Origin of the sequence: Kitasatospora cineracea (assembly GCF_003751605.1) — a bacterium.
Lineage (GTDB): Bacteria > Actinomycetota > Actinomycetes > Streptomycetales > Streptomycetaceae > Kitasatospora > Kitasatospora cineracea.
Window position 1 is genome coordinate 567,208 of the sequence record NZ_RJVJ01000002.1, and the last position, 113,173, is coordinate 680,380.

Here is a 113,173-nt window from a genome sequence, read left to right on the forward strand (position 1 = left end):
CGGCCCGGCGGTGGCACTGGCCGCCCTGACGGCGTGCGCCGACCCCTTCCAGTACTACGAGGGCACGGGCGCCCACGACACCATGGCGGCCGACCTCGCCGGCGGCTGGCAGCACGCCGCCGGCGCCGCCGTGCTGCTCCGCCAGGACGGCACGGCCCTGCTCACGGAGCTCGACGGGCAGGACTTCGACTTCGACGACGGCTGGCGCCTCTCCGGCACCGGCACCTGGCAGCTGACCGACCGCCAGGGCGGCCAGGTCGTCCGGCTCGCCCTGACCGCCCGGACCGGGGTCTAGCACCGCTCCCCCGCCCGGCCGCCGCCACCGCGTCCCCGGCCCCGCCCCCGGCGGCGTACGCGTGGTCCCTCCACGTCGGACGCGACCGGCAGGGCGGGGTCGGGCTGTTCTTCTTCACCGGGGACCCCGACGCCGGGGACACCTACGTGCTGACGCGCGCGGTGCCGGGGCCGTAGCCGCCCGCGCGGCACCTGTACGGCGTGCCGAACGACTGACCACCCGTAGCTGGTTCAGTCGGTGGTGAGCTGGTGCGGGACACGGCCGGAGGCGCGGAGCTCCTGCAGATCGGGGATGTGGTTGTAGAGGGTGCCGGGGCTGACGCCGAGGAGCTTGGCGATCGAAGTGATCGAGTTCTCGGGGTTGGGCAGCAGGTCACGGGCGGCCCGGATGATCTCTGGGGTGGCGACGGTGGGCCGACCGCCGACCCGACCGCGGGCGCGGGCAGCGTCCAGACCCTCGCGGGTGCCGGAGACGATCAGCTCGCGGATGAACTCGGCGAGTGCGGCGAAGACGTGGAAGACGAGCCGGCCGCCGGGGGTGGTGGTGTCCAGGCGCTCGTGCAGTGAGCAGAAGCCGATCTCACGACGGCGAAGTTCGCCGACCATGTTCACCAGGTCTTTGAGGGATCGGCCGTAGCGGTCGAGCGCGGGGACCACCAGGGTGTCGCCCGGAGCGAGGAAGGCGTGGCACGCCTTCAGCTCGGGTCGCAGGTCGCCCTTGCCGGACTTCTTGTCGGCGAAGATCCGGCGGCACCCGGCGGCGGTGAGGGCGTCGATCTGTCGGTCGAGCTTCTGCCCGCCGGTGGAGACCCGGGCGTAGCCGATGAGGATCTCGGTGCGGTGGGCGGGTTCGGCGACCAGAAGATCGAAGGTGTCGGGCTCGAAGGGGGTGCTCACGCCCGGGATTCTGTCAGAAAACGGTGTTCCGAAGTTCTTGAACAGTCCCGGTTGTTGAAGGAGTTTTTGAAGACTCCGAGGGGCCGTCGGGCGGTCCGGCGGCTGGTCTTCGGAAAACGACGGTTTGTTGAAGCCTGCGTCCTGTCGGCGGCGCGCGTCTGAAAGTGTTCGGATGAGGGCTTGGTGGCCCCTGGGCATCAACGCGGGCCAACGGGTCGGCCTCGGACCACCGGGTTTCCCGGATCCGATCTTGGAGTGCACATAGGTTTCTTGCCATAAATGGTTTGTTATGCAAAGCTGATGGCATGACAGATGCATCAGTGCCCTCGTCGGGCACGCCCCGTGAAGTCCTGACAGGCCTCGGCGACCTGACCCGCAAGGTCCGGGCCGCGCAGCGCGGCACCTGGTTCCCCCTCCTGCTGCTGGGCGTGCTCACACTGGGCGGGATCCTGGTCGGCCGTTTCACCTTCAAGGTCGAGACCGTTGCCTGCCCGGCGAGCGAAGCCGCAGCGGGCGGCTGCACCCTGGTCACGCAGGGCTCAGCGCTCTACTGGCCCCTCGGGCTCGCCCTGGCCTACGTCGCGACGGCGTTCTTCTACATCCGCCGCTCCCGCAACCGCGGTGTCGGGACCCGGGTCCGGCCCTACGTCCTGACGGGGATCGTCCTGGTCGCCCTGGTGAGTGCCACCGCGCTCTGGAGCCTGCGGCACGGGATGGTGCAGCTCGGCGAGCGGCTCGACTTCTGGGGCCTGCACCTCGACCCCACTTCCGGGGTGACGAGGTTCCTCGAACGGCTCGCCGGGAACGCCATGGCCGTCGGGCTGCCGCTGCTGGTGCTGGCCTGGGTGGAGCGCAGCCGCGCCTTGCTGCTGCTCGCTGTGGTGTACCTGGCCATCGAGCTGGTGCCGCTGTCCACCGGCTGGGCGGGGATCCCGTTCACCTCGCCGTGGTCCGCTCTGCCCACCTTCGGCGTCCCCGGCACGCTTCTCCTGCTCGGCGCGCTCGGTTTCGGCCTGGCCGAGCTGTCCGGCCGGCGCAACGCGTCATGACCGATCAGCCCGAGCAGCACCCCGTCACCGGCCTGGACGACGTGGTCCACCAGCGCGTGCGTCTGGGCATCCTCACCGTTGCCCACCAGGCGCGCCGGGTCGAGTTCGGCTTCCTGCGCACGGCGCTCGGCCTCACTGCCGGAAACCTCAGCCAGCATCTGTCCGTGCTGGAGAAGGCCGGGCTGGTGGAGATCGAGAAGGGCTACGAGGGCAAACGCGCCCGCACCTGGCTCTCCCCCACTCCTGCGGGCGACCGCGCCCTGCGGGACGAGGTCGCCCAGCTCAAGCGACTCATCCACCAGATCGAGCACGGCAGCTCAGACCCGGAGTCCTGATCCGCAGCCCGGCGAACCGCGGTGAGCCGTGAGCGGCTCCCGCCGACGTCCGACGGACCCGGACAGCACGCCGAACACCGTCCGAGAAACCCAGGGAGGACACGTGACCATCACACCGGTCACCACGGCGGACGCGACGCGCCGTCGCTTGCTCGCGGCCACGCTGGCCGCGGGGGTCGGGGCCGCCGTGCCGATCAGCGCAGCGCGCCAGGCCTGGGCGGCTCCGGCCGCCCCCGGCCCGTCGCAGCTCACGCTGCCCAGGCCCACCGGGCCGCACCCGGTGGGCACGGTGGCGCTCCACCTCGTCGACACCTCGCGTCCGGATCCTGTGGCCGGCCCGGGGCATCACCGCGAGCTGATGGCCAGCGTCTGGTACCCCGCTCGCAAAACGGACGGCCTGCCGCGTGCTCCCTGGATGACCCGGGGCGCGCTGCGGGCGTTCCTGGCGGACGTCGGCTTTCCCCTGGACCCGGCCCTCGGCCCACTCACCGCCGCACACGTGGGCGCCCCCGTGCACCGAACGGGCCGCCGCCTGCCCGTCCTCGTGTACTCGCACGGCGCGGGCAGCCATCGCGGCGACCATACGATCATGGTCCAGGAACTCGCCAGCCACGGCTACGCCGTGGTCACCGTCGACCACACGTACGACGCGTTCAGCGAGTTCCCCGACGGCCGACTTACTGCCCCGGCAGACGTTCCGCCGTTCCTGGGGCCCCAGGACTACGCCACGGACATCCGGTTCGTGCTCGACGCCGTCGAGGCCATAGCCGCCGGGCACAACCCCGACGCCGACGGCAGGCCACTGCCCCAGGGGCTGCTCGGCGCCCTCGATCCGAGGCGCATCGGCGCGTTCGGCTGGTCGAAGGGCGGCACCGCCACCGCGCTCGCCATGCTCGCCGACCAGCGCATTGGCGCCGGGCTCAGTCTCGACGGCCCGATGCAGCCGACCATCACCATCGACCTGGACCGGCCGTTCATGATGATGACCGCCGACTTCACCCGGGCCGGCATGCCGGACGTCGCCGAGTTCTGGACCCACCTTCACGGCTGGCGCCTGAACATCCAGGCCGACGGGGCCATCCACAAGACGTACGGCGACGACGCGACACTGATCCCGCAAGCGGGCACGATCCTCGGCATGACGAGCCAGCAGATCCAGGACATGATCGGCACCCTCGATCCGACCCGGGCGGTCCGGATCCAGCAGGCCTACCCACTCGCGTTCTTCGACCAGCACCTGCGACACCGCCAGGGACATCTGCTCGACGGACCGAGCGCGGCCTTCCCAGAGGTGAAGTTCATCCCATGAGAAGCCGGCCGGCACCACCGCCAGGTCCTCGGTCGGGAACACCCCGAGCATCCGCACCGAGCCCCACAGCACCGCGAAGCCGAGCCGGTTGGCCGGGGACCGCTTCGAGCGGGCCGCCTCCAGCCCCGGCGCGTCCAGGCGGAAGAACTGCTCCAGCTCGCCGGGCGTCGGCTCGGCCGCGAACCGGCCGTAGCGGGAGACCTGATCGTCAGACAGGAAATCAACTGGCATGAGCCGGAACGTACGGCCGCTGACCAGCGCAGACAGCCCGGTTCACCGAACCGGAACCAAGATCGGCCCGTTGTCGCCACTGGCCGTTCCGATCCTCCTCAGAGGCCGTGCTGCTCCGCCAGGACGGCACGGCCCTGCTCACGGAGCTCGACGGGCAGGACTTCGACTTCGACGACGGCTGGCGCCTCTCCGGCACCGGCACCTGGCAGCTGACCGACCGTCAGGGCGGCCAGGTCGTCCGGCTCGCCCTGACCGCCCGGACCGGGGTCGAGCGCCGCTCCCCCGCCCCGGCAGCCGCCACCGCGTCCCCGGCCCCGCCCCCGGCGGCGTACGCGTGGTCCCTCCACGTCGGACGCGACCGGCAGGGCGGGGTCGGGCTGTTCTTCTTCACCGGGGACCCCGACGCCGGGGACGCCTACGTGCTGACGCGCGCGGTGCCGGGGCCGTAGCCGCCCGCCCCGGTCAGGTCCGGTCGAGGGCGAGCATGGCCGCGGCGACCTCGGGTGCGGCCGGGGCCGGGAGGGCGGTCGCGGCGTCGTCCAGGACCAGGAGGCGGGCGCCGGGGATCTCGCGGGCCAGGGCCTCGCCGTTGCCGAGCGGGAAGAAGCGGTCACGGCGGCCGTGGACGACCAGGGCGGGAAGGTCGAGCGCGGGGAGGCGTTCGCGCCAGCGGGGGGTGCAGTCGAGACGGGCGAAGACCGTGCCCAGCTGGTTGGCCAGGTGGACGGGGGCGGCCGCGCCGGCGGGGGTGCGGTCCCAGATCCGGGCGGCGGTGGACCGGGCGGCGGCGGGGTCGTCGCCGCGGATCTCCGCGCTGCCCGCCGCGAACTCCGCGACCGCCGCGCGGTCGGTCCAGTCCGGCCGCGGACGGGCGAACAGCCGCTTCATGGTCGGGCCGTGGTGGTCGGGCAGGTCGCCGTCGACCGGGCCGGGGGCGACCGGGCGGGTGCCGACCAGGGTCAGCGCCGAGAACGCACCGGGGTGCTCCAGCGCGGCCACCTGCGCGACCATCCCGCCGACCCCGACACCCGCCAGGTGCACCCGGCCCCCGCCGAACGCCCCGGCCAGGGCCGCCGCGTCGGCGGCGAGGGTGCGCAGCGTGTAGGCGGGCACCGCCGGATCGGCCGTCGCCGACTCCCCGCTGTCCCGCAGGTCGTAGCGCACCACCCGGCGCCCGCCCGCCGCCAGGCGCTCGCACAGCGCATCGGGCCAGGAGAGCATCGTCGGCGCCCCCACCAGCAGCACCGGCGGCGCGCCCCCGCCGCCGTCGCCGCCGAACACCTCGACGCCGAGCCGCGTCCCGTTCACCTCGACGGTGCTCATCGGACCACCTCGGCGAAGTCGTGGGCCGGGCGGGACGCCCCGGCGGCGCACCGGTCCCGGCTGGGGCTGTCAGTGATGATGCGGTTCATACCAGGTCGGACGGGACCCGCCGCCGGAACTCATCGCCCGCGCGGCGGGAAGTTCCGGCGGCGGGCCTCCGGCCGGGGCGGCCCGTTCCGTCACGGGTTCCGGGTCCGCCTCCGCAGCGCGAGGGCGGCCAGTGGCGGGGTCGCGGTCAGGAGCAGGCAGGTGGTGAGGGGGAGGTGGCCGAGGAGGGTACCGGTGAGGGCGGTGGCGGTGGAACTTCCGGCGTTGAAGGAGGAGTTGACCCAGGCTCCGGCCCGGGTGCGCTCGGTGGGGGCGGCGAGTTCGTCGGTGAGGAGGTAGGCGGTGGTGAGGGTCGGGGCGACGGCGAGGCCGGCCAGGGCGGCGACGGCGGTCAGGGCCGGGAGGGTGGGGGCGAGGGCGGTGAGGGCGAGGGCGGCGGCGAGGGCCGCGGTCAGGAGGGTGAGGCGGGTGGCGGCGGGGGCCCGCCAGTCGGCGGCGCCGAGGAGCAGCCCGCCGGTCGCGCTGCCCGCGGCGAGGGCCGCCTCGACCCAGGCGACGGCGGCGGGGTTGCCGTGGCGTCCGGCGAAGACCACCGCGAGCAGCGAGAACGCGGCCAGGCCCGCCCCGGCGCCCGCGGCGGCGGCGAGCGGCTGGCGGGCCCGGCCGAGCAGGTGCCGGGTGCCGGTGCGGGCGGGCGGGGCGGCCGTCCCGGTGGCGGTCACCGGGCGGGCGACGGCGGCCAGGGCGAGCGTCCCGCCCAGGGCGAGGGCGGCGCTGAGCAGGATTCCGGCGGCCGGGCGGGCGGCGGCGGCGAGCAGGCCGGCCAGCAGCGGGCCGGTGACGTACAGGAGTTCCTCGGCGACGGTGTCCAGGCTGTAGGCCCGGCGGCGCAGTTCGGGGTCGGCGGCCAGGACGCTCCACTGGGCCCGGGTGACCGGTCCGAGCGGCGGGGCGAGGGTGCCCGCGGCGGCGGCGAGGGCCAGCAGCACCGGGTAGGGGGTGCCGGGGCGCCAGGTGGCGGCGGCCAGGGCGAGCAGGACGGCCGCGTACCCGGTGGCCATCGGGGGCAGGGTGCGGCGCGGGCCGTACCGGTCGACCAGTCCGGCGCGGGTCGGGAAGAGCAGCACGCCGACCGCCGAGAACAGGGCCGTCAGCCAGCCGGCCCGCGGGTAGGAGCCGGTGCCGGCGGCGGTGGCGAGCAGCAGGGAGAGCGGGAGGGTGCCGTAGGAGAGGCGGCCGAACAGGGCGGCCGGGAGCAGCCGGGCGGCGCCGGGGGCGCGCAGCACGGCGAGGTAGGACGCGGACACGGTGGGGTGGTTCCTCAACGGGAGTGGCGCGCGCGGCGCGCCGGTGGACGGGGACGCCGGGGCGACCGCGGCGCCGGATGCGGCGGGCGGTCGCGGTGCGGGGTCCTAGTCGCGGGTGGGGAACACGCCGGTCATGCTACTCAACCCGGAGCCGGGCGGGCGGCGGCGGGCGGGCGCTCCGGGCAGCGCCGCGGGCCCGGGCGGCCGGGTGCGGCGGGGTTGCTGGCATCCTTCCGCCATGAGCCCCGACACCGAGCACTGGCAGCGCTGGATCGAGCCGCTGCTGGCCTTCCTCGCCGCCGACCCGTCCGACCAGTCGGTGTGGTCCCGCGCGCACCGGGTGCGGACGGCCGCGGTCGCCGAGGAGGCCGGGTTCGGGGTGCGGCTCGCGGCGGGGATGGCGGACCGGGGTGCCCTCGAACCCGCGGCCCTGGCGGACCTGGCGGAGATCGGACGGCGCTGCGACGAGGCGGCCCGCCGCGGCGGCCCCGGCCACTGGGCGGACGCGCTGGCGGCCGATCCGGTCTGGGACGAGGTCCGGGTCCTGGCCCGCCGGGTCCTGGTCGGCCGCCTCGGCGGCTGGGACCGGCCGCTGCCGCGGCGGGTGCTCCCGCAGGAGGTGTACGACTGAGGCCCGCCCGGAACGAACGGGCGGCGGGCAGCGGGCGGCGGGCGGGTCAGCTGCGGGTCTGGGCCAGGACCCGGGCCGCGTGCACCTTCCCGGCGTGTTCGACCAGGCTGATCAGGACGTCCTTGCCGGAGGCCCGGGCGCGGGCGTCGCAGGGCACCACGGGGGTGGCGGGGTCGAGGTCGAGGGCCCGGGAGACGTCCTCGGGGCGGAAGGCGCGGCTGCCCTCGAAGTGGTTGACGGCGACCACGAAGGGGATGCCGCGGTGCTCGAAGAAGTCGACGGCGGGGAAGCAGTCGGTGAGGCGGCGGGTGTCGGCGAGGACGACGGCGCCGAGGGCGCCCTGGGCGAGTTCGTCCCAGAGGAACCAGAACCGGTCCTGGCCGGGGGTGCCGAACAGGTAGACGGACAGGCCGTCGCGGATGGTGATCCGGCCGAAGTCCATGGCGACGGTGGTGGTGGTCTTGCGTTCCACGCCGCCGAGGTCGTCGACGTGGGTGCCGGCGGCGGTCAACTGCTCCTCGGTGCGCAGGGGTTTGATCTCGCTGACGGCCCCGACCAGGGTGGTCTTGCCGACGCCGAAGCCGCCGGCGACCAGGATCTTCAGGGCCAGGTCGGCGCTGTCAGAGGGCGCGGAGCCCATGGATGACCTCCTGGAGGATGTGTTCGTGCGGGAGCAGCGCCGGCGGGACGGGGCGGCTGACCCGGATGTGTTCGGCGTCGAGGAGGTCGCCGAGCAGGACCCGGACCACGCCGAGCGGCAGGTCGAGGTCGGCGGCGATCTCGGCGACGGACAGCGCGTTGCCCCGGCAGATCTCCAGGATGGCGGTCTGCTCGGGGCCGACCGACAGCACGGTCGGGTCGGGGACGTCGGTGACGACCAGCGCGATCAGGTCGAAGGGCTGTCCGGGGCGGGTGCGGCCCTTGGTGAGCGCGTAGGGGCGGACCATCGGCCCGGCGTCCTCGTCGTACCACTGGACGGGGCGGTCGGGCGGCGGCGGGTAGCCGAACGGGGTGCCGGGCAGGTACTCCCGGGGCGGGTAGGCCATCGGCCAACTCCCCTCCTTCTGCTGGGCTTTCGGGCCGGGCGGTGGGCGCGCGGCCTCGGTCAGTAGCCGCGCGGGGCGGCGTGCAGGTGTTCGCCGACCCGGCGGACCAGGCGGGCCATCTCGTAGGCGACCAGGCCGAGGTCGGCGTCGGGTTCGGCGAAGACGGCCAGGCAGGAGCCCTGTCCGGCGGCGGCCACGAACAGGTAGCCGCGTTCCAGTTCGACCATGGTCTGGCGGACCTCGCCCGCCTCGAAGTGGCGCCCGGCACCCTTGGCCAGGCTGTGGAAGCCGGAGGCGACGGCGGCCAGGTGTTCGGCGTCCTCGCGGCCGAGGCCGGTGGAGTTGCCCATCGGCAGCCCGTCGGCGGAGAGCATGACGGCGAACCTGACCCGGGCCGTCCGGGTGGTCAACTCGTCCAGGAGCCAGTTGAGTTCGCCGCTCTGGCGGGTGGTGCCGATCATCGGTAGCGCTCTCCTCTGTCGAAGTCGCCGCGGTCGGTGGCGGGGCGGTCGGTGGCCGGGTGGGCGTGGCCGCGCTGCCAACCGCGCTGGAAGGCGGTCATCGCGGTGCGGGCCTGTTCGGGGTCGCGGTCGGCGGGTCCGGCGGGGCGCAGCCCGGGGCGGGGCGGCTGCGGGGTGTCGCGCAGCTGCGGGGCGAGGCTGGCCTGCCGCACCCGGCGCGGGAGTTCGTCGTCCTGCCCGGCGGGGACGGCCGGCGAGGGCAGCGCCTGCACGGGCGGGCGCTGCGGCACCGCGGCGGCGGGCGGGCGCGGCGGCACCGCGGCGGCGGGCCGGGCGGGCGGCGGCGGGGCGAGCGGGGCTCGGGCCGGGGCCGGGGGTGCGGCGAGCGCCTGGGACAGCGGCCGCACCGTCGGCGGGAGTTCCGGCACGGTGGCCGACTCCCGTTCGTCCGGCCGGGGTTCGGCCCCGTGCAGGTCGAGCAGGTCGAGCGGGAGCAGCACGATCGCGGTGGTGCCGCCGTACGCGGAGGGGCGCAGCGCGACCTTGACGCCGTGCCGTTTGGCGAGCCGGCTGACCACGAACAGGCCGAGCCGGTCGCTGTCGAAGAGGTCGACCTGGTCGCTGGCGTCGATCCGCCGGTTGGCGTCGGAGAGCGCTTCGGGGCCCATGCCGAGGCCGCGGTCCTCGATCTCCAGGGCGTAGCCGTTGCCGACCTGTTCGCCGCGGATCTGGACCTTGGTGTGCGGGGGCGAGAACCCGGTGGCGTTCTCGACGAGTTCGGCGACCAGGTGGGTGAGGTCGGCGACGGCGGGGCCGGTGACGGCGGCGTACGGGAGGCGGTGGACGTCGACCCGGGCGTACTCCTCGACCTCGGCGACGGCGGCCCGGACCACGTCGGTGAGCGGGACGGGCTTGCGCCAGGCGCGGCCGGGGGCGGCGCCGGAGAGGATGATCAGGCCCTCGGCGTGGCGGCGCATCCGGGTGGTGAGGTGGTCGAGCTTGAACAGGTCGTCGAGTTCGGCCGGGTCCTCGGTGCGGCGCTCCATGGCGTCCAGCAGGGTGAGCTGGCGGTGCACCAGGACCTGGCTGCGGCGGGCCAGGTTGACGAACACGCCGGAGACGCCGGAGAGCACCTCGGCGCGTTCGACGGCGGCGGTGACGGCGGCCCGCTGGACGCTGTCGAGGGCGTGGTGGACCTGGCCGATCTCGTCGCCGCCGTGCTCGCGCGGCGGCACCTCGGCGTCCACGTCGACCTCTTCGCCGGACCTCAACCGCCGCATGGTGTCCGGGAGTTTGCGGCCGGCCAGTTCGAGGGCGGAGTTGCGCAGGGCGTGCAGTTCGGCGACCAGGCCGCGGCCGATCCGGACCGAGACCAGCAGCGAGCCGAGGACGGCGAACAGGCCGAGCAGCACGGTGGCGCCGGAGGTGGTGAACAGGCCGAGCGCGTACGGGTCGGACCGTTCGGAGGCGGCGGTGCCGGCCTGCCGTTCGAGGTCGGCCAGGGCGTGCGCGGTGGCGTCGGCGGCGGCGGCCCAGCGGGTGCCGGGGACGGCGGCGAGCGCGCCGCGCGGGTCGGCGGCGTCCAGCAGCGCCTCCTCGTAGCGGCGCAGTTCCTGGTACTCGGGCCCGCCGGTGACGGCGGCCAGCGCGGTGCGGTCGGCGGGGCGCAGGTCGGGGGCGGCGGTCTGCTCGAACTGGGCGCGGGCGTAGCCGGCCCCGACGATCTGCCGGTACTGGGCCTCGGTGAGCTGTCCGCTGCGCTGGGCGGCGCGCACCAGGGCGTCCTCGCGGGCGAGTTGCTCCCGGGAGCGGGCGAACTCGAGCAGCACCCGGGCGTCGGCGGCGACCCGGTGGTCCTGCAGCGCGGTGAGCGAGCCGGTGGCGGCGAGGGCCTCGTCGACGGCGGCGGTGTAGACGGTGTAGGCGTCGCTCCACGGGACGCTGCGGTCGAGCAGCCGGGTGCGCAGCGCGGGGAGGGCGGCGACGGCGCGGCCGAGGGTGTCGAGGCGGCCGGCCGCCTCGGGGCCGAGCCCCTCGGCGTCGGCGCGGTTGTAGCCGGGGGCCAGGGTGAGCGGGGCGGCGGCCCGGTCGGTGTCCTGGGCGGTGCTGCGCAGCGCGGCCTCCTGGTCGGGGCCCGGGGCGGCCAGGAGCTGTCCGGCGGCGGCCCGTTCGGCCTGCAGGGCGGCGACGGTGCGGTCCAGCGGGGTGCGCAGGGTGGTGTCGACGCTCTTGATCCGCAGCAGGTCCCAGACGTCGCCCGCGGTGGTGACGGTGGCGAACGCCCACAGCGCCATCACGGAGACCACCGGGACCATCAGCACGGCGACGATCCGGGCCCGGACGGTGCGCGGCCGCAGGCCGGGCCGGACGGGCGCCGGGACGGTGAGCGGGGTCTCGTCGGCGGGCGGCCCGGCGTGGGCGCCGCGCCGGGGCGCGCCGGGCCGGGTGCGGGCGGGGCCGCGCGGGGTGCTGGGGGCGGGCGGTCCGCTGCGGGAGGTGCCTCGGCTTGCGCGCATGGGTGTGGGGCGGCCTTTCACGGGGTCGTCGGGGCGGGCGGGCGGCGGGGCTCAGGCGGCGCGGCCGAGGTCCTCGACGGCGAGTTCGCCGGCCTCGCGGTAGGCGGCGCGTTCCTGCGCGGTCGGGGAGAGCGCGACGAAGGCGGCGGTGAGGAAGAGGAAGGAGCCGAGCCCGACGGCGAGCGGGAAGACGAACTGCATCGGGGTGGCGCCGCCGAGCCCGGTGCGGGCGGGCTCCATGTGGACGTGCACGGCGGCCATGCCGGTGTAGTGCATGCAGCTGACGGCGACGCCCATGACGAGCGCGGCGGCGGCCGCCGCGTACACGTTGCGGATGGTGACGGCGGCCCACAGCGCGGCGGTGGCGGCGCCGACGGCGATCAGGACGGACAGCGCCACCGTGCCGGCCTGGTAGCGCAGTTCGCCGTGGATCCGGACGGCGGACATCCCCAGGTAGTGCATGGCGGCGACGCCGACGCCGGTGGTGAGGCCGCCGAGCAGCAGGCTGCGGCCGCGGTGCCGGCCGTAGCCGACCACGAACACGCCGAGGCCGACCACGGCGATCGCCACCAGCAGGCTGAGGACGGTCAGCGGGACGTCGTAGCGCAGGTCGGTGCCGTCGACGCTGAAGCCGAACATGGCGACGAAGTGCATCGTCCAGATCCCGGAGCCGATCGCGGCGGCCGCGGTGAGCAGCCAGTTGCGGCGGGAGGCGCCGGTGGCGGACAGCGCGCGCAGGGTGCAGCGCAGGCCGAGGGCGGCGCCGACGCAGGCCATCGCGTAGGAGAGCAGCGGCGTCAGCCAGCCGAAACTGAAATGGTCCATCGATCCCATCGGGTGCCTCCTGCGAGGGGTGCGGGTGCCGCTCGCCGAGCTCTTGCGGTCCAGGAATCGTGGACGCTACCCAGAGTTGACGAATGGTCACCGGAAGATGTGAAAAGCACCACGCGTGGTGGGGGTTGTGTGCTCGAATGGTCCGGCGGCGCATGCCTCCCACCGCCCTCCCGCGCTCCGCGCGCCCCAGCGCACGCCCTTGCGCGCGCCCTTGCCGCCGCCCTCCGGGGGCCTCCCGCCGCACGCCGGATCGAACGCGCGCGCGGAACTGGCGTGCGGGTTGTCCTTCGGAGCCGCTACTCTCCGGCGAACCGTCGCGGGGCGCAGCGGAGTTCCGCTGCCGCCCGGAGCCGACGGCTCCCCCTTGCCGCTTCCCCGCGCGCCGTCCGCGTGCCCTGCCGGAGGAACTCCGTGTCCGTACCCGTCCCGCCCCTGTCCGCCGACCCGTCCGCGCCGCCCGCGGGCGCCGAGCCCGGCCCGGGGGGAGCGCCCGCCGGGCCCGGCTTCCACCCGGGCCCGTTCTGCCGCTTCTGCGGTTCGATGCCCGCCGTGCAGGCCACGGTCCGCGGCCACCAGGGATTCCTGGTGATGATGAGGTTCCTGCGCCTGCCCGGCCCGTTCTGCCGGGACTGCGGGACGGCGACCGTCCGGCGGATGACCGCGAACAGCCTGTGGCAGGGCTGGTGGGGCGTCGCGTCCATGGTGATCAACCCCGTCACCATGCTGATGAACCTGGTCACCTGGCTCAAGCTCCGGAAGCTCCCGGCCCCCGTCCCGGGCGCCCCGGGCACGCCCATGCCCACCGGCCGTCCGCTGTACCTGCGGCCGCAGGTCCTCGGTCTGCTGGTGCCGCTGGCGCTCGTCGGCGCGATCGTCTACAGCGTCCAGCAGGACCCGGAGTACGCCGCCGTCGGCGACTGCGTCCACAACAGCGGGACCACCTTCTCCCCGGACGTCTCGGTCGTCGACTGCGGCAGCTCCGACGCCGACTTCCGGGTGGTGGGCCGGTTCTCCACCTCCACCACCAGCGCCTGCAAGGCGGTCCCCGAGGCCCAGGTCGGCTACTGGGTGGAGAAGGGCAGCACCTCGTACACCCTGTGCCTGGCCCACCTCACCCACTGACGCCCCGGGCCGCCCGTCCCCGCACTCCAGCGCGGGGGCGGGCGGTCCGGCGTCCGCTCGCCGCACCGGCCGTCACCCACCTGCACGGCCTCGCCCCGACACGGTGAAACACCGGGTCGGGGCGTGATCCACCCGGCCCTGCCACCGCCTTCTGCAACGGCCCCACGGGGCAGAACGGCTAGGGCGCGCCGGCACCGCTCCCGCGGCCTCCGGCGGGGCTGCGCGGTGGGGCCAGGGTTCACAGGACGCAGAACTCGTTGCCCTCGGGGTCTCCCAACACACAGAACTGGACGTTCTGGAGTGTGAGAGATGGCAGCGGCATCTGTGCTGGTCAGGGGCTCGGAAGCTGATCAGTGGCAAGACGCGCTCCCCAAGTGGGACATGGAAGATGCGCGCAACCCCCTGTCCGGCACCGTGTTCACCGAGACCCTTCGGGGTGTCCGGTGCATCCGACTGTCCGTCCTCACGGACGAGACCACCAGCCCCGAGCGTCAGCGGGAGGCGTGCGACCACGTAGGCGCAGAGCTGCGGGTCACGTTCGGCGAGGGTGACGCACTGCGCGAAGCGGTGGACCTTGACGTCAGCGCGTCCAAGACCAGCCCGTGGGAGCGCCCGCAGCTACTCCGCTGGTTGAGCAACCCGCAGGCGTATGACGCTCTGGTGTTCTGGCGGTTCGATCGCGCCATCCGGTCCATGGGCCACATGTACGCCCTCGCCAACTGGGCACGCGAGCACCGCAAGGTACTCATCTTCGCCGAGGGTCTGGGCGGGGGTCGGCAGGTGTTCGACTTCCGCAACCCCATGGACCCCATGGCGGAACTCCAACTGTTCATGCTGGCTTTCGCCGCACAGTTCGAGTCGCAGTCCATCAGCGACCGCGTCAGCGGCGCACAGGCCGCCATGCGCAAGATGCCGCTTCGCTGGCGCGGCGGTGGCCGTCCGCCATACGGCTACATGCCCGCCCCGATGCCCGAGGAGTTCGGCGGCAAGGGCTGGACCCTGGTGCCCGATCCGGACGCCGTGGCGGTCATTGAGCGCATCGTCCGTGAGCTGCTGGAGGGCGCCACCGTGTCCGCCATCGCTGCGGGGCTCAACGCGGACGGCATCCTGAGCCCGCGCGATTACTGGGCCGACAAGATGGGCCGCGAGCGGGGCGGCAAGACCGGCGGGACCAAGGGCAAGCACGTGGTGCGGGAGACGTTCCAGTGGACCCCGGCGGTCATTACCCGGATGCTCCGTAATGAGGTGCTATTGGGCTGGAAGATGCACAACGGCGTGCCCGTGCGCGACGACCAGGGCAACCCGGCCATGTGCACCGAGACACCGATTCTCACCCGCGAGGAGTTCGACCAGATCGGCGCCGTTCTGGACGAACGCAGCATCAACAACAGCGACCGGTCCGACACGGAAGCGCTGTTGCTGCGGGTCATCCACTGCGATTCATGCGGCGGACGCATGTACCTCAACAAACAGGACGGCAAGCAGCCCACGTACAAGTGCAATTACCACGCCCGGGGCGACAAGTGCGAAGCGCCCGCGAACATCCGGGGAGACTGGGCAGACGAGTACGTGACAGCCGAGTTCCTGCGTCTGGTCGGCGGAATCCAGACCCGAACCACGGTGGTCGTCCCCGGCTACGACCCCGAACCGGAGTTGAACGCGACCGTGGCCGAGTTCACCGCGCACTTGAAGATTCAGGGACAGCAGAAGTCCAAGCACGCCGCGAACGAGTGGCAGAAACGGCATGACGCCCTGGACAGCCGCATAGCCGACTTGGAATCGCGCGAGAAGACCGAGCCGCAGCGCATCACCACGACCACCGGGCGTACCTTCGCCGACGACTGGAACACCGCCGACACGGCCAAGCGGCGCGGCATGCTCATTGACGCCGGAGTTCGCCTGAACGTCCGCCGGGGCACCCGTGGCGGGTGGCGCAAGCTCGACACCCGGCGCGTGGACTTCACCATGTCCGGGGAACTCGACCCGGCCGCCGAGGAACTGTCTGCATGGGATACCGCCACGGCTTCCGAGATGCTGCCCGCAGCCGCGTAAAGGCCCCATAGAGCCCCGTACAGCCCTGGTCGGCCCCCCGTGTCGGCCGGGGCTCTCTTGTGCCCGCAGACGGCCGCCTGCTGCCTCGGGCTCAGCCGGCCCCGGAGCGGCCGACAGCGGCAAGAGGGGTGATGGGTGGTGGTTCTTACCTATTTTTTTGAACACATAGAAAAAACTAAGAAAAAACAGAAACAGGACCACTCTCGCCACCCCGCCACCAGGACACGGCAATGTCCGCCCTTCCCTAGCGCCGAGGTAGAGCGGGCAAGGTCCGCTCCCCATACCTACCGGGAAAGCCCCGCCGTGGGCACTGACAAACGGAGAGAGAACCATGAGCGAGAGCTTGCACCGGGTCGGCTATCTGGACGGCCCCCGTGACAAGGATGCGATCCGCGCGGCCGAGTGGCAGTGGGACGCGCGCATGGAGAAGCTGGCCGCCCTCCGGGATTCGAACCCCGATATGTACGACCGCATGGGAACCACTGCCCGCATGTCCCTTGGCTACTACGAGAACGCGAAGAAGATTGCGGCTCAGTACGGGCGCGATACCACGAAGGGTGGCAAGTGATATGAGCGCCGAGATCGAGAAGGCTACCGAGCGGGTCGCCAAGCTGCGCGCACAGATCGATAAGGTATCCGGCCCGCTGGCTGACGCCGAGGCGCAGTTGCGTGCCGCCGAGGACACCGAGAAGGCCCGCCGGGCGGAACGTGAGATTGAGTACAGCCGACAGTTCGCCGGGACTTGGATGGGTCGGGCCGAGGAGGCCGCGAACTCGGGTGATGACGCCCGACAGCGGTTCTTTGACGCCCTGTCGGCGGAGCCCTGGTTCGCTGCGTATGTCGAGTACCGGGCCGCCAGGCACAAGCGCGGATACGTCATGACCGAAGCGCAGCGCGCACAGCGGACTATCGGTGAAGTCGTGACCGTACCCGAGCAGCGGTATTACGCGGCGCAGATCCTTGATGAAATCGTGGAGCACCTCGAAAAGGAGTCGGCGCAGCTCGCCGACGAATTCAATCAGAGTCTTGTGGCCCAGCGTGAAGAATACGTGGCCGCGCAGGGCGACTGAGCATCCCCGACTCGACCAGGGGGGTACTCCCCTCCATGGCCAAGGTTGATCGGCAGGGAGGGAAGAAACTCGCGCCGGAGCTGTGGCCATTCTTGGAACCCCTGAGCGCCGCCACAGCATGTGGGAGAGGAGACCATGGCCGACCGATACCGGCCCAAACCAGCGGCAATACGGGCCCGCGAAGGGAACCCGTCAAAGGCTGAGATCAGAGAAGGGGTGATTGTCCCTCGCGCCGTTCTTGCCGAACCTGATTGGCGAGACGTGTTCAAGGACTCGCCGGCCGCCGAAGTCCAAGCGGCCAATATCCGCTGTCGGGAAATGGCCTCGGCCGAGTGGCAGCGTATTGTGCCGATTCTCGAAGTAGCTGCGGGCCTCGGCGAGGTGGACCACTCGACCGTCAAGGATCTGTGCGTCTGCGTGGCCCGCATCGACCAGGCCGAGCGCGACCTGTCCGAACGCGGACTCATGGTCACGGCCGAGCGTGGCACGGTGAAGAACGGCGCCGCCACCATCGCAGCACAGTACCGATCCCAACTTGCACGCTACATCCGCGAATTGGGCCTGTCGCCGAGTGCTCGCGTGGCCATTGCGCCACCGGAGTCAGCAGACGACTCCGATATCTGGGACTGACCGGTCCCACCTTCCGCGAACGCCCCCGTCCCTTCCTCCCTCATCGGGTGGTTGGGGCGGGGGCCTTCTTGCGTTCCCGCTTGCTGCCCTGCCATCACTCGCCCCTTCCCACGTGCTCAGTTCGAGCTGGTGTTAGCCCGGCAGCGCTGGTCCTACTCTTACCCCATGGCTATGGCTGTCGATCCGGCGCTGTCTGTTGGTCAGCGCATCAAGCTTTTCAGGGAGCGCGCGGGCAAGTCCCGTGCCGTGCTGGCCGGGCTGGTAGGCCGCTCAGAGGGATGGTTGAAGGCAGTTGAGAACGGCCGCCTCCTGCCGCCGAGGCTGCCCATGCTCGTCAAGATCGCAGAACACTTGGCCATCGAAGACCTGTCGGCCCTGACGGGGGACGTGTCGATGCCCCGAGCATTGTTCTCCGGGGCGGAGCATCCGGCGCTGTCGGTGGTCCGGCGGGCCGTTGACTCGGCGCCGCTGGGCCTGGCGGGTGGCCCGGTCCCGAGCGTCAATCACGTTGCGGCTCAGGTGGCTGCGGCTTGGCAAGCTCGGGACTCCCGGGGCGACCACCGTACGGCTCTTGGGGACCTGCTCCCGGCGCTGGTATCTGCTGCCTCGGCCGCCGCATCGCACCCTGACTGCCCGGATCGTCGGCGCGCTGAGGTGCTGTATGCCTCGGCCCTGAATCTTGTCCAGATGTTCGCCGCCTACCAGGGGGATGGAAACCTGGTCTGGCGCGTGGCCGAGCGCTCCTTGGCAACCGCCCGAGCGTCCGGTGATGCCGTCGCCGTTGCGCAGGCTTGTTGGTTCCTGGTGGAGGCGTTCCGGAAGTCTGGGCAATGGGACAGCGCCCAGACGCTCACGGAGGAGGCTCTGCGGCTGCTGGGACCGGCCCGGGGTGATTCTCCGTCGCTTGCTGCGGCATGGGCAGATATGGCGTTCCACGCGGCCATTACGCACGCTCGCGCGGGAGAGTCGGGCGAGGCTTGGGGCTGGTTCGATCGAGCCGAGGAGGTCGCCAGGACCCTGCCGGTTGACTTCTGGCACTCGCCGACCTCCGCATCTGCGCGGGTAGTCCCGGTGCACGCTGTGACAGTGGCTGTCGAGCTGCGACAGGTCGGTACCGCCTTGCGGTGGGCTGACCGGCTGGCACCGGCAGAACTTCCTGCACGGCCGAGGCGGGCACGGCACTTGATCGAGGTCGCACGGGCATACGCCCTGCGGGGCGAGCCGGATTGGGTGGCGTCGCTGCTCACCGACGCAGTGGAGGCAGCGCCCGACACCGCCCGGTGGAACCACGAAACCCATGACTTGGTAAGGGGCCTGCTGGACGGTCCTCCGTCTGTTCGACCCGCCGCCCGTGACCTTGCAACCGCTACCGGGCTTGCCGCCTGACTGATAGTTAGGGGCACAAACTGTGCCTCTCGGCCGCCTTGAGTGCCCGTACCGTCCATGTGACGTGACGGGCACTCAGCGTTTTGGAGGCCGAATGAGCAGCATGCCGACCAGGGAACTCCCGTCGGTGCTGACGCACACGGACTGCCAGGAGACGAACCGGATCGTTACGCGGTTCGGGGGCTGGAAGTTGCGCCCGGATGACCCTCGGGCCGTTCCGGCGCGCTACGTCCTGTCCTGCGTGTCCGAGGACGAGGACGGCACCAAGTGCGGCGAGACGTCCCGGCCGAGTGCGGACGTGGGGGCCGTGGCGGAGTGGGCGCGCACGCACACGTGGCTCAACCAGGACCACCGGTCGTACAGCCTGGACGCTGCCTCGGTCCCGATGGTGCTGGTGCCCGAGGACGAACCGGCGTGAGCCGCAAGACCCTTGCTGCCTGCGCCCTGGCCGTGGCGGTCGCCCTCGGGCCCGCCGCTCTGGTGGTCGCCCTCGCCAGGCTCGACCCGTACGCCGCGCGTCGTTGGGTCTGGTGGTTCTTCGCCCTGGCAGTCGCCATGCTCGGCATCGTCTACGGCGGTGACTGGGAAACGTGGTGGCGCCGAAGACGTGCCGCCAGGCGGCCCCGGTTGCGGGTCACGGTGCGCCACGTTCGCCCCGGAGAGCCGCCGTGACGCTCGCCGCCGAGGTGTTGCCCACGCTGGCTGAGATCAGCGCGGGACGGCTGCCGGAGCCGCCCGAGACAGACGACGGGAACCCGTGGGCGGTCGGGGACTGCTGGCTCTACTGCGGGCGCACCTCGGTCCGCGTGCTCTGGCTCGGCTCGGTCACCGCAGCCGGCGGAGTCTCGGCCGGGCTTCTCGCCTGCGGCGACTGCGTATCGACCCTGCACCGCAAGGCAGTTGCTGCGATGGCCGCACGGGACAAGTCCGCGACCGAGCGCACCCACCGCGCTCGGCATGCGCGGCCCCGGTCGAGATGGGGCACCAGGGCTCAGCGGTAACCCGGCCCTCGACTCCCGGCGTTGCCTGCGTTGCGCCGGGCTGCACAACCCCCGCCCCGGTGACGGGACTTGGACGGCCCGGACGACCGGGGCGGGGTACAGACGGATCACGGTATGGAGCGGAGATGCGCGAGTGCCCCGAGGGCGCCGGACACGAGGTCGAGACGACCATGGAACCGGGTGCCTTGTTGAGCGGTCCGGGCGGGCCGGTCTGGCGGTGCCTGACGTGCGGCCGGTGGGGCGGTGTCATGACCGCCGAGTGGGCCGCGTTGTTCCCGGGCGAACCGGTGCTGTTCCCCCTGGGGTGGACGCGCCCCGGCGACTCGGCCCCGCTCCGCAAGGCACGTCCCCTCGGGCGCGGGTAGCCGCACCCCCACGAACTCCCGTTCCGGCGGGCGGGGAAGGGTCAACACCCCCGCCGGGACGGGCCCAACCCCCGCTCCGGGCACATCAACCCCCGTGCCCGGAGCGGGGCACAATCCCACCTTGCCTGTTCCCGCCCGGCAACAGGCTGGAGCGGGCAAGGTGGGTCCTTCGCACCTCCGAGCAACACCGAGACGTAGGAGGAAAGTTGAGCACCGCTACCGAACTCGCCCCCGCTGCCCCGTGGGGCATGGGGCGCATGGCGCCGTTGCGCAACGGCGAGCCGTCGCAGTGGCAGTACGCCGGGCTGGACCCCGCGACGCAGACCGGTCTGTGGTTCGGCGAGGACGGCACCATGAGCCCTGCCGAACTGGGCAAGCACGGCACGTCGGTGGGCACCTACCCGCCCACCCAGGTCGGCAAGGACGGCAAGGTTGACGGCGACTCCGGTCACGACGCGACGCAGGACTAGGAGGTAACGCCATGGACGGACGCCCGGTGCTGGTCTCCACCGAAGCCGAGGACCCGACCGCCGATCTGGTCATAGCGGAGTTGAACCGGCGCCGGGTGCCCGTCCTCCGGTTCGACCCCGGACGAGACTTCCCGACCCGCGCCACGCTGGCCGCTTCGATCACGGCGGACGGATGGTCGGGAAGTCTCACGGTGGGCAAGCGCACCGCCGATCTCTCCGGTGTCCGCGCGCTCTACCACCGGCGGCCGAACCCGTACACGCCGGACACCGATCACCAGGCCGACCGGTTCGCCGCGCAGGAGAACCGCCGGGGGCTGAACGGGGTGCTTGGCGCGCTTCCGGGCTGTCTCTACCTGAGCCACCCGCAGGCCATCGCCCGCGCCGAGTACAAGCCCGCACAGCTCTCGCTCGCCTCCCGCCTCGGGCTGCCGGTCCCGGCGACGCTGATCACCAACAACCCCGCCGATGCGAAGCTGTTCGCCGCCGCGCAGCCCACGATCTACAAGCCCTTGCATGCCGGGGCCTACCACGTGGACGGCGAACCCGCCGGTATCTGGGCGGCGTCGGTCGAGCCCGGGGAGATCACCGACGCCGTGAGCAAGTGCGCCCATCTCTTTCAGGCGCAGGTGCCGAAGTCCGGCGACGTGCGCGCCGTGGTAGTCGGGGATCAGGTGTTCTGTGCGCTGATCACCGCTCCTCCCGGGGTGCTCGACTGGCGCAGCGAGTACCGGAGCCTGATGTACGAACCCGTGGACTGCCCCGCGCCGGTACGAGCCGCTCTGCTGCGGTTCATCGGTGAGTTCGGCCTGCGTTTCGGGGCGTTCGACTTCGCCGTGACCCCCCAGGGTGAATGGTGGTTCTTGGAGTGCAACCCGAACGGTCAATGGGCGTGGCTGGAGCACGCGGCGGGCCTGCCAATCACGTCCGCAATCGCCGATCTTCTGGAGAACGGAGTAACCGAGTGAACGAGTCCGAAGGGCTGCGGGCGGTGCTGGCCGCACAGCTCAGGGAAGCGGGGGCGATCCTGACCGCCGAGTGGGAAGCGGCCGTGCTGGCCGTCCCGCGTGAGGCGTTCCTGCGTGACGGCTGGTTCGAGTACGACGGCGACGGCTGGTACCGGCCCGTGTCGCTGGAGAAGTCGCCCGAGCTGATCGGCCGCGTGTACGAGGACGACACGTTGGTGACGCAGCTCGCCGGCTGTGTGGTGCCCCGACAGGTCGAGGGCCGGTTGGCGCAGGTGCCCACGTCGTCTTCGACACTGCCCGGCCTGGTGGTCCGGATGCTCGAAGACCTGCGGGTGCAGCCCGGCATGTCCGTACTGGAGATCGGCACCGGCACCGGCTACTCAACTGCGCTGCTGACGCACGTCCTTGGCGACGACAAGGTGACATCAATCGAGGTGGACGCGGACGTGTCGGCTCGGGCGTCCGTGGCGCTGGGCGGACTCGGCTACTGGCCCGAGCTGGTGACCGGCGACGGGCTCGCCGGGTACGCCAAGGGCGCACCGTATGACCGGATCATCGCCACGTGCGGGGTCCGGACCGTTCCGGCCGAATGGATCGCACAGACCCGTCCGGGCGGCGAAATCCTGGTGACCGTGGGCGGCTGGATGAACGCCTCAGAGCTGGTGCGGCTCACGGTGGCCGAGGATGGCACGGCAACCGGTCCGGTGCTCGGCGGCAGTGTGTCGTTCATGCTCGCCCGCCCGCACATGCCCCCGCCACTCGGCATGCTGCCCGCGCTCGATCAGGGCGAGGCCCGTCCGGCGGGGATCGGCGCTGACGTGCTCGACCAGTGGGCGGTCCGGTTCGTGGCGCAGTTCGCGGCGCCCACGGCGCAGTACTTCGCCATGCCCCGAAACGGACGCACCGAGCACGTGTTGGTGGACGTGGACGGCGGGTCATGGGCCGTGGTGTTCGAGGACGGGGGCCGGTGGCTGGTCCGGCAGGGCGGGCCGGTCCGGCTCTGGGACGCGGTGGCCGAGCTGATCACCCGGTGGCGCGTTGCGGGTGAGCCCACTGGCGAGCGGCTGCGGATGGTCGTCAGCCCCGAGGGCCAGCGCATCGAGTGGGACTGATCCCGGAAGCTGGGTCCCTGCCCGGTAGGTCCCACGTACGACGATGCCCCGTGCGGTCTCTCTGACCGTGCGGGGCCTCTTGCATGCGCTGACGTGACGGTAAGCTCAGCAGAACTGGTAGTCACGTGTGTTGGGGTCCGCCATCACCACCCAGCTGCGGTCCGGCCCCTGGCCCACGTCCGCCGGGGTGGCGCCGAGGGCCAGCAGCCTGGCCACCTCCTGGTCGGTGGCGGCGTCGATCGGGCTGATGTCGAGGTGGAGCCGGTTCTTGCCGCCGCGCCCCTCGGGCACCCGGACGAACAGCAGGGTGGGTGGCATCTGCCGGGCCCGGACGTCTTCGGCGGTCGGCACCCAGGAGGCGATCTCGACCTTGTCCCCGCCCCGGTCGATCACCTGGAAGTCCAGGGCCGCGCACCAGAAGGCGGCCAGCCGCTCGGGGTCGTGGCAGTCGACGACCAGTTCGGTGAACCTGCTCGTCATGACGCTCCGTCCGGTGCCGAGGGGGTGGGCGGGAGGGGCTCGCGGCCGGGCGCCGCGGCCGCGAGTTCGTCGACGGTCCCGGACATGACCGTGCGCAGGTGGGCGGTGAGGTGCGGCAGCGGCCAGTCCCACCAGGCCAGGGCCAGGAGGCGGTCGACGTCGGCGTCGCCGTGGCGGCGGCGCAGCAGCCGGGCGGGGTTGCCGCCGACGACGCCGTAGTCGGGCACGTCGTCGACGACCACGGAGCCGGCGGCGACGATCGCCCCGTGGCCGATCCGGACCCCGGGCATCACCACGGCCCCGTAGCCGAGCCAGACGTCGTTGCCGACGGTGGTGTCGCCGCGGCCGGGCAGGCCGGTGAGGAGGTCGAAGTGGTCGGCCCAGGAGCCTCCCATGATCGGGAAGGGGAACGTCGAGGGGCCGTCCATCCGGTGGTTGGCGCCGTTCATGAGGAACCGCACGCCCTCGCCGAGCGCGCAGAACCTCCCGATGACGAGCTTCTCGGGCCCGTAGTGGTAGAGGACGTTGCGACGCTCGAAGGCGGTCGGGTCCACCGGGTCGTCGTAGTAGGTGAACTCCCCCACCTCGATCAGGGGGGAGGTCACCAGTGGTCGGAGCAGCACGACCCGGGGCTGGTCGGGCATCGGGTGGAGCACGGTCGGGTCGGCGGGTACGGGCGGCATCGGTGGCGGCTTCCTCTCCGGGCGGGGTCAGACCTGGTCGGGGCGTTCGGCCGCCTCGGGGCGTTCGGCCGCCTCGGGGGCGCCGAACCAGTGGGCGAGCGCCGCACGCAGGGTCGGGGCGGCGCTGTCGGCGGGCTCCCCGACGGCCGCGGCCCAGGCAACGTGCGCGTCCGGGCGGACCAGGACGGCGTCGGCGATGCGGTCCGCGGCGGTGGCGGTGGCGGTGCGGACGTCGACGCGGGAGCCCCAGTCCGCTGCCGCGCGGCGGAGGTCCGCGCGGTCGGCGAGGTCCAGGAGGACGGGTCGCGCGGTGGGCAGGAGGCCGCCCCTGCCCGCCGTCGCCGGGTCGGCGGACGCGGCGGGGCCGGGGAGGAACGCGCCGGCCATCGGGTGGTGCCCGGACGGCCCCGGCACCGGGTGGCGGACGTCGGCTCCGGCGACGAGTGCCGCGGTGCGGCGCAGCGGCTGTTCGTCGGTGAGCAGTTCCTGGACGAGCTCGCGGAGCGCTTCGGCGGCGGGGTCGGTTCCGCGGCGCAGTGCCACCTGGGCCTGGGCGTGGAGCATGGTGCGCGCGTTGGCGGAGCGCCGTTCGTCGTGGTAGCTGTCCAGCAGGCCGTCGGGGGCGCGGCCGTGGAGGGCGGCGGCCAGTTTCCAGGCCAGGTTGACGGCGTCGAGCATGCCCGCGTTGATCGCCACGCCGGTGGCCGGGAAGAGGTGGGCGGCGTCACCGGCCAACAGGATCCGCCCGTTCCGGTACTGCTCGGCGTGCCGGGCCTTGAAGGTGAACCGCGACAACCGGACCGCCTCGCGCACGGGGATCCCCGCGCCGAGGACGCGGCGCAGGCTGTCCTGGAGTTCGGCCGCGGTCATCGGGGTGTCGTCGTCGTACTCGTCGGCCTCCTCCTCGACGGTGTAGAGGGAGACCACGGGCGAGCCGGGCGATGCGCCGACTCCGAGGAGGCCGCGCTCCGTCCGGGTGAAGCCGCCGCGGACCGTGCCGAGGCCGGGGACGTCGAGGTCGCCGTTGCCGTGCACGGTCACCGTGTCGGGGAGGGTGACCTGGGCCAGCCGGTTGACCTCCGGGTAGGCGGTGCCGGGGAAGGCGATGCCGGCTCCGTCCCGGACGGGGCTGCGGGCGCCGTCGCAGCCCACCAGGTAGGCGGCGTCCACCCGGTACGGCCCCTCCGGGCCGAGCACCTCGACGCTCGCGCTCCGCCCGTCCTGCCGGACGCCGGTCACCCGGTGCCCGCGGCGGACCTCGGCCCCGAGTTCGGCGGCGCGTTCGTCCAGCAGTTCCTCCAGGCGCTGCTGCGGGAGGGGCAGGGCGCGCAGCGGCGGGTCGGCGAGCGCCGTCAGGTCGAGGTGGATGCCGCCGAACGGGAACCTCGGGGCCGGGGCGGGGCCGGGGCAGGCGGCCTCGAACCTCTCCAACAGGCCGCGGTGGCGCAGCAGTTCGAGGATCTGCCCGCCGATGCCGCCCGCCTTCGGGGTGTTCCGGCGGACGGCCTGCCGCTCCAGCACCAGGGGGCGCACCCCGGCCAGGCGCAGTTCGCAGGCCAGCATCAGCCCGGTCGGACCCGCGCCGACGACGATCACTTCGGTGTCCATGCACTCCCCTTACCGGCGCGACCCGCACCGGAACGGCACGTGTCGTGCCGGAAAGCAAAGTGCATCCTCCGCGACCTCGTCAAGTACGGCACGTGCCGTGCCGTTAGGATGAGGGGCATGACCGTTTCCCCCCGCGGCTCCGCCCGGACCGAGGCCATCATGCGGACCGCCCTGGAACTCGGCCGGGAGACCGGCTACGCGAAGCTCAGCATGGAGGCGGTCGCGGCCCGGGCGGGCGCGGGCAAGCACACCCTCTACCGCAGGTGGCCGTCCAAGGGCGCACTGCTCCTGGACTCCCTGCTCCACCTGCACGCGCCCGACCTCGACTACCCCGACACCGGCGACGTCGTCGCCGACCTGCGCACCCAGATCCACGCGGCCGTCGACCTCCTGGGCAACCCGCCCTTCGGCCCGTTGTACCGGGCCCTGATCGGCGAGGCCCAGCACGACCCCCGCCTCGCCGCCGACCTCAACGAGCGCTTCGTCACCCCGCAGACCGAGAAGACCGTCGCCCGGCTGCGGACGGCCCGGGAGCGCGGCGAACTGTCCCCCGCCTTCGACCTGGACCTGGCCATGGCCGTCCTCTCCGGCCCGCTCTACTTCCGGCTCCTGATCACCCAGGAGCCCCTGACCCACGCGTACGTCGACCGCCTCCTGCGCGCGCTCTTCGACGGCATGGGCGCCTAGAGGTCGCTGCAGGAGGGAGCGGCAGGGCGGCGCGGATCCCGCTCCGACCCGGTGTTTCATCCCGTCAGGGCGAGGTCTCGCCTCTCAGCACCCCACCCGCACAAGGGAAATGCCCCGGGGCCCGGACCGGCCGCCTTCCCGGACCGGCCGCCTTCCGGGGCGGGCCGCCTTCCCGGACCGGCCGCCTTCCGGGGCGGGCCGCCTTCCCGGACCGGCCGCCTTCCGGGGCGGGCCGCCTTCCCGGACCGGCCGCCTTCCGGGGCGGGCCGCCTTCCCGGACCGGCGTCCCCCGGCCCGGCGGGCGTCACTCCTGCTCCGGGCCGGGCCCCCGCCCGCCGGTGCCCTCCTCGTCCGACCCCGGGCCGTCCCGGTGGGTGAAGGCCAGGGCGCTGCCCACGACGCCGATGACGATCAGCGCGACGGCGATGCTGACCCCGCCGGAGTCCTCCCAGTAGACGTCGCTCAGGTTGATCAGGTTGGCGGTCTCGTCGATGATCAGCGCGGTGCCGATGCCGTAGGCCAGGCCCATCCAGGTCCGCCAGCGCGGCGAGCGCTCGACCAGGCCGAGGGCACCGACGACCATCAGGACGAGGATGCCCCACACGTAGTGGTGGAGGTGGACGCCGCCCGCCGAGACGTTCCCCACGCCGGCGGCGTCGATGTGGATCAGCCAGGTCAGCAGCCGCAGGAAGCCGAAGGTGAGGGTGAAGCCCCACCACGCGAGCACCAGGCCGCGGCGGGTGGGCGAGACCTCCCGCCAGTGGCGGGGGCGGCGGCCCCGGTCCGGACGGGACGACTGCTTCTGCTGCGGAGGTGCGTCCATCCGCCGACCCTAGGGCCTCCGCCGCCGGTCCGGCGGGAGGGCGCGCACCTTCCGGAGCCGGGCAGCGGGGGGGGCCGCCCGGCCCGGGTCGCGCTAGCGCGGGGTCAGGGAGACCCGGACCGGGCCGTGCAGTTCCAGGGTGATGCCCTGGCCGAGCGGGACGTCGTGGTCGACGGCGGTGACCTCGAAGTCGCGCAGCAGGACGGCCAGCGAGAGGACCGACTCCAGCATCGAGAAGTGCTGGCCGATGCAGGCCCGCGGGCCGCCGCCGAACGGGAACCAGGCGTAGCGGTGCCGGGCGGCCTCGCGTTCGGGGGTGAAGCGGTCGGGGTCGAAGCGCTCCGGGTCCTCCCAGTGCGCGGGGTGGCGGTGCGTCACGTAGGGGGCGACCAGCACGTCCGCGCCGGCCGGGATCTCGACGCCGCCCACCGTGGTGGCCGCGACGGCCCGCCGGCCGATCGAGGGGGCGGCCGGGAAGAGCCGCATGGTCTCCTTCAGCACCCGGGTCAGGTACGGGAGTTCGGCGTAGTCGGCGGCGGTGGGGCGGCGGCCGTCGGCGAGCAGGCCGGCGGCTTCGCGGTGGGCCAGGGCCTGCTGCTCGGGGTGCTTGCCGAGCAGGTGCAGGGCGAAGGTGAGCGAGGTGGCGGTGGTCTCGTGGCCGGCCAGCAGGAAGATCAGCACCTGTTCGCGCAGTTCGGTGGCGTCCAGCCGTTCGCCGTCCTCGCCGCGGGCGGCGGCGAGCAGCCCGAGCAGGTCGTCCGCCCCGCCATCGCCGCTCCCGTCGCCGCTGCGGCCCTCGGCGGCGCGGCGGGCGATGATGCCGTCGCACACCTCGTACAGCGCGCGTTCGGCGGCGAGCGCCTTGCGGTGTCCGGGCAGCGGCCACGCGCGGGGCAGCCGCAGCGGGGAGAAGCCGCGGTCGCGGACGAAGCCGTTCAGGACCGGGAAGGCGTGGTGGACGGTCTCGACCGCCTCCTCGACGTCCTGGCCGAACAGGATCCGGGCGACGGTGCGCAGCGCGAAGCGGTTCATCTCCTCGCCGAGGTCGACGGTGCGGCCGGGTTCGGCGGCCCAGCGGGCGGCCAGCGCGGCGGTCTCGGTGCCGATCGCGTCGGCGTACTGGTCGACCCGGCGGCGGGTGAACAGCGGCTGGACCAGGCGGCGCTGGCGCAGGTAGTCGGCGTCCTGGGCGGTGAGCAGGCCGTTGCCGAAGCTCTCCCGGATCTCGCCGTAGAAGACGTTGTCCTTGCGGAAGTTGGCGGCCTCGGTGGCCAGCACCTGCTGGGCGCCCTCGGGGGAGAAGACCATCCAGAGCTCGGCCCGCAGCCCGGGCGGCCCGGCCTGCACCCGGACCACGTCGCCGTGGTCGCGGTGGGCGGCGAGGTAGGTGCCGAGCGCGTCGCGCCTGAGGTCGAGCAGAGAGCCGATCAGCGGCAGCCCGGGCGGGCCGGGCACGCGGGTGGCGGTCATGGGATCCCCTCCGTCGGCGGGCGAACCCCCGTTCGGCGGCGGTTCGCTGAAACCGCGTCAGTATCCCCCGGCCCGGCGGACCGGCGCGAGGGCGCACCCGGCCGGGCCGGTGCGGGTCCGGTTCACCTCCCGCGGGGTGTTGAGGCATTGCACATGCAACCCTTAAGTTCGCCTTAAGGTCGCTTGTGCAATGAGACAGCAGTCCTGGACCCCGCAGCTGCGGCACTATGATCACCTGATCGCACCCCCACCCTCGCCCGCCACCACCCACCACGAACCGCCACCGCCCACCACGACCAGGGGAAACCATCCATGCGCAGCGTCAGACGACTCCTCGCCGCCTCCGCCGTCCTCGCCCTCGCGGCCGGCCTGACGGCGTGCAGCAGCTCCGGCAGCGGCTCCGCCTCGAACAGCTCCGCGCCCGCCCGCCCCGAGGTCAAGGGCACCGTGACGGTGTTCGCGGCGGCCTCGCTGAAGGAGTCCTTCACCGAGCTGGGCAAGCGCTTCGAGGCGGCCTACCCGGGCACCACCGTGACCTTCAACTTCGGCGGCTCCTCCGCGCTGGCCCAGAGCATCGTCTCCGGCGCCCCGGTGGACGTGTTCGCCGCGGCCAGCCCGGCCACCATGAAGACCGTCACGGACGCCAAGCTGACCGGCGGCGACCCGACGGTGTTCGTCCGCAACACCCTGGAGATCGCGGTCGCCAAGGGCAACCCGAAGAAGATCACCGGGCTGAAGGACCTCAGCGGCGTCAAGACCGCGCTGTGCGCCAAGGAGGTGCCGTGCGGCGCCGCCGCCGTCACCGCGCTGAACGCGGCCGGCGTGCAGCTCACCCCCGTCACCTACGAGCAGGACGTCAAGGGCGCCCTGACCAAGGTCGAGCTGGGCGAGGTGGACGCGTCGCTGGTGTACCGGACCGACGTCAAGGCCGACTCTGCCAAGATCGAGGGCGTGAACTTCCCCGAGGCCGCGAAGGCCGTCAACGACTACCCGATCGCCGCCCTGGCCAAGGCGCCCAACAGCAACGGCGCGGCCGCGTTCCTCGGCTACGTCGGCTCCGCGGACGCCCGCCGGGTGCTCACCGAGGCCGGCTTCCAGACGCCGTGACCCGGGCGAGCACCCCCCGTACCACTCCCGCACCACACCCCCGGGGCCGGCGGCGGCCCCGGGGGTCCGGGCGGGTCCCCGCCGCGCTGCTGCTGCCCGCGCTGCTCGGCCTGGCCTTCCTGGTGCTGCCGCTGCTCGGCCTGCTGGTGCGGGCCCCGTGGAGCGCGCTGCCCGAGCTGCTGACCGGCACCGAGGTGTGGCAGGCGCTCAGGCTCTCGCTGCTCTCGGCCACCCTGGCCACCGGCGTCGCACTGGTGCTGGGCGTACCGCTGGCCTGGCTGCTGGCCCGCACCGAGTTCCCCGGCCGGCGCCTGGTGCGCGCCCTGGTGACGCTGCCGCTGGTGCTGCCCCCGGTGGTCGGCGGCGTGGCGCTGCTGCTGGTGCTCGGCCGCAACGGCATCCTGGGCCGCTGGCTGGACGACTGGACCGGCATCACCCTGCCGTTCACCACCACCGGGGTGGTGATCGCCGAGGCGTTCGTCGCCATGCCGTTCCTGGTGATCAGCGTGGAGGGCGCGCTGCGCGCCGCCGACCCGCGCTACGAGGAGGCCGCGGCCACCCTGGGCGCCTCCCGGCTGACCGCGTTCCGCCGGGTCACCCTGCCGCTGGTCGCCCCGGGCATCGGGGCGGGCGCGGTGCTGGCCTGGGCCCGGGCGCTGGGCGAGTTCGGCGCGACCATCACCTTCGCCGGGAACTTCCCCGGCCGGACCCAGACCATGCCGCTGGCCGTCTACCTGGCCATGGAGTCCGACCCGGAGGCGGCGATCGCGCTCAGCCTGATCCTGCTCACCGTGTCCATCGCGGTCCTCGCCGGACTGCGCGACCGTTGGATGTCCACGCCATGACGAAGCCCGCCGCCCCCGCCCTGGACGCCGAACTCCGCGTCGCCCGCGGCACGTTCGCCCTGGACGTGCCGCTGGCCGCCGAGCCCGGCGAGGTGCTCGCCCTGCTCGGCCCGAACGGCGCCGGCAAGTCGACGGCGCTGCGCGCGCTGGCCGGACTGCTGCCGCTCACCGACGGGCACCTGCGCCTGGACGGCACCGCGCTGGACTCCCCCGCGGACGGCGTGTTCCGGCCCGCCGAGCAGCGGCCGATCGGCGTGGTCTTCCAGGACTACCTGCTCTTCCCGCACCTGTCCGCGCTCGACAACGTCGCCTTCGGCCTGCGGGCCCGCGGCCTGCGCCGGGCCGCCGCCCGGGCCGGGGCCCTGCCCTGGCTGGAGCGGATGGGCCTGGCCGGGCACGCCGGGCACCGCCCCGCGAAGCTCTCCGGCGGCCAGGCCCAGCGCGTCGCCCTGGCCCGCGCCCTGGCCGTCCGGCCCCGGCTGCTGCTGCTGGACGAGCCGCTGGCCGCGCTGGACGCCCGCACCCGGCTCGACGTGCGGGCCGAACTCCGGCGCCACCTCGCCGAGTTCGAGGCCGTCGCGGTGCTGGTCACGCACGACCCGCTGGACGCCATGGTGCTCGCCGACCGCCTCGTCGTCATCGAGTCCGGCCGGGTGGTGCAGACCGGCCGCCCGGCCGAGGTCGCCCGCCACCCGCGCACCGACTACATCGCCCGGCTGGTCGGCCTCAACCTCTACCAGGGCACCGCCGACGGCCGCCGGGTCACCCTCCCCGAGGGCCAGGTCCTCACCACCGACGAGGACCTGACCGGCCCCGCGTTCGTCGCCTTCCCGCCCGACGCGGTCACCCTGCACCGCCACCGCCCCGAGACCAGCGCCCGCAACCTCTTCCCCTGCACCGTCGCCGGCCTCGACCTGCACGGCGACCGCTTCCGCGTCGACCTCACCGGCCCGCTCCCCCTCGCCGCCGACCTCACCCCCACCGCCGCCGCCGACCTCGACCTCACCCCCGGCACCCGGGTCTGGGCCGCCGTCAAGGCCACCCAGACCCACGCCTACCCGGCCTGAGGACCCGGCCTGGAGGCCCGGCCCGGGGCCCGCCCGGCGCGGGCTACGCCTGCCGCAGCTCCCACTGCTCCTTCGTGATCTCGTACCGCACGCCCCCGTGCTCGGAACCCTCGACCGCCGCCATGTCGTCCGGCGTGGGGAGGCCCTCGACGAACGCCATCCCGAGCTTCTCCATGACGTTGCGCGAAGGGCGGTTCACGGTCATCGTCTCGGCCCAGACCATGCGCAGGCCGAGCTCGGTGAACCCCTTCGCCAGCAGCGCCCGCGAGACCTCGGTGGCGTAGCCCCGGCCCCAGGCCGCCCGGCGCAGGCGGTAGCCGAGTTCGGCCTCCTCGCGCGGGCCGCTGCGCAGCGGGCGCAGGCAGAACCACCCGACGAACGCGCCGCCGTCCTTCTCGTACGCGGCGAACAGGCCGAGGTCGTGGTCCCAGCGCTCGTAGCCGGCCAGGATCGCGGGGATGGCCCGGTCGCGGACCTCCTCCGGCGGGGTCGGAGCGCCACCGCTCAGGTAGCGCATCACCGCCGGGTCGCTGTCGAGCTCGATCAGCAGGTCCGCGTCGGTGGCGGCGAAGGGGCGGAGGGCCAGACGCTCGGACTCGAGGTAGGTGGTCATCCGAGGATCATGGCCGAGCGGGGCCGGACGATCCAGGGAATTTCCGGTCCGCGCCCGCCGCTCCCCCGGTCGTAATTCGTTGGTGCGAACAGATGCGTCGGCCCTAGGGTGGCGGTCGCGGGCGGCTCCGCGGCGTGCTTCCTTCTCCCTTTTCCGAAAAGAACCAGCGCGCCCCCTCTCCGCCCGCTTCTTCGTCTCCCGCCTCCCCCTGGGGGTTCCTTCCGCATGCCCCGAGCCCTCCCGGTGACGTTCGACGTCCGCGTCGACCTCGACCTCGGCTCCTTCCTGCTCCGCCGCCGCACCGCCGTCGCGGTCGACCCGGCCGACCTGCTGCCCGCCGCCGACCCGTGGAGCCGGCGCGGGCTGACCGCGCTGGACGCCGACCTGGCGGACCGCGGCTACCTGCCGACCGTCGAACTGCGCGCCGCGCTGGCCCGGTTGGCGCCGCTGCGGCTGGCCGAGCTGGGCGGTGCGCTGCTCGGCCGGATCGACCACCTGCTGGGCACCGACCGCGAGCACACCCCGCTGTTCCGCCGCTTCCCGGACGCGGTGCCGGAGGTCGCGCAGCTGAACCACAGCCGCCGGATGCGGGCGTTCCTGCGCAGCCAGCCGCACCAGCCGTGCGCCCGCTGCGGGCGGCGCGGCGCCGAGGTCGGCATCGGGCTGCTCGCCCCGTGCGCGCACCTGCTCTGCCCGGACTGCCTGGACGCGCAGGACGGCCCGCCGCACTGCCCGTCCTGCGGGACGGCGCTGGCCGTCCGCCCGTTCCTGTTCGGCGGCAGGCGCAAGGCGGTGCGCGAGCAGGCCCCGCCGCGCAAGGGGGACAAGGAGCCGCGGGAGCCGCGCGGCTCGGTGCTGCGCCCGCTGCGGCTGCTGAACGAGGACGAGACCACGGCCGCGCTGGCCGAGTTGACGGGCCTGCTGACCCGCCGGACGGCGCTGAACCCGCAGGACCGCGACGACCTGGCCGCCCTGCTGGCGCACGCCCCGGCGGACCTGGCGGCGCTGCTGCCCGCCGAGATCCCGGTCCGCGAGACCAAGGCGCTGGCGCTGGCCGAACTGCTGCGCCGCGAGGGCGGGTCGGCGCTGCCGGTGCTGGCCGAGCGGCTCACCACCGCCACCGACGTGCTGCGCCTGCTGTGGGCGCACTCGGGCGCCGAACCGGACCTGCTGCCGGCCACCGCCCGCCGGCTGCGGCTGCGCAACCTGCCCCGGCCGCTGCGCCGCGGCCTGCTGGGCGTGCTGGACGCGCTGCCCGCCGCCTCGCTGGCCGAGGACCTCCGGCGCCACCGCGAACCCTGGCTGCGCGTCGGCGAGTTGCTGCACCCCTTCGAGCACGCCAGCCGGTTCCCGTCCGCCGCAGCGGCGTTCGCGCTGCTGCGCGGCACCGACCTGGACGCCGCCACCGCCGACCCCGGCCTCGCCGAGCCGCCCGCCCCGCTGCGGGTGGAGCGGGTGCGCGGCCACCGCCGGCTGGCGCACACCGGTTTCGCCGCCCGGGTGGAGTCCCTGCTCGCGGTCGGCGACGCCCCCGGCGCGCTGGCCGAACTCGCGCACCGGCCCGGCGAGTTGGTGCGCCGCCTGCACCACCTGCTGCGGGTGCACGAGATCATGGAGCCCGGCGCGCCGCCGCCCGCCGGGCTGTCGGCGGCGCTGGCCCGGGCGCTGCCCGCGGTCGGCCCGGGCCCGCTGCTCGGCGCGTACGGCCGGCTGCGCGGGCCGCGCACCGCGGGCGAGCGGCGGCTCTACTTCCCGCGCGGGCTGGTCTCGTTGGCGTACGGCCGGGAGGACCGCGGCACCGTCGTCCCGGCCGCGCTGAGCGCCCCGGTGGTCGCCGCGATCGAGGCGGAGCTGCTCCGGCGGTCCGCCGCGACGCTGCCGGTGCGGCCCGAAGTCGCTTTGCTGGACGAGGCGTTGACGGGCATGGCGGTGCCGTTCGCGGAGCGTTCGGCGTCCCGCGCGCTGGTGTCGGTGCCGCGCGGCAGCACGCTGCCGCTGCCGCCGGGCGACCGGCTGCGGCTGTTCCTGCACTGGGTGCAGCCGGACCACCAGCGCGTCGACCTGGACCTGTCGGTGGCCCTGTACGACGCCGGCTGGAACTCCCGGGGCCGGTGCGACTACACGCGGTTGACGTTCGGGCGGCGCGCCGCCGTGCACTCCGGCGACTACGTCTCGGCCCCGCCGCCGAAGGGCGCCAGCGAGTTCGTCGACCTGGACTTCGCCGCGCTGGAGGCCGCAGGGGCGCGCTACGCGGTGATGGTCGTGTTCAGCTACAACGACGTGCCCTTCGACCGCCTCCCGGAGGCGTTCACCGGCTTCGCCGGGCTGGACGGCACCCGCCCGGGCGGCAGCCCGCTGTCGGCCCGGGCCGTCCGCCAGCGGATGGACCTGACGGGGGACGCCAGGGTGTCCGTCCCGCTGATCGTCGACCTGGCGGAGCGCCGCTTCACCTGGACCGACCTCAACACCACGGCCACCAGCGGCTACCACAGCGTCGCCCGGCACGGCGACACGATCGCCGCGCTGTGCGGCGACGTGCTCGACCACTTCGCCCCGGACCGGCGCGCCACCCTGTGGGACGTGGCCTGCGCCCGGGCCGCGCACGCCACCGGCGAGGTGCTGGTCCGCGGCCTGGACGGCACCGTCCGGCGGTGGCGGCGCGAACCGGCCGAGCCGGTGGGCGGGTTCGCCGAGCGGCTGCGCCTGCGGCACGCCCCGGACGGCCCGCCGGTCACCGGCCCGCTGCCCGAACTGCTGGCCGGGTGGCGGGCGTTCCTCGCCCTGCTGGACGCCGACCTGCCGGTGCCCCCCGGCCTCCACGGCGAGCTGTACCGCCTGCACCCGGGCCCGCTGGACGCCGCCCCGGACGCCCTGCGCCGCCTCGCCGCGGGCGACCTGGTCGCCACCCTCGCCCCGGCCCCGTGAGCCGGCGGCGCGCGCTCGCGTACAGTGGCGGGCATGCATCGCGGCGTCCTGCCCCCTCCCGCTCGCTGAGCGGGCGGCCGGCCACTTCCTGAGCCCGCCCGGGCCCGTCCCCTCCGTGGACGTCCGCCCCGGGCCGGTCGGTGCTGCCCGCTTCCGTGGCCCACCGACCATGACGGCTTTCCGGGAGTCCACCCGTGTTCTCGTTGCATTCCTCCGCCCTGCCCGCGCGGCGGGGCCTGCTGTACGTCGCCCTCGCCGCCACCGCCTGGGGCACCGCCGGGGCGGCGGCCGCGCTGCTGTTCCGGCACAGCGGCCTGGGCCCGCTCGCGCTGACGTTCTGGCGCTCGGTCGGCGGCGCGGCCGTGCTGCTGGCGCTGCGTCCGTTCACCCGCCGGGCGGGACGCCCCGCCGCGCGCCCGGCCGCGGGCCGGATCCTGCTCAACGGCCTGGGGCTGACGCTGTTCCAGAGCGCGTACTTCCTGGCCGTCCGGCACACCGGGCTGGCCGTGGCCACCGTGGTCACCCTCGGGTCGGCGCCGGTGCTGGTGGCGCTCGGCGGGCGGCTGCTGATGGGCGAACGGCTGGGCCGGGCCGGACTGGCCGCCGTCACCGGGGCGCTGCTCGGCCTGGGCGTGCTGGTGCTGGGCGGCTCCGGCGACGGCGACGGCGGTGGTGTCGAACCGGCGGGCCTGGCCTGGGCGTTGGCCTCGGCGGCGGGCTACGCGGCGATCACCGTCGCCACCCGGCACCGGGCCGCGCGCACCGGCGCCGCGGACGACCCGGCGGCCACCACCCTGTGGTCGTTCGCGGTCTGCGCGGTCTGCCTGTTCCCGTTCGCCCTGGCCGAGGGCCCGCTGCCGGCCGCCGGTTCGCTGCCCTCGACGCTGCTGCTGCTCGGCTACCTCGCCACCGTGCCGACCGCCCTCGCGTACGCCCTGTACTTCGCGGGCGCGGCGGTCATCCGGGCCGCGACGGCCTCCGTGGTCGCCCTGATCGAACCGCTCAGCGCCACCGTGTTCGCCGCCGCCGTCCTGGACGAACCGCTCACCCCCGCCGCCCTGCTCGGCACCGCGGTCCTGCTGCTCTCGGTGACGGCCCTGGCCCGGACCGAACTGCGCGCGGACTGACCGCCGGCCCGACCCGGGCAGCACCCGGGGCGAGCCCTCAGACGGTGCGGGGGCCGGGGTCGCGGTCGCGCAGCGCCATCGCCCGCTCGCGCCGCAGCCGGGTGCGCCGGTCCGGGGCGGGCGCGGCGATCACCCGGTCCAGGGCGGCCGCGGCCGGTCCGCGCCGGCCCGCGGCCAGCAGCGCCTCGGCGTGGGCCATGGCGTAGCGGGAGTCGGCTCCCCCCAGTCGTTCCGCGCGGGCCAGGTGTTCCACCGCCCGGTCGGGCCGGCCGCCCGCGGCCCTCGGCACCATCAGGTGCCACCGGCCCAGCACGTAGTGGGCCGTCAGGTTGTCGGGGTCCTCCCGCAGCACCCGCTGCGCGCCCGCGCGCACCCGGAGCAGGCCGAACGCCCTGAGCGGCAGCGGAGCGTCCAGCGCGCGCAGCCCGTCCAGTCGGACCGCGCCGGCCCGGACGGCGACGCTGCCCGGGTCGAGGCGGTGCGCGATGCGCAGCAGCAGGTCCGCCTGGCGGCGGCGGGTCCTGGGGCGGGGGGCGCCGACGCCGCCGGGTCCCCGTTCCAGGACGGTCCCGGCCAGGGCGCCGATCCGTTCCGCCGTGTCGGCCGCGGTGGGCGGCAGCGGGCCGGTGGTGCGTTCCAGGAGGGTGCCGACCGCGGCCCGGCCGCGTTCGGTCAGGTCCCGGATCCGGGCGGCGCGCGGCAGCGCGGGGTCGGGCCGCAGCGGTGGGCCGAAGGCGACGCGGATCCGGCCGGGGCGGGGCACCCTGCTGCCGACGGGCAGGACGCCCTGCGCGCCCCACAGCGCGGCGGGCAGCACGGGCACGCCGGCGCGGTCGGCGAAGCGGAAGGCGCCGTCCTTGAAGTCCAGCATCGGGGGCCGGGGGTTGCGGGTGCCCTCGGGGTAGACGACCAGGACGCGGCCCGCGCCGAGGACCCGGTCGGTCGTGTCGAAGACTTCCCGGGCCGGGCGGCTGCGGTCCACCGGCACGGCGCCGACGCTGTCGAACCAGGCGCCCCGCAGGCCGGTGAAGCTCTCCGCCTTGGTCAGGAACGCCGCCTGTTCGCCGCGGACCGCGAACAGCAGGGCCTCGTAGACGAAGTGGTCGGCGAAGCTGACGTGGTTGGAGACGAGCACGAAGGCCCCGTCGAGGGGGAGGTGCTCCAGCCCTTCGACCCCGGCCAGCCGGCGGCGCACCATCGGCCTGGACACCGCCATCGTCAGGTCGTGGGTCCAGCGTTCCAGCAGTGTCATGACCGGGCCCCGACGTGTTCGACGAGCTTCTCGATGCTGGTCAGGAGCAGGCCGTGGGTGCGGCTGAACTCCACGAGCTGCGGCAGCCGGGCCATGGTGCCGTCGGGGTTGACGATCTCGACGAGCACCGCCGCGGGTGCCAGTCCGGCGAGCCTGGCCAGTTCCACCGCGGCCTCGGTGTGGCCGCGGCGCTCCAGGACGCCCCCGTCCCGGGCGACCAGGGGGAACATGTGCCCGGGCCGGCGGAGGTCGTCGGCGCTCCCGCGGAGGAGGAGTTCGATGGTCCGCGCCCGCTCGTGGGCGGAGATGCCGGTGGTGACGCCGTGCGCGGCGGTGCCGTCGACGCTGACGGTGAAGGCCGTGCCCTCCGGGTCCTCGTTGACCGGCACCATCGGGGGCAGGCGCAGTTCCTCGGCGCGCGCGGCGGGGATGGCCGTGCAGACCAGGCCCCGCCCGTGGGTGATCATGAAGTTGACGGCGGCGGCGTCGGCGAACTCGGCGGCGACGATCAGGTCGCCCTCGTTCTCCCGGCCCTCGTCGTCCACGACGACGACCGCCTGCCCGCGCCGGACGGCGTCGACGACGTCCGGCACCTCGTGCAGGACACCGGCGCCGGCCGTCCCGGAGATCCGTTGGAGGCCCTCGTCGGCCGTGGAAACGTGAATGGTCATGACGCTCTCCCTGACTGATCCGGTGGCGGTGGCCACGGCCACACCGATGACGTGACGGCAGTGGCGGGGGACGGCACCGCCGCGGCACATCACCGCGTAGTTGGTGCACCACGGAGGGGGGTGCAGATCGACGAGCCGTGCCGCGCCGAGGCTCCGGCGGCCGGGGGCCTGCCGAGCCGCCCGACCACCGGAGCCTCGTGCGCGCGGGGCCCGATCGGCCCGGCCGTTCCGGTCAGAGCGGCCCGAAGAGCCAGTTGCCGCCGGCCTCCGGGTCCTCACTGGTGAAGTAGTCGGCGACGGCCGCCTGGAACTCCTGCGGTTCGAGGGCGCCGTCGCCGTTGCGGTCCAGGTGGGAGAAGGCGGCGTCGCTGACGTCGGGCGCCAGCCCGAAGAGGGTGTCCATGATCGTCCGGTACTCGTCCCGGTCGACGAGCCCGTTGCCGTTGGTGTCGCACAGGCCGAGCAGGGCCGCCGCCACCTCGATGGAGTCGGTGACGAGCCCGAGGCGGTCCGTGGCGATGGACTGCCGGATCCCGCGCTCGTACTCCTCCAGGTCGATCTCCCCGTTGCCGTTCGTGTCCATGTGGGCCAGGTGCCGGGTCCAGATCACGGCCAGGGCCTTGCGCAGCCGCTCGGCCTTCGGCCCGCCGGCGGGCTGTCCGAAGGCCGGGGCCAGGAGGTTCGGGAGCGCGGTGAGATCGGTCTCGCTGATCTCGCCGTTCCCGTCCGTGTCGAGCAGCCTGTGCATGCGGAGCAGCTTGGTCGAGAGCACGGAGGTCTGGGCCTCGATCGCCATGTTCTTTCCTTTCTCTACACGGCAGCAAGATCGTGTACGGATCATGTCCGCAGCGGCTGCCGCCCTCATTGTTCACCAGGCCGCGGGGCGGCTGCGTCTGCCGATGGAGTGATTCCGGCCGGGCCGCCGATGCGCCGACACCCCCTCAACCACGCCACCCGCAAGGCAGTTGACGAAACGTCAACCCTCGACTCCCCCGTCGCCGCCGGGCGCCCGGAGCCCGCACGGCCCCGGCAGCGGGGCGCCCGCGACGACATCGGCGAGGAAGGCGTGGCGCCCGCGCGTGGCGCGGCGCCCGCACGTTGGTGCGTCCACTATCTTTCCGACTGCGTCGTCACGCTCCGCAATCACCTTCTGCCGCTGCGCCACGCCGCCCCAGCACCGCCGCTTCCACCGGGAGGACCCCGATGACCACCCAACTGCCCACCACCGTAGACGGCGTGATCGCACGGATGGAGGAGATCGACGCCGAACTCGACCCCCGCGACGGGCTCGCCTGCTTCAACCGGGTGTACCTGAAAGTGACCAGGCTCGTGAAGGAGCACATCGCCGAGGGCACCTTCAAGGACCCCGAGTTCCTCGACCGGATGGACGTGCTCTTCGCCGGGCTGTACCTCAGGAACGTCGAGGCCGCCAAGGCCGGCCGACCGGTCGACCCGTCCTGGCAGCCGCTCCTGGAGCACCGCGCCAACCGGGTCGTCTGGCCGATCCAGTTCGCCCTGGCCGGGATGAACGCCCACATCGACCACGACCTCGCCGTGGCCGTCGTCGAGACCTGCAAGGAACGGCGCACCACGCCCCGGACGCCGCCCGTGCACGAGGACTACGAGAAGGTCAACGACCTGCTCGCCGGCGTCGAGGCGGAGATCCGGGCCGAGTTCGAGCTGCAGATCGTGAAGGTCGCCACCAAGCCCGCCGAGGACCTCAAGCACTTCGTCTCCGCCTTCAGCATCTCCTCCGCCCGCGAGATCGCCTGGGTGAACGCCAACCAGCTCTGGATCGCCGGCCCCCTCTACGCCAGCCGCCTCGCCGCCATCTCCGCGGGCGTCGCCGCCACCAGCGAGATGATCCTCACCCCGGTCGTCCCCCCGCCCGCCGCCTGAACCACCCGCTCCCCCGCGAGGCCGGGACGGCCCGTCACCGGCCCCGCGGGCCTGGACGAGCAGTTCCGGAAGCCGGCCGGCCTTGCTGGTTCCGCTCCGAGGCCCGGTGGATCCGCTTCGCCGGTGCCCGCCTTCGCGGCACGTCCCCGAACAGGCCCTCTCCGACCGGAAGCACAAGCCCGGCGACTTCGAGGAGACCACTGCCCGATCCGGGCACCCGCCGTTCCCGCCGCGGCCGCACCCGGTTCAGCGGCCGACCCGCCCGACCTCGATGCGCCGTCCCTCCGTGGTGGTGACCACCACGGGCACCCCGCCGGGGACCTGCCCGCGCAGGGCGTCCAGCAGGTCGCCGACGGGTGGGAGGTCGGCAGGAGTGCGGACGAGGACGGAGAGGGTGCGGGAGTGGGCCTGGACGTCGACGACCTGCGCGCCGGGGACGGCGGAGAGCCAGGCGGTGGCGGCAGCGGTGGTGCGGCCGGTCCACAGGTGCACCAGAACGGTGCCGGCGGTGCTGGCGGCCAGCAGCACCCCGACGGCGGCGAACAGCACCCCGACAGTGGCGTAGGCGCGGCGCGGCCCCCGGTCGGCCGTGCCCGCGCCGATGGCGGCGAACACCACCATGCCGGCGAAGACCAGCGCCAGCAGGTTGGAGACGAACAGCACCAGCGCCCCCAGCGCCAGCCACCACGCGCCCTGCCCGGCGCAGACGCCGACCACCACCAGCGGCGGCACCAGCGAGATCGCGATCGCCACGCCCGGCAGCACCGCCGCCACGTCCCGGCGGGCCAGCGCCACCGCGCCCGCGCAGCCGGTGGCCAGGGCGGCGGCGAGGTCGAGCAGGCCGGGCGAGGTGCGCCCGGCGATTTGACTGTCCGCCAGCAGGTCGTAGCCCGACGGGACGACCAGCGAGGCGAGCGCTCCCACGGCCACCACGAGGGCGACGCCGCCGAGCACGAACCACCCTGCGGTGCCGATCCGGCGTCGCACCGCGCCGAGCGCGATGCCCATGATCGGCGTGGACAGCGGAGCGATGATCATCGCCCCGATCACGGTCGCGGTGGAGTCGGTCAGCACCCCGCACGCCGCGATCACCGCGGAGAGCACCAGCATCGTCCAGAACGCCGACTGCTTGGCCCGCACGTCCCCGACCGACAGGTCCAGGTCTTCCTGGAGCTCTTCCGCCGACCGCCGCTGGTGCTCCGGCAGCACCCGCTCCCACAGTGAACTGGTCATCGGACCAGTTTCTGCGGCCGGGGCTCCGCCCCCTCGCCGCCGCGCCGCCCCGCCCGGGCCTGTTCCGGCTCGCCTGCGGCACCGCTCTGCCTGCGCAGGCTCCGGACCCTGCTCCGGGACGACCAGTAATTCCGCAGTAACGGCCGCTGTCTAGCTTTCGGGGCATCCCCCGCTCCCTCCTTGGAGGACCCCGATGCACCTGCCCCGACAGAACCGGCGCAGAACGGCCCTGTGGGCCACTGCCGCGCTGACCGTGACGGCCGGACTGGCCGGCGCGCCGCTGTCCGCGGCGACAGCCGCCCCCGCCCCGTCCGGCTCCGCCGCCGTCCAGGTGGACCCGGCCCTGACCAGCGCGGTGGCGGGCAGTCAGGAAGCCACGTTCTTCGTGGTGCTGAAGGACCGCGCCGACCTCGGCAAGGCCAAGGGCAAGGGCCCGCACGCGGCGAAGGCCCGGGCCGCGTACCAGGAGCTGCAGGACACCGCGCAGCGCAGCCAGGGCGCGCTGAAGAAGTTCCTGGACGAGAAGAGGGTCGGCCACCAGGACTACTGGATCGCCAACGCCGTCCAGGTCACCGGTGACGCGAAGCTGGTCGCGAAGCTGGCGAAGCGCGACGACGTGCAGAAGCTCGTCAAGGCGCAGACGTACCACGTGGACGACACGCAGGTGTCGGCCGCGACCGCCGCCACCGACGCGGGCGACGGCGCGCCCGAGTGGGGCGTCAAGGACATCGAGGCCGACCAGGTGTGGTCGCAGTACGACGCGCGCGGCGAGGGCATCGTGATCGCCAACGTCGACTCCGGCGTGCAGTACGACCACCCGGACCTGGTCGCCAACTACCGCGGCAACAACGGCGACGGCACCTTCACCGACGACTACAACTTCTACGACCCGACCGGGAGCTGCGCCACCCCCAGCACCCCGTGCGACAACAACGGCCACGGCACCCACACGATGGGCACCATGGTCGGCAAGAACGGCATCGGCGTCGCCCCGAACGCGAAGTGGATCGCCGCCAAGGGCTGCGAGTCCTCGCAGTGCTCGGACGAGTACCTGCTGAAGGCCGGCCAGTGGATCCTGGCGCCGACCGACCACAACGGCAACAACCCGCGGTCCGACCTGGCGCCGAACATCGTCAACAACTCCTGGGGCGGCGGCGACACCACCTTCTACCAGGACATCGTGGAGGCCTGGAACTCGGCGGGCATCTTCGAGGCGTTCGCGGCGGGCAACGACGGCGACGGCAGCACCTGCTCCACCGCGCACGCCCCCGGTTCGCAGGCCCCGTCCTACGGCGTCGGCGCGTACGACGTGAACGGGAAGATCGCGTCCTTCTCCGGCTTCGGCCCGTCCCTGGTGGACGGCTCGGCCAAGCCGAACATCTCCGCCCCCGGCGTCAACGTCCGCTCCACCTGGCCGGGTTCGCAGTACATGGCGGAGTCCGGCACCTCGATGGCCACCCCGCACGTGGCCGGTGCGGCCGCGCTGCTGTGGTCGGCCGCGCCGAGCCTGATCGGCGACATCGACGCCACCCGTGCGCTGCTCGGCCAGGGCGCCCGGGACGTCGACGACACCCACTGCGGCGGCACCGCGGGCATGAACAACGTCTGGGGCGAGGGCAAGCTCGACGTCCTCAAGTCCGTCGACCTGGCACCGCACACCGCCGTCAGCATCACCGGCAGGGCCACCGACCAGGCCACCGGCGCCGCGCTGCCCGGCATCGTGGTGCGCATCACCGACGCCGGGGGCGACACCCGCACCGTCACCACCGGCCCCGACGGCTCCTACCGCCTCGCGCTGGCCCCCGGCAGCTACGACCTCGCCGCCTCCGGCTACGGCTACGCGAACTTCCAGCTCAAGGGCCTGACGGTCGCCGCCGGGCAGCCGCAGACCGTCCCGCTGGCGATGACCGCCGTGCCGACGCACGCCGTCACCGGCACCGTGCTGGACGTCACCGGCAAGCCGCTGGCGGGCGCCGTCGTCGAGCTCACCGGCACCCCCGTCGCCTCCGTGGTCTCCGGCAAGGACGGCTCCTACAGCCTGGGCAAGGTCGCCGAGGGCAGCTACACGCTGACCGTCAAGCCCGCCCAGCCGGTGCTGTGCAACGGCGTGTTCAACGGCCCGCTGGCCGTCGCCGCCGACGTCGCCAGGACCGTGCGGACCCCGGCGCGCACCGACAACTCCGGCACCAGCTGCGCCCCGGCCGCCTACAGCTGGGTCAAGGGCGCCACCAAGGTCGCGCTCAGCGGCGACGAGGACGCCAAGACCGTCACCCTGCCGTTCCCGGTGACGTACTACGGGGTGACGTACACCAGCGCCGCCGTCACCACCAACGGCCTGGTCGACTTCCTGGAGCCTCGGATCGGCGACTACGCCAACACCGCGCTGCCCACCGCGTACAAGCCCAACGGTGTCGTCGCCCCGTTCTGGGACGACCTGACGCTCGACAAGAAGGCCACCGTCACCACCGCCACCACCGGCACCGCGGGCCACCGCACTTTCGCCGTGGTCTGGGACAACGTCCCGCTGGTCGCCGACAGTTCGAAGCGGGTCAGCTTCGAGGTGCTGTTCGACGAGGCGAGCGGCGCCATCACCTTCCAGTACCAGAACGTGCCCGGGGCGGGCTCCGGCGCCACCGTCGGCATCGAGAACCAGGCCGGCACCGACGCCCTCCAGTACTCCTTCGACCAGGCCGTCCTGACCAACGGCTCGGCGATCCGCTTCACCCAGGGAGCCAAGTGATGACCACCCACCGCAGAGCCCTCCGGCTCGCCTCCGGCCTGGTCGCCGCGGGCCTCGTGCTGACCGCCGCGCCGTACGCGCTGGCCGCCGACCCCGCCGCCGGGACCGACGGCGCGGTCAGGCTGACCGACGCCCAGGCCCAGGTCCTCGGCGCCCGGCTGAGCGCCGACGCCTACCCGCAGGCCACCGCCACCGACAGCGCCGACCCCGCCCCCGGCGGCGGTGACAGCACCGGCAGCGGCAGCCACCTGGACGAGCACGCGCCGGTGGCGTTCACCGCCGCCTCCGCCCTGGAGGGCGTGCGCGGCATCGCCGCCACCGTCCCGGCAGGCTCCGACGGCAGCTACTTCACCGTCCACAGCCTCGGCAACGTCCAACTGCACCAGGCCGACGGCAGCACCAGGTGGGCCCGCACCAACGCCTCGCTGTACGCCGACTGGCAGGTCGAGCCGCTGCGCCCCTGGGACACCGAGCCGTACCCGGCGCACATCCCGGTCGCCTACAACCCCTTCACCCCGTTCGGCGGCGACGCCGCCAAGGGCTACGACACCGCGGACCTGACCGGCGACGGCGTCCCCGACCTGGTGGTCTCCGCCTCGGTCGGCGGCAACCCGTACCGGCCGTTCACCTCGCCCGGATCCACGCTGACCTACGGCTCGTTCGTCACCGTGCTGGACGGCTCCACCGGCCGGACCCTCTGGTCGAAGCTGTACGCCTCCAGCACCCTCGTCCGGGTCGTCAACGGCACCCTGCTGGTCTCCGACGCGCCGCGCGACAACACCAGCGCCCCGCCCGCCGCCACCGCCACCCTGACCGGCATCCGGTTCGACCACGCCGACGGCAGGCTCACCCCCGCCAAGACCTGGACGTACGACACCGGCGAGGCAGGCGCGGCCTCCTGGGGCGACCTGGTCGACCTCGGCGGCGGCAGGGTCGCGATCTCCTTCGACCGGCGCGGCACCACCACCGCCCCCGGGCGCGGCACCACCTTCGTGCTGGACACCGCCGACGGCTCGCTCGGCTGGCAGACCGACAGCGACCAGTTCGGCCGCCAACTGCGCCTGGACGCGGACCGGGGGCGCCTGGTGGCCGTCGAACAGCCGGACTACACCCAGCAGGTGGCCTACTCCGTGGTCGCCTACGACCTGGCCGACGGCACCCGCACGGTGCTCGACACCCGGGTCAACGCCATCCCCACCACCCTCACCGTCGGCGACCTCGGCGGCAACCCCGGCGCCGAGTACGCCGTCGCCGAGGACACCTTCGACGCCAGCCTGTACGTCAACGCCAGCACCCTGCGGGTCCTGGAGGGCGACGGCTCCACCGTCCGCTGGACCAGCACCACCAAGCGCACCGGCGGCGGCGACGGCCCCAGCACCTGGCAGCTCGACGCGGTCGACGGCTCGCTGATCGCCACCTCCCAGGACGGCCGCGACACCGAGACCGCCGCCAACGTCTCCGGCCTGCGCTACGGCAAGCTCACCGCGTACAACGGCAGCGGCAAGGTCCGTTGGCAGGTCGACGGCACCGCCGCCTCCCCGCGCCTGCAGCAGGTCGACGGCGGCGTGGTGCGCACCGTCGACCAGCAGCAGAACATCCACACCTACAACCTCGGCAACGGCAAGCAGAAGAGCCTCACCCCGCTGCAGGGCGACCTCAACTACGCGGCCGCCGCCGACCTGGACGGCGACGGCAGGCCGGACGTCGTCGCGGGCGGCAGCTCCGACGGCGTCTGGGCGTACTCCGGCCCCTCGCTGCTCACCGGCACCCCCAAGCAGCTGTGGCGGGCCGCCGTCCCCGGCGAGGTGCACGGCGTCGCCACCGGTGACGTCAACGGCGACGGCAAGCCCGAGGTCGTGGTCGCCGCCGACACCGCCACCGTCGTCCTGGACGGCCGCACCGGCAAGGTCCTCGCCACCGTCGACGGCGGCGGGAAGTTCGTCCGCTCGGTGGCGCTGGCCGACCTGGACGGCGACGGCAAGCAGGAGATCCTCGTCCCCACCGACGCGCTGCGCGCCTACAAGGGCGACGGCACGGCGCTGTGGACGTACAGCGCCCCCGCGGGCTCCGGCGACGTGGTCTTCTCCGACGCGGTGGTCTCCGAGGGCAAGGTGTTCGCCCAGTACTCGGGCATCGGCGCCATGCGCAAGAGCGACTCCGTGCAGAACGGCGTCGCCCTGGACGCCGCCAAGGGCGCGCTGCTCTGGCAGGCCGACCCGAAGGCGCCCGCCGAGGCTGTCGACGGCAGGATCCACGGCGCGCTGCTCGACCACGCGGTCTACGCCTCGCCGAAGATCCCGTACGCCGACGGCCACGCCGTGGTCTACACCTGGCTCATCTCGGCGGTGCCCGGGGTCATCAACGGCGGCACCGACCTGGTCAGCCCGATGTCGGTCACCGAGATCCGCGACGGCCGCACCGGTGAGGTGCTGCACCAGAAGGTCGTCGGCGGCCCCTGGTCGCACGGCGACTTCTTCACCGGCGAGGACGGCGACGGCCTGCTGGAGATGGGCTTCGGCGTGCTGCGCCAGTACCTGGCGAACGGCGACGACCCGTGGACCTCCACCACCGCGCCGCTGCGCACCGCGCAGTTCATCACCGGCCCCGACGGGAAGAAGCTGCTGGTCGGCGGCGTCGAGGGCGGCCTCGCCGCCTACGACCCGGCGATCGTCGGCGACACGGTGCCCTTCCACTCCTCGATCGGCGGCGCCACCGCGCGCGGCGGCCGCAGCTACCTCGCCGTCGACCTGGACGGGGACGGCGAGGAGGAGATGGTCTCGCTCAACTTCGACGCCCTCGGCGTCAACCGGGCGGCCGAACTGCTCGGCGGCGGCGTGCTGTCGATCGACAACGGCATTCACCGGATGACGACGTACAAGCTCTCCTGAACCTTCACCGAACCCCCGTGGGACCATCCGAATGAGTAGGGGGGCCGAGTACCCCGCAGGCGCCGGCCTGCGGGGTGCTCGGCTCGTTCGTGTACTGTTACCGGCCTTATGGGCGCACCAGAGACCGACCGGACGGACACCGCACCACCCATGCTGCGCCTCTACCTCTTCAACGGATTCCGGGCGATCCGCGACGACGGGCCGCCACTGGTCGAACGCTGGCCCCGGCCCGGCGCCCGCGCCCTGGTCAAACTGCTCGCCGTCACCCCCGGCCACCGGCTGCACCGCGAACAGGCCATGGAGACCTGCTGGCCCGACGCCGACCCCGCCGCCGCCGCGGGCAGCCTCCGGGTCGCCCTGCACGCCGCCCGGCACGCCCTCGAACCCGAACTCGCCCCGCGCGCCACCTCCTCCTACCTCAAGGCCGACGGCGGACTCCTGCTGCTCGACCCCGCCGCCGTCTGGATCGACGCCGACCACGCCGAACAGGCCGCCGAGAACGCCCTCACCGACGGCCGGGTCGGGCAACTCGCCGACGCGATACGCCAGTTCACCGGCGAACTGCTCCCCGAGGACCGCTACGCGCACTGGGCCGAGGCCCGCCGCGCCCGGCTCGACCGGCTGCGCGAACACCTCCTGCTCCGGCTCGCCGCCGCCCACCTCGACCAGGACCGCCCCGAGGACGCCGCCGCCTGCGCCGAACAGGTCCTCGCCACCAGCCCCGCCGAGGAACTCGCCCACCGCCTGCTCATCGACGCCTGCCTGCGCCAGGGACAGCGCCGCCGCGCCCTGCGCCAGTACCACCAGTGCCGCGAAGCCCTCGACGCCGAACTCGGCATCCGCCCCGGCCCCGAGACCGAACGCCTGCACCGCGCCGCCCTCGCCGCCACCCCCGCCCCCGCACCCGCCGCCACCGCCCTCCCGGCCCGGCTGCGCAGCGCCGCCCGCGCCCGACTGCACGGCCGGGAAAGGGAGTTGGACCGCCTGCTGGCCCCCGCCGGACCCCCCGTCCGGCTGCTCACCGGCGAAGCGGGCATCGGCAAGACCTGCCTCGCCGCCGAAGCCGCCCGCCGCGCCGCCGCCGACGGCACCGCCGTCCTGTGGGGCAGCGGCCAGGACGCCGAGGACCACACCCCCTACGGCGTCTTCGCCGCCGCCCTCGACGGCTGGCTCGCCGAGCACGACCCCGCCGAACGGGCCCGGGTCGGCGCCGAGTACCCCGAACTCGCCGCCTTCCTGCCCTCGTTGGGCCAGGTGCCGAGCGGCGCCGCCCGCAGCCCCGAGGAGGAACGCGACCGCCTGTTCCGGGCCGGCGCCGCCCTGCTCGGCGACCTCGCCGCCACCCGACCGGTCCTGGTCGTCCTCGACGACCTGCACGCCGCCGACACCGGCTCCTACCAGCTCCTCGGCCACCTCGCCCGGCAGGCCCACGACCGCGGCACCCCGCTGCGCTTCCTCGCCACCTACCGCGAGGAGGAACTCCCCGAGGGCGACGCCCGCCGCCGCGCCGTCGCCGCCCTGCTCCGCCGGCAGCTCGCCGTCCGCGAGGAACTCGGACGGCTCGACGAGGCCGCCGTGCTGGCCGCCGTCCACGACGCCACCGGCCGCTCCCCCCACCCCGACGTGTGGGAACTCTCGCTCGGCAACCCGCTGTTCGCCCTCGAACTCGCCCGCGGCGGCGACCGCGACGCCCCCGGCCAGCCCCCCGCCGGAGTCCGCGACCTGGTCGGCGAACGCCTCGTCCGGCTCGACCCGCACGCCCGCCGCTTCGTCGAGGCGCTCTCCGTCGCCGGCGGCGAGGCCGCCCTCGCCGAACTCCTCGACGTCGCCGAACACGGCCTGCACCCGCCCGTCACCGGCGCCGCCGCCGCGGACGCCGTCGAACACGCCATCGCGGCCGCCCTGGTCGAGGAACGCCAGGTCGTCATCGCCGGCCGCGCCGAAGCCGGACTCGCCTTCCGCCACCCCCTGGTCCGGCTCACCTGCTACGACGGCCTCTCCGCCGTCCGCCGCCGCCAACTGCACGCCTCCTACGCCCAGGCCGTCCAGCGCCGCCGCCCCGACGCCGTCGACGCCCTCGCCTCGCACTTCACCCGCGCCGACGACCCGCGCGCCGCCGAGTACCTGCGCCGCGCCGCCGAACGCGCCGCCGCGCTCTACGCCAACGACACCGCCGACCGCTACTACCGCGACCTGGTCGCCCGCCTCGACGTCGACGCCGCCCGCGCCCGCCTCGCCCACAGCCAGGTCCTGCGCCGGATGGGCGAACCCGGCCGCGCCGCCGACGTCCTGCGCGCCGCACTCGCCGAGTTCCGGGCCCGCGGCGACCACGACGACGCCGTCGCCACCGCCGCCCACCTCGCCGAAGCCCTGTTCCGCACCGGCGAGCTCGACGAGGCGCTCGCCGCCCTCGACGCCCACCCGCCCACCGACCGCACCGGCCCCGAGGCCCGCACCCTGCACCACCTCGCCCGCTCCAACCTCCACAAGGTGCAGGGCCGCTACCGGGACGCCTACGAAGCCGCCCGCCGCGCCCAGGACCCCGCCGAACTCGTCCCCGGACCGAACGGCCAACTCCTGCAAGCCCGTTCGCACGCCATGCAGGCCATCAGCCTCGGCCTGGCCGGCCGCTTCGGCGAGGCCCGCGAGGCCGGGGACCGCGCCCTCGCCCCCGCCCAGGCCTACGGCGACCCCGTGCTGCTCGGCTCCGTGCTCTCCACCCTGCGCGAGAACGCCCGGCGGCACGGCCGCCTGCACGACGCCGTCCGCTTCGGCCGCCGGTCCCTCGACCACGCCCGGCAGTCCGGCGACCCCGTCGCCGCCGCCTTCGAACAGCTCAACCTCGCCGAACTCCACCTCCTGCTGGAGGAGAACGACACCGCCGCCCAGTACGCCGAGGCCGCCGTCGCGGGCGCCGACTGGGACGACGCCTGGTCGCTGCCCTACGCCCTCGCCGTCCTCGCCCGCGTCCTGCTGCGCACCGGCGACCGGGAGCGCGCCGCCGCCCTCCTGGAACGGGCCGGCACCGCCGGCGACGAACAGGCCCGCCACGAAGTGCGGCGCGCCCGCGCCCTGTTCGCCCTGCGCGGTGACGACCCCGCCGGCGCGCTGGCCGTCCTCGGCGCCGACGCCGCCGTCCGGGCCCCCGAACTCGCCGCCTACGCCCACCTCGCGGCCGGCCGCCCGGCCGAGGCCGCCCGGATCGCCGCCGCCGAGGCCGCCCGCGCCCACGCCACCGGCGAACGCCTCGCCGAGACCGAGGCCCTGATCGCGCACGCCACCGCCGCCGCCCGCCTCGCCGACCCCGCCACCGTCCGCACCGCCCTCACCCGCGCCGAACACCTCACCCGCACCCTCCCGTACCCCTCCGGCCACACCCGGGTCCTCGGCCTGCGCGCGGAGCTGGAGGACTGACGGCGGCCGCTGGAGACGCCGGAGAAGGGGGCAGCCCCCCGTGCCGGGAGGCACGGGGGCTGTGGGGCGGAGCGGTCGGGTCAGCGGCGGCTCCGGCGGGTGCGGGCGGTGGTGAGGAGGGTGCCGGCGGCGATGGCCAGGGCGGCGGCCATGCCCGCGTACCAGACCAGGGCGCCGGTGCCGGTGTCGGGCAGCGGGGCCGGTCCCGGGGTCGGGCTGGGGCTGGGGGCCGGGTTCGGAACGGTCCGGTCACGGGTGGAGCAGGCGGGGTCGGTCGAGCCGGGCGCGCAGTCGGAGTCGGCCGGACCGACGGCGGTGTTGGCGAGTTCCCGGTCGCCGGTGTCGGGGTTGTTGACGGTGACGGAGTAGGTGATCACTGCCGAGCCGCCCGCGGGCACGTCGCCGTTCCAGGACAGGACCGGGGCCGCGTAGGAGACGGCACCGGAGGTGGCCTTCGCGTCGCCGCCGTACGCGGCGTCATCCAGGTCGCCGCTCAGGTCGTCGGTGACGGCCGCGCCGGGGTAGTCGGCCTTGCCGGTGTTGGCCACCGTCACCGTGTAGGTGACGGTGTCGCCGTCCTTGACCGGGTCCTTGGCGTCCGAGGTCTTGGTGATCTCCAGGTCCGCGACGCCGTCGGCGGTGGTGCAGCCGGGGGCGCTGCGCAGCGGCGGGCAGGTGGAGTTGTTGGGGCCGGTGACGGCGTTGCTCAGCTGGTGGTCACCGGTGTCGGGCTGGTTGACGGTCACGGAGTAGGTGAGGGTGACGGTCTGTCCGGCGGGGACGCGGCCGGCCCAGGCGAGGACGGGTTCCCGGTAGGTGACGGTGCCGGAGGTGGCCTTGGCGTCGCCGTTGTAGACGGCGTCGTCCAGGGTGCCGCCCAGGTTGTCGGCGGCGAAGGCGGCCGGGTAGTCGGCGGTGCCGTCGTTGGTGACGGCGACGGTGTAGGTGACGGTGTCGCCGGGCTTGACCGGGGTCTTGGCGTCGGAGGTCTTGGTGATGGCCAGGGCGGCGATGTCGTCGCTGGTGGAGCAGGCCGGGTCGGTGGATCCGGCCCGGCAGTTGGAGCCGGTGGGGGCGACGACGGTGTTGGCGAGTTCCTTGTCGCCGGTGTCGGGCTTGTTGACCCGCACCGAGTAGGTGAGCGTGACGGTCTCGCCGGGTGCGACGTCGCCCGTCCAGGTGAGCACGGGGGCCGCGTAGGTGGCGGTGCCGACGGCGGTGCCGTTGGCGTTGACGGCCTTGGCGTCGTTGCCGTACGTGGCGTCGTCGAGGTCGCGGCTGAGGTCGTCGGTGAGTTGCGCGGCCGGGTAGACGGCCTTGCCGGGGTTGGTGACGGTCACGGTGTAGGTGACCTTGGCCCCGGGCCGGACGGGGGCGCGGCGGCTGTCGGAGGTCTTGGCGACCTGCAGCGCGGCGATCCGGTCGCGGGTGGTGCAGCGCGGGTCCTTCCCCCCGGGCGGGCAGTTGGAGTCGGCCGGTCCGGTGACGGCGTTGGCGAGTTCGTAGTCGCCGGTGTCGGGGTTGCCGACGGTCACCGAGTAGGTGATCGTCACCGAGCCGCCCGCTGGCACGTCACCCGCCCAGGAGACCACCGGCGCCGTGTAGCCGACGGTGCCGGAGCTCGCCTTGGCGTCGTTGCCGTACGTGGCGTCGTCCAGGTCGCCGCTCAGGTCGTCGGTGACGCTCGCGCCGGGGTACGGGGCGGTGCCGGTGTTGGTGACGGTGACGGTGTAGGTGACCTTGTCGCCCGCCTTGACCGGGTTCCCGGCGTCGGAGGTCTTGGCGATGGTCAGCTGGGCGATGTTCCCGGTGGTGGAGCAGACCGGGTCGCTGCCACCGGGCGGGCAGTTGGAGTCGGCGGGGCCGACGACCGCGTTGGTGACCTGCTTGTCGCCCTTGGCGGGCTTGTCGACGGTCACCGAGTAGGTGATGGTCACCGAGCCGCCCGCGGGCACGACGCCGTTCCAGGACAGGACGGGGGCGGCGTAGGAGACGGTGCCCGCACTGGCCTTCGCGTCGTTGCCGTACGTCGCGTCGTCGAGGTCCTTGCCGAGGTCGTCGGTGATCGAGGCGCCGGTGTACGGGGCGGTGCCGGGGTTGCTCAGGACGACGGTGTAGGTGATCTTGTCGCCGGGCTTGACCGGGTTCTTCGCGTCCGAGGACTTGGCGATCCTCAGTTCGGCGATCGGGACGGTCGAGGAGCAGGCCCGGTCGGTGGAGCCGCTCGCGCAGTTGGAGTCGGCCGGGCCGACGACCGCGTTGGCGAGCTGGTGGTCGCCGGTGTCGGGCTGGTCGACCGTCACCGAGTAGGTGATCGTCACGGTCTGGCTCGCCGCCAGGTCGCCGCTCCAGGTGATGCTCGGCGCCGTGTAGGAGGCGGTGCCCGCGCTCGCCCTCACGTCGTTGTCGTACGCCGCGTCGTCCAGGACCTTCGTCAGGTCGTCGGTGATGCTCACGCCGGTGCGGGGGGCGCCGACCAGGTTGGTGACGGTGACGGTGTAGGTGACCTTCTGGCCGGGCTTGGCCGTGGCGGTGTCGGCGGTCTTGGTGACCTTGATGCCGGTTGCGTCCTCGTGCGTCGTGCACCCGGCCTCGGTGCCGGTGGTGCAGTTCGAGTAGCCGTTGCCGGTGACGCTGTTGTCGAGCTTGCCGTCGCCCGCGTCGGGGTTGTCGACGGTCACCGAGTAGGTGACGGTGGCGCTCCGGCCGGCCGCCAGGGTGCCCGACCAGCTGAGCTTCGGCGCCGTGTAGGAGACGGTGCCCGTGTCGGCCTTGGCGTCGCCGTCGTAGGCGGCGTCGTCGATCACCTTGGTCAGGTCGTCGACGGCGGTGGCGTCCACCGGGACGCGGCCGGTGTTGTCGACCGTCACCGTGTAGGTGACCTTGTCACCCGGGTGCACGGTGCTGCCGGACGGCGGGGAGGCGGTCTTGGTGATCGTGTACTGCGGGACGGCGAACTCCACCGTCGCGCACTCGGGCGCCAGCAGGCCGACGAGGTCGGCGGTGTTCTCCGCGCAGTTCTGGTACGTGGCGGCGGTGGCGGAGGTGACGTCCACGCTCAGCGTGCAGGACGCCTGACCTGCCGTCAGGTCGCCGGCCAGCTTCACCGAGGTGCCCCCGGCGCCGGCGGTGACCTTGCCGTTGGTGCAGGTGGTGGCGGTGTTCGGGGTGCCCGCCACGGTCAGCCCTGCGGGCAGGTTGTCGGTGAACGACCAGCCGTCCTTCTCCAGCAGGTCCGAGGTGTTGGTGATGGTGAACGTCAACGTGGACGACCCGCCGACCGGGGCGGGCGAGGGGCTGAAGGACTTGTCGATCCGCGGGGTGACGTCCAGCACCCGCATGTTGTCGAACGCCGCGTCGTTGCCCGAGCCGGTGTTGGCGCTGTTGCGCAGGATGATCCCGAACTCGCTGCCGGTGAACAGGTACGGCTTGTTCGCCGTCGCCTGCACCACGTCGATCGGCGCCTTGGCGTCCGGGTAGGTGTACTCCTTGGCGCCCGGGTCGGTGCACGGGTTGAGCGGCACCGTGTTCAGCGCGATCTCGCTGCCGCCGGTGGTGAGGAAGAAGTTCTGCTGCGGGTCCGCGTACGCGCCGTGGTAGCAGACCGCGCCGGAGGACACGGAGGCGGTGAGGTAGTGGTTGGCGCCGGTGACGGGGATGGTCGAGTTGGTCTGCAGCTGCACGTCGGTGGGCGTGTACGTGCCGTCCTCGGTCCACGCGGCGACGCTGTGGTTCTTCGTCGGCGCGGCGTCACCGCTGTACTCGCCGATCGCGGTGGCCACGTCCGCCAGGGTGTTCCAGAACTCGTCGGTCTTGCACTCCGCCGGGACGGGGCCGCGCTCGTCGTAGTCCATGACCCAGCCGTTGCAGAACGCCAGCCAGGACGGCGAGGCGGTGTACGTCATGCCCGAGGCCCCCGTGTAGGCGGGCAGCCGGATCGGGGCCAGGCCCGCCGTGCCGTTCTCGAAGTCCTCGGCGTACACCACGACCGGATCGGCCGGCACCCCCGCCGCCCGGTGCGCACCGGGCCCGGCCGCGGACTTCGCCGCCGGTCCGCCGTGCCCGGACCGGTCCGCGGCCGCGACGGGGGCCGCGCCCAGGGCGCTCAACGTGAGGCCGAGCGTCACCGCCAAGGCCGGCTCCCACCACGTGCGCCCCCGACCACCTGCCGGTTTCAACCGAAGCATCCGGTGCCTCTCCCTCAAGACTGACAATCCGTCAAGAGGAACTCTTGCCTTCCCTTTAATGCCCCTTTATCCGCGTGGCCCTGACACGCGGAAACCGGCCCCGAACGGGCGCACCCGGGTTGCACCCGGAACCCGGGACTTCGAGGACGCCAAACGCGGGTTCCCGGGGACGGCGGCGGACCCGCTGGTCGAGGACGCCGCCGGGCGCACGGTGCGGGACCTTCAGGCGTACGGCTCCCTGTCGGGCGAGTGCCCGGACAGCGTGAACCCGAGCCTGTGGCGGCAGAGCCGGCTGGTCTCCGACCACGGCCTGTCCGAGGTCACCGAGGGGATCTACCAGGTCCGCGGCTTCGACCTGTCGAACATGACGATCGTGGAGGGCGAGCGCGGCGTCCTGGTGATCGACCCGCTGCTGACCGCCGAGACCGCGGCGGCGGGCCCGGCACTGTACCGGACGCACCGGGGCGAGCGCCCGGTGACCGGCGTGCTGGACACGCACAGCCACGCCGACCACTTCGGCGGGGTGCGCGGCGCCGTCCCGGACGTGTCAGGCCGCCGCAGCCTCGCGCGGGCGGAAGTCGCAGAGCAGCAGGGCCGAGTCGTCGTCCGGGCCGGTCCCGGTGTAGTCCTCGACGTCGGCGCGCAGGCGCTGCAGGGCCTGCTCGGGGCAGGGCGGGGCGAGCAGCACCGGGGCGCGGGCGGCCAGCGGGTAGAACGCGCCCTCGTCGTCCCGGGCCTCGGTCAGGCCGTCGGTGCAGAACAGCAGCCGGTCGCCCTCGTGCAGGGTCAGCGCGGTCGGCCGCGGGGCGGGCGCCCCGGTCAGGGCGGACAGCCCGAACGGCGGTGCCGGTTCGAGGACCGGGAGCAGCGGCGTCGGCTCCCCGGCGCGCAGCAGCACCGGGACGGGGTGCCCGTGGTCGAGCAGCACGGTGCGGCCGTCGTCGCGGACGTCGGCGAGCAGCGCGGTCACGAAACGGTCCCCGGAGGTCTGTTCCAGGACCGCCCGCTCGACCTGCGCGGCGAGGGAGGGCAGGTCCGGGGCGTCCGGCGCCGTGTTGCGGAACGCGGTCAGGACGACGGCCGCCGCGCTCACCGCCTCCAGCCCCTTGCCCTGCACGTCCGCGACCAGGATCCTCACCCCGCCCGGGACTCGGACCGCCTGGTACACGTCCCCGCCGACCCGGGCGGTCCGGTGCGCCGAGCGGTACGAACCGGTCAGCTCCAGCGGTCCCAGCCGGGGCGGCAGCGGCGGCATCAGCACGTTCTGCACCGTCTCCGCGACCGCCCGGACGTCCACCAGCTCCCGTTCCGCCCTGATCCTGGCCACCGACACCCAGCACGCCGCCAGTGCCGTGAGCGCCACTCCCGTCAGCGCCACCAGCACCCTGGTGTGCCCCCACACCCCGTCGTACACCGCCAGCAGGAGCACCAGGACCAGGCCCAGCGCCGCCGACCCCAGCACCGTCCGCGGCGTCCCCCGTCCGGCGGCCAGCGCCGGGCCGATCGCGAACAGCGGGAGCAGCCCGAGGTTCACCCCCAGCAGCGCGTCCCCCGTCGCCACCAGCGCCATCGCCGCCACCGGCAGCACCCACGGCTTCGACCACCACCGTCCCTGCGCGCGGCGGTCCGGTCCGTCGGCGGTCGGCGACATCTCGCTGCTTCCTCTCCTGTCTCGTGCGTTCTTCCGGTGGCGGGGCCGCCTCCCGGTGGACGGGCCCGGTTCGGGCGCGCCGTCCCGGTCGCGGGCGGGGCGCCCGCCACCAGGGGTTCCGGAGCCGAAGCTACCTGCGGCCCCACCGGTCCGGTAGGGCCGCAGGACCCTGACGAAAAGATGCGTCCTCGCCCGGGCGGCGGTACGAAAGGCCCACGGACGGCGCACCCGACAGCGGCGCGGCGTCCGCCGCACCGCCGCACCGCCGCACCGCGAGGAGAGGACACCGGGATGTTCGAGGAACGACGGGCCCGCCGCCAGGCCAACCGCGCTTTCGACCACGGGGACGGGGTCACCCGCTACCGGATGCGCCAGAAGGTCCTCGCCATCGGCGACGACTACTGGATCGACGACGACTCCGGCGACCACGTCTACAAGGTCGACGGCAAGGCCATGCGCCTGCGCAAGACCTTCCACATCGAGGACCGCGCCGGCCACCGCGTCGCCACCGTCCAGGGCCGCGCCCTGCGCGTCAAGGACACGATGGAGATCGAGGACGCCGACGGCCACCGCATCGCCATGGTCAAGAAGGCCCTGATCAACCCCCTCCGCGACCGCTGGCACATCGAACAGGCCGACGGCCCCGACCTCGCCGTCCACGGCAACGTCCTCGACCACGAGTACACGATCGAACGCGACGGCACCAAGGTCGCCGAGGTGTCGAAGAAGTGGTTCCGCCTGCGCGACACCTACGGCCTGGAGATCGGCCCGGACACCGACCACGCCACCGTCCTGGCCGCCGCGATCGCCATCGACGCGATGGCGCACCCGGGCGACTGACCGCCGGACGGACAAGTCGTCGGTGTAACCGGGCCGTTGATCTGCAGGCGCGGCACGACAGACCGTCAGCCGCAGTGGCCGACCGGACTCGTGCGCACCGCCCTGGCCGGCGCGCCCCTCCGACGGACGGGCCGGGAGCGGTGCGGCACGGTCGCGAGGACGCCTTCCCACCGTCCCCGGCAGCGGGAGCGCCTCCCCTCCTCCCTCCGGGGGGCCTGCCGGAGCACCCGCACCCGCCGGACGTACGGCCTTGACCCGATGCGCCGCCGCGTCGCGTCGGAGAGGGGCGCTGCCGCACGGGCGCCGCAGGCGCGGGGCGGGGCGGGTCAGCGGCGCGTGCCGGCCTCGGCGGCGACGGTGCAGCTGCCGGGGGCGATCTCGCTCACGCCCCGCTCGGGCACATGCACCCGGGCAGCCACGGCAAGCGCCTTCGGACGCGGTGCAAGGGCTCCCGCCTCTCGGCGGCCCCCGGCGTGCACACCCCGGTCGACTCCCGCGGCGAGCCCCTCGCCGTCGACTGCCGACCGGGCACCCGCTCCGGAAGGCCCCGCCCGCGCGGTCAGCGGGCGTCGACCTCGGGCCGGGGCAGCTCGTCCAGGTCGAGGGTGTAGGTGCGGCCGTCGGCCAGTTCGATCGGTAGCTTGCCCGAGCCGTACTGGTGGGTGTGGGCGGCGATGTAGCCGGAGCCGGTGGGCCGGGTGTGGACGACGACCTCGGCCGCGTACGGGTCGACCACCATGTAGACGGGGATGCCGTAGCGGCCGTACTTCGCGGTGCAGTCGTCGTAGTCCTTGCGCGCGGAGGAGACCGACACCACCTCGGCGATCAGCAGCACGTCCTCGAAGCCGTAGCGTTTGCCCTCTCGCTGTGCGCCCTCCCGCACGATCGCGAAATCGGGGGCGGAGTTCTCGTCGGCCGGGAAGTCGATGTACACGTCGGAGATGACCTTCGCGTGTCGGCCGAGGGTCAGGGAATCGATGTGCATCGACCTGATCGTGCGGGAGTGCTCTTCACTCCGCGGGGTCATGAGTACCTTCCCGTCGGTACCGAAGAAGACCACGTAGCCTGCGGGGAACTCGGTGTGCATGACCGCATCGACGCTCATCAACAGCTCCTTCCTGTCTCCTCTCAACGTACGGGTTGCCGCACTCCGCGAGGCGCCCCGGCGGGTGGGCGGTCCGGTTTCGGCGAATCCGGCCACCCCGGCTCACCCGTCCGACACAATGGCGGGTGTGACCAGCGAGAACGACCCGCGTGCGGGGGGAGCACCCGCCGACGAAGGTGATCGGGAGGAGCCGTACCGGCCGTTCGCGCACCTGAGCGCGGCGAACAGCGCGCTGTACCGGCAGGTGATGGGCGTGTTCGTCCGGGCCAAGCAGGAGTTCACCGTCCACCTGCGCCCGGAGGACGTGCACCTGGGACTGCCGCCGGAGGGCCGGCCGCCGCTCGACGTGGTCGCGGCCGCGCTGGTGCAGCTCGCCAGGTGGAAGAACCTGCGGGCCGATCCGGACACCGGCCGGGTCACCGCGCTGGAGGACTTCTACCGGGCCCGCAGCATCTACCAGTTGACCCGTGAGGGCGAGGCCGTCGAGGAGGCACTGGCCGCGTACGACGGGGCACTGGGGCGGCGCGGTGAGCTGCAGGCCGTCGCGCTGGCCGACATCGCGGCCCAGCTCCGGGCCGTGCTGGCCCTCGCCCGGCGGCCCGAACCCGATCCGGCCGTGGTGCACCTGGCGCTGCTGGCGCTGGTGGAGCGCTTCTCGGGGCTCGCCGAGAACGCCCGCGCCTTCATGGGGTCGCTGCAGCGGACGGTCGACCTGCACGAGGCCGAGGTCGAGGTGTTCCTCGCCTACAAGCAGCGGCTGATCGACTACCTGGAACGGTTCATCGCGGACCTGGTCACCCGGGGCGCCGAGATCGCCGAACTGCTGGAGGAGTTGGACGCCCCGCCGGAGGGGCCGGTCGGCCCGCTGCTGCGGCTGGCGGCCGAGCGCGAGGCCGAGGACGCGGCACCGGACGCCGCGGCCGAGGCGCTGGCCGCCGCCGAGGCCCGCTGGCAGGGGCGCTGGGACGGGCTGCGGGCCTGGTTCCTGAGCAGGCCGGGGCGTTCCTCACAGGCCAAGCTGCTGCGTTCGGCCGCTCGCCAGGCGGTCCCCCAACTCCTGGCGGTGGTCCAGGCGCTGAACGAGCGCAGGGCCGGCCGCTCGGACCGCTCCGCCGACTTCCGGGAGCTGGCCCGCTGGTTCGCCGAAGCCCCGGACGACGACGCCCGCCACCGGCTGTGGCGCTCCGCCTTCGGCCTGTACTCGGCCCGCCACCTGACGATCGACCAGGAGGCGCTGGCCGAACGGGAGGCCGACCCGGTGTCCGCCTCGGCGTCCTGGTACGACGCCCCCGGTGTGCGGATCAGCCCGCAGCTGCGGCGCACCGGTTCGTACGAGCGGCGCGGCCGGGCCCGGGCCGTGCAGGACCGCGGCGAGGCCAAGACGTACCTGGCCGAGCTGGCCCGCAAGCAGGCCGAACAGACCGCCGCCGCCCGCGCCCGGCTGGCCACCGGGGGCGAGGTGCGCCTGAGCGACCTCGGCGAGCTCGACCGGGACGCCTTCCGGCTGTTCCTGCTGCTCCTCGGCGACGCGCTGTCGGCCTGGCGCCCGGGCACCGATTCGGTCTCGGCCACCACCAACGACGGGACGATGGAGATCAGGCTGACCAGGCTGCCCGGCAACGGAACCGCCGAGATCGACACCCTGGACGGCACGCTGCGGGGCCCGGAGCACCTGGTCGAGATCATCGACCTCGCACCCGCGCACGAAGGGCCGTCCGCGTCCGAGTCACTGGAGGACGACCGTGCCTGACGACCGCCTCGGCGACGCCCTGGCCGCACAGCGGGCGCAGGAGGTGCGACGGGCCGCGCGGGCGCTGCTGAAGCGGCCGTTGCTGCGGGCCGGCGGTTCCCACGCCGACGACTTCCGGCTGGTCCGGCAGCACGCGACGGAGCTCCGCACCTGGTTCGAGCGCAACACGGGCTGGCCGCTGCTGGTGGACTCCGAGGTGGCCCGGCTGCGCCGCACCCCGGGCCGGAGCGACGACCCCACCCACCCGGCCCGGGACCAGCGCACCGGACTGCCGTTCTCCCGGCGCCGCTACGTCCTGTTCTGCCTGTGCCTGGCCGCGCTGGAGCGCGCCGAGCAGCAGATCGCGCTCGGCAGGCTGGCGGAACAGGTGGTGCTCGCCGCGGCGGACCCCGCGCTGGAACGCGCGGGGTCGTCTTCGCCATGGCCGACCGCGAGGAGCGCGCCGACCTGGTGGCGGTGGTCCGGCTGCTGCTGGGCTGGGGCGCGCTGGCCAAGATCGCGGGCGACGAGGAGGCGTTCCTCAAGTCCTCCGGGGACGCCCTGTACGACGTCGACCGCCGGGTGCTGGCCGGGCTGCTGGTCTCCCGGCGCGGCCCGAGCACCGTCCGCGCGGAGGGCTTCGCGCAGCGCCTCGCCGAACTCGACGCCGAAGTGCTGCCGGACAGCGACGACCTGCGCAACCGGGCGCTGCGGCACTCGCTGACCCGGCGGCTGCTGGACGACCCGGTGCTCTACCTGGACGGGCTGTCCGAGGCCGAGAGCGGCTACCTCGCCTCGCAGCGCGGCGCGTTGACCCGGCGGATCGGCGAACTCACCGGGCTGGTACCGGAGGTGCGGGCCGAGGGCATCGCGATGGTCGACCCGGACGACGACCTGACGGACCTGCGGATGCCCGAGCAGGGCACCGACGGCCACGTCGCGCTGCTGCTCGCCGAGCACCTGGCGGGCAGCGGGGCGACCGTCCCGCTGCCGGAGCTGCACCGGCGGGTGGCGGGCTGGGCGCTGGAGCACGCCGGGTTCTGGCGGCGCAGCGCGACCGAACCGGGTGCCGAGGCCGAACTGGCCGAGCAGGCCGTGGACCGGCTGGCCGCCCTCGGCCTGCTGGAACGGGTCGCGGCCGCGGACGGCACCCCGGCCGTCCGGGCCCGCCCGGCCCTGGACCGGTACCGGGTCGGCGAGACGATCCTGCTGGAGCCGGGCCGGCGCGCTCCCCGCAGCGCGGCGGGGAAGAGCGCCCCGAGGAAGGGCGCCGCACCGAAGAGCACGAAGGGGAAGAGAATCTGATGAGCACGACCGCCGGGACGGCGCTGCCGCTGCCCGGCCGCACCCGCTGGCAGCCGCTGCGGGTCGGCCTGGTCGACCTCTTCTACTACGACGTCGAGGAGTTCCACTTCCGCGACGGCCGGCTGCTGCTGCGCGGCAACAACGGCACCGGCAAGTCGAAGGTGCTGGCCCTGACGCTGCCCTTCCTACTGGACGGCGACCTCTCCCCGCACCGGGTGGAGCCGGACGCCGACCCGAAGAAGCGGATGGAGTGGAACCTCCTGCTCGGCGGCGAACACCCGCACCCCGAGCGGCTCGGCTACACCTGGATCGAGTTCGGCCGCCTCGACGAGGACGGCACGGCGCGCTACACCACCCTGGGCTGCGGCCTGAAGGCGGTCAGCGGTCGCGGCATCGCCCGGCACTGGTTCTTCGTCACCGACCGGCGGGTCGGCCCCGAACTGCGGCTGCTCGACTCCACCGGCGCCGCGATCGGCCGCGACCGGCTGGCTGAGGCCCTGGACGGCCGCGGCCTGCTGTACGACTCGGCCCGGGCCTACCGGCGGGCGGTGGACGAGGCGCTGTTCGGCCTGGGCGAGCAGCGGTACGCGGCCCTGGTCGACCTGCTGGTGCAGTTGCGGCAGCCCCAACTGTCCAAGCGCCCAAGTGAGAAGGCGCTCTCGCTGGCCCTCACCGAGTCGCTGCCGCCGATGGACCAGGCCGTGGTCGCCGACGTCGCCGAGGCGTTCCGCTCGCTGGACGAGGAGAAGGAGCAGCTGGCGGTGATGGTGGCCGCCGAGCGCGCCGCCAACGGCTTCCTCCAGCACTACCGCCGCTACGCCCGGGTGGCGGCCCGGCGCAAGGCCCGCGCGCCGCGCCTCCAGCACGCCCGCTACGAGACCCAGCGGGCCGAACTCAACACCGCCCAACAGGACTTCGAGGCCGCGGGGACCGCGCTCGCCGAGGCCGAGGACCGGCTGGAGGAGTTGGAGCGGCGGCGGGCCGGCCTACAGGCCCGGAACGAGGTGCTGCGGGCCGGCCCGGAGATGCGGGGGGCGCACGAGTTGGAACAGGCTCGCGAACTGGCCGACCGCACGGCCCGGGCCGCCGAGCGGGCCGAGGCGGACCGGCTCCGGGCCGAAGGCGAACTGGCCAGGTTCGCCGCCAGGTTCGGCGCCGCGAAGTCGCGCTCCGAGGCCGCCGAACGCGTCCTGGCGACGGCCGCCGGCACGGCCGGGGCGGAGGCCGCGGCGGCCGGTATCGGCCGCGAGCACGCCGACCGGGTCGACGGCCCGCTCACCGCGGGCGACACCCCGGAGGCGGCGCAGCGCGGCGCGGCCGATGCCGTCGAGCGGCGGCTCCGCTCGGTGGTCCTGGCCGAACGGCAGTTGGCGACCGCCCGGTCGGCTGCGCGGGAACTCGACGCGGCCCGCCGCCTCTTGGCGGAGTCGGACGGCGAACTGGCGCACCGGGCCGAGCTGCGGGCCGAGTCCGAGGAGGGCGCCGGGCAGGCCGGCCGGAACTACCTGGCGGCCGTGGGCGCGCACTTCGCCGGCTGTGCCCTGGTCCGGCCGGCCGATCCCGAAGGCACGCTCGACGAACTGGCGCACTGGGTAGAGACGTTGGCCGGGCCGGACCCGGCCCGGGCGGTCGCGCAGCGGACGGCGGAGGCCGTCGGCTTCGAACTCGCCCGGCTTCGGGCCCGGTTGGAGTCCGAACGGGGCGCGGCGGCCGAACGCCGTGACGCGCTGCGGGCCGAGTGGGCGGAGCTCCGGGCCGGGGGCCGAAGTGGCCCCCGCGCCCCGTACACCCGCGCCCCGGAGGCCCGGCAGAGCCGGGCCGGTGCGCCGCTGTGGCGGCTGGTCGACTTCGCGGACGGCATGACGGATGGTCAGAAGTCTTCACTGGAAGCGGCTTTGGAGTCGTCCGGGCTACTCGACGCCTGGGTCGCCCCGGACGGCAGGGTGGCCGCCGCCGACACCCGGGACACGCTGGCGGCCGTCGGCGCTCCGGTGGCCGGCCGGTCGCTGGCCGCCGTCCTGCGCCCCGCCGTGGACCGCGAAGACCCGGCCGCCGCCGCGCTCCCCGATGAGCTGGTCGCCCGGCTGCTGGCCGGCATCGGCCTGCTCGATCCCGGCGAGGAGCTTCCCGGGGACGGCAGTTGGATCGCCCTCGACGGGCGGTTCCGCCTCGGCGCGCTCACCGGCGCCTGGTCGAAGCCGACCGCCGAGTACCTCGGCGAGCGGGCCCGGGAACAGGCCCGACGCGCCCGACTCGCCGCCATTGACTCCGAACTCGCCGATATCAACGGTACGTTGGCTTCCCTTGAGGCGGATTCCGCCCGACTGGAAGCGGACCTGGACACCCTCGCCGCCGAACAGGCGGCCCTACCGGACGACTCGGCCCTGCGCGGCGCGCACGCCGCCGTGTCGGCGGCCCGCCGCGAGTACGCACGCGCCGCCGAGCGCCGCGAGGCGGCCGACCGGGCGGTCGCCGGGGCCACCGCCGCCGCCGACCGGGCCGTCGCCGAACTCCACTCTCTTTCCGAAGAGTTGGGACTTCCTGCCGCCGAGGAGGAGCTGCGCGAGGTGCGCGAGGCCCTCGGCCGCTACCGGGAGGCCCTGGCCGGCCTGTGGCCCGCCGTCCGCGAGTCCCGGGCCGCCCGGGCCGCGCTGGCCGCCGAGGACGGCGAGCACACCCGGGCCGCCGAACACGCCGCCGAACTCGCCGAACGCTCCCGCACCGCGGCCCGGGAGGCCGTCGCCGCAGGCGAACGCCACCAGGCCCTCGACGCCACGGTCGGCGCCGCCGTCGCCGAACTGCAACGCCAACTCACAGAGGTGTCCCTGGCGTTGAACGAGTGCAAGGAAGCGGAGGAGGACGCCCGCCGCGCCGAGAAGGCCGCCGACCGAGCCCAGGCCGCCGCCGACGCGCTGCGCGAACGGCTCCGCGAGGAGATCGAGGAGACCTCCCGCACCCGCGCCGAGGCCATCGAGGCGCTGCGCCGCTTCGCCGCCACCGGCCTGCTCGCCGTCGCACTGCCCGAGCTGGACGCCGGCGCCGGTTCGTGGGCGCCCGAGCCCGCCGTCCGGCTGGCCCGCTCGGTCGAACGCGAACTGGAGTCGGTGGACGACTCCGACCCCGCGTGGGAACGCGTCCAGAAGCGGGTCATGGACGAGCACAAGGACCTCACCGACGCACTGTCCCGGCACGGGCACACGGCCCCGGCCCGGCTGCTGGACGACGGCCTGGTCGTGGACGTGGTCTTCCAGGGCCGGGAGCACTCCGTCCCCGAGCTGGCGGTCGCCCTCACCTCCGAGGTCGCCGACCGGCAGCACCTGCTCTCCGCCCGCGAGCAGGAGATCCTGGAGAACCACCTGATCACCGAGGTGGCCGGCACCCTGCAGGAACTGGTCGGCGCCGCCGACCGGCAGGTCCTGCGGATGAACGAGGAGTTGAAGGACCGCCCGACCAGCACCGGCATGCTGCTCCGGCTGGTCTGGCGCCCGGCCCGCAACGCGCCCGCCGGCCTCGGCGCCGCCCGCCAACGCCTGCTGCGCCAGTCCTCCGACGCCTGGACGGACGCCGACCGCACCGCCCTCGGCGAGTTCCTCCAGGGCCAGATCGACCGGGCCCGCACCGACAGCCCCTCCGGCACCTGGCTCGAACACCTCACCACCGCCCTGGACTACCGGTCCTGGCACGAGTTCGGCATCGAACGCCACCAGCACGGCAAGTGGCAGTCCGCCACCGGTCCCGCCTCCGGCGGCGAACGGGTGCTCTCCGTCTCGCTCCCGCTGTTCGCGGCCGCCTCCTCCCACTACGCCTCGGCCGGCAGCCCGCACGCCCCCCGCCTGGTCACCCTGGACGAGGCATTCGCGGGCGTCGACGACGACTCCCGGGCCAAGTCCCTCGGCCTGCTCGCCGCCTTCGACCTCGACGTCGTCATGACCTCCGAACGGGAGTGGGGCTGCTACCCCCAGGTCCCCGGCCTGGCCGTCGCCCAGCTCTCCCGGGTCGACGAGATCGCCGCCGTCCTGGTCACCCGCTGGGAGTGGGACGGCCGCCACCGCACCCGGGTCCCCGACCCGGCCTTCCCCGCTGCCCCCGCCGACCCCGCTCCCGAGACCCTGTTCACCTGACCATGGACCTCCCCCGCCTGTGCCGCCTGCTCGGCAGCCCCGAACTCGCCTGGCTGCTCGACCGCGCCCGCCGCCGCCTGGAGGACGGGCACACCCTCGACGGCACCGTCACCCTGGCCGGTGCGAGCGAACCCCAACGGGCCGCGGTCGCCCGTCTGCTGGGCCGCCCAGCCCGCCCCGGGCGCTCGCTCTCCGTCTCCCTCGCCGCCGTGGACGCCGTGCTCCGGGACAGCGGCGCCAGCCCGGACGGCCTCGCCGCCGCCGTGACCGCCCTGACCGGCCCGGTGGTGGACCGCCGCGCCGAGCAGGCCGCGTCGGCCGCGGCCTGGCAGCGGGCTCTGGCCGAATTCGACCGCCCCGCCGTCACCGGCCACCCCGAACTCGCCGCCTGGCGCGCCGGGTTGTCCGCCACCGGGCTGCTCAAACGGCTCTCCGGCGGCGACCCGGCCACCGCCCGGCGACTCGCCGCCGACACCGTCCGGGTCCTCGCCCGCCTGCCCGCCGAGGGCCTCACCCTCCCCGTTCTCGCCGCCCGCTCCCTCGGCGACGCCCACGCCCTGGACCACGGCCGCCCGCTCTCCGCCCTCGCCCTCTCCGCCGTCCGGGCCCTCAGCCCCGGCGCCGACTTCCCGAACGGCGCGGAGGGCCGCCGGGCCGCCTGGGCCTCGGCCGGCGTGGCGCTGGACGAACTGTCCTCCCGCGTCCTGGTCCTCAACCTGCCCGCCCTCCCCACCGGCCCGGCCGGACGCCTGCTGGCCGCCGCCCGCGAGGACGGCGAGCCCTGTCTCCTGACGCTCCGTCAACTCACAAGATACTCACCGGCGTTCGACTTCGACGGACGCGCCGTCCACATCTGCGAGAACCCCGCGATTCTGGCCGCCGCCGCCGACACGTACGGCCCCGACTGCCCGCCCATGGTCTGCGTCGAGGGCACCCCCTCGGTCGCCGCCCGCGTCCTGCTCACCGCCCTCGCCGCCGCCGGCTCCCCCCTCGCCTACCACGGCGACTTCGACTGGGGCGGCGTCCGCATCGCCACCGCCGTCCTGCGTCTCCCCGGCGCCACCCCCTGGCGCTACGACACCCCCTCCTACCTCGCCGCCGTCCGCGACGGCCACGGCACACCCCTCACCACCGGCTCCCCCGCCCCCACCCCCTGGGACCCCGCCCTCTCCCCCGCCCTCGCCGAACACGCCCTGCGCGTCGAGGAGGAACGCCTCCTCGACCTCCTCCTCGCCGACCTCGGCTGACTCAGGAACTCATCCGCCGGTCGCGCCCGCCCCCAGCCCCGACAACCAGGACCGCCCGGTTCGGCTCCCCATGAACCAGCGCCATCTCCCGCACGCCCCCCCGGAGGCGCGGACCGGGCCGTCAACGCCCGTGCAGGGCGGGTCGGTCGGCGACGGACAGTGGCACTGCCGGGGGCGATCCCGCTCACGCCTTCTTCGGGCGCATGCACCCCGGCTCCGAAGGCACCGACGGGCGTTGATGCCCTGCGGTGACAGGCCGATGCGACCGGTGGACATCGGCCTTGAGCCGGGGCAGCTCGTCCGGGAGGAGGGTGTACACGCACCCGTCGGCCAGTTCGATGAGCAGCCCGGCCGAGCCATCAGGGTGCGCGTGCGCCGCGATGAACCCGGAACCGGCGGGGCGCGCTCGGCGCGGACAACGACCTCCGCAGCGCACGGGCCCACCACCGCGTGGACCGGCGTGCCGCAGCGGCCGCACTCCGTGCCGCAAGTCGTCGTGGTCCTTGCAGACGGAGGAGACCGACGCTCCTCGTCCGCTACGAATACCTCGCCCCTCCGCCCGCGCGCTCAGCGCCGCAACCCGCCCCGGCACCGCCACCGGCCCCATCGAGGCCGACAAGGCCGCCGACTCCCCGAAGGCACCCAGCCACCACGAACACGCGCGCCCCCACCTGCTGCGTCGCCCAACCGGGGCCAGGGCGACGCATCACGGACGCCGCAGGCGCACCGCGGGGTGGTCGGCGGCGACGGTGCAGCTGCCGGGGGCGATCTCGGTGAAGCCGGCGTCGCGGACCACCGGGAGGTGGCCGTCGGTGAGGGCGGGCCAGGCGGCGGCGGGGGCGGTGCGGACGGCGAGGGGGAAGCCGTCGGCGGCCCACTCGGCGCGCCGGTCGTCGTCCAGTTCCCACCAGGCGAGCTGGGCGGCGTGGCCGGTCTGCGCCATGGTCTTGCCGGCGCTCATCTCGAGGTCGGGGTTGAGCCAGAGCACGGGGCGGCCCTCGGGGGCGGGGCCGGGCGGTTCGGGGTCGTCGAGGTCGGTGCCGGAGACCTGGAGCTTGGCGAGTTCCTTGGGCCAGCCGTCCAGCGGGATCGGCGGGAAGACCCGCACCTCGGCGCCGTGCTCGCCGGTGACGGTGATGCCGGGCAGTTCGCCCGCCCTGCGCCACTCGCCGCCGCGGGCGCGCCGGACCACCTTGCGGATCCGGGCGTCCTCCCAGGCGGCGACCCGCTCGGCCCACTCGCCGTCCGGCTCGGTGACCCGGGGGTCGGCGAGCAGGGTGAGGACGGCGCGCGCCGAGGTCTCCAGCGCGTCGGTGCGGGCGGGCGGGTCGGTCCGCTCCAGCCGGACCACCAGCGGCAGGACGTACTGCGGGCGGGTGTCGCGGTCCTCGGCGTGCCCGCCCACGGCGGGGGCGGCGGGCTGCTGAGGGGGGAGGTCGAAGGGGGAGCTCACCCCCTCAGCATGCCAGTTCAGCGGCGGTAACCGCGGCCGGGGTCGCGTTCCTCGGCGTCCTCGTAGTCGAGGAACCAGCCCTCGGGGTGGGTGGCGGCGAGGAGTTGGTCGATCCGCTGGCCCGCGTCGAGGTCGCCGTCCTCCTCGTCCGGGCCGTAGACGCCGAACAGTTCGTCCGTGCAGCCGTCCCAGTCGTAGTCGTACAGGTCGGCGGGCAGGTCGCCCATCATGTCGGCGACCGACTCGGGCTGGGCGCCGAGCAGGGCGCGGGCGTCGGCCAGGGCCAGCCGCAGCGCGACGTCCTCGGCGGGGCAGCGGGGCAGCGGCCACTCGCCGATGGCGAGGTCGTCGGCGAGGTCGTCGAAGGCCCGGGCGAAGGCGCGCCGCCAGCCGCGGTGCAGGCTCCAGGTGCGCTGCTGGAGGCGGCCGAAGACCGTCCAGTCGCCTTCGTCGGCGACGGTGACGGGGTCGTCGCCGTGGTCGTCGAGGTCCTCGTAGGCGGCGTCGGAGAGGCTGATCAGCTGGGTGTGCAGCAGGCAGGCGGTGCGCGGGGTGAGGGTCCAGTCGCCGGTGTCGCCGTCGTCGTCGAGCGGGAACAGTTCGGCGAAGTCGGGGGCGAAGTCGTCGGTGACGCTGATCTCCAGGGTGCCGCCGAGCGCCTCGATGCCGGGCAGCGACGCCACCAGCCGGTCGGGGTGGAGCAGCGCGCCGAGGGCCGCGTTGGGGTCCTCGGCGACTTCGCGCAGCAGTTGGGCCCGCTGGCCCTCGGGGTCGATGCCGTCGAACTCCAACTCCTCGACGGCCGCCCGCGCGGCGGCCCGCAGCGCGGGCCAGTCGGTGATCCGCAGGCCCAGCACCACCGTGGCCTCGATCTCCTGCGCGCCGGACTCCTCCGCCGCGTGCGGCCCCTGTGGCTGATCGTTTCGCTCGCCCATGCGACAAGGTTGACAAACCCGGTGCCCGGTGTCCATCAGCTCCGGTGATCCGGTGCCCGCCGGCGGTGGCGCGCGGGCGCGGAACACGGCTCCCCGGCGCGCCGGGGCGGGCGGCGGGCCGGTCGGGCGGGAGGCTGGGGGCATGAGCGAACTCAACGACTTCGGCGGCGGGCAGGACCCGGCCGGCGGCGTGCTGGTGGTGACCACGAACGACGTGCCGGGACACCGGGTGGTCCGGGTGATCGGCGAGGTGTTCGGCCTCACCGTGCGCTCCCGGCACATCGGCTCGCAGATCGGCGCCGGCTTCAAGTCCCTGATGGGCGGCGAACTCAAGGGCCTCACCAAGACCCTGGTCGAAACCCGCAACCAGGCCATGGAGCGCCTGGTCGAACAGACCAGGGCCCGCGGCGGCAACGCCGTCCTGATGATGCGCTTCGACGTCACCGAGGCCGCCGACGTCGGAACGGAGGTCTGCGCGTACGGCACCGCCGCCGTCATCGAGCCCCTCACCTGACCCCACCCCCGCCCCACCCGACCCGGGCACCGCCGCGGGCCCCGGACGTCCGCCGCCCGGGGCCTGCCGCCTGCCGCCCGGGCGGGCGGGCGGGCGGCTACAGCATGACGAGCAGCTGGGTGCCCGGCACCAGCTTGCGGTTGACGGAGGTCGACTGGACGAAGACGGTGTACGACGGGTTGTCGCCGGGCTTCACGGTGCTCTCCGCGGCGGGCAGGCCGAGCAGGCCGCGGGCGGCCGGGCCGGCGAACACCCGGCCGGTCATCAGGCCGGTGGCCGGGTCCTTCTCGGCGACGGCGATCTGCTTGGCGGCCTGGATCTTCTCCCGCTTGGAGAGCTCGTAGTAGGAGCAGCCCGTCCGGTACGGGTGCCCGGCGCCGGTGACGAACTCCCGGATCGGGGCCTGCCGGTCGACCGGGACGAGGGCGTAGGCGGCGGTGTCCAGCGCGTCGAGGTTGGCCTTCACGTCGTCCGCGCTCAGGTCCTTCCCCATGGTGAACAGCGACCGGGTGCCGCGCACGCCCTTCTCGCGGCCGCGCAGGAAGCTGGTGGCGGCGGTCTTGACGGTGCCGATGGCCTCCTCGACGCCGCCGCTGGAGTCGGCGTCCCAGATGGCGATGTTGCCCGCGGGGAAGCCGTACTCCTGGGCGGTGCGCTTGGCCAGCGAGTTGGGCACCAGGATCGCCGACGTCCAGTGCTCGGGGAGGTCGGCCATCGCGCCGCGGATGCGGTCCATCCAGCCGCGCAGCGCGGCGGAGCCCTCGGCGGCCTTCATCCGGGTGTGCATCGTGCCGGTCTCCGAGTAGCCGGAGGCGTTCTCCTCGCCGTCGGTGACCACGACCTGGAGGAAGGAGTGCTCCCCGTAGCCCTCCCAGATGTTCTTCAGGTCGTCGACGGACTTCACGGCCGCCTCGATCAGCGCCGTCGCCCCGTTGTCGACCGCGTAGAGGCCCTTCAGGGACGGCAGGTGCTTGACGTCCATGTCCCAGACCAGGTTGTGCACTTCGTGGTCGAAGGCGTAGAGGCTGATCCGGGTCTCGTGCCCGAGCCGGTCGGACTCCTCCTGGAGCCCCTTCACGAACTCGTCCACCACCAGGACGAGTTGCGCCTCGTGCCGGCGCATCGAACCGGACTTGTCGACCACCAGCGAAACGTGGTTGACCTTGTGGTGGATCCTGTTCGCGGAAACGTTCCCGGAAACGTTCGCAGCAGCGTTCGCGGACATGATTGCGCCCCTTTTCCCACGCCCTTATCGGCGCCTTTTCCGGCGCCCCCTCCAGCGTTGTTCCCACACTACGGCGCCCCACTGACAATTCCGCCGGCCCCGACGGGCCGTCAATTCCGCGGTGCCGAACCGTCCGCCGTTCCGGGGAAATTCCCGACCGCCACCCGGGCGGTCACGTTCCGGAGGCGTCCAGGTACTCGGGCGGTCATCTCGTCGGCCGGTCCGAAATAACGATTGACACTGGTCAGGGCCCCGTACGACGCTCACTGCGCAGCCTTCCCCGGCACCCCTGACACCCTCCGACCCCCTCGACGCCTGGAGCCTCCGTGAGCACCGCCCTGCACCCGCCCGTCCGCCGGCCCGCGAGGGTCGCGTACGCCACCTGCCGAGGGGTGGAGGACGTGGAGGTGCTGCCGGTGCTGGCGGCGTTCGCGCGGGCGGGGGTGAGTGCGGAGGCCGTGTTCTGGAACGACCCGGGGGTGGACTGGGCGGGGTACGACCTGGTGCTGATCCGCAGCGTCTGGGACTACATCCTGTACCGCGAGGAGTTCCTGGCCTGGACCCGGCGGACCTCCGCGCTGACCCGGCTGGCCAACCCGGCGCGGGTGCTGGAGCGCAACACCGACAAGACGTACCTGCGCGCCCTGGCCGCCGCCGGGGTGCCGGTGGTGCCGACGCTCTGGGTGGCGCCCGGCGATCCGGTGGACGCGGTCGCGGCGGTCGACTGGCCGGAGCTGGTGGTCAAGCCGACGGTGTCCTCCGGCGCCCGGGACACCGTGCGCACCGCCGACCGGGCCGCGGCGCTGGCGCAGGTCGCGGCGCTGACGGCGGCGGGGCGGACGGCGATGGTGCAGCCGTACCTGGCGATGGTGGAGGACGAGGGCGAGACCTCGCTGCTGTACCTGGGCGGGGAGTTCAGCCACGCGGTGCGGCGCGGCCCGATGCTGGGCGGCGGCTTCGCGGACGTCGCGCGCGAGCCGGACGCCGACCAACTGGCGCTCGCCGAGCGGGTGCTGGCGGTGGCCGCGGAGCCGGGCGAGCTGCTGTACGCCCGGGTCGACCTGGTGCGGCTGGCGGACGGCTCGCCGGTGCTGATCGAACTGGAGCTGACCGAGCCCCGGCTGTTCCTGGACCTGTGCCCGGACGGCCCGGACCGGCTGGCCGCCGCGACCCGCTCCCTGCTGCCGGGGAACACCCGGTCGCGCCCCGGTGTTTCACCGGCGTGACTGTTGAACGTGCAAGCACCCGCGGGGACGGCCCCGTCCGCGAGGTCGACGCCCTGGTGATCGGCGCGGGCCAGGCCGGCCTGTCCGCCGCCTACCACCTGCGCCGCCGCGGCCTCGCCCCGCACACCGGCTTCGTGGTGCTGGACGCGGACGACGCCCCCGGCGGGGCCTGGGCGCACCGTTCCCCCTCGCTCACCATGGCGACGGTGCACGGCTTCCACGACCTGCCGGACTTCGAGCTCCCCGCCACCGACCCGGCCACCGAGGCCCGGGTCGCCGTCCCCGGCTACTTCGCCGCGTACGAGGCGAAGCACGCGCTGCCGGTGCTGCGCCCGGTGAAGGTGCTCGCCGTGCGCGAGCGGCCCGACGGCCGGCCCGACGGCGGCCCGGACGGGCGGCTGCTGGTGGAGACCGACGCCGGCCGCTGGGCCACCCGCGCCCTGCTGAACGCCACCGGCACCTGGACCCGCCCGTTCCTCCCCCGCTACCCGGGCCGCTTCGCCGGGCGCCAGCTGCACTACGCCGACTACCGCGGCCCGGCCGCCTTCGCCGGGCAGCGGGTGGTCGTGGTGGGCGGCGGCGCCTCCGCGGTGCAGGTGCTCTCCGAACTCGGCGCGGTCGCCGAGACGGTGTGGGTGACGCGCACCCCGCCGGTCTTCCACGAGGGGCCGTTCACCGAGGAGTTCGGCCGCGAGGTGGTCGCCAGGGTCGACGAGCGGGTCCGGGCCGGCCTGCCGGTGCGCAGCGTGGTCTCGGTGACGGGCCTGGGCCCGAGCGTCGCCTACCGCCGCGCCGAGGAGCTGGGCGTGCTGCACCGCCGCCCGATGTTCGACCGCCTCACCGAGCACGGGGTCGCCTGGGGCGACGAGGAGCTGCCCGTCGACGCGATCGTCTGGGCCACCGGCTTCCGGGCCGAACTCACCCACCTCGCCCCGCTCGGCCTGCGCACCCCGGGCGGCGGCATCCGGATGGACGGCACCCGGGTCGCCGACGACCCCCGCATCCACCTGCTCGGCTACGGCCCCTCCGCCTCCACCGTCGGCGCCAACCGCGCGGGCCGCACCGCGGTCAACGAGGTGCTCCACCTCCTGCACCCCGCCCCGCAGCCCGCCACGGCCTGAGGGCCCCGGAACCCACCCCCGTCACCCCAGCCGCTCCAGCGCCGTCCGTGCCGCCGCGCACAGCTCCTCGTCGACGGCCATGGTCGTGCCGTACCTCCGCTCGGACGCCAGCACGGCCCGCAGCGGCGGTGCGGCTCCGGCGGCGGCGGGGGTGCCGATCTCGCCGAGGACCCGGACCGCCTCGATGGTCGGCCGTCCGGCCTCGAAGGCTGCCGGCGGGGCGAGTGCGCGCAGCAGGGCGGGGACGGCGGGGGCCGGGTTGCCGGTGATCCGCCACCAGGCTTCGGCCGCGCCGACCCGGCTGAACTCGCCCGGCGCGTCCAGCAGTTCCCGCACCGGTTCGGCGGATCCGGCGGCCAGGGGGCCGAGTTCGGCGAGGTAGCGGTAGACGGGGCGGCCCAGTCCGGCGCGGGCGGCGGCGCCGACGACCTCCAGCGCGAGGGCCGGGTCGCCGGTGACCCGCCAGTGCGCCCGGGCGGCGCTCTGCGCGCCCTGCCACGGCCGGCCCGTTGCGAGCCGGGCCAACTCCCCTGCCGTGCAAGCTGCTTGCGGGCCGATCTCGCCCAGCGCCTCGGCCGCCGCCCGGGCGGTGGGGGCGGGGGCGTCCAGCAGGGCGGCCAGTTCCGGGACGGCGGGTGCGGCGGCAGCGCCCCAGCTCCGGGCCGCCCGCAGCGCCTCCGTCAGGCCGAGGACCTCGGACGGCCGGGGTCCCGTCGCGGCGGCGAGAATCCCGCGCACGGTGGGGAGCAGGTCCGGCGCCCAGTCCGGTGGTGGCCCGCCGATGTCCCGTGCCCAGTAGGCGCCGAACCCGTCCCGGTAGTGCGGCAGCGCCCGCCGGTCGCCCAGCCGGACCAGCGCCGCCAGGGCGCCTTCCCGGACCCAGGAGCCGGCCTCCCCCGTCTCGGCCAGGCGCGCCAGCTCCTCGGCGTACGGGGCGGCCGCCCGGCCGGCGCCGGTCAGCAGTTCCCGGACCTGGTAGCCGTGTCCCTCCCCCGCGTCGAGCACGGTGCGCCAGTGCACCTCCGGGGGACGGCGCCGGCGGCGCAACTGCTCGGCGGCCACCGCGACCGCGACCTGCCGCTCCGCCTGCCCGGACCGCCCGGCCAGCACGGCGACGAACCGGTCCGCCGCCCGGGGACGGTCGCGCAGCGCGGGACCGAACGGCCCGGCGGGCGGGTGCGGCGACGCGCACCACGCCCCGGGCACGCCCGCCAGCCGCGCCGCCGACTCACCGAGCCGCTCGCCCCCGTCCCCCTCGTCGCCCTCGTCCGGCAGCGCCAGCAGGGCCAGGGCGGCGGCCAGCCGCACCCCGGGTCCGGGATGGTCCAGCCACGGCCGCAGCCAGGCGACGGCCCGCTCCCCGGGGCCCTGCGCGCCGACGGCCGTGAGCAGTCGGGCCAGCGTCTGCGGTGACGGCTCGGCCTCCGCCCGGGCCTTCAGTGCGGCGGTCGCCTCCGGGCGGCCGGGGCGCAGCACTTCCAGCAGCCGGGCGGCCAGCCGCCTGGTCTCGGCCCGTTCGTCCCCGAGCAGGCCGACGGCGCGTTCCCACTGGGCGGCGTACAGCGGCGCCAGCCGGGCCCGGTCGGCCGGGTGGGCCTGCGGCAGCCGGGCGGCCCGGCTCACCAGGGCGTCCAGCAGGCCGGTCCGGCGGGCGCCGGTGAGCTGGTCCAGCAGGCCGAACGACTCGGCCAGCAGCCGGGGCAGTTCGGGCGAGCCGTCCCACCCGGGGAGCTGCGGCCGGTCCTGCTCCCGGCTCCGGCCGGCGGCCGACTCCCGTGCCCGGTCGGCCGGTTCGCCCGGCGGCTGCTCCTGCGTCATGATCGACAGCGTAACCGGGCGGTCGACAGCGCAACCGGGCGGTCTGCGGCTCAGCCCGGGGCCACCAGCTCCCCGACTCAGCCCGAGGTCGGCGGCTCAGCCCGGGGCCCCCGGCTCCCCGGCTCGGCCCGGGACGTCCGATGCCCCCGCGGGCCCGGCTGCCGCAGCGAAGCGGGAGGCCAACGCGGCCACCGCCTCGCGGAGTTCGGGGCCGTCCAGGATGCGGAACGGGAACGGGACGGCGGCCAGCCATTCGCCCGCGTACATCGCCGGGTTGCGGGTGCTGCCCTCCAGCAGGCAGCGTTCGCCCGCCGGTTCGAGGCGGCCCATGGTGGGGCTGATCCAGGGGGCGACCCGGTCGAGCGGGGCGTCGAACAGGACGCGGGTGCGGAACGCCCAGCCGGTGCCGAGGTGGTGTTCGAGGACGGCGACGGGGTCGAGGCCGTCGGGCGGGTCGAACGGCACGGTGGTGCGTTCGGCGGCGCGGACCCGGTCGATCCGGTAGGTGCGGACGGCGTCGGCCCGGTGGGAGTGGCAGAGCAGGTACCAGCGGGAGCGGCGCACCACCACCGCCCACGGGTCGACCTCCGCCCGCCACTCGCTGCCGCCGGCGCCGCGGTAGGTGATCACCGCCCGGCGGCGGGCCGCGATCGCCTCCACCAGGGTGCTGGCGACGGCCGGGTCGGGGTGCGCCGGGTACGGGTCGGGAGCGGCGGCGGCGTGCGCCCGCAGGGCGGCGGCCTGCCGTCCGATCGGTTCGGGCAGGGCCCGGACCACCTTGCCGAGCGCGGAGCCGACCAGGTCGTCCGGGTCGGTGGCGGCGGGCCGCCCGTCCAGCACCGCCATGACCAGCCCGAGCGCCTCCTCCTGGGTGAAGGCCACCGGGGCCAGCCGGGCGCCGCGCCCGAGCCGGTAGCCGCCGTACGGGCCGCGCTCGGACTCCACCGGCACCCCGGCCTCGCGCAGGACCGCCACGTAGCGGCGGGCGGCCCGGTCGGTGACCCCGAGGCGTTCGGCGAGCTGCTCCGAGGTCACCCCGGGCCGGTCGCGGAGGATCTCCAGCGCGCGCAGCGCGCGGGCGGTCGGACTGGTCGAGCTGGTCGGGTCGGTCGGATCGGTCCCTGTGGTCGGCACGTCCGACAGCCTAGGGAACCCCGGGCGGGCCGATTCCCGATGGCCGGGAATTCAGGAAGGATTTCGTCCGGAACCCTCCCTAGCATGGGCACTGACCTGCTCGAACGGGCTGCGGCGCACGACGCCCGCGGCCCCTGTGCGCAAAGGGGTTCCCCTCATGGACGTCCTGTTGATCGGTGGTCTCTGGCTGGACGGCAGCGCCTGGGACGCGGTGCTCCCGGCGCTCGCCGAGCGCGGCCACCGCCCGGTGCCGCTGACCCTGCCCGGCCAGGGCGACGGCCGTTCCTCGGCCACCCTGGCGGAGCAGTTGGCGGCCGTGGTGGCGGCCGTGGACGCGGCGGCGGGCGAGCCGCTGGTGGTGGCGCACTCGGCGGCCTGCACGCTGGGGTGGATGGCGGTGGACGCCCGCCCGCGGGGCGTCGCGGGGCTGGTGCTGGTGGACGGCTTCCCGCACGCGGACGGGCAGCCGTACGCGGAGTGGTTCCCGCCCCGGGACGGCGTGGTGACGTTCCCCGGCTGGGAGTCGTTCGAGGGGCCGAGCAGCGCCGACCTGGACGAGGAGCTGCGGGCCCGGATCGCCGCGAACGCGGTCCCCGTCCCGGCGGACGTCGCGCTGGCGCCGGTCCGGCTGGCGGACGAGCGGCGCTACGGCGTGCCGGTGACGATGCTGTGCGCGGAGGCGTCGCCGGAGGACGTCCGGGGGTGGGTCGCGGCGGGCGCGGCCCCGGAGGTGTCCCGGATGGAGCGGATCGAGTACGTCGACCTGGACGCCGGCCACTGGCCGATGTTCAGCCGGCCCGCCGAGCTCGCCGCGCTGATCGACGCGGCGGCCGCCCGCAACTGACGCCGCCCGCCCCTGACGTGCCGCCCGCCCGCCTCCCGCTACCGGTCGTAGTCCACCGTCACCCGGTCGGAGACCGGCCGGGCCTGGCAGGTGAGGACGTAGCCGGCCGCCAGTTCGGCCTCCTCCAGGGCGAAGTTGCGCCGCATCTCGACCTTGCCCTCGCAGACCAGGGCCCGGCAGGTGCCGCAGACGCCGCCCTTGCAGGCGAACGGCAGGTCGGGGCGGGCCCGTTGGGCGCCGTCGAGGATGGCCCGGTCGCGCGGCAGGGCCAGGGTGCTGGCGCGGCCGTCGAGGACGAGGGTGACCTCGCTGGCGGCGGCGTCCGGTTCCGGTTCGGGGTGCCGCTGCTCGACGATGCCGTCCTCGTCGTCGTCCGCGTGGAACAGCTCCTGGTGCACCCGCCCGGCGGGGACGCCGAGTTCGGCCAGCAGCTGCTTGGCGCCGGTGACCATCGCGTACGGGCCGCACAGCCACCAGTGGTCGACGGCGGGGGTGTCGACCAGGGCGGTCAGCAGGGCGGCGACCCGCTCGGGGTCGAGGCGGCCGCTGAGCAGTTCGGCGTCGCGGGTCTCCCGGGAGAGCACGTGGACGAGCTGGAAGCGTTCCAGGTAGCGGTCCTTGAGGTCGGCCAGCTCGTCGGCGAACATCACCGTGTCGCTGCGCCGGTTGCCGTACAGCAGGGTGACCGTGGAGTCGGGGTGGCCGGCCAGGACGGAGCCCGCGATGGAGAGCATCGGGGTGATGCCGGAGCCGGCCGCGAGCAGCACGTGCGCGCCGGGCACGGCCGGGTCGGCGGTGAACGCCCCGGAGGGGGGCAGCACGTCGACGGTCTCGCCGGTCTCGGCCTCGCCGACCAGCCAGTGCGAGAACAGCCCGCCGGGCACTTCGCGCACCGCGATCCGCAGCGGTCCGCCGACCGGGGAGCAGAGCGAGTAGGAGCGGCGCTCGTCGGCGCCGTCGACGATCCGGCGCAGGGTCAGGCTCTGGCCGGGGCGGAAGGCGTACTCCTCGGCCAGGTCGGCGGGGACGTCGAAGGTGACCGCGACGGCGTCCTCGCAGAGCCGTTCCAGGGTGCCGATCGGCAGCGGGTGGAACCGCGGGCGGCGGACGGCCATCAGATCTCCTTGATCCGGTCGAAGGGTTCGCGGCAACTGCGGCACCGCCACAGCGACTTGCAGGCGGTGGAGCCGAACCGGGAGAGTTCCTCGGTGTCCTCCGACCCGCACTGCGGGCAGGCCACCACCCGCCGGGTGGGGCCGAGTTGCAGCATCCGGTCGGGCTGCCGCATCCCGCCGGGCACCGGCGGGGCGATGCCGGCCGCAGCGAGCTTGCGGCGGCCCTCGGCGCTGATCCGGTCGCTGGACCAGGGCGGGTCGATCCGCAGCCGCACCTCGACCCGGTCGAACCCGGCGGCCCGCAGCCGGCGGGACACGTCGGCGGCCATCTCGGCGATGGCCGGGCAGCCCGAGTAGGTGGGCGTCAGCCAGGCGGTGACCGCCCCGTCGGCCTCCTCGACGTCGGCCAGCACGCCCAGGTCGGCCAGGGTCAGCATGGGCAGTTCGGGGTCGGGCACGGCGGCGGCGACCTCCCGGGCCCGCTCCGACACGGTGCTCACCACGTCGCCCCCGGGTGCGCCCGGGCCACCACCTGCAGCTCCGCGAGCAGCGGCCCCAGCGCCTCGGTGTGCACCCCGTGCCGCCCGGCCCGCCCGTCCACGTACGCCCGGCCCGCGGTCTCGGGGACGGGCAGCGTCGCCTCGGCCAACACCCGTTCCAGGGCGGCGAGTACGGGGGCGCGCAGCTCCGCCGGGTCGACGCCGAGCCGCAGTTCGACCTCGTGCGGGGTGAACAGCTCCTCCAGCCACGGCCACAGCACCTCCAGCGCGGCGAGCATCCGCCGGTGCGACTGCTCGGTGCCGTCGCCGAGCCGCACCGTCCAGGAGCTCGCGTACTCCCGGTGGTACGCCAACTCCTTGGCGCCGAGCGCCGCGACGGCCGCCAGCACCGGGTCGGCGTGGTGGGCCAGCCGCCGGTACAGCTCCTCCCGGGCGGTGGCGAACAGCAGCAGCCGCACCACGCACTGCGCGAAGTCGCCGTTCTCCAGCTCCACCAGCCGCACGTTGCGGTAGTCGAAGTCCTCGCGCCAGTAGGCGAGTCGGTCCTCGTCGCGGCCGCTGCCGTCGAGCTGTCCGGCCCGGGTGAGCAGTCGGCGGGCCTGGCCGAGCAGGTCGAGGCCGAGGTTGGCGAGCGCCACCTCCTCCTCCAACTCCGGTGCCCGGGTGATCCACTGGATCAGCCGCTGGGAGAGCACCAGCGCGTCGTCGCCCAGCATCAGGCAGTACGCGGCGAGGTCGGCCGGGTCGATCCCGGCCGGCGGCGCGGCGTCCACCCCCAGCAGCGGATCGGCGAACCCCGTGCCGTACGCCCAGCGGGCCTCGCCGTCCGGCTCCGGGCCCGCCTCGGCCAGCGAGAGGTACACGTGTTCGTCGGTCATGTCGCCTTCCCTGCCAGTTCGTTGACGGTGCGTCAGATGTGCGGGACGTCCTCGGGGATCGGGTAGAACGTCGGGTGCCGGTACACCTTGTCGCCGCTCGGCGCGAAGAACGGGTCCTGCTCGTCCGGGCTGGACGCGGTGATCGCGTCCGAGCGGACCACCCACAGGCTCACCCCCTCGTTGCGCCGGGTGTACAGGTCGCGCGCCGCGAGCAGCGCCATCTTGTCGTCCGCCGCGTGCAGCGACCCCACGTGCACGTGGTTCAGCCCCCGCCGGGGCCGCACGAACACCTCGTACAGCGGCCAGGAGGCCCGCTCCCCGCTCATCCCGAACTCCCTTCCCGTGCGGCCCGCTTGGCCGCGTACGCCGAGGACGCCTCGCGCACCCAGGCGCCGTCCTCGTGGGCCGCCCGCCGCCGCTCGATCCGCTGCGCGTTGCACGGGCCGCCGCCCTTGATCACCTGCTGGAGCTCCGACCAGTCCGGCTCGCCGAAGTCCCAGCTGCCGCGCTCCTCGTTCCAGGCGAGCGCCGGGTCGGGCAGCGCCACGCCCAGGTGCTCGGCCTGCGGGACGGTCATGTCGACGAAGCGCTGGCGCAGTTCGTCGTTGCTGTGCCGCTTGATCCGCCAGGCCATCGAGCGCTCGCTGTTGGGCGAGGCCCCGTCCGGCGGGCCGAACATCATCAGCGACGGCCACCACCAGCGGTCCACCGCGTCCTGCACCATGGCGCGCTGCGCCTCGGTGCCGGCCATCAGCGTCATCAGCAGCTCGTAGCCCTGCCGCTGGTGGAAGGACTCCTCCTTGCAGATCCGCACCATGGCCCGGGCGTACGGCCCGTAGCTGCACCGGCACAGCGGCACCTGGTTGCAGATCGCCGCGCCGTCCACCAGCCAGCCGATCACGCCGACGTCGGCGAAGGTCAGCGTCGGGTAGTTGAAGATCGACGAGTACTTCTGCCGCCCGTCGATCAGCTTCTCGGTCAGTTCCGCGCGGTCCACCCCGAGGGTCTCGGCCGCCGCGTACAGGTACAGCCCGTGCCCGGCCTCGTCCTGCGCCTTGGCGAGCAGGATCGCCTTGCGCCGCAGCGAGGGCGCCCGGGTCAGCCAGTTGCCCTCCGGCTGCATGCCGATGATCTCCGAGTGGGCGTGCTGCGCGATCTGCCGCACCAGCGTCGCCCGGTACGCCTCCGGCATCCAGTCGCGCGGCTCCACCCGCGCGTCCGCGGCGACCACCGCCTCGAACCGCGACTGCGCCTCCGTGCTGGCCTCCATCGCCCACCTCCCGACTGACCGTTCGGTCGGTTCCATTCTGTACACAGGGACCGGGCGGTGGCAAGGAGGTCGGGACCCGGTGATCGGGACAGCCGGCCCGGTGACCGGGGACAGCCGGAGGCGGCGGCCGGGGACAGCCGGAGGCGGCGGCCGACGACCGGGGCCCGGGGGACGTGCCCCCGGGCCCCTGGTGCGGTCGGCCGCCGCCTCCGGTCGGCCCTCAGCGTTCGCGCAGGCGCGGCAGCGGCACCGCCAGCAGCGCGGCCAGCAGGGCGATCCGCGGGCCGAGCTGGTCGACCCGGAGGTGTTCGTGGCGGGCGTGCGGACCGGCGCCGACCGCGCCGAGGCCGTCCAGGGTGGGCAGGCCCCGCGCGCCGGCCAGGTTGGTGTCGCCCGCCCCGCCGGCGGGGGCGCCGTCGAGGTGCTGGCCGAGGGCGGCGGCCAGCGAGCGGACGTGGCGCAGCAGCGGGTTGCCGGTGCGTTCGGGCCAGGCCGGGCGGCTGGACAGCACCTCGGTGCGGACGTCCGCGCCGGGGCGGGTCGCGGTGAGGTGGGCGAGGGTGTCGAGGGTGCGGCGCTGGGCCTCGGTGGTGGCGAAGCGCAGGCCGAGTTCGGCCTCGGCGTGCCCGGCGATGACGTTGGCGCGGGTGCCGCCGTCGATCCGGCCGGTGTTGAGCTCGGTGCCGGGCTGGCGGGCCAGGCCGCGGACGGCGATCAGCTGGTCGACCAGCTCGTCGATCGCGGAGAGGCCGTCGGCGGCGTCGAGGCCGGCGTGGGCCTCGCGCCCGGTGACGGTGAGCCGGACCCGGGTGGAGCCGCGGCGGGCGGTCTTCAGCCGGCCGTCGGGGTGGCCGGGTTCGAGGCCGAGGACGGCGGCGGCGCCGCGCAGGTGGCGCTCGACCAGGCCCCGGCCGTCGGGGCTGCCGATCTCCTCGTCCGAGACGATCACCATCCGGACCGGGCGGTGCGGGCGCTGCCCGAGGTCGGCGAGCAGGGCGAACGCGCCTTCCAGCAGCGCGAGTCCGCCCTTCATGTCGAGGATGCCGGGGCCGCTGAGCCGCCCGTCGCGCTCCTCGACCGGCCAGTCGGCGAGGGTGCCGACCGGCCAGACGGTGTCGTGGTGGCCGACCACCAGCAGGTGCGGGAGGTCCTCCTGCTGGCCGGGCCAGTCGAGGACGAGGTGGTCGCCGTGTTCGCAGGGGTGCCGGACGGCGGTGGCCCCGGTCGCGGCGTAGCCGGCGGCGAGCTCTTCGGCGAGGGCGTCGAGCCGGGGGGCGTCACCGGAGGGGGATTCGATCCGGGCCAGGTCGGCGCAGCGCTTGCGGACGGCCGCGGTGAGGGTGCGGGCCCGGCTGGCGAGGGTGCGCGGCAGGCCGGGCAGGGCGGCGGTCGGGGTCACCGCCGGTGTGGTGGCGGGCAGTTCGGCGGCGGGGGGCGCCGCTGCGGTGGCGGCGGCGGTGTCCGCGGCCGCTGTGGCGGGTGGTTCGGTGGTGTCCGCGGCCATTGTGGCGGGGGCTCCGGCGGTCGCCGCGGCGGACGTCCCGGTGGGATGCGGCTCGGGGGCCACGGTATGCGGACTCACCGTTCACCTCCGGCGGGTCGCGGGGCACTCGGCGGTATCGGCGGGGCGGGCGTCCAACGGCTCCTGCCCGGGGTCGGGCTCGGTCGCGGCGTACGGTACGACCTGGGGCTGGGCAACACTGTGTCCTCCTCGCTCGGTCCACGGCTCCGGCTCGGCCCGGGGCTCGGGGACATCGGTCTTCTGTTCCTCGGCACGGGCGGGCACCGTAACAGGGGGCCGATGAGCGAGCCTAGAAGATTGGTTCGCCTCGCTGCGAGGTGGCCTGCCGCTCAGCGCGCCGCGGCGGGTCCGGGTGCGTCCTGCTCCCACCTTGGACCCCCGGGGGAGGTTCGGCAGCGCGAATCGCCCACGATCGAGCGAACCCCGCCCGATGGGTGACCGTGAATCAGCCTTTGGTACCAGTCGGGGAGTCCGCGGCCGGACGCGCCGGAGCCCCCGCCGCCGCGCCGAGCGGGGGCAGGGGCTCCGGGCGGGCCGTGAACGGCCCGGTCAGTCACGGGACTTGCCGAACACCAGCCGGTAGGCGATCAGCAGGACGAGTGCGCCCGCGATCGCGGAGATCCAGGTCGGCAGGTCGAAGAAGTGCACGTTCACCGACTTGTGCAGGATCTTCGAGGACAGCCACCCGCCGATGAAGGAACCGGCGATGCCGATCAGGGTGGTGACGATGATGCCGCCCGGGTCCTTGCCGGGCAGCAGGAGCTTGGCAACGGCTCCGGCGAGGAGCCCGAGGATGATCCAGCTGACGATTCCCATGGCCTTTTCCTGCCCTCCGTCGCGGCGGGCAACCTCCCGTGCCCGTTCACCAGGGGTGACGCGGGTCTCCACCCGCCCGGTTCCGGCCACCGGCGCGACGGGTCGTGCCGGCGGTGCGGCGGGTCGTGCCGGCGGTGCGACGGGTCGTGCCGGCGGCGCGGCGGCGGGTCGGCTCAGCGGGCCCGGGGCAGCGGCACCGCCTCGGGGCGGTAGCGGACGGTGGTCGCCATCCAGTGCAGCAGCGCGTGCGCGAAGCGGACCAGCGCCCGCACGTAGCAGCGCACCTGGGGCGGCCAGTGCGAGCCGCGGGCGATGCCCTCGGCCAGGAACTCCAGGGTGGTGAGCTCGGCCCCGCAGAGCGCGGCGACCTGGGCGGCCGCGGCGGCCTGCGGCAGCCGCTCGTGCACCTCCAGCGCGCACAGCAGGTTGTTGCCGTGGCCGGTGGCGGTCTCGGCCCGGTACGAGCAGAGGTCGTTGGCCCAGCCGACCAGGTGGTCGAACCGGCTTCGCAGGTCGACGAGTTGGGGGTGGTGGTGGAACTGCTCGGGCAGGTCGAGGCGGTGCGCGAGCTCGACCGTGCCGGCCGCGCAGCGGGTGGCGCCGCCCCGCTCGCGGTGCGAGAGGTACTGCGGCACGGTGGGGGTGGCGCCGCGCAGCCGCAGGAAGTCCAGCGAACTCTCCAGGTAGCAGCGGAAGTCGGCGGTCTGCCGGGCCCGCCAGGCCGGTCCGGTGAGGGCGACGCTGTCCTGCCAGAGGGTGCGGAAGGCCCGGGCCAGGGCGGTCCGCGGGGCGGGCGCGACGGCGTCGGGGGCGAGTTCCGGGGCGAGCAGCGCGGCGAGTTCGCGGACGGTGCGGTCGGCCTCGTCGGACGGGTCGCCGAGCCAGTGCCGGTCGAAGTGGTCATCGAGGATCCAGCCGAGCAGCAGCCACTGGGTGGCGGTCCGCAGCCCGGGCCCGGCCGGGAGGTCGCCCCAGCAGCGCGAGGCCAGGTCCAAGTGGTCCTGTTCCAGCAGGCGTTCGGTGCCCTCGTGGTCGAGCAGGCCGGTGCCGGCCAGCCAGTGCGCGAGTTCCTCGCGCAGCGCGTCGGCGTGCGGGTGCGGCGCCGGGACGGGGATCCGGTCGAGCAGGCCGGCGAGCGGCCCGCCGGACGGCCCGGCCGACGGTCCGACGGGCGGTCCGGCCGGTTGTCCGGCCGGGAGGCGCTGCGCGGGGGCTCGGCTCATGGCGGGATCCTCCGGTCCGCTCGGGTGCGTGGTCGCCGCGTCCGGGATCGCCGGGCGCGAACGGGGCGGGCCGCCGCGGACGCGTCCGGACCGGCGGGCCGCCGGAGCGCGAGCACCGGCCGGCCGACCGGGGCGCGCGTCAACTTCCCGCCGGGGCACGCGTCAACCGTCCACCAGGACGGACCGGCCGCCGACGGGACGAGTCTGCTGGAACACCGGGCCCGGGCCCCGCAGAACCGTCGGCCGTTCCCCCGCCCGGCGGATACCACCGCTCATCCGACGATCAGCCCGCGGCCCGCCCCCGGGAGCCGCGCTCCAGGGTGCACCGGCCGTCCCGGCACGTCCGCCGCAACCGCCCCCGGGAGAGCAGTTGGAGCAGCCCGACCGTCCAGCACAACGGACAGCCGCGCAGCGCCACCAGCCCGATCGGCACGGCAAGCAGCACGACCGGCCCGAACACCGGCAGCAGCCCGAACCCGGCCGCCACCGCCCCGAACCCGACCGCGCCGCGCAGCAGATGGCGCGGCAGGGTCGCACTCGCGTAACCGTCCCGCCCGGCCCCGGCGCCCCCGTCCCGCCCGCTCACCGGACACCGCCGCGCCGGGCGGCCGGGCCGCCGGACATCGGCCCGATCTGACCGGTGCCGCTCTCGAACTCTCCGGCGTTTCCGCCGAGTTCGGCCCGGACGGCGGCCCGGGCCCGGTGCAGCCGGGACTTCATCGCGGCCGGGCTCAGCCCGAGCGCCTCGGCGACGGCCCGGCCGCCGAGGCCCTGCAGGTCGCGCATGATCAGCACCCGGCGCTGGTCGGCGGGGAGGGCGGCGATCGCGGAGGCGACCCGTTCGGTGTCGAGCCGCCGCAGTGCCTCCTGCTCGGCGGAGTCCGCCGTCCCCGCCGGGGGTTCGGCGGTGGCCGCCGCGGGCCGCAGGGCGCGGGCCCGCCGCAGGCACTCGTTGCGGACGATCCGGAACAGCCAGGACGCGAGCGCGCCGGTGGCCCGCAGCATGCCGATCCGCCGGTACAGCACGATCAGCGCCTCCTGCGCGGCGTCCTCGGCGTCCTCGGGGCCGGGGCACAGCGTGTGGGCGAAGCGCCGCACGTGCGGGTCCGCCCCCGCGACCAGCACCGCGAGCGAGTCGCGGTCCCCGTCGCGGGCCGCCGCGACCACCTCCGCGCCGGGCCATCGGGTCTCAACCACGGCTCCCCTGCCTCCGCTTGAGCACCAGCAGGCAACTGCACAGCAGCACCGCGCCCGCACCGGCACCGACCAGAACCGCGACCATCATGGCCTCCTCGGGACTCGCCCCGTCCGGCTCGGTCCGCCCGACGGGATCGCCCATAAGAGCCCCGGCCCGCCGGAAAGGATTCACCCCTGTTTCCGGCCGCGCCCCGCCCTTCCCCCTGGCGGAGCGTCGGCGTCAGGCCCCGCGCTCGGCCTGGCTCCGCTCCACGCAGAACTCGTTGCCCTCGATGTCCGCGAGCACCACCCAGCCCGTCCCGTCCGGCCGCCGCTGGTCGGCCACCCGGGTCGCGCCCAGCCCGACCAGCCGCTCGACCTCCTCGTCCCGGGTCCGCCCCTGCGGCTGGAGGTCGAAGTGGATCCGGTTCTTGCCCGCCTTCTCCTCCGGCACGGTCACGAACAGCAGCCCCGCGGCCTCGATCAGCGCCTGCGGGTCACCGGGGAAGTCCTCCTCGTGCAGCGGCTGCCCCAGCACCTCCGACCAGAAGGAGGCGAGGCGGTAGGGGTCGAGGCTGTCGATGGTCACGTGCTTGATCACAGAAGTCATGCCGGGGATTCTCGACCGCCGGAGTAAGGAGTGGCAACCCGGTTCCCTCCTGTCGCCGCGCCCGGCAATCGACCCCCTCGGCACCCTCCCGTCCGGCGGGGGTGCGGTGTTACGGTGCGGATCATGTCCGAGAGCCGCTCCACCGCCAAGGCCGAACTCGACCGGCTGACCGCCGAGTTCTTCGGCGCCTTCGACAACCGGCACGGCGGCCCCGCCGACGTGGGCCGGCTGCGGCGGCTGATGCTGCCCGGCGGGGTGATCGTGGTGACGGCGCCCCGGTACGCCGCGTACGGCGTGGAGGAGTTCATCGGCCCGCGCGAACTGCTGCTCTCCGACGGGCGGTTGACCGACTTCCACGAGTGGGAGGTCGACGAGCGCACCGAGATCGCCGACGGCGTGGCCTGCCGGATCGGGACCTACCGCAAGTCCGGCCTGCTGAACGGCGAACCGTACGAGGGGCGCGGCACCAAGACCTTCCAGTTCGCCCGCACCCCGGACGGCTGGCGGATCACCGCCTTCTCCTGGCACGACGAGCCGTAGCCCCCCGGACGCGGGCGGCCGGGCTCACCGCGCCGCCCCGGCCGGGGCCTTCGCGGCGCGGGCCGTCCCCGTCACGGCCGTCATGGCGAGGGCGAGCAGGGCGAGGCAGGCGACGGCGGCGCCGTACAGGGTGGTGGTGGGGAGCAGGCCCAGGTGCGGGGCGGCGAACCCGGCGGCCACCGCAGGGGCGCTGAAGGCGAGGTAGCTGAGGACGTACACGGCCGCGAACAGTTCGGCGCGTTCCGCCGGGGCGGCCAGCGGGGCGATGCCGGAGAGCGCACCGAGGAAGGTCGCGCCGAAGCCGAGCCCGGCCACCGCGGTCATGACGAAGAACAGCGGCGTGTCGCGGGCCTCCAGCGCGGCCAGGGTGCCGAGCACGCCGAGGGCCAGCGCGACCGCCCCCGCCCGGAGGGCCGTGCGGGCGGGGCGGCCGCGCAGCAGCAGCGAGCCGAGCGTGCCGCCCGCGGTCATGGTGGTCACGACCAGGCCGCCGACCAGGTGGCTGTGCAGGTGCAGCACGCCGACGGCGAGCGAGGGGCCGAGCGAGAGGTAGAGGCCGCCGAGCGACCAGACGGCGATCAGCGCGGGGGACGCGGCGGCGAAGGCCCGGCGGGCCGCGCGCGGGACGCGGGCCCGCGGCACCAGCGCGAGCAGGGCGCCGGGGCGCCGTTCGACCGTCTCGGGTATCAGCGACAGGGCCGCGGCGGCCAGCAGGAACCCGGCGGCCAGCAGCGCGAAGACCAGGACCCGCGGGGCGGGGCCGTACTGCACCAGCAGGCCGGAGCCGAAGGCCCCCACCGCCAGGCCGAGCGTGGACGCGGCGCCGTTGACCAGCGCGCCGAGCCCCGGGGAGCGCTGCGGCTGCAGGTCGACCAGGGCCGCGGAGAGCGCGCCGGTCGCGGCGCCGGTGGCGAAGCCCTGGACGGCGCGGGCCACGAGCAGCGTGCCGACGCCGTCAGCCCCGGTGAACAGCAGCATCGCGGCCGCCTCCAGCAGCAGCGAGCCGTGGAGCAGCGGCTTGCGGCCGAGGAAGTCGGACAGTCGGCCGACGGTGGTCAGGGCGAGCAGCAGGAACACCGCGTAGACGGCGAAGACCACCGTGAGCGTGCCCGAGGAGAAGCCCCAGGCCGCCTGGTAGACGACGTACAGCGGGGAGGGAGCGGCAGCGGCGAAGGTCAGCAGCAGCATGGCCGCCGCGACCAGCCAGAAGGCCGGAGTGCGGGACAGCCGGCGGGAGTTCGGCATCGGGAACCTCGGTGGCAGGGCGGTCGGGGCCCGGAAGCACGGCCCCTTAAGGCGAAAGGGTTGGCTTTAGTGGATGCTAGGCGACCACCCGACACTAAAGCCAATCCTTTTGCCTTAACATGGCGTTCCCGCCGGGAGCCCGGACCCGGAGCCTTAGCATGGGAGGGTGAACAGCCAGCCCCCGGCCCCGCCCGCGCAGCCGGCCGAACCCGTCCGCCGCACCGGCGGACGCAGCGCCCGGGTGTGCGCCGCCGTGCACCGGGCCGTCACCGAACTGATCGCCGAGAACGGCGCGGAACAGGTCACGATCCCGGCCGTCGCGGCCAGGGCCGGCGTCAACCCCACCTCCGTGTACCGGCGCTGGGGCGACCTCAACGGCCTGCTCGCCGACGTCGCCAGCACCCGGCTGGCCCCCGACGACCCCCCGCCGGACACCGGCACCCTCCGCACCGACCTGCTCCAGTGGGCCGAACGCACCCGGGCCGCCGTCACCACCCCGGAAGCCCGCGCCCTGCTCCGCCACTCCATCGGCCAACTCGCGACCTGCCCCGGCACCACCCCCCGGATGGCCGCCCGCGAACAGCAACTCGCCACGATCCTGACCCGCGCCGAGGACCGCGGCGAACCCACCCCCGCCCTCACCCAGGCCGTCGACCACCTGATGGCCCCGCTCTACTTCCGCGTCATCCTCAACCTCGGCCCCGTCGACCCCGCCGACACCCGCCGCCTCGTCGACGACCTCCTCCACCACCACACCGGCCGATGCCCCACCTGACCCGCCCCGCTCGCTCCCCACGCGACAGCCGGATCCCCCTCCCTCCCCGCTCCTCCCCCACCGAGGTCCTCCCCGCCCCACCCTCCCGCCGCCGGAACCCTCCCCCTCCCCACACGTCCACCCCTGCGGCAGCCGAAGCCCCTCCCTTTCCCCCGCCCTCCCGCCGCCGGAACCCTCCCCCCTCCCCACGCGTCCACCCCTGCGGCAGTCCCAACAGGCGGAGGTGCGGCAGGTGAGCGGGCGAGTACTGGTGGTGGACGATGACGCGGCGATCCGGCGGAGCCTCGAACGGGGCCTGCGGCTGAGCGGCTTCCGGGTCTCGGTCGCCGCGGACGGCGCGGCCGCGCTGACGGCTCTCGCCGCGGAGCCGCCGGACGTGCTGGTGCTGGACGTGGGGATGCCGGGACTGTCGGGGACGGAGGTGTGCCGGACGTTGCGGGCGCGGGCGGACGACACTCCGGTGCTGATGCTCTCCGCGCTGGACGAGCTGGCCGACCGGGTGGCCGGGCTGCAGGCCGGTGCGGACGACTACCTGGTGAAGCCGTTCGCCCTCGAGGAGCTGGTGCTGCGGCTGCACGCGCTGCTGCGCCGCAGGCCGCCGCAGCCCTCGGACCTGATCCGGGTCGGCCCCCTGCGGATCCACCCGGAGACCCGGCAGGCGTTCTGGGACGAGGACGAACTCCGGTTGACCAGGCGGGAGTTCGAGCTGCTCGCGCAACTCGCCCGGAACGCCGGGCTCGTGCTGTCCCGGGAGGTGCTGCTGGACCGGGTCTGGGGCTACGACTTCGAGGTGCGCAGCGACGCCGTGGACACCTTCGTCTCCTACCTGCGCCGGAAGCTGGAGGCCGGCGGCCGCCCCCGGACGGTGCACACGGTGCGCGGGGTGGGTTTCGTGCTGCGCGTCCCGGACGAGGGCGGGGCCGGACGGTGAAGCTGTCGACCCGGATCGCGCTCGGGGCGGCGGTGCTGGTGCCGCTGCTGGTGGCGGCCGCGGGGGTACTGCTGCTGCCGCTGGTCGGCACGGACCTGCACCGGCGCCAGGACGACCGGTTGAACGCCCGGGCGGCGGCCGTCCTGCCGAACGCGAAGGCGCTGCTCGCGGCCGACAGCCGGGGCCGTCCGAAGGTGGAGCAGAACCAGCAGCGCAAGCTGACGGACGCGGCGCTGGACGCGGGCGTCCGGGTGGCCGCCGCGGACGGGACGGTGCTGCTCGCGGCGGGTTCGCAGCCGGACGACCCGTCCCGACTCCCCGCGGCCCCGAGCGGCGGGCCGGTGACGGTCCGTCAGAACGGCTCGTCCTGGCGGGTGTTGGCGGTGAAGCTGGACAGCGGGAGCACCGCCGGGACGCTCTGGGTGCTGGCCCCGGCCGGGGAGCCGGCGGACGAGTTGCGGGCGGTGCGGCGGCGGGTGCTGCTGGTGGCGCTGGTCGCGGCGCCGCTCTCGGGGCTGGTCGCCTTCGGCCTCGCCGAGCGGGCCACCCTGCCGCTGCGCCGGCTGGGCCGCCGGGCGGCGGCGCTGGACCCGGGGGCGGGGCCCACGGCGTTCGCGCCCGCCCGGACGGGCACCGCCGAGGTGGACGAACTCTCCGGCGCGCTGGCCCTGTTGCTGTCGCGGTACGACGAGCAGGCGGCCCGGACGGCGCAGGCCCTGGACACCGCGCGGTCGTTCTCCTCGGCGGCCTCGCACGAGTTGCGCACCCCGCTGATGAGCCTGCGCACCAACCTGGACGTGCTGGCCGCGCACCCGGACCTCCCGGCGGGCGAACGGGCCGAGGTGGTGGCCGAGTTGCAGCAGGACCACGCCCGGATGCTGGACCTGCTGAGCGCGCTGTCCGCGCTGGCCCGGGGCGACCTGGTGGAGCTCTCCGCGTTCGGCCCGGTCGACCTCGCGGAGCTGGTGGACGCCGCCGTCGCCGAGGCCGCCCGCCGCCACCCGGACGCCGTCTACCGGACCGAACTCCCCTCCGAGGCAAGGGTGTTCGGCTGGGACGCGGGCCTGCGGATCCTGCTCGCCAACCTGCTGGGCAACGCCGCCGTGCACGGCCGCACCGCCGACCGCCCGGCCCGGGTGGACGTCCGGCTGCAGGTGGCGGGCGGCGCGGCCCGCCTCACCGTGGACGACAGCGGCCCGGGCGTGCCGCCCGCCGAGCGGGCCGCCGTCTTCCACCGCTTCCACCGCCGCCCGGACAGCCCGGGTTCCGGCCTCGGCCTGACCCTGGTCGCCCAGCAGGCCGCCCTGCACCGCGGTTCGGTCACCGCCACCGACCGCCCGGACGGCCCGGGCTGCCGCCTGGAGGTCGTCCTGCCGCTGCTGCGCCCCGACACCCCGGCCGTCCGGCTCCCCGCCGCCCGGGACTGGCTGAACGGGGAGGAGCAGCACTGAGGGGCCCGGCGGGAGCGGGGCTGGGGCCGGAACGGGAGCGAGGGGAAACTCCACCCCCCTCCATTTTCAAGGTATACCTCCCCCGGGGGCTTGCGGCAAGGCCCCCAGGAGGGGGGAGAATCGACGACTCAATCCCCCTGACCTGCGGAAACGGGAGTCGAACATGCGCGTGGTACTGACCTCCTGGGGATCCCGAGGAGACATCGAGCCGCTGGCGGCACTGGCCGCGGAACTGCGGGCCCGCGGCGCGCGGGTGGTGGTCTGCGCCCCGCCGGACGAGGACTTCGTCGCGCTGCTGGACCGGGTCGGCGTGCCGCTGGTGCCGCTCGGGCCGACGGTGAAGTCGATCGTCGCCAATCCGAAGCCGCCGACCGGGCAGGACGCGTTCAAGCTGGCCCCGGCGCTGGTCGAGGCGCGCTTCGAGACGCTCGCCGCGGTGGCCGCGGAGGGCTGTGACGCCGTCCTGGCGACGGGCCTGATGCCGGCCGGGGCGCGGGACGTCGCGGAGAAGCTGGGCGTCCCGTACGTGCTGGCCTGCTTCCACGTCATGGGGCTGCCGTCGCGGCACTTCCGGCCGGGCCGCCGGCCGGGCACGCCGTCCCCGGCGGACGAGACGGACTACGAGGTGCTGTGGAAGCAGGACGCCGAGCGGGTGGACGCGCTGTACGGCGCGGCCGTCAACCGCGGGCGGGCGGCCCTCGGGCTGCCGCCGGTGGACGGCGTCCGCGACCACGTGTTCACGCAGCGGCCGTGGCTGGCGGCGGACCCGGTGCTGTGCCCGTCGGCGGGGATGACCGAGCTCGACCCGGTCCAGACCGGCGCCTGGATCCTGCCGGACACCCGGCCGCTGCCCGCGGACCTGCGGGCGTTCCTCGACGGCGGCGAGCCGCCGGTGTACGTCGGTTTCGGCAGCATGGCCGCGTACGCGCCGGAGGGCGTCGCGCGGGCGGCCGTCGAGGCGGCCCGGGCGCACGGGCGGCGGGTCGTCCTCGGGAGCGGGTGGGCCGGACTGGGCGCGGTGGACGACGGCGACGACTGCTTCGTGGTCGGCGAGGTCAACCAGCAGGCCCTGTTCCGCCGGAGCGCCGTCGTCGTGCACCACGGCGGCGCCGGCACCACCACGACCGCGGCCCGGGCCGGGGCCCCGCAGGTGGTCGTGCCGCTGATCGCCGACCAGCCCTACTGGGCGTCCCGGATCGCCGAGTTGGGCGTCGGGGTGGCCCACCCGGGGCCGGCGCCGACGGTCGCCTCCCTGACGGCGGCCCTGGCGGCCGCCCTGGATCCCGGGGTGCGGGCCCGGGCGGAGGCGGTCGCGGCCACCGTCCGGACCGACGGCGCCGCGGTGGCCGCCGGACTCCTGCTCGACCTGGCCGGGCGGCCCCGCCCGTAGGACGCCCCCGACCGGCCGCGACTCACGAGCCGGGCAGGCCGAGGACGGCGGCGGCGAGGTGCGCGCGGAACCAGTGGTGCGCGGGGTCGCCGTCGTTGCGGGGGTGCCAGGCCATGCCGAGTTCCATCGGCGGGAGCCGCAGCGGGATCGGGAAGGCCCGCAGGCCGAGGGCCTGGACGGTGGCGGGCAGCCAGTCGGCGAGGCCGAGGGCGATCAGGTCGGTGTCGCGGGCGAGCAGCATCGCCGCGGTGTGGCTGGGCACCACGACGGACACCCGCCGCCGCAGGCCGAGTTCGGCGAGGGCGCGGTCGATCGGGCCGTGCCGCCGCCCCTGCCGGGAGACCCCGATGTGCGCGGCGGCGGCGAAGCGTCCGGCGTCGACGGGGCCGGTCAGGATCGGGTGGCCGTGCCGGACGAGGGCGACCGGCGGGCGGGTGGCCAGGGCGCGGGTGCGGATCTCGGGGTCGAGCCGCCCGAGGACGCCGAGTTCGACGTCGACCAGGCCCTGCCGGAGCGCGGGGCCGTCCTCGTAGGACTCGGGCAGGAAGACGGTGTCCACGCCGGGGGCTTCGCGGTGCAGCCGTTCGGTGAGGTCGCCGGCCACCGCGGCGAGCAGCAGTTCGGCGGCCTGGACGGTGAAGGTGCGGTGCAGGTGGACGGCCTCGAAGCCCGCGCCGGGGCGCAGCACCCGTGCGCAGGACCGGATCAACTCGGCCACCTCGCCGCGCAGTTCGACGGCGCGCGGGGTGGGGACGAGGCCCTGTCCGGCCCGGACCAGCAGCGGGTCGCCGACGGCGCGGCGGAGACGGGCGAGGCTGCGGCTGACGGCGGCCGGGGAGGTGCCGAGCCGTTCGGCGGCCCGGGTGACGCTGTGTTCCTGGAGCAGGACGTCGAGCACGCGCAGCAGGTTGAGGTCCACGGGCCGGGAGTTTACGCCCGGCGCAATGATCGCTTGCCGATTCCTGCATTGTTCCGCAATCCGCCGGGCCGGAGAGTGGAGGTGCGGCGGGCGGACGGAGCCCGGCCGCGGTGTCGATGTCGACCCGGGAGCCGGTGGAACACCGGCGGGCCCGGTCGGACCCGGTGGAGGGAACAGGACCATGGCGAACGAGACGAGGGCGGCCCGGGCGGGCGACGTGCTGGCGGTGGTCAGCCAGGGCGGCGGGACGGTGTCGTTCTTCGACGCCGCCTCGGACGGGCTCCTGGGGGACGTCGAAGTCCCTTCGGAGCCGCACGAGTTGTGCTTCGACGCGGAGCGCAGGCTGCTGTGGTGCAGCACCGCGTACCGCTCGGGGTACTACCACGCGAACAGCGGCCGGGCGAGCGAGCTGACCGCGATCGACCCGGACACCCGGCGGGTGGTGGCGGTGGTCGACCTGGCGCCCGAACACGGCCCGCACGGGCTGGCGTTGGACGCGGCGCGCGGCCTGCTGTACGTCAGCGTGGAGGGCGGTCCGGACCGGACCGGCGGGGTGGTGGTGGTCGACGCGGCGAGCCGGAAGGCGGTCGGCCGGATCGACACCGGGGCGCCGGGCCCGCACTGGTTCGCCGTCGACCCGGCGGGGCGCAGGGGTTACGCGACCAACAAGGAGGCGCCGTTCGTCTCGGTGGTCGACCTGGAGCGCGGGGTGATGACCGGACGGGTGGAGGTGCCGGGCAGCGAGGGCCTGGCGGTGTCGGCGGACGGTGCGGCGGTGTACGCGGCCGGGCCGTACCTGGGGTTCGCGGCGGGTCCGGAGCCGCGGCCGGCCAACGGCGTCCGGGTGATCGACACGGCGACCGGGACGGTGGTCCGGGTGCTGGCGACCGAGTCGCCGGTGCTCCCGGTGCACCTGACGGCGCGCGGCGCGCTGCTGGTCGGCGAGGTCCGCACCGAAGGGGCGCTCGGCTCCGGACTGGGCCGCCAACTCCCGGGCCGCCTCACGGTGTTCGACCCGCTGACGGGCGAGCGCCGGGCCTCGCTGGAGACCGGCCGCTTCCCGCTGACGCTGGCCTCCTCCCCGGACGGCCGGCTCGGCTACCTGGCCGCCGTGGAGTCCTCCACCGTGGACGTGGTCGACCTGGAGACCTTCGAGCTGCTGGCCCGGCTGGACGTCCCCAAGCGCGGCGAGCCCGGCGCGCACGGCCTGGCGTACGTCCCGCGCCCGGCCTGACCGGCCCTGTCCCGCCCTGACCGGCCCTGTCCGCCCGTCCGCCCGTCCGCCCGGCGGCCGGTTCCACAGGGTTTCCACAAAAAGGGCTCCTACTGTCGGGCTCGGCCGGGGAGACCGGCCGGGATTCGGAGTGGAAGGGGAGACCCATGCGCATCAACCGGGCGGCGGCCGCCGTCGGAGTGCTGGCGTTGGCGGGCGCGTTCCTGGCTGCGGGGCCCGCGCAGGCGGCGGGCGGGGCGCCGAAGGGGGACGGGGCGAAGGCGGTCTGCAAGCGGCTGCCGAAGACCCAGGAGCGGATCGACAAGGCGCTGGACCGGCTGAACGGCGACGCCACCGTCAACGGTTCGGTGGCCCGGCTGCAGCAGCGGGTGGACAACGCCCACAAGGCGGGGCACGCCGAGATCGAGAAGTACCTGAACGACCGGCTGACCTTCCGCCGCAGCCTGCTGCCGACGCTGCAGACCCGCAAGGCGGACCTGGCCTCGGTGGCCGACTGGTGCGCGAAGAACGCCCCGGCGGCCGGGAAGTGACCCGTCGGCCCGCCGCCGCGCGAGCCGCCCTGGCGGCCCTGGCGCTGGCCTCGGCCGCCCTGCTGACGGCCTGCGGCCCGACCTCCGGCGCCGCCGGGGGCGGCAGCGCGCCCGACGACGCCCAGCAGGTCCAGCAGATGCAGCAGAAGGTGGACGCCGCGGACAGCGCCGCCGCCCAGGCCGACTCCGACGCCGCCCAGCCGGACACCGACACCGGCCCGAGCACCGGCACCGGCACCGGCCACTGAGAGAACGCCCCCGAGAACCCCGACGGCCCGCGCCCTCCCCGGAGCGCGGGCCGTCGGCATGCCCGGGAAATGAGACGGATGCGTCCACGATCCGACCACCGGCGTGGCGGAACTTGACGCGCCGCCGCCGGGTCGTGAACCATCGGCGGCATGAACTCCGGCACCTTCCTGGTCTGCCGCCTGCACGTCGATCTGCGACGCCAGGCGAGCGACATGTGTGCCTGCTGTTGACGCTCTCCGCGTAACCTCCGTGCGTGCCCGGTGAGTTGACCCGGGGCCCGCACCCCCTCGCGCCACCCTCCCCTTTCCCCCTGCCGTCCCGCGCCCCCACCGCCCGTGCCCCGGCACGCGCACCGGCGCCGGCGGCCGCCCCGGCACACCCCGGAGGAACCCATGAGCATCGACCTCGCCACCACCCCGCCAACCGCCGCGACCACCCCGACAGCCACCGCCACCCGCCCCCCGCTCTCCCCGAACGCGCTGCGCCGGATCGTCCGCGACCTGGCCGAGCGGCCCGAGCGCTGGCTGCACCGGGTGCGGCTGTCCGGGGAGGAGCGCTGGTACGAGCGGCTGGAGCTGGCGGAGGACTACGAGGTGTGGCTGATCAGCTGGCTGCCGGGGCAGTCCACCGGGTTCCACGACCACGGGGGGTCGCGCGGGGCGTTCACGGTGGCGCTGGGCGAGTTGGAGGAACTGGCGCTGGCGGGGCCGGAGCACGGGCTGACGGTGCGTAGGCTGGCGTCGGGCAGTGAACGGGCGTTCGGGCCGCAGTACCTGCACGACGTGCGCAACACCGCGCAGGGCCCGGCGGTGACGCTGCACGCGTACTCGCCGCCGCTGAGCGGGATGGCGCACTACGAACTGCGGGCCGGCGGCCTGGTGCGGACCTCCACGGAAGGTGCGGAGCAGTGGTGACCACGGTGGACCGGTTGGTGGCGGCGGCCCGGGCGGGCCTGGACCGGCCGGACCCGGCCCGGGCCTGGGCCGAAGTGACCGCCGGGGCGCGGCTGGTGGACATCCGCCCGGCGGCGCAGCGGGCCCGCGAGGGGGAGATCCCGGGGGCGCTGGTGATCGAGCGGAACGTGCTGGAGTGGCGGCTGGACCCGACCGGCAGCCACCGGATCCCGGAGGCGGTGGACCACGGGGTGCGGTGGATCGTGGTGTGCTCGGAGGGGTACGCGTCCTCGCTGGCGGCGGCCTCGCTGCAGGCGCTGGGGCTGCACCGGGCGACCGACCTGGACGGCGGTTTCGTGGCCTGGGCGGCGGCCGGGCTGCCCACCCGTTCGGTTGATCAAGGTTTGCGGTGATCCCTCCGAGGGAAGCCGGACAAGCGACGCATTCAGACCACTGTTCGATAACTGCGCCCGCCCCGAGCGGCGGGCGCAGTGCCGTTCCGGCCGATCCAGCCGATCCGGCCGACCCTCCGAGGACCCTTCCGTGATCAGATTCGAGGGCGCCGCCAAGCGCCACCCCGACGGCACGGTCGCCGTCCGCGGCCTGGAACTGGACGTTCCGGCGGGCCGGACCACCGTGCTGGTCGGGCCGTCCGGCTGCGGCAAGACCACCATCCTGCGGATGGTCAACCGGATGGTGGTGCCCACCGCCGGCCGGGTGCTGCTGGACGGGGCCGACGTGGCGGGGCTGCCCGCGGCCGGGCTGCGGCGCGGCATCGGGTACGTGATCCAGCAGGCGGGGCTGTTCCCGCACCGCCGGGTGATCGACAACGTGGCGACGGTGCCCCGGCTGCTCGGCTGGGACCGCAAGCGGGCCCGGGCCCGGGCCGCCGAACTGCTGGAGCTGGTCGGCCTGCCGCCGGAGACCGCCCGCCGGTACCCGGCGCAGCTCTCCGGCGGCCAGCAGCAACGGGTGGGCGTGGCAAGGGCGTTGGCGGCGGACCCGCCGGTGCTGCTGATGGACGAGCCGTTCAGCGCGGTCGACCCGCTGGTGCGCGCCGGGCTCCAGGAGGAACTGCTGCGGCTGCAGGCCGAGTTGGGCAAGACGGTGCTGTTCGTGACGCACGACATCGAGGAGGCGGTCCGGCTCGGCGACCGGGTGGTGGTGCTCCGCGAGCACGGCGAGATCGCCCAACTCGCGGACCCGCACACCCTGTTGACCGCCCCGGCGGACCCCGGTGTGGCGGCCTTCCTGGGTCGCGACCGCGGCCTGCGCGGGCTGGGCCTGCGCCCGGCCGGCGCCGTCCCGCTCGAACCGCTCGGACCGCTCGGACCCTCGCACGACGGATGGCAGTTGGCGCTCGACCCGGAGGGCCGACCGGAGCACTGGGTGCGCGGCGCCGAGCGCCACCCGGCCCCGGTGTTCGCCCCGTCCCGGGACTCGCTGCGCTCCGCGCTGGACGCGGCCCTGCTCGCCCCGTCCGGCCTGGCCGTCGCGGTGGACGACGCGGGCCGCGCGGTCGGCACCGCGAGCCGCGCCGCCGTCGTCGAGGCACTGGCCCGGTCCCAGCAGACCGGCACGGCCTCGAAGTCCCCGAAGCCCCCGGAGTCCCCGGAGACCCCCGACGCCGAGCAGGTGCCGCATGCTGGACGGTGAGCCGCTGATCCGCTGGCGCTGGCTCGGCGACCACCTCGGCTACCTGGGCGACCTGACGGCCGACCACGCGGTGATCGCCCTGGTGCCGGTGCTGCTGGCGCTGCTGCTGGCGGTGCCGCTGGGCCTGGCCTGCGCGCGCTTCCCGCGGCTGTACCAGCCGCTGGCGGCGGTGTTCAACGTGGTGTACGCGCTGCCCTCGCTGGCGGTGTTCGTGGTGCTGATCCCGTACACGGGGCTGGCCACCCGGGAGACCGTGATGGTGCCGCTGACCTGCTACGCGCTGGCGGTGCTGCTGCCGACCGCGGTGGACGGGCTGCGGGCGGTGCCGGAGCCGGTGCGGCAGGCGGCCACCGCGATGGGCTACGGCCCGTGGCGGCGGCTGGCGGCGGTCGAACTCCCGGCGTCCGTGCCGTACTTGATCGGGGGGCTGCGGGTGGCCGCGGTGTCCTCGATCTCGCTGGCGGCGGTGGGGGCGCTGGTCGGCCGGGGCGGGCTGGGCTACCTGTTCGTGGACGGCTTCCAGCGGACCTTCCCGACGCCGATCCTGGCCGGGATCGTGCTGGTGGCGCTGCTGGCGCTGGCCGCCGACCTGCTGCTGCTGGCGGCCCGCCGGGTGCTGGCGCCGTGGTCGCGGGGGGTGGCGCGGTGAACTGGCTGGGCTGGCTGCACGACTTCTTCGCCGATCCGGCGCACCGCTCCGGGCCGGACTCGATCGTCCACCGGGTGCTGGAGCACCTGGCGTTCTCCGCCGAGGCGCTCGGCCTGGCCGCGCTGGTGGCGCTGCCGCTGGGCCTGCTGATCGGCTACTCGGGGCGCGGGCTGTTCCTGGTGACGGCGCTGGCCGGCGTGGCGCGCGCCCTGCCGACCCTGGGCCTGGTGACGCTGGCGGTGCTGCTGGCGGGCGTCGGCGAGACGGCGGTGCTGCTGCCGCTGACCGCGCTGGCCGCGCCGCCGATGCTGGTGGCCGCCGCCGAGGGGGTGCGCGGCACCGACCCGGACGTCCGGGACGCGGCCCGCGGCATCGGCCTGACCCACCCGCAGACGCTGCTGCGGGTGTGCGTGCCGGCCGCCGCGCCGACCCTGCTGGCGGGGGTGCGGACGGCGTCGGTGCAGGTGATCGCCACCGCCACGGTCGCCGCGTACGTCGGCCTCGGCGGGCTGGGCCGGTACGTGATCGACGGGCTGGCCACCCGGAACTACCCGACCACGGTCGGCGGCGCCCTGCTGGTGGTGCTGCTGGCGGTGGCCGTCCAACTGCTGTTCGCCCTGTTCGTCCGGCTCGCGTCGCCGCCCGGCGCGCGGCCGGTCCGTGCCGTCCGCAGTGCCCGTGCCGCCGGTTCCGCCGGTGGCGGGGGCGCGTCCGCGGGCGGCTCCGCTCCCGACGACGATCCCGCGGGCTCCCCCGCTCTCGTGAAGGAATCCCCATGACGACCCGTCCGGTCCGAACCGCCCTCGCCGTCCTCCTGCTGGCGGGCGCGGCGGCCTGCTCCTCCTCCGGCGGCGGCGACCCGCTGGCCGCGAAGTCCTCCGGCCCGGCGGCGTCCGCCCCGGCCGGGGGCTCCGGGAAGACCGTGGTGGTCGGCTCGGCGAACTTCCCGGAGAACGTGCTGCTCGCCTCGATCTACTCGCAGGCCCTGAAGGCCAAGGGCGTGCCGGTGGAGGAGAAGTTCAACATCGGCAGCCGCGAACTGCTGTACGGGCAGCTGCAGTCGGGTGCGCTGACGGTGCTGCCGGAGTACAACGGCGCGCTGCTGGGCTACCTGGACGCCAAGTCGACCGCCACCGGCGAGGACGCGGTGAACACCGAGCTGAAGGCCAAGCTGCCGGCCGGGCTGGCGATCCTGGACTCCTCGGCCGCCGAGGACAAGGACTCGCTGACGGTCACCCAGGAGACCGCCGACAAGCTGGGCGTGAAGTCGATAGCCGACCTGGCGGGCAAGGCGCAGGACCTGGTGGTCGGCGGCCCGCCGGAGTTCAAGTCCCGCCGCGAGCAGCAGTTCAAGGACGCCTACGGGCTGACCTTCAAGGAGTGGAAGCCGACCGGCGACACCACCGCCAACGCGCTGAAGGACGGCACCGTCCAGGTCGGCAACGTGTTCACCACCGACCCGAAGCTGGTCCAGCTGAAGCTGGTGTCGCTGGCCGACCCGAAGAACGTGTTCAGCGCGCAGAACGTCACCCCGCTGGTGAACCGGGCCGGTCTGGACGCCACCGGGACGGCCGCGCTGAACGCGGTCTCGGCGAAGCTCGACACGGCCGGGCTGACCGCGCTGATGAAGCGCGTCGCGGTCGACAAGGAGGACCCGTCGGCGGTCGCCGCGGACTGGCTGAAGAGCAGCGGTCTGAACTGACCCGTGCCGCCCGTCGGCCCCGCACCGAGCATTCGGGTGCGGGGCCGACGGCACGTCAAGGCCCTGATGTACAAGGCTTGGCAAAGCTCTCCGGGCCTGCTCCGACCAGTGCTCCGGTGAACTGTAAAGAGTCTTGACAGACGCAGTGGTCCAGACCAACCATGAGTCCGCTGTACTTCCCGACCGGAACGCATCGTGGGGGTGTGACCACCGGCCGGGGCAAGCAGTACTGCCCCGCACCACCCCGGCACTCCCTGTACCAGGCCAGACCCACGCCCCGTGCCCGAACACCGGCACGCGGGCCCTCCTCCCATGCCTGATGGAGACTCGATGCGCCTTCACCGACCACTCCAAGCGCTGCTCGCCACCGGCGCGATGGCGGCCGCCTCGCTGGGGCTGATCTCCGCCCCCGCGCAGGCCGCCACCCCGCTGCCGCAGCACGTCTTCGCCCCGTACTTCGAGGCGTGGACCGGCGACAACCCGGCCACCCTGGCCGCCCAGTCCGGCGCCAAGAACCTGACCATGGCGTTCCTGCAGGCCGCCACCAAGGGCTCCTGCACCGCGCTGTGGAACGGCGACACCTCGATGCCGGTGTCCAACTCGGTCTTCGGCGCCGACATCGCCACCATCCGCGCCAACGGCGGCGACGTGATCCCGTCCTTCGGCGGCTACACCGCCGACAACACCGGCACCGAGATCGCCGACTCCTGCACGGACGTCAACCAGATCGCCGCCGCGTTCGAGAACGTCATCACCACCTACGACGTCTCCCGGATCGACCTGGACATCGAGGACAACTCGCTGACCAACACGGCCGGCATCGACCGCCGCAACAAGGCGATCAAGATCGTCGAGGACTGGGCCGCCGCCAACGGCCGCAGCATCCAGTTCAGCTACACCCTGCCGACCACCACCAGCGGCCTGGCCTCCAGCGGCCTCGCGGTGCTGAAGAACGCGGTCAGCAACAACGCGCGGATCGACGTCGTCAACATGATGACGTTCGACTACTACGACGGCGCCTCGCACGACATGGCCGCGGACACCCAGACCTCCGCGCAGGGCCTGTACAACCAGCTGGCCAAGCTGTACCCGACGAAGACCGCCGCCCAGCTGTGGGGCTCGATCGGCATCATCGAGATGCTCGGCATCGACGACTACGGCCCGGCCGAGACCTTCACCGTCGCCAACGCCACCACGGTCTACAACTGGGCCGTCGCCAAGGGCATCAACACCCTGTCCTTCTGGGCGCTGCAGCGCGACAACGGCGGCTGCGTGGGCACCGCGGGCTCGGACAGCTGCTCCGGCATCGCGCAGGGCACCTGGGACTTCAGCCACATCTTCTCGAAGTTCACCAGCTCCTCCGTCCCGGCCAACGACTTCTCGGTGTCGCTGAGCCCGGCCACCGGCTCGGTCACCGCCGGCGCGTCCACCTCGGCGACCGTCAACACCGCGGTCACCTCCGGCTCGGCGCAGAGCGTCAACCTGTCGGTCACCGGCGCCCCGGCGGGCGTCACCGCCTCGCTGAGCGCCTCCACCGTCACCGCGGGCGGCTCCGCCACCCTGAACGTGTCCACCGCCGCGGGCGTCGCCAACGGCAGCTACCCGCTGACCGTGACCGGCACCGGCGCGAGCGGCACCCACTCGGCGACCTACACCCTGACCGTCACCGGCGGCACCACCGCCTCCGACTTCTCGGTCGCCCTGGCGCCCGCCTCGGGCTCGGTCCAGGCCGGCTCGGCCGCCTCCAGCACCGTGAACACCGCGGTCACCTCCGGCACCGCCGCGACCGTCAACCTGACCGTCTCCGGCGCCCCGGCGGGCGTCACCGCCTCGCTGAGCGCCTCCAGCGTCACCGCGGGCGGCTCCGCCACCCTGAACGTCGCCACCACCGCCGCCGCGGCCCCGGGCACCTACACCCTGACCGTCACCGGCACCGGCGCGGGCAAGACCCACACCGCCACCTACGCGCTGACCGTCACCGGCACCACCCCGACCGGCGGCCTGGTCAACGGCGGCCTCGAGGGCGGCCTCGCCCCGTGGACCTGCCAGAGCGGCGGCGGCGTGGTCTCCACCCCGGTGCACGGCGGCTCCAAGGCCCTGCAGGCGGCGCCCACCGCCGGCACCACCGGTGAGTGCGACCAGACCGTCACCCTGGCCCCGAACCACGCGTACACCCTGACCGCCTGGGTCCAGGGCCCGTACTCGTACGTCGGCGTCAGCGGCGGCGCCACCGCCTCCACCTGGGCCAACGGCTCCTCCTGGACCAAGGTGACCGTCCCGTTCACCACCGGCGCCAACGGCACCGTCACGGTCTACCTGCACGGCTGGTACGGCCAGGGCTCGGTCTACGGCGACGACTTCTCGATCGCCTGACACCCCCCGCTTCACGAACCGGGCCCGGCCGGTGGCACCCGCCACCGGCCGGGCCCGGCCGTTCCCTGCCCCGCCCCCGCGGTCTCAGCGCCCCCGGCACAGCGGCAGGAAGGACCCCAGCGCCAGCAGCGCGCAGCCCAGCACCACCGCGCCGAGCACCGTCGCGGACGGGTGCCCGCCCAGGCTGCTGAGCGGGGCGACCACCGCGCCGCACAGGTAGGTGCCGGTGCCCAGCAGCGCGGACGCCGACCCGGCGGCGTGCGGGGCCATGGTCAGCGCCTGCCCGTTGGCGTTCGGCAGGATGACGCCCATCGCGCCCATCAGCACCGTCAGCGCGGGCCACACCCCGGCCAGCCCGGTGTCCCACACCGTGGTGCACAGCACCACCGCGGCCCCGGCCAGCGCCGCCGCGCCCAGGCCGCAGACCAGCAGCGTCCGCTCCGAGTAGCGCTGCACCAGGAACCGCCCGTTGAACTGGGTGACGGCCAGCAGCGAGACCGAGTTGACCGCGAACACCAGGCTGTAGGTCTGCGGGGTGATCCGGTACACCTCCTGCAGCACCACCGAGGAGCCGCCGACGTACGCGAACAGCGCGCCGAACGCGAAGGTGCTGACCAGCAGGTAGCCGAGGAACACCCGGTCGCGCAGCAGCCCGCCGATCGCCCGGACCGTGGTACCCAGGCCGCCGCCGTGCCGCCGCTCCGGCGGCAGCGTCTCCCCGATGCCGAACCCGCAGGCCACGGTGAGCACCGCGCCCAGCAGCGCCAGCGCGACGAAGGTCCCGCGCCAGTCGGTGACGTGCAGCAACTGGGCGCCGGCCAGCGGCGCGACGATCGGGGCCAGGCCGGAGATCAGGCCCATGGTCGCCAGGAACCGGATCATCGCGGTCCCCTCCAACCGGTCCCGGACGGTCGCCCGGGCGATCACCAGCGCGGCCGAGCCCGCCGCGCCCTGCACCACCCGGCCCGCCACCAGCAGCGGCATCGAGTCGGCGAACGCGCACAGCAGGCTGGCGGCGGTGAACGCGGCCAGGCCAGCCAACATCGGGCGGCGGCGGCCGATCCGGTCGCTGAGCGGGCCGAACAGCAGCTGGCCGACCACCATGCCGAGCAGCGAACCGGTCAGGGTGAGCTGGGCGGCCGCGGCGGTGGAGCCCAGGTCCGCGGTCAGGTCGGGCAGCGCGGGCAGGTACAGGTCGGTGGTGAACGGCCCGAGCGCGACCAGGCAGCCCAGGGTGATCACGGTGGCGGTGGCGAACGGGGCGCCCTGCGGGGTCCGCGCGGCCCCCTCCGCCGGACGGAGCGGGACGTCGGGTGCGCTCTGGTCGCCGTCGGGGTCGACGGTCGGGCCTGGCATGGGGCTCCTCACGGATAGCGGGGTGTGCGCACCGTCCTATCCCATCCGCCCGCCCCCGGGGAAGCCGACCCCCGCCCGGGGCGTCCCCGTCAGCCGGTCGGACCGGCGGTGCGGGCCCCGGCGGTGGCCGGGGCGCCCCGCCAGCCGTAGAGCTGGTCGCCGACCAGCGCGACGTCGTACTGCCCGCAGTGCGCGGTGGCCCGCCGCGGGGTGTCGGTGGGGAACCAGTGCGCGCGCAGGTGCGGATCGTCCAGGGTGTGGCCGGTGGTGGTGCAGGCCGTGGGCAGCGCCCGGTCCGGGACGGTGGCCCGGATCAGCCGCTCGCCCTCGTCCCCGGACGCCAGGAAGGCGATGCCGGTGGCCGAGTCGGGCAGCCAGCGCGGCACCTCGGTCCGGTCCGCCTTGGCCGCCGACCCGCTGGGGTAGCGGACGGTCTGGTCCAGCCGGTCCTGCACCCGCTGGATCGCCGCCGGAGCCACCATCACCAGCAGCATCGCCGCGGCCGCCCCGCCGGCCACCACCGTCGCCGCCGTCCGCCTGCTCCGCTCGCCGCCCATCGCCCCGCACCCCTTTTCCACCGCTCCGGACCCTTCGCCTCCATCCTCGACGCGCCCGCCCCCCGGATCCATGCGCACCAGGTACCGACCCGGGTCAGCCGGAAGTCTGACCCCGGCCCCCCGACCCCCGACTTCCGGCGGACCCGGCCCCGCCCGGCGGTGGGACCGGGCGGTGGGACCGGCGGTGGGATCAGCGGTAGGCGGACTCGCCGGTGATCGCCTCGCCGAGGACCAGGGTGTGCACCTCCGAGGTGCCCTCGTAGGTGAGGACCGATTCGAGGTTGTTGGCGTGCCGGAGCACCGGGTAGGCGGTGGTGATGCCGTTGGCGCCGAGGACGGTGCGGGCGGTGCGGGCGATCTCCAGGGCGGTGCGGACGTTGTTGAGCTTGCCGAAGGAGATGTGCGCGGCCTGGGCGCGGCCGGCGTCCTTGAGCCGGCCGATCCGCACCGCGACCAGGTAGGCCTTCTCCAACTCCAGCGCCATGTCGACGAGTTTGGCCTGGGTGAGCTGGAAGCCGCCGATCGGACGGCCGAACTGGACCCGGTCGCGGGCGTAGTCGACGGCGGCCCGGTAGCAGTCCCGGGCGGCGCCGACGGTGCCCCACAGGATGCCGTAGCGGGCCTCGCCGAGCGAGGCCAGCGGGGCGCGCAGGCCGCGGGCCTGCGGGAGCTGCGCGTCGGCGGGCAACCGGACGCCGTCGAAGGCGAGTTCGCTGGTGACGGAGGCGCGCAGGGAGAGCTTGCCGGGGATGTCGCGGGCGGTGAGGCCGGGGGTGCCGCGCGGGACGAGGAAGCCGCGCACGCCGTCCTCGGTGCCCGCCCAGACCACGGCGACGTCGGAGACCGAGCCGTTGGTGATCCACATCTTGGCGCCGTCCAGGATCCAGTCGCCGCCGTCGCGCCGGGCCCGGGTGCGCATCGAGGCCGGGTCGGAGCCGGCCTCCGGTTCGGTGAGGCCGAAGCAGCCGACGGCCCGTCCGGCGGCCAACTCCGGGAGCCAGTGCTGCTTCTGCTCCTCGGAGCCGTAGGCGTGGATGGAGCGCATGGCGAGCGAGCCCTGCACCGAGACGAAGCTGCGCAGCCCGGAGTCGGCGGCTTCGAGTTCCATGCAGGCCACCCCGTACTCGGTGGCGGTGGAGCCGGTGCAGCCGTAGCCCTCCAGGTGCATGCCGAGGACGCCCAGCCTGCCGAGTTCGGGGGCGAGTTCGCGCACCGGGAAGGTGCCCCGCTCGTACCAGTCGGCGAGGTGCGGGCGGACGTGCCGGTCGGTGAAGGCCCGGACGCTGTCGCGGACCAGCCGCTCGTCCTCGGTGAGCAGTTCGTCGACGCCGAGCAGGTCGAGCGGGTCGGGTCGGCCGGCGGGTGCGGCGGTGGCCATGGGCGGGCTCCTCGGAGGGTGTGGGCAAGGTGGTGCCACCGCTGTCCCTACCGGTCGGTACGCCGCCCGGTCAAGGGCGCCGCGGCGGCCGTCCGCGACACGCGGCCCGGCCGGGCCGGGAATGCCGGGCGCCCGTGGAAGGCTGACCGGTCCAGGAGGTGTACCGACCATGGCGGACGGACAGCAGGACCGGCGGGACGAGCAGCAGTGGCGGACCGAGCACGACTCGATGGGCGAGGTCAGGGTCCCGGCGGCGGCCAAGTGGCGGGCGCAGACCCAGCGCGCGGTGGAGAACTTCCCGGTGTCGGGGCAGCGCCTGGAGCGCGCCCACATCGCGGCGCTGGCCCGGATCAAGGCGGCGGCGGCCACCGTCAACGCCGGGCTGGGGGTGCTGGACGGGGAGACCGCGGCGGCGATCCGGTCGGCGGCCGAGGAGGTGGCCGAGGGGCGCTGGGACGACCAGTTCCCGGTGGACGTGTTCCAGACCGGCTCCGGCACCTCGTCGAACATGAACGCCAACGAGGTGATCGCCACCCTGGCCGCCGAGCGCCTGGGCCGCCCGGTGCACCCGAACGACGAGGTCAACGCCTCGCAGTCGTCGAACGACGTCTTCCCGTCCTCGATCCACGTGGCGGCCACGGGCGCGGTCCTGCACGAGCTGGTCCCGGCGCTGGAGCACCTGGCGCGGGCGCTGGAGGCCAAGTCCGCCGAGTTCGCGGGCGTCGTCAAGTCCGGCCGCACCCACCTGATGGACGCCACTCCGGTGACGCTCGGCCAGGAGTTCGGCGGCTACGCGGCCCAGGTCCGGTACGGCGTCGAGCGCCTGCGCGCCACGCTCCCCCGGGTCGCCGAACTGCCGCTCGGCGGCACGGCGGTGGGCACCGGCATCAACACCCCGCCGGGCTTCTCGGCGGCCGTCATCGCCGAGGTCGCCCGCGCCACCGGCCTGCCGCTGACCGAGGCCCGCGACCACTTCGAGGCCCAGGGCGCCCGGGACGGCCTGGTCGAGCTCAGCGGCCAGCTCCGCACGATCGCCGCCGGCTTCACCAAGATCGCCAACGACCTGCGCTGGATGGGCTCCGGCCCGCGCACCGGCCTCGCCGAGATCAACCTCCCCGACCTGCAGCCCGGCTCCTCGATCATGCCCGGCAAGGTCAACCCGGTGCTGCCCGAGGTGGTCCTGATGGTCGCCGCCCAGGTGATCGGCAACGACACCACCGTCACGGTGGCCGGTGCGAGCGGCAACTTCGAGCTCAACGTGATGCTCCCGGTGATCGCCCGCAACGTGCTGGAGTCGGTCCGCCTGCTCACCACCTCCGCCCGCCTGCTGGCCGACCGCACCGTCGACGGCATCACCGCCAACGCCGAGCGCACCCGCGAGTACGCCGAGTCCTCCCCCTCCGTCGTCACCCCGCTCAACCGCTACCTCGGCTACGAGGAGGCGGCGAAGGTCGCCAAGCAGTCGCTGGCCGAGCGCCGGACGATCCGCCAGGTGGTCCTCGACCGCGGCTACGTCGAGCGCGGCCTGCTCACCGAGGCCCAGCTCGACGAGGCGCTCGACGTGCTGCGGATGACCCGCCCGCAGCACGCCGACTGACGCCGACCGGTACCGACTGACGCCGACCGATGCCGGCCGACGGCCGGTCAGGACAGCAGCAGCGGCATGTCCCAGTCGTGCGGGGTGCCGCCGGCCGCGTACGAGTCGAGGGCGAGTGCGACGCCGGCCGCCCCGTCCAGGTAGCCGGAGACGTCGCTGGCGAACGGCCTGCGGGTCATGGTGAAGCGCAGGCCGAACGGGGCGTCCGGGTCGTGCCCGGCCAGCAGCCGGGCGGCGGTCTCGTCGCGCCGCCGCTCGATCCGCTCCTCGCCGAAGTGCTCGTTCAGCCGCCCGAGTTGGTGCAGCGCCCCGGCCCAGCCGTGGCACAGCGCGTGGTCGGTGACGCCCCAGTCGTCGAGCGGCACCCGCAGCAGCCGCTCGACCGAGTCGCGGGCGACGGCCGTCCACTCCGGCCGGCCGAGCGCGGCCCCGGCGGTCTGCAGGGCGCGCGAGACGCCGGGCGCGCCGTAGCACCAGGACGGCCAGCCGGCGGGTTCGCGGTACGCGTCGGGCCCGGCCAGGTAGGCGTCCAGGCCGAGGTAGCCGGGCCAGTAGCTGCCGTGCTCGTCGCGCACCGCCCAGCGCACCAGCAGGTCCGCGGTGCCCTCCAGGGCCTCCCGGTGGCCGGGCAGCCGGACGCCGTCGCGCCAGGCCAGCGCGAGCAGCATCAGCGGGCCCGCGACGCCGTGCGACAGGCCGAGGTTGAGGTGGCCGTCCGGCAGCAGGTGCTCGGAGCCGATCCGGGGCGCGTCCAGCGCCCACCAGCGCGGGACGCGCGCCCCGCGGTGCGCGGTGGTGCCGCGGGCCAGCTCGATCAGGTAGCCGAGGACCAGTTCCAGCTCCTCGCCGCAGCTCTCCGCGCGGGCCAGCAGGTACCGGCCGACGCCGGTCATCCCGCGCACCACCTCGTAGTGCCCGATGGTGGCCAGCGGCCCGTCCGGGACGGCGGGCAGCGCGGTGCGCACCAGTTGCCGCTGGTAGGCGTCGAGCCGGTGCAGCGCACCGGTGTAGCCGCCGGTGGCGCGGTGGGCGGCCAGCACGGCGAAGGCCAGCGCACCGGGCCCCTTGAAGATCCCGCTGGGCACGGTGTCGCCGGCCCCGGCGGCCCGGGTCGCCACCGCCAGGTACCCGTGCGCCCGGGCGGCCCGCTCGGTGCCCGGCCGGGCCCCGCCGCTGAACGCCAGCGACAGCCCGGGGCTGCCGCTGCCGAGCGTCAGTTCCGCCCAGACGCCCTCGGCCACCCCGTCGTCGGCGGCCTCGGCGGGGATCCGGGTGGCCGCCATGGTCGCGGCCGGATCGGCGAGCCGGTCCAGGATCAGGTCGGACAACTGCCCGGCGGCCGCCCGCAACCGGGCCCGTTCCGCGGAAACGGCAGTCGACTGCACGGTGTCGGTCATCGGGGGCTCCGGTCGGTGGCGGTTCGGACGGACGGGACCTGGCACGACGTCACTCCTGCCCCGCCCGCGCGGCGGCGGCCGTCCGGCCCCGGGCCGGGGACGGTGCGAACGGACGGGGACCGGCGCGGCGCCGCCCCGCCCCGCCCGCGCAGCGGAGGTCGTCCGCGGCCCTGGTCGGCGCGGCGGGCCGGGTTCGACCGAGGCAACGTCACTTCCCTTCCCCTTCGTGCGCCTTGCGCCCGATCAGCGCCCTGGCCGCGCCGCGCAGGACGGCGTAGCCGCGGGCCTCGGCGGCCGGGTCGATGCCGAACAGGCGGTTGTGCCGCATGTGCAGCAGCGACATGAGGGCCTCGTCGCGGTCGGCCTCGGGTGCGGCGAGCAGCAGCCGGCCGAAGTCGCGCGGGGCGGGGGTGTCGGTCCAGAGCGGGGCGAGGTCGGGGATGCCGAGGTGTTCGGCGGCGTGCCGGGCGGTGCCGTCGGGGCGGATCAGCCGGTCGGCGAGGGCGCGGTGGCGCTGGTGGGCGCGGTGGTCGGCGCCCTTCTCGAAGAGGTGGACCACCCAGGCGCACCAGTCCCAGTCGCCGAGCGAGTCCAGCAGTACGGCGTGGCCGGTGGCGGCGAGGACCTCGTCGGGGACGGCGGCGGCGCCGGCCCGGCGGGCCCGGAGCTGGAGCAGCGCGGAGCGGCTGTCGGTCCGGAAGAGCCGTTCGGCGGCTTCCTGGGCGCCGGGGCCGAGGTAGCGGTCGGTCTCGGGCCGGTAGGTGTCGAGCGCCATGGTGCGCAGCGCGCCGGTCCCGACGAGCCGGCGCACGTGCCGGGCGAGGGCGGGCAGGACGTGGCCGGCCAGGGCGGCGGGGTCGCCGTGCAGGCGGAGCCGCAGGTGGGGTTCGGGGTCGCGGTAGCGGAGGAAGAACCAGCGGTCGACGTGGGGTTCGACGTCGGCGAGCAGGGCGGGCAGGTGGTCGGCGAGCAGGGTGTCGTGGGTGCCGGGTTCGGCGTACAGCTTGGCGAACAGCCAGTCCTCGCCGGGAAGGTGGATCCGGGTGGGGGCGGTGCGGACCGCGGACCTGGCCAGCGGGGGGCGGGTGTCGGCGGGGGCGGGGCGGGGGGCGCGGAGCAGCGGGACGACGATCTCGGTGCTGCGGCCGTGGTTCCAGCCGAGTCCGGCGCCGTCCGCGGTGAGGTCCTGGAAGAGCTGGAACCGCGGTTCGGGGGCGGTGAGTTCGGCGCGCAGCAGGTCGGTGTCCCAGTCCTCGCGCAGGTCGATGGGGAACATCCGGTCGTTGCTGGCGATCTGCAGCCGGTCGGGCACCCGGTAGCGCTCGCGCCAGGCCCGCAGGCCCTCGGTCCAGGCGGCGGGTCCGGCGGTGCGGGCGGCGTCGCGCAGGCGGCGGCCGGGCAGCCAGCGGCGGGGGGCGGCGAGGACCCGGCCGTGGCGGACGGCGGGCAGGTAGGGCAGGGTGTCCAGGCCCGCCCAGTCCCAGCCGGACCAGACCCGGGGGCGGGCGGCGGCCAGGTCGGCCAGGAAGCGGGCGACGGGCGGGGCCTGGGCGTCCAGGGCGAGCATGTGCGGGAAGACCGGGACGACGGGGCGGCCGGTGTCCGGGTGGAGCAGGCGCAGGCCGTCCTCGCCGGCGGCGACGAGCAGGGTGCGCCAGTCCAGGCAGTGCGGGTCGCCGCGGTCGGCGGCGACGCCGATCGGCAGGCGGTGCGGGAGCAGTGGCGGGACCTGGACGATGTTGAGCGAGCGCGGGTCGCGCGGGGCGAGTTCGACCTGGACGGGCAGGGCGCCGTCGTCGGCGGGTCCGGCGGCGAGGGCGGCCAGGTCGGCGGTGAGGCCGGTGAGGTCGGCGAACCGGCCGGCGGTGGCGCCGGCCGTCCAGGAGCCGGTGTGCGGGCTGCCGAGCAGCAGGAACTCGCCGCGGTCGAGGGCGGCGGCGGAGTCGGCGAGGAGTTGGAAGCAGAGTTCCAGGGTGCGCGGCGGGCGACTGCTGCCCGGGGTGTGGCCGGCGGCGTCGGCGAGCCGGGCGAGGTCGGCGTCGTCGAGGACCAGGTCGGTGCCGGCGAGCACGGCCTGCTGGACGAGTTCGGCGACGGCGTTGCGGCGCGGCCGGTCGGCGTCGTCGCCGGGGCCGGAGCGGGAGTGGGCGGGCGCGGCGCCGCCGTACTCGGGCGGCAGGCCGAGGCCGCGGTGCGGGTCGGCGAGGTCGGCGAGCGGGACGGCGCTGGCGGTGCCGTAGTGCTCGACGAAGCGGTCCCGGTAGTCGCGCAGGTGGTCGAGGGTGGTCCACTCGGGGGTGATCGTCCAGATCGCGGCGGCGTAGCGGCGCACCTCGTCGCCGACCGCGGCGGGCAGCACCAGGTCGGCGCCGGTGCGCAGGTCGACCTGGACGGGCGGGCGTTCGCCGGCCCGGTCGTCGGGGTCGAGGGCGCGGACCCGTTCCAGCAGGTGCCGCCAGGAGGCGAGTCCTTCGCCGGGGCGGTCGCGTTCGTGGGCGGTGGCGGCGGCGCGGACGGCGCGCAGCCCTTCGGCGGCGGCGGGGACGGCGCCGTCGAGGGCGGTGTCGATCCGGTCCAGCAGGGCGTCGTCGACGCGGTGCGGGGTGAGCGAGGTGAGCAGGAAGCCGTGCTGGACGAGTCCGGCGAGCAGGCCGTCGATCCGCTCGGGGGCGACGGCGGGGAAGCGCGCGGTGAGGTCGGCGAGCAGGTCGGCGTACCCGACGGGGCGGGCGGCGGCCTCGCGGACCCGGGTGACCAGTGGGTTGTCGCGCACCGAGAGTTCGCGTTCGCCGGTGTGCCGCAGCAGGCGGCCGTCGCGCAGCACGGTCAGGTCGTCGAGGACGACGTCGACCCGGCGGCGGACTTCGGGCACGGCGAGCCAGTCCAGCACCCGGCGGTGCAGCCAGCCGCCGTCGAGGCGGACCCTGACCTGTCCGGGGCCGGGCGGCGGGACGTCGGCGGCGGCCCCGAACCGGGCCCGGCCGACGCCGGCGAACAGGCCGAACGGGGTGGGGCGGCCGCCGGAGCGGCGGGCGTAGCGGGTGAGGGTGCGGGCGGCGCTGGCGGTGCGCTTGCGGCCGAGGGCGGCGGCGCCGCCGGGTTCGCCGAGCCGTTGCAGGCTGAGCGCGAGGCTCCCGCTGGCGACTTCGACGGCCTGGCGCAGCAGCGGGTCGGCGGCGAGGCGGCGTGCGCCCGGGACGGGGTCGGCCGGGTCGATCCGGGTCTCGGTGCCGGTCCGCGGGGTGCCGGCCGTCCGGACCAGGACCGGTTCCCGGACGTCGAACAGGTCGGGCTCTGCGCGCACGTTCGTCGGGCTCCTCGGGTTCGCGGGTGGGGAGGGAGCGGAAAGCGCGGGGCGGGCCGCAGCCCGCCCCGCGCGAGGACTACCGGGTGCCGGTCAGCAGCAGACCGGGCAGCGGGTGCCGATGGCGTAGCTGCTCGGCGAGGTGTAGGTGCCCCGGCCGAACTCCTCGGTCTGCTCCGCGACGTCCGCGATGCGCAGGTCCAGGTCGAAGTCGGTGGTGTCGGACTGCACGGTGGTCTCGGTGCGCATATCCCCTCCTGAGGGCTCGTGGGTCCGCCCGGACGGTGGTCCGGGCCGCGGCCGGCTCGAACGGTGGTCCGGTCCGGCGCGAGGCCCACTGTTCCCCGGCTTCCCACCATGTGGTGAGTGCCGTCCCGGCCAACCTCCGCCCCACCCGTACCGCTCCGCCCCCGGCGCCTCCGGCCTGCACTTCCGTCCCTCGCGCCGCATCTCGGGGGTGTCCGTTCCCGGTGGCCGGACGGGTTCGGGGTTTCAGTACCGAAAACCGGGATCACCACTGCTCCCGGCCGCGCACGAACCACTTCGGGGGCGCGCGCGGAGGGTGTCCACGGCCCCGGCCCGCGACTTGACCGAAATTTGACGAAAACCTGTCACTGCACGGCGGCGGGACCCCGTGCGGGGTCCCGCCGCCGTGGGGGCCTCCGGGCCCCGGTGCCGTGCCCTACCTGCGGCGCGCCGTCATGCCCGCGAAGACCATGCCGACCGCGGCCAGGGCCAGGCAGGTCATGACGCCGCCGGTGATGACGTTGGTCAGGATGGTCCGGCGGACGTGCGCACCGCCGTTGACCGCCCAGGGGGCGATGACCGTCCAGGCGCCGATCGCCACGCACGCCCAGGCCCGGGCGTGGGTGCGGCCGAAGGCGGAGCCGTAGCCGGCCATCAGGACGGCGTAGGCGATGCCCAGCACCAGGTTGCTGATGGCCAGCCCGGTGAAGCCGGAGAAGCCGACCACCCAGGGGGAGATCGCCAGGAAGAGTCCGGCGCAGACGGCGAGTGCTTCCGTCCCCTGCCCGGCGGTGGTGGATGTGACGCGCTCCGCGTGTTCACGCAGGGCCAGGATGTCCGGATGGTGTTCCATGCCCGAGGGCGTATGGGTCGACACCGGGACCACCTCCTCGTAGTCAGGACATGCGAGCCAATTGGTCGCTACCCGCCCTGGGCGGTAAATAACGCTACCCACCGGTTTGTCCTTATTTTTTTCTTATGCCCCGGAACGGGCGCGTGCCCGGCCGTGACCCGGATCACCCTTGAGGTTGACCCGGGGTCAGGCCGGAGGCTCCTCGCAAGCAACCGCCCACGCGAAGGAGCACCCGCCGTGACCACCTCCCGCCCCGCCCTGCGCGCCGCGCTCGACGACCTGCTCGGGTCCGGTTTCCTCTCCGTCCAGCTGCGGGTGAACGACGAGCACGGCGAGTGGGTCGCCGCCGCGGGCGCCCGCGAGCTGGGGCGGCCCGCCGGGGCCGTCCCGGACGGGC

General features: G+C 74.7%; 99 protein-coding genes and 3 pseudogenes (2 of these 102 running past the window's edge). 55 read left to right on the forward strand and 47 right to left on the reverse strand.

What is annotated here, in order from left to right; all coding sequences use genetic code 11:
- A protein-coding gene (locus EDD39_RS41495) for a DUF2306 domain-containing protein (RefSeq protein ID WP_244257345.1) crosses the window boundary here: on the forward strand, positions 1–295 show its end. Its footprint begins 1,016 nt before the window's first position; only the last 295 of its 1,311 coding nucleotides appear in the window; its start codon lies beyond the left edge, outside the window; its stop codon occupies positions 293–295.
- A gap of 230 nt (positions 296–525) precedes the next feature.
- Here the strand turns inward: EDD39_RS41495 and EDD39_RS29025 are convergent, their stop codons facing one another.
- Entirely contained in the window at positions 526–1,191 is a 666-nt protein-coding gene (locus EDD39_RS29025; protein WP_123561732.1) for a recombinase family protein, read from the reverse strand.
- A gap of 305 nt (positions 1,192–1,496) precedes the next feature.
- Between EDD39_RS29025 and EDD39_RS29030 the strand changes: the two genes are divergently transcribed.
- The 3 genes from EDD39_RS29030 (at position 1,497) to EDD39_RS29040 (ending at position 3,884) form a co-directional block, all read left to right on the forward strand.
- Positions 1,497–2,240, forward strand: a complete 744-nt coding sequence (locus tag EDD39_RS29030) for a hypothetical protein (protein WP_148089554.1) — start codon at positions 1,497–1,499, stop codon at positions 2,238–2,240.
- Positions 2,237–2,575: a winged helix-turn-helix domain-containing protein gene (locus EDD39_RS29035; RefSeq protein ID WP_123561736.1), complete on the forward strand. Its 339-nt coding sequence runs from the start codon at positions 2,237–2,239 to the stop codon at positions 2,573–2,575. The genes EDD39_RS29030 and EDD39_RS29035 overlap by 4 nt, the downstream gene beginning before the upstream one ends.
- A gap of 103 nt (positions 2,576–2,678) precedes the next feature.
- On the forward strand, positions 2,679–3,884 hold the full coding sequence (locus EDD39_RS29040) for an alpha/beta hydrolase family protein (protein WP_123561738.1): 1,206 nt from the start codon (positions 2,679–2,681) through the stop codon (positions 3,882–3,884).
- Between the two features lie 21 nt (positions 3,885–3,905).
- Here EDD39_RS29040 and EDD39_RS42800 read toward each other — a convergent pair.
- Positions 3,906–4,115 (reverse strand): annotated as a pseudogene (locus EDD39_RS42800) (DUF4158 domain-containing protein); the annotation flags it as partial.
- A gap of 107 nt (positions 4,116–4,222) precedes the next feature.
- Between EDD39_RS42800 and EDD39_RS29050 the strand changes: the two are divergent.
- Entirely contained in the window at positions 4,223–4,564 is a 342-nt protein-coding gene (locus EDD39_RS29050; RefSeq protein WP_123561740.1) for a hypothetical protein, read from the forward strand.
- Positions 4,565–4,577: 13 nt separating this feature from the next.
- Here EDD39_RS29050 and EDD39_RS29055 read toward each other — a convergent pair whose 3' ends face one another.
- Together EDD39_RS29055 and EDD39_RS29060 are read right to left on the reverse strand one after the other, a co-directional pair.
- Positions 4,578–5,438 (reverse strand): alpha/beta fold hydrolase, encoded by an 861-nt coding sequence (locus tag EDD39_RS29055; protein WP_123561742.1) that lies wholly within the window; start codon positions 5,436–5,438, stop codon positions 4,578–4,580.
- A gap of 179 nt (positions 5,439–5,617) precedes the next feature.
- Positions 5,618–6,793: an MFS transporter gene (locus tag EDD39_RS29060; RefSeq protein ID WP_123561744.1), complete on the reverse strand. Its 1,176-nt coding sequence runs from the start codon at positions 6,791–6,793 to the stop codon at positions 5,618–5,620.
- A 238-nt stretch (positions 6,794–7,031) separates the two neighbouring features.
- Between EDD39_RS29060 and EDD39_RS29065 the strand changes: the two genes are divergently transcribed.
- Positions 7,032–7,424 (forward strand): hypothetical protein, encoded by a 393-nt coding sequence (locus EDD39_RS29065; protein ID WP_123561746.1) that lies wholly within the window; start codon positions 7,032–7,034, stop codon positions 7,422–7,424.
- 46 nt (positions 7,425–7,470) lie between these two features.
- Here EDD39_RS29065 and EDD39_RS29070 read toward each other — a convergent pair whose 3' ends face one another.
- From EDD39_RS29070 to EDD39_RS29090, 5 genes are read right to left on the reverse strand one after another with little or no spacing between them, the layout of a single operon-like run.
- Entirely contained in the window at positions 7,471–8,064 is a 594-nt protein-coding gene (locus tag EDD39_RS29070) for a GTP-binding protein (protein WP_123561748.1), read from the reverse strand.
- Positions 8,045–8,470, reverse strand: a complete 426-nt coding sequence (locus EDD39_RS29075) for a DUF742 domain-containing protein (protein WP_425269772.1) — start codon at positions 8,468–8,470, stop codon at positions 8,045–8,047. Before EDD39_RS29075 ends, EDD39_RS29070 begins: the two co-directional genes overlap by 20 nt.
- 59 nt (positions 8,471–8,529) lie before the next feature.
- The gene (locus EDD39_RS29080) at positions 8,530–8,931 is read right to left on the reverse strand and encodes a roadblock/LC7 domain-containing protein (protein ID WP_030462186.1); all 402 of its coding nucleotides are present in this window, start codon (positions 8,929–8,931) and stop codon (positions 8,530–8,532) included.
- Complete coding sequence (locus tag EDD39_RS29085; RefSeq protein WP_123561751.1) at positions 8,928–11,447, reverse strand: sensor histidine kinase; 2,520 nt, start codon at positions 11,445–11,447, stop codon at positions 8,928–8,930. The genes EDD39_RS29080 and EDD39_RS29085 overlap by 4 nt, the downstream gene beginning before the upstream one ends.
- Positions 11,448–11,498: 51 nt before the next feature.
- Positions 11,499–12,281, reverse strand: a complete 783-nt coding sequence (locus tag EDD39_RS29090; RefSeq protein WP_123561753.1) for an MHYT domain-containing protein — start codon at positions 12,279–12,281, stop codon at positions 11,499–11,501.
- 411 nt (positions 12,282–12,692) lie between these two features.
- Here EDD39_RS29090 and EDD39_RS29095 point away from each other — a divergent pair, with 411 nt between their 5' ends.
- From EDD39_RS29095 to tgmC, 11 genes are all read left to right on the forward strand, one after another.
- Positions 12,693–13,403: an LppU/SCO3897 family protein gene (locus EDD39_RS29095; protein WP_123561755.1), complete on the forward strand. Its 711-nt coding sequence runs from the start codon at positions 12,693–12,695 to the stop codon at positions 13,401–13,403.
- A 381-nt stretch (positions 13,404–13,784) separates the two neighbouring features.
- Positions 13,785–15,455 carry a recombinase family protein gene (locus EDD39_RS29100; RefSeq protein ID WP_123563428.1) on the forward strand — a complete coding sequence of 557 codons (1,671 nt, stop codon included), beginning with the start codon at positions 13,785–13,787 and terminating at the stop codon, positions 15,453–15,455.
- A 331-nt stretch (positions 15,456–15,786) separates the two neighbouring features.
- The gene (locus tag EDD39_RS29105; protein ID WP_123561757.1) at positions 15,787–16,023 is read left to right on the forward strand and encodes a hypothetical protein; all 237 of its coding nucleotides are present in this window, start codon (positions 15,787–15,789) and stop codon (positions 16,021–16,023) included.
- A 1-nt stretch (position 16,024) separates the two neighbouring features.
- Complete coding sequence (locus EDD39_RS29110) at positions 16,025–16,525, forward strand: hypothetical protein (RefSeq protein ID WP_123561759.1); 501 nt, start codon at positions 16,025–16,027, stop codon at positions 16,523–16,525.
- Between the two features lie 135 nt (positions 16,526–16,660).
- The gene (locus EDD39_RS29115; RefSeq protein ID WP_123561761.1) at positions 16,661–17,155 is read left to right on the forward strand and encodes a phage terminase small subunit P27 family; all 495 of its coding nucleotides are present in this window, start codon (positions 16,661–16,663) and stop codon (positions 17,153–17,155) included.
- 165 nt (positions 17,156–17,320) lie between these two features.
- On the forward strand, positions 17,321–18,541 hold the full coding sequence (locus tag EDD39_RS29120) for a helix-turn-helix domain-containing protein (RefSeq protein WP_123561763.1): 1,221 nt from the start codon (positions 17,321–17,323) through the stop codon (positions 18,539–18,541).
- A 94-nt stretch (positions 18,542–18,635) separates the two neighbouring features.
- A complete protein-coding gene (locus EDD39_RS29125) occupies positions 18,636–18,959 on the forward strand; it encodes a DUF7848 domain-containing protein (RefSeq protein WP_123561765.1) in 324 nt (107 codons plus the stop codon).
- Positions 18,956–19,213 carry a hypothetical protein gene (locus EDD39_RS29130; protein ID WP_123561767.1) on the forward strand — a complete coding sequence of 86 codons (258 nt, stop codon included), beginning with the start codon at positions 18,956–18,958 and terminating at the stop codon, positions 19,211–19,213. Before EDD39_RS29125 ends, EDD39_RS29130 begins: the two co-directional genes overlap by 4 nt.
- Positions 19,214–20,113: 900 nt before the next feature.
- Positions 20,114–20,377 (forward strand): putative ATP-grasp-modified RiPP, encoded by a 264-nt coding sequence (tgmA, locus tag EDD39_RS29145; RefSeq protein WP_244257346.1) that lies wholly within the window; start codon positions 20,114–20,116, stop codon positions 20,375–20,377.
- An 11-nt stretch (positions 20,378–20,388) separates the two neighbouring features.
- Positions 20,389–21,342 (forward strand): ATP-grasp ribosomal peptide maturase, encoded by a 954-nt coding sequence (tgmB, locus tag EDD39_RS29150; RefSeq protein ID WP_123563429.1) that lies wholly within the window; start codon positions 20,389–20,391, stop codon positions 21,340–21,342.
- Positions 21,339–22,454, forward strand: coding sequence for an ATP-grasp peptide maturase system methyltransferase (gene tgmC / locus EDD39_RS29155; RefSeq protein WP_244257347.1), 1,116 nt, complete (start codon positions 21,339–21,341; stop codon positions 22,452–22,454). The genes tgmB and tgmC overlap by 4 nt, the downstream gene beginning before the upstream one ends.
- 105 nt (positions 22,455–22,559) lie before the next feature.
- Here tgmC and EDD39_RS29160 read toward each other — a convergent pair whose 3' ends face one another.
- From EDD39_RS29160 to EDD39_RS29170, 3 genes are read right to left on the reverse strand one after another with little or no spacing between them, the layout of a single operon-like run.
- Positions 22,560–22,934, reverse strand: a complete 375-nt coding sequence (locus tag EDD39_RS29160; protein WP_123561778.1) for a VOC family protein — start codon at positions 22,932–22,934, stop codon at positions 22,560–22,562.
- On the reverse strand, positions 22,931–23,617 hold the full coding sequence (locus tag EDD39_RS29165) for a CatB-related O-acetyltransferase (protein WP_123561780.1): 687 nt from the start codon (positions 23,615–23,617) through the stop codon (positions 22,931–22,933). Before EDD39_RS29165 ends, EDD39_RS29160 begins: the two co-directional genes overlap by 4 nt.
- Before the next feature lie 27 nt (positions 23,618–23,644).
- Positions 23,645–25,225 (reverse strand): FAD-dependent monooxygenase, encoded by a 1,581-nt coding sequence (locus EDD39_RS29170; RefSeq protein WP_123561782.1) that lies wholly within the window; start codon positions 25,223–25,225, stop codon positions 23,645–23,647.
- A gap of 117 nt (positions 25,226–25,342) precedes the next feature.
- On the opposite strand from EDD39_RS29170, the gene EDD39_RS29175 reads away from it, so the two are divergent.
- Positions 25,343–25,912, forward strand: a complete 570-nt coding sequence (locus EDD39_RS29175; protein WP_208765680.1) for a TetR/AcrR family transcriptional regulator — start codon at positions 25,343–25,345, stop codon at positions 25,910–25,912.
- A gap of 304 nt (positions 25,913–26,216) precedes the next feature.
- Here the strand turns inward: EDD39_RS29175 and EDD39_RS29180 are convergent, their stop codons facing one another.
- Positions 26,217–26,735, reverse strand: a complete 519-nt coding sequence (locus EDD39_RS29180) for a hypothetical protein (RefSeq protein WP_123561784.1) — start codon at positions 26,733–26,735, stop codon at positions 26,217–26,219.
- Between the two features lie 93 nt (positions 26,736–26,828).
- Complete coding sequence (locus EDD39_RS29185) at positions 26,829–28,205, reverse strand: cytochrome P450 (RefSeq protein ID WP_123561786.1); 1,377 nt, start codon at positions 28,203–28,205, stop codon at positions 26,829–26,831.
- 312 nt (positions 28,206–28,517) lie between these two features.
- Here EDD39_RS29185 and modA point away from each other — a divergent pair, with 312 nt between their 5' ends.
- The 3 genes from modA to EDD39_RS29200 are packed head-to-tail and all read left to right on the forward strand — an operon-like array spanning position 28,518 to position 31,224.
- Positions 28,518–29,312 (forward strand): molybdate ABC transporter substrate-binding protein, encoded by a 795-nt coding sequence (gene modA, locus EDD39_RS29190; RefSeq protein ID WP_123561788.1) that lies wholly within the window; start codon positions 28,518–28,520, stop codon positions 29,310–29,312.
- Positions 29,309–30,157: an ABC transporter permease gene (locus EDD39_RS29195; RefSeq protein ID WP_123561790.1), complete on the forward strand. Its 849-nt coding sequence runs from the start codon at positions 29,309–29,311 to the stop codon at positions 30,155–30,157. Before modA ends, EDD39_RS29195 begins: the two co-directional genes overlap by 4 nt.
- On the forward strand, positions 30,154–31,224 hold the full coding sequence (locus EDD39_RS29200) for an ABC transporter ATP-binding protein (protein WP_123561792.1): 1,071 nt from the start codon (positions 30,154–30,156) through the stop codon (positions 31,222–31,224). The genes EDD39_RS29195 and EDD39_RS29200 overlap by 4 nt, the downstream gene beginning before the upstream one ends.
- A 43-nt stretch (positions 31,225–31,267) precedes the next feature.
- Here EDD39_RS29200 and EDD39_RS29205 read toward each other — a convergent pair whose 3' ends face one another.
- A complete protein-coding gene (locus EDD39_RS29205) occupies positions 31,268–31,837 on the reverse strand; it encodes a GNAT family N-acetyltransferase (protein WP_123561795.1) in 570 nt (189 codons plus the stop codon).
- 225 nt (positions 31,838–32,062) lie between these two features.
- On the opposite strand from EDD39_RS29205, the gene EDD39_RS29210 reads away from it, so the two are divergent.
- Together EDD39_RS29210 and EDD39_RS29215 are read left to right on the forward strand one after the other, a co-directional pair.
- Positions 32,063–34,762 (forward strand): MXAN_6230/SCO0854 family RING domain-containing protein, encoded by a 2,700-nt coding sequence (locus EDD39_RS29210; RefSeq protein ID WP_148089555.1) that lies wholly within the window; start codon positions 32,063–32,065, stop codon positions 34,760–34,762.
- Between the two features lie 194 nt (positions 34,763–34,956).
- Positions 34,957–35,889: a DMT family transporter gene (locus EDD39_RS29215; protein WP_123820579.1), complete on the forward strand. Its 933-nt coding sequence runs from the start codon at positions 34,957–34,959 to the stop codon at positions 35,887–35,889.
- Between the two features lie 37 nt (positions 35,890–35,926).
- On the opposite strand, the gene EDD39_RS29220 is transcribed toward EDD39_RS29215, so the two are convergent.
- The 3 genes from EDD39_RS29220 to EDD39_RS29230 all read right to left on the reverse strand — a co-directional run bounded on the left by EDD39_RS29220 (position 35,927) and on the right by EDD39_RS29230 (position 38,608).
- A complete protein-coding gene (locus EDD39_RS29220; protein ID WP_123561799.1) occupies positions 35,927–37,141 on the reverse strand; it encodes a lysophospholipid acyltransferase family protein in 1,215 nt (404 codons plus the stop codon).
- The gene (gene ribB, locus EDD39_RS29225; RefSeq protein WP_123561801.1) at positions 37,138–37,812 is read right to left on the reverse strand and encodes a 3,4-dihydroxy-2-butanone-4-phosphate synthase; all 675 of its coding nucleotides are present in this window, start codon (positions 37,810–37,812) and stop codon (positions 37,138–37,140) included. The genes EDD39_RS29220 and ribB overlap by 4 nt, the downstream gene beginning before the upstream one ends.
- A 232-nt stretch (positions 37,813–38,044) precedes the next feature.
- Positions 38,045–38,608 (reverse strand): EF-hand domain-containing protein, encoded by a 564-nt coding sequence (locus EDD39_RS29230; protein ID WP_162870240.1) that lies wholly within the window; start codon positions 38,606–38,608, stop codon positions 38,045–38,047.
- A 407-nt stretch (positions 38,609–39,015) separates the two neighbouring features.
- Here EDD39_RS29230 and EDD39_RS29235 point away from each other — a divergent pair, with 407 nt between their 5' ends.
- Complete coding sequence (locus tag EDD39_RS29235; protein WP_123561805.1) at positions 39,016–39,711, forward strand: DUF5995 family protein; 696 nt, start codon at positions 39,016–39,018, stop codon at positions 39,709–39,711.
- Between the two features lie 246 nt (positions 39,712–39,957).
- On the opposite strand, the gene EDD39_RS29240 is transcribed toward EDD39_RS29235, so the two are convergent.
- Entirely contained in the window at positions 39,958–40,944 is a 987-nt protein-coding gene (locus EDD39_RS29240) for a DUF389 domain-containing protein (protein WP_123561807.1), read from the reverse strand.
- 193 nt (positions 40,945–41,137) lie between these two features.
- Here EDD39_RS29240 and EDD39_RS29245 point away from each other — a divergent pair, with 193 nt between their 5' ends.
- From EDD39_RS29245 to EDD39_RS42290, 3 genes are all read left to right on the forward strand, one after another.
- Positions 41,138–43,684, forward strand: a complete 2,547-nt coding sequence (locus EDD39_RS29245) for a S8 family serine peptidase (RefSeq protein ID WP_123561809.1) — start codon at positions 41,138–41,140, stop codon at positions 43,682–43,684.
- A complete protein-coding gene (locus tag EDD39_RS29250) occupies positions 43,684–46,572 on the forward strand; it encodes an FG-GAP repeat domain-containing protein (protein WP_123561811.1) in 2,889 nt (962 codons plus the stop codon). Before EDD39_RS29245 ends, EDD39_RS29250 begins: the two co-directional genes overlap by 1 nt.
- A 108-nt stretch (positions 46,573–46,680) precedes the next feature.
- A complete protein-coding gene (locus EDD39_RS42290) occupies positions 46,681–49,986 on the forward strand; it encodes an ATP-binding protein (RefSeq protein ID WP_162870241.1) in 3,306 nt (1,101 codons plus the stop codon).
- Positions 49,987–50,066: 80 nt separating this feature from the next.
- On the opposite strand, the gene EDD39_RS29260 is transcribed toward EDD39_RS42290, so the two are convergent.
- Positions 50,067–54,113 carry a DUF7927 domain-containing protein gene (locus EDD39_RS29260; protein ID WP_279638467.1) on the reverse strand — a complete coding sequence of 1,349 codons (4,047 nt, stop codon included), beginning with the start codon at positions 54,111–54,113 and terminating at the stop codon, positions 50,067–50,069.
- Between the two features lie 118 nt (positions 54,114–54,231).
- On the opposite strand from EDD39_RS29260, the pseudogene EDD39_RS29265 reads away from it, so the two are divergent.
- Positions 54,232–54,717: pseudogene (locus tag EDD39_RS29265) on the forward strand (MBL fold metallo-hydrolase); the annotation flags it as partial.
- 3 nt (positions 54,718–54,720) lie between these two features.
- Here EDD39_RS29265 and EDD39_RS29270 read toward each other — a convergent pair.
- Entirely contained in the window at positions 54,721–55,824 is a 1,104-nt protein-coding gene (locus EDD39_RS29270; protein ID WP_123561817.1) for a PP2C family protein-serine/threonine phosphatase, read from the reverse strand.
- Positions 55,825–56,115: 291 nt separating this feature from the next.
- Between EDD39_RS29270 and EDD39_RS29275 the strand changes: the two genes are divergently transcribed.
- The gene (locus EDD39_RS29275; protein WP_123563432.1) at positions 56,116–56,664 is read left to right on the forward strand and encodes an LURP-one-related/scramblase family protein; all 549 of its coding nucleotides are present in this window, start codon (positions 56,116–56,118) and stop codon (positions 56,662–56,664) included.
- Positions 56,665–57,223: 559 nt separating this feature from the next.
- Here the strand turns inward: EDD39_RS29275 and EDD39_RS29280 are convergent.
- Positions 57,224–57,769, reverse strand: coding sequence for a Uma2 family endonuclease (locus tag EDD39_RS29280; protein WP_123561819.1), 546 nt, complete (start codon positions 57,767–57,769; stop codon positions 57,224–57,226).
- 127 nt (positions 57,770–57,896) lie between these two features.
- Between EDD39_RS29280 and EDD39_RS29285 the strand changes: the two genes are divergently transcribed.
- From EDD39_RS29285 to EDD39_RS29300, 5 genes and pseudogenes are all read left to right on the forward strand, one after another.
- Entirely contained in the window at positions 57,897–59,519 is a 1,623-nt protein-coding gene (locus EDD39_RS29285) for a TIGR02677 family protein (RefSeq protein ID WP_244257348.1), read from the forward strand.
- Between the two features lie 43 nt (positions 59,520–59,562).
- Positions 59,563–59,844: pseudogene (locus tag EDD39_RS42295) on the forward strand (DUF2398 family protein); the annotation flags it as partial.
- 95 nt (positions 59,845–59,939) lie between these two features.
- The gene (locus EDD39_RS29290; RefSeq protein WP_279638455.1) at positions 59,940–60,803 is read left to right on the forward strand and encodes a TIGR02678 family protein; all 864 of its coding nucleotides are present in this window, start codon (positions 59,940–59,942) and stop codon (positions 60,801–60,803) included.
- Positions 60,803–64,924: a TIGR02680 family protein gene (locus tag EDD39_RS29295; protein ID WP_123561823.1), complete on the forward strand. Its 4,122-nt coding sequence runs from the start codon at positions 60,803–60,805 to the stop codon at positions 64,922–64,924. The genes EDD39_RS29290 and EDD39_RS29295 overlap by 1 nt, the downstream gene beginning before the upstream one ends.
- A 2-nt stretch (positions 64,925–64,926) precedes the next feature.
- Positions 64,927–66,171, forward strand: coding sequence for a TIGR02679 family protein (locus tag EDD39_RS29300; RefSeq protein ID WP_123561825.1), 1,245 nt, complete (start codon positions 64,927–64,929; stop codon positions 66,169–66,171).
- Positions 66,172–66,877: 706 nt separating this feature from the next.
- Here the strand turns inward: EDD39_RS29300 and EDD39_RS29305 are convergent.
- Together EDD39_RS29305 and EDD39_RS29310 are read right to left on the reverse strand one after the other, a co-directional pair.
- Positions 66,878–67,624 carry an aminoacyl-tRNA hydrolase gene (locus tag EDD39_RS29305; RefSeq protein ID WP_123561827.1) on the reverse strand — a complete coding sequence of 249 codons (747 nt, stop codon included), beginning with the start codon at positions 67,622–67,624 and terminating at the stop codon, positions 66,878–66,880.
- A gap of 17 nt (positions 67,625–67,641) precedes the next feature.
- Positions 67,642–68,559 (reverse strand): hypothetical protein, encoded by a 918-nt coding sequence (locus EDD39_RS29310; RefSeq protein WP_123561829.1) that lies wholly within the window; start codon positions 68,557–68,559, stop codon positions 67,642–67,644.
- Between the two features lie 142 nt (positions 68,560–68,701).
- Between EDD39_RS29310 and EDD39_RS29315 the strand changes: the two genes are divergently transcribed.
- Entirely contained in the window at positions 68,702–69,073 is a 372-nt protein-coding gene (locus EDD39_RS29315) for a YbjQ family protein (protein WP_030463158.1), read from the forward strand.
- 97 nt (positions 69,074–69,170) lie between these two features.
- Here the strand turns inward: EDD39_RS29315 and EDD39_RS29320 are convergent, their stop codons facing one another.
- Entirely contained in the window at positions 69,171–70,298 is a 1,128-nt protein-coding gene (locus EDD39_RS29320; RefSeq protein ID WP_208765681.1) for a vWA domain-containing protein, read from the reverse strand.
- A gap of 326 nt (positions 70,299–70,624) precedes the next feature.
- Here EDD39_RS29320 and EDD39_RS29325 point away from each other — a divergent pair, with 326 nt between their 5' ends.
- Together EDD39_RS29325 and EDD39_RS29330 are read left to right on the forward strand one after the other, a co-directional pair.
- Positions 70,625–71,524, forward strand: a complete 900-nt coding sequence (locus EDD39_RS29325; RefSeq protein ID WP_123561831.1) for an ATP-grasp domain-containing protein — start codon at positions 70,625–70,627, stop codon at positions 71,522–71,524.
- Positions 71,521–72,645 (forward strand): NAD(P)-binding domain-containing protein, encoded by a 1,125-nt coding sequence (locus tag EDD39_RS29330; RefSeq protein ID WP_123561833.1) that lies wholly within the window; start codon positions 71,521–71,523, stop codon positions 72,643–72,645. Before EDD39_RS29325 ends, EDD39_RS29330 begins: the two co-directional genes overlap by 4 nt.
- 21 nt (positions 72,646–72,666) lie before the next feature.
- Here EDD39_RS29330 and EDD39_RS29335 read toward each other — a convergent pair whose 3' ends face one another.
- Positions 72,667–74,463, reverse strand: coding sequence for a hypothetical protein (locus EDD39_RS29335; RefSeq protein ID WP_148089556.1), 1,797 nt, complete (start codon positions 74,461–74,463; stop codon positions 72,667–72,669).
- A 96-nt stretch (positions 74,464–74,559) separates the two neighbouring features.
- On the reverse strand, positions 74,560–75,597 hold the full coding sequence (locus EDD39_RS29345; protein WP_123561840.1) for a helix-turn-helix transcriptional regulator: 1,038 nt from the start codon (positions 75,595–75,597) through the stop codon (positions 74,560–74,562).
- Positions 75,598–75,754: 157 nt separating this feature from the next.
- On the opposite strand from EDD39_RS29345, the gene EDD39_RS29350 reads away from it, so the two are divergent.
- A complete protein-coding gene (locus EDD39_RS29350) occupies positions 75,755–76,441 on the forward strand; it encodes an alpha/beta fold hydrolase (protein ID WP_123561842.1) in 687 nt (228 codons plus the stop codon).
- A gap of 38 nt (positions 76,442–76,479) precedes the next feature.
- Here the strand turns inward: EDD39_RS29350 and paaE are convergent, their stop codons facing one another.
- From paaE to EDD39_RS29410, 11 genes are all read right to left on the reverse strand, one after another.
- On the reverse strand, positions 76,480–77,556 hold the full coding sequence (gene paaE, locus EDD39_RS29355) for a 1,2-phenylacetyl-CoA epoxidase subunit PaaE (protein ID WP_123561844.1): 1,077 nt from the start codon (positions 77,554–77,556) through the stop codon (positions 76,480–76,482).
- Positions 77,556–78,059, reverse strand: a complete 504-nt coding sequence (gene paaD, locus EDD39_RS29360; RefSeq protein WP_123561845.1) for a 1,2-phenylacetyl-CoA epoxidase subunit PaaD — start codon at positions 78,057–78,059, stop codon at positions 77,556–77,558. Before paaD ends, paaE begins: the two co-directional genes overlap by 1 nt.
- Positions 78,053–78,934 (reverse strand): 1,2-phenylacetyl-CoA epoxidase subunit PaaC, encoded by an 882-nt coding sequence (paaC, locus tag EDD39_RS29365; RefSeq protein ID WP_123561846.1) that lies wholly within the window; start codon positions 78,932–78,934, stop codon positions 78,053–78,055. The genes paaD and paaC overlap by 7 nt, the downstream gene beginning before the upstream one ends.
- Positions 78,935–78,966: 32 nt before the next feature.
- Entirely contained in the window at positions 78,967–79,260 is a 294-nt protein-coding gene (gene paaB, locus EDD39_RS29370) for a 1,2-phenylacetyl-CoA epoxidase subunit PaaB (protein ID WP_030913761.1), read from the reverse strand.
- On the reverse strand, positions 79,257–80,204 hold the full coding sequence (gene paaA / locus EDD39_RS29375; RefSeq protein ID WP_123561848.1) for a 1,2-phenylacetyl-CoA epoxidase subunit PaaA: 948 nt from the start codon (positions 80,202–80,204) through the stop codon (positions 79,257–79,259). The genes paaB and paaA overlap by 4 nt, the downstream gene beginning before the upstream one ends.
- Before the next feature lie 220 nt (positions 80,205–80,424).
- Positions 80,425–81,708, reverse strand: a complete 1,284-nt coding sequence (locus EDD39_RS29380) for a M20 family metallopeptidase (RefSeq protein WP_123561850.1) — start codon at positions 81,706–81,708, stop codon at positions 80,425–80,427.
- 567 nt (positions 81,709–82,275) lie between these two features.
- Positions 82,276–82,542 (reverse strand): GlsB/YeaQ/YmgE family stress response membrane protein, encoded by a 267-nt coding sequence (locus EDD39_RS29385; RefSeq protein ID WP_123561852.1) that lies wholly within the window; start codon positions 82,540–82,542, stop codon positions 82,276–82,278.
- A gap of 173 nt (positions 82,543–82,715) precedes the next feature.
- Entirely contained in the window at positions 82,716–83,765 is a 1,050-nt protein-coding gene (locus tag EDD39_RS29390; protein ID WP_123561854.1) for a terpene synthase family protein, read from the reverse strand.
- Between the two features lie 283 nt (positions 83,766–84,048).
- Positions 84,049–84,351 (reverse strand): hypothetical protein, encoded by a 303-nt coding sequence (locus EDD39_RS29395; protein WP_123561856.1) that lies wholly within the window; start codon positions 84,349–84,351, stop codon positions 84,049–84,051.
- Positions 84,348–84,962, reverse strand: coding sequence for an RNA polymerase sigma factor (locus EDD39_RS29400; RefSeq protein ID WP_123561858.1), 615 nt, complete (start codon positions 84,960–84,962; stop codon positions 84,348–84,350). The genes EDD39_RS29395 and EDD39_RS29400 overlap by 4 nt, the downstream gene beginning before the upstream one ends.
- A gap of 220 nt (positions 84,963–85,182) precedes the next feature.
- Positions 85,183–85,551: a VOC family protein gene (locus EDD39_RS29410; RefSeq protein ID WP_123561862.1), complete on the reverse strand. Its 369-nt coding sequence runs from the start codon at positions 85,549–85,551 to the stop codon at positions 85,183–85,185.
- A gap of 123 nt (positions 85,552–85,674) precedes the next feature.
- On the opposite strand from EDD39_RS29410, the gene EDD39_RS29415 reads away from it, so the two are divergent.
- Entirely contained in the window at positions 85,675–86,091 is a 417-nt protein-coding gene (locus tag EDD39_RS29415; protein ID WP_123561864.1) for a Cif family virulence factor, read from the forward strand.
- A 24-nt stretch (positions 86,092–86,115) separates the two neighbouring features.
- Here the strand turns inward: EDD39_RS29415 and EDD39_RS29420 are convergent, their stop codons facing one another.
- Complete coding sequence (locus EDD39_RS29420) at positions 86,116–87,336, reverse strand: MFS transporter (RefSeq protein WP_123561866.1); 1,221 nt, start codon at positions 87,334–87,336, stop codon at positions 86,116–86,118.
- A gap of 166 nt (positions 87,337–87,502) precedes the next feature.
- Between EDD39_RS29420 and EDD39_RS29425 the strand changes: the two genes are divergently transcribed.
- The 4 genes from EDD39_RS29425 to EDD39_RS29440 all read left to right on the forward strand — a co-directional run bounded on the left by EDD39_RS29425 (position 87,503) and on the right by EDD39_RS29440 (position 91,883).
- Positions 87,503–88,111 carry a TetR/AcrR family transcriptional regulator gene (locus tag EDD39_RS29425; RefSeq protein ID WP_123561868.1) on the forward strand — a complete coding sequence of 203 codons (609 nt, stop codon included), beginning with the start codon at positions 87,503–87,505 and terminating at the stop codon, positions 88,109–88,111.
- A 232-nt stretch (positions 88,112–88,343) separates the two neighbouring features.
- Positions 88,344–89,042 (forward strand): response regulator transcription factor, encoded by a 699-nt coding sequence (locus tag EDD39_RS29430; protein ID WP_123561870.1) that lies wholly within the window; start codon positions 88,344–88,346, stop codon positions 89,040–89,042.
- Entirely contained in the window at positions 89,039–90,493 is a 1,455-nt protein-coding gene (locus tag EDD39_RS29435) for a sensor histidine kinase (protein WP_123561872.1), read from the forward strand. The genes EDD39_RS29430 and EDD39_RS29435 overlap by 4 nt, the downstream gene beginning before the upstream one ends.
- Positions 90,494–90,656: 163 nt before the next feature.
- Positions 90,657–91,883: a glycosyltransferase gene (locus EDD39_RS29440; RefSeq protein WP_123561874.1), complete on the forward strand. Its 1,227-nt coding sequence runs from the start codon at positions 90,657–90,659 to the stop codon at positions 91,881–91,883.
- Between the two features lie 22 nt (positions 91,884–91,905).
- Here the strand turns inward: EDD39_RS29440 and EDD39_RS29445 are convergent, their stop codons facing one another.
- Positions 91,906–92,802, reverse strand: a complete 897-nt coding sequence (locus EDD39_RS29445) for a LysR family transcriptional regulator (protein WP_123561876.1) — start codon at positions 92,800–92,802, stop codon at positions 91,906–91,908.
- A gap of 181 nt (positions 92,803–92,983) precedes the next feature.
- Between EDD39_RS29445 and EDD39_RS29450 the strand changes: the two genes are divergently transcribed.
- The 10 genes from EDD39_RS29450 (at position 92,984) to EDD39_RS29500 (ending at position 102,088) form a co-directional block, all read left to right on the forward strand.
- On the forward strand, positions 92,984–94,036 hold the full coding sequence (locus EDD39_RS29450) for a YncE family protein (protein ID WP_123561878.1): 1,053 nt from the start codon (positions 92,984–92,986) through the stop codon (positions 94,034–94,036).
- Between the two features lie 146 nt (positions 94,037–94,182).
- Positions 94,183–94,566, forward strand: a complete 384-nt coding sequence (locus tag EDD39_RS29455; protein WP_030913791.1) for a hypothetical protein — start codon at positions 94,183–94,185, stop codon at positions 94,564–94,566.
- Positions 94,563–94,814, forward strand: a complete 252-nt coding sequence (locus tag EDD39_RS29460; RefSeq protein ID WP_123561880.1) for a hypothetical protein — start codon at positions 94,563–94,565, stop codon at positions 94,812–94,814. Before EDD39_RS29455 ends, EDD39_RS29460 begins: the two co-directional genes overlap by 4 nt.
- A gap of 393 nt (positions 94,815–95,207) precedes the next feature.
- Positions 95,208–95,729, forward strand: coding sequence for a cysteine dioxygenase (locus tag EDD39_RS29470; RefSeq protein ID WP_244257349.1), 522 nt, complete (start codon positions 95,208–95,210; stop codon positions 95,727–95,729).
- Positions 95,723–96,121 carry a rhodanese-like domain-containing protein gene (locus EDD39_RS29475; RefSeq protein ID WP_123561882.1) on the forward strand — a complete coding sequence of 133 codons (399 nt, stop codon included), beginning with the start codon at positions 95,723–95,725 and terminating at the stop codon, positions 96,119–96,121. Before EDD39_RS29470 ends, EDD39_RS29475 begins: the two co-directional genes overlap by 7 nt.
- 130 nt (positions 96,122–96,251) lie before the next feature.
- Positions 96,252–97,364, forward strand: a complete 1,113-nt coding sequence (locus EDD39_RS29480; protein WP_123561884.1) for an ABC transporter ATP-binding protein — start codon at positions 96,252–96,254, stop codon at positions 97,362–97,364.
- Positions 97,351–98,013: an ABC transporter permease gene (locus tag EDD39_RS29485; protein WP_030463574.1), complete on the forward strand. Its 663-nt coding sequence runs from the start codon at positions 97,351–97,353 to the stop codon at positions 98,011–98,013. Before EDD39_RS29480 ends, EDD39_RS29485 begins: the two co-directional genes overlap by 14 nt.
- Positions 98,010–98,792, forward strand: coding sequence for an ABC transporter permease (locus tag EDD39_RS29490; RefSeq protein WP_244257350.1), 783 nt, complete (start codon positions 98,010–98,012; stop codon positions 98,790–98,792). The genes EDD39_RS29485 and EDD39_RS29490 overlap by 4 nt, the downstream gene beginning before the upstream one ends.
- Positions 98,789–99,715, forward strand: coding sequence for an ABC transporter substrate-binding protein (locus EDD39_RS29495; RefSeq protein ID WP_123561886.1), 927 nt, complete (start codon positions 98,789–98,791; stop codon positions 99,713–99,715). Before EDD39_RS29490 ends, EDD39_RS29495 begins: the two co-directional genes overlap by 4 nt.
- A gap of 330 nt (positions 99,716–100,045) precedes the next feature.
- Positions 100,046–102,088 (forward strand): glycosyl hydrolase family 18 protein, encoded by a 2,043-nt coding sequence (locus EDD39_RS29500; RefSeq protein WP_123561888.1) that lies wholly within the window; start codon positions 100,046–100,048, stop codon positions 102,086–102,088.
- Positions 102,089–102,172: 84 nt separating this feature from the next.
- Here EDD39_RS29500 and EDD39_RS29505 read toward each other — a convergent pair whose 3' ends face one another.
- The 3 genes from EDD39_RS29505 to EDD39_RS29515 form a co-directional block, all read right to left on the reverse strand.
- Positions 102,173–103,444, reverse strand: a complete 1,272-nt coding sequence (locus EDD39_RS29505; RefSeq protein ID WP_123561890.1) for a multidrug effflux MFS transporter — start codon at positions 103,442–103,444, stop codon at positions 102,173–102,175.
- Between the two features lie 89 nt (positions 103,445–103,533).
- Complete coding sequence (locus EDD39_RS29510; protein WP_123561892.1) at positions 103,534–104,001, reverse strand: hypothetical protein; 468 nt, start codon at positions 103,999–104,001, stop codon at positions 103,534–103,536.
- Between the two features lie 190 nt (positions 104,002–104,191).
- Positions 104,192–105,379: an acyl-CoA dehydrogenase family protein gene (locus EDD39_RS29515; protein WP_123561894.1), complete on the reverse strand. Its 1,188-nt coding sequence runs from the start codon at positions 105,377–105,379 to the stop codon at positions 104,192–104,194.
- Between the two features lie 169 nt (positions 105,380–105,548).
- On the opposite strand from EDD39_RS29515, the gene EDD39_RS29520 reads away from it, so the two are divergent.
- Positions 105,549–106,976 (forward strand): class II fumarate hydratase, encoded by a 1,428-nt coding sequence (locus tag EDD39_RS29520; RefSeq protein ID WP_123561896.1) that lies wholly within the window; start codon positions 105,549–105,551, stop codon positions 106,974–106,976.
- Between the two features lie 47 nt (positions 106,977–107,023).
- On the opposite strand, the gene EDD39_RS29525 is transcribed toward EDD39_RS29520, so the two are convergent.
- From EDD39_RS29525 to EDD39_RS29540, 4 genes are all read right to left on the reverse strand, one after another.
- Positions 107,024–108,373 carry a lanthionine synthetase C family protein gene (locus EDD39_RS29525; RefSeq protein ID WP_123561898.1) on the reverse strand — a complete coding sequence of 450 codons (1,350 nt, stop codon included), beginning with the start codon at positions 108,371–108,373 and terminating at the stop codon, positions 107,024–107,026.
- Positions 108,374–108,581: 208 nt separating this feature from the next.
- The gene (locus EDD39_RS29530) at positions 108,582–111,677 is read right to left on the reverse strand and encodes a lantibiotic dehydratase (protein ID WP_123561900.1); all 3,096 of its coding nucleotides are present in this window, start codon (positions 111,675–111,677) and stop codon (positions 108,582–108,584) included.
- Between the two features lie 93 nt (positions 111,678–111,770).
- Positions 111,771–111,926 (reverse strand): SCO0268 family class II lanthipeptide, encoded by a 156-nt coding sequence (gene lanA / locus EDD39_RS29535; RefSeq protein WP_063765064.1) that lies wholly within the window; start codon positions 111,924–111,926, stop codon positions 111,771–111,773.
- A gap of 433 nt (positions 111,927–112,359) precedes the next feature.
- Positions 112,360–112,776, reverse strand: coding sequence for an SPW repeat protein (locus tag EDD39_RS29540; protein ID WP_232795118.1), 417 nt, complete (start codon positions 112,774–112,776; stop codon positions 112,360–112,362).
- A gap of 237 nt (positions 112,777–113,013) precedes the next feature.
- On the opposite strand from EDD39_RS29540, the gene EDD39_RS29545 reads away from it, so the two are divergent.
- On the forward strand, positions 113,014–113,173 hold the 5' end (the start) of the coding sequence (locus EDD39_RS29545) for a serine hydrolase domain-containing protein (protein WP_244257351.1). Its footprint extends 917 nt past the window's final position; only the first 160 of its 1,077 coding nucleotides appear in the window; the start codon lies at positions 113,014–113,016; the stop codon falls past the right edge of the window.

What these genes read in the sequence shown, in the direction of transcription:
- EDD39_RS29515 (WP_123561894.1), bottom strand. Translation starts at nt 105,379, where the DNA reads ATGGCCACCGCCGCACCCGCCGGCCGACCCGACCCGCTCGACCTGCTC.
- EDD39_RS29315 (WP_030463158.1), top strand. Translation starts at nt 68,702, where the DNA reads ATGAGCGAACTCAACGACTTCGGCGGCGGGCAGGACCCGGCCGGCGGC.
- EDD39_RS29100 (WP_123563428.1), top strand. Translation starts at nt 13,785, where the DNA reads ATGGAAGATGCGCGCAACCCCCTGTCCGGCACCGTGTTCACCGAGACC.
- EDD39_RS29055 (WP_123561742.1), bottom strand. Translation starts at nt 5,438, where the DNA reads ATGAGCACCGTCGAGGTGAACGGGACGCGGCTCGGCGTCGAGGTGTTC.
- EDD39_RS29390 (WP_123561854.1), bottom strand. Translation starts at nt 83,765, where the DNA reads ATGAGCCGAGCCCCCGCGCAGCGCCTCCCGGCCGGACAACCGGCCGGA.
- EDD39_RS29245 (WP_123561809.1), top strand. Translation starts at nt 41,138, where the DNA reads ATGCACCTGCCCCGACAGAACCGGCGCAGAACGGCCCTGTGGGCCACT.
- EDD39_RS29090 (WP_123561753.1), bottom strand. Translation starts at nt 12,281, where the DNA reads ATGGGATCGATGGACCATTTCAGTTTCGGCTGGCTGACGCCGCTGCTC.
- EDD39_RS29085 (WP_123561751.1), bottom strand. Translation starts at nt 11,447, where the DNA reads ATGCGCGCAAGCCGAGGCACCTCCCGCAGCGGACCGCCCGCCCCCAGC.
- EDD39_RS29410 (WP_123561862.1), bottom strand. Translation starts at nt 85,551, where the DNA reads ATGACTTCTGTGATCAAGCACGTGACCATCGACAGCCTCGACCCCTAC.
- EDD39_RS29220 (WP_123561799.1), bottom strand. Translation starts at nt 37,141, where the DNA reads ATGACACTGCTGGAACGCTGGACCCACGACCTGACGATGGCGGTGTCC.
- paaB (WP_030913761.1), bottom strand. Translation starts at nt 79,260, where the DNA reads ATGAGCGGGGAGCGGGCCTCCTGGCCGCTGTACGAGGTGTTCGTGCGG.
- EDD39_RS29230 (WP_162870240.1), bottom strand. Translation starts at nt 38,608, where the DNA reads ATGGCGATCGAGGCCCAGACCTCCGTGCTCTCGACCAAGCTGCTCCGC.
- EDD39_RS29440 (WP_123561874.1), top strand. Translation starts at nt 90,657, where the DNA reads ATGCGCGTGGTACTGACCTCCTGGGGATCCCGAGGAGACATCGAGCCG.
- EDD39_RS29415 (WP_123561864.1), top strand. Translation starts at nt 85,675, where the DNA reads ATGTCCGAGAGCCGCTCCACCGCCAAGGCCGAACTCGACCGGCTGACC.
- EDD39_RS29170 (WP_123561782.1), bottom strand. Translation starts at nt 25,225, where the DNA reads ATGGACACCGAAGTGATCGTCGTCGGCGCGGGTCCGACCGGGCTGATG.
- EDD39_RS29270 (WP_123561817.1), bottom strand. Translation starts at nt 55,824, where the DNA reads ATGTCGCCGACCGCCGACGGACCGGACCGCCGCGCGCAGGGACGGTGG.
- EDD39_RS29175 (WP_208765680.1), top strand. Translation starts at nt 25,343, where the DNA reads ATGACCGTTTCCCCCCGCGGCTCCGCCCGGACCGAGGCCATCATGCGG.
- EDD39_RS29290 (WP_279638455.1), top strand. Translation starts at nt 59,940, where the DNA reads ATGGCCGACCGCGAGGAGCGCGCCGACCTGGTGGCGGTGGTCCGGCTG.
- EDD39_RS42290 (WP_162870241.1), top strand. Translation starts at nt 46,681, where the DNA reads ATGGGCGCACCAGAGACCGACCGGACGGACACCGCACCACCCATGCTG.
- EDD39_RS29470 (WP_244257349.1), top strand. Translation starts at nt 95,208, where the DNA reads ATGAGCATCGACCTCGCCACCACCCCGCCAACCGCCGCGACCACCCCG.
- EDD39_RS29540 (WP_232795118.1), bottom strand. Translation starts at nt 112,776, where the DNA reads ATGGAACACCATCCGGACATCCTGGCCCTGCGTGAACACGCGGAGCGC.
- EDD39_RS29420 (WP_123561866.1), bottom strand. Translation starts at nt 87,336, where the DNA reads ATGCCGAACTCCCGCCGGCTGTCCCGCACTCCGGCCTTCTGGCTGGTC.
- paaA (WP_123561848.1), bottom strand. Translation starts at nt 80,204, where the DNA reads ATGGAGGCCAGCACGGAGGCGCAGTCGCGGTTCGAGGCGGTGGTCGCC.
- EDD39_RS29520 (WP_123561896.1), top strand. Translation starts at nt 105,549, where the DNA reads ATGGCGGACGGACAGCAGGACCGGCGGGACGAGCAGCAGTGGCGGACC.
- EDD39_RS29505 (WP_123561890.1), bottom strand. Translation starts at nt 103,444, where the DNA reads ATGCCAGGCCCGACCGTCGACCCCGACGGCGACCAGAGCGCACCCGAC.
- EDD39_RS29235 (WP_123561805.1), top strand. Translation starts at nt 39,016, where the DNA reads ATGACCACCCAACTGCCCACCACCGTAGACGGCGTGATCGCACGGATG.
- EDD39_RS29200 (WP_123561792.1), top strand. Translation starts at nt 30,154, where the DNA reads ATGACGAAGCCCGCCGCCCCCGCCCTGGACGCCGAACTCCGCGTCGCC.
- EDD39_RS29110 (WP_123561759.1), top strand. Translation starts at nt 16,025, where the DNA reads ATGAGCGCCGAGATCGAGAAGGCTACCGAGCGGGTCGCCAAGCTGCGC.
- EDD39_RS29525 (WP_123561898.1), bottom strand. Translation starts at nt 108,373, where the DNA reads ATGACCGACACCGTGCAGTCGACTGCCGTTTCCGCGGAACGGGCCCGG.
- EDD39_RS29335 (WP_148089556.1), bottom strand. Translation starts at nt 74,463, where the DNA reads ATGACGCAGGAGCAGCCGCCGGGCGAACCGGCCGACCGGGCACGGGAG.
- paaE (WP_123561844.1), bottom strand. Translation starts at nt 77,556, where the DNA reads ATGGCCGTCCGCCGCCCGCGGTTCCACCCGCTGCCGATCGGCACCCTG.
- EDD39_RS29165 (WP_123561780.1), bottom strand. Translation starts at nt 23,617, where the DNA reads ATGCCGCCCGTACCCGCCGACCCGACCGTGCTCCACCCGATGCCCGAC.
- EDD39_RS29280 (WP_123561819.1), bottom strand. Translation starts at nt 57,769, where the DNA reads ATGAGCGTCGATGCGGTCATGCACACCGAGTTCCCCGCAGGCTACGTG.
- EDD39_RS29160 (WP_123561778.1), bottom strand. Translation starts at nt 22,934, where the DNA reads ATGACGAGCAGGTTCACCGAACTGGTCGTCGACTGCCACGACCCCGAG.
- EDD39_RS29070 (WP_123561748.1), bottom strand. Translation starts at nt 8,064, where the DNA reads ATGGGCTCCGCGCCCTCTGACAGCGCCGACCTGGCCCTGAAGATCCTG.
- modA (WP_123561788.1), top strand. Translation starts at nt 28,518, where the DNA reads ATGCGCAGCGTCAGACGACTCCTCGCCGCCTCCGCCGTCCTCGCCCTC.
- EDD39_RS29310 (WP_123561829.1), bottom strand. Translation starts at nt 68,559, where the DNA reads ATGGGCGAGCGAAACGATCAGCCACAGGGGCCGCACGCGGCGGAGGAG.
- EDD39_RS29320 (WP_208765681.1), bottom strand. Translation starts at nt 70,298, where the DNA reads ATGTCCGCGAACGCTGCTGCGAACGTTTCCGGGAACGTTTCCGCGAAC.
- EDD39_RS29065 (WP_123561746.1), top strand. Translation starts at nt 7,032, where the DNA reads ATGAGCCCCGACACCGAGCACTGGCAGCGCTGGATCGAGCCGCTGCTG.
- EDD39_RS29275 (WP_123563432.1), top strand. Translation starts at nt 56,116, where the DNA reads ATGTTCGAGGAACGACGGGCCCGCCGCCAGGCCAACCGCGCTTTCGAC.
- EDD39_RS29250 (WP_123561811.1), top strand. Translation starts at nt 43,684, where the DNA reads ATGACCACCCACCGCAGAGCCCTCCGGCTCGCCTCCGGCCTGGTCGCC.
- EDD39_RS29180 (WP_123561784.1), bottom strand. Translation starts at nt 26,735, where the DNA reads ATGGACGCACCTCCGCAGCAGAAGCAGTCGTCCCGTCCGGACCGGGGC.
- EDD39_RS29500 (WP_123561888.1), top strand. Translation starts at nt 100,046, where the DNA reads ATGCGCCTTCACCGACCACTCCAAGCGCTGCTCGCCACCGGCGCGATG.
- EDD39_RS29510 (WP_123561892.1), bottom strand. Translation starts at nt 104,001, where the DNA reads ATGGGCGGCGAGCGGAGCAGGCGGACGGCGGCGACGGTGGTGGCCGGC.
- EDD39_RS29035 (WP_123561736.1), top strand. Translation starts at nt 2,237, where the DNA reads ATGACCGATCAGCCCGAGCAGCACCCCGTCACCGGCCTGGACGACGTG.
- EDD39_RS29115 (WP_123561761.1), top strand. Translation starts at nt 16,661, where the DNA reads ATGGCCGACCGATACCGGCCCAAACCAGCGGCAATACGGGCCCGCGAA.
- EDD39_RS29030 (WP_148089554.1), top strand. Translation starts at nt 1,497, where the DNA reads ATGACAGATGCATCAGTGCCCTCGTCGGGCACGCCCCGTGAAGTCCTG.
- lanA (WP_063765064.1), bottom strand. Translation starts at nt 111,926, where the DNA reads ATGCGCACCGAGACCACCGTGCAGTCCGACACCACCGACTTCGACCTG.
- EDD39_RS29455 (WP_030913791.1), top strand. Translation starts at nt 94,183, where the DNA reads ATGCGCATCAACCGGGCGGCGGCCGCCGTCGGAGTGCTGGCGTTGGCG.
- EDD39_RS29495 (WP_123561886.1), top strand. Translation starts at nt 98,789, where the DNA reads ATGACGACCCGTCCGGTCCGAACCGCCCTCGCCGTCCTCCTGCTGGCG.
- EDD39_RS29120 (WP_123561763.1), top strand. Translation starts at nt 17,321, where the DNA reads ATGGCTATGGCTGTCGATCCGGCGCTGTCTGTTGGTCAGCGCATCAAG.
- EDD39_RS29080 (WP_030462186.1), bottom strand. Translation starts at nt 8,931, where the DNA reads ATGATCGGCACCACCCGCCAGAGCGGCGAACTCAACTGGCTCCTGGAC.
- EDD39_RS29450 (WP_123561878.1), top strand. Translation starts at nt 92,984, where the DNA reads ATGGCGAACGAGACGAGGGCGGCCCGGGCGGGCGACGTGCTGGCGGTG.
- ribB (WP_123561801.1), bottom strand. Translation starts at nt 37,812, where the DNA reads ATGACCATTCACGTTTCCACGGCCGACGAGGGCCTCCAACGGATCTCC.
- EDD39_RS29380 (WP_123561850.1), bottom strand. Translation starts at nt 81,708, where the DNA reads ATGGCCGCGGACACCACCGAACCACCCGCCACAGCGGCCGCGGACACC.
- EDD39_RS29125 (WP_123561765.1), top strand. Translation starts at nt 18,636, where the DNA reads ATGAGCAGCATGCCGACCAGGGAACTCCCGTCGGTGCTGACGCACACG.
- EDD39_RS29350 (WP_123561842.1), top strand. Translation starts at nt 75,755, where the DNA reads ATGGACGTCCTGTTGATCGGTGGTCTCTGGCTGGACGGCAGCGCCTGG.
- EDD39_RS29185 (WP_123561786.1), bottom strand. Translation starts at nt 28,205, where the DNA reads ATGACCGCCACCCGCGTGCCCGGCCCGCCCGGGCTGCCGCTGATCGGC.
- EDD39_RS29485 (WP_030463574.1), top strand. Translation starts at nt 97,351, where the DNA reads ATGCTGGACGGTGAGCCGCTGATCCGCTGGCGCTGGCTCGGCGACCAC.
- EDD39_RS29205 (WP_123561795.1), bottom strand. Translation starts at nt 31,837, where the DNA reads ATGACCACCTACCTCGAGTCCGAGCGTCTGGCCCTCCGCCCCTTCGCC.
- EDD39_RS29075 (WP_425269772.1), bottom strand. Translation starts at nt 8,470, where the DNA reads ATGGCCTACCCGCCCCGGGAGTACCTGCCCGGCACCCCGTTCGGCTAC.
- EDD39_RS29300 (WP_123561825.1), top strand. Translation starts at nt 64,927, where the DNA reads ATGGACCTCCCCCGCCTGTGCCGCCTGCTCGGCAGCCCCGAACTCGCC.
- paaC (WP_123561846.1), bottom strand. Translation starts at nt 78,934, where the DNA reads ATGACCGACGAACACGTGTACCTCTCGCTGGCCGAGGCGGGCCCGGAG.
- EDD39_RS29295 (WP_123561823.1), top strand. Translation starts at nt 60,803, where the DNA reads ATGAGCACGACCGCCGGGACGGCGCTGCCGCTGCCCGGCCGCACCCGC.
- EDD39_RS29105 (WP_123561757.1), top strand. Translation starts at nt 15,787, where the DNA reads ATGAGCGAGAGCTTGCACCGGGTCGGCTATCTGGACGGCCCCCGTGAC.
- EDD39_RS29240 (WP_123561807.1), bottom strand. Translation starts at nt 40,944, where the DNA reads ATGACCAGTTCACTGTGGGAGCGGGTGCTGCCGGAGCACCAGCGGCGG.
- EDD39_RS29385 (WP_123561852.1), bottom strand. Translation starts at nt 82,542, where the DNA reads ATGGGAATCGTCAGCTGGATCATCCTCGGGCTCCTCGCCGGAGCCGTT.
- EDD39_RS29210 (WP_148089555.1), top strand. Translation starts at nt 32,063, where the DNA reads ATGCCCCGAGCCCTCCCGGTGACGTTCGACGTCCGCGTCGACCTCGAC.
- tgmB (WP_123563429.1), top strand. Translation starts at nt 20,389, where the DNA reads ATGGACGGACGCCCGGTGCTGGTCTCCACCGAAGCCGAGGACCCGACC.